The 113,643-nt window shown below is 74.7% G+C and carries 111 protein-coding genes, 1 tRNA gene and 1 pseudogene (2 of these 113 running past the window's edge); 53 read left to right on the top strand and 60 right to left on the bottom strand.

Annotation, left to right across the window (positions count from 1 at the left end; translation table 11 throughout):
• The 4 genes from KPL60_RS32175 to KPL60_RS32160 all read left to right on the top strand — a co-directional run.
• Window positions 1-214, top strand: the 3' portion of a protein-coding gene (locus tag KPL60_RS32175) for a DUF6541 family protein (protein ID WP_226368121.1). Its footprint begins 1,904 nt before the window's first position; 214 of the gene's 2,118 nt are visible here — the last part of the coding sequence; the start codon falls outside the window, past its left edge; it ends in the stop codon at window positions 212-214.
• 135 nt (window positions 215-349) lie between these two features.
• Window positions 350-2,566: a DUF6541 family protein gene (locus KPL60_RS32170; protein ID WP_226368120.1), complete on the top strand. Its 2,217-nt coding sequence runs from the start codon at window positions 350-352 to the stop codon at window positions 2,564-2,566.
• A gap of 27 nt (window positions 2,567-2,593) precedes the next feature.
• Window positions 2,594-3,358, top strand: a complete 765-nt coding sequence (locus tag KPL60_RS32165; protein ID WP_226354571.1) for a bifunctional 2-polyprenyl-6-hydroxyphenol methylase/3-demethylubiquinol 3-O-methyltransferase UbiG — start codon at window positions 2,594-2,596, stop codon at window positions 3,356-3,358.
• 2 nt (window positions 3,359-3,360) lie between these two features.
• On the top strand, window positions 3,361-5,190 hold the full coding sequence (locus tag KPL60_RS32160) for an arabinofuranosyltransferase (RefSeq protein WP_226368119.1): 1,830 nt from the start codon (window positions 3,361-3,363) through the stop codon (window positions 5,188-5,190).
• A gap of 4 nt (window positions 5,191-5,194) precedes the next feature.
• Here the strand turns inward: KPL60_RS32160 and KPL60_RS32155 are convergent, their stop codons facing one another.
• On the bottom strand, window positions 5,195-5,593 hold the full coding sequence (locus KPL60_RS32155; protein ID WP_226354569.1) for a VOC family protein: 399 nt from the start codon (window positions 5,591-5,593) through the stop codon (window positions 5,195-5,197).
• Window positions 5,594-5,711: 118 nt separating this feature from the next.
• Here KPL60_RS32155 and KPL60_RS32150 point away from each other — a divergent pair, with 118 nt between their 5' ends.
• A complete protein-coding gene (locus KPL60_RS32150) occupies window positions 5,712-7,274 on the top strand; it encodes a hypothetical protein (protein WP_226368118.1) in 1,563 nt (520 codons plus the stop codon).
• Here KPL60_RS32150 and KPL60_RS32145 read toward each other — a convergent pair.
• Window positions 7,267-8,151: a glycosyltransferase family 2 protein gene (locus KPL60_RS32145; RefSeq protein WP_226354567.1), complete on the bottom strand. Its 885-nt coding sequence runs from the start codon at window positions 8,149-8,151 to the stop codon at window positions 7,267-7,269. The two genes, KPL60_RS32150 and KPL60_RS32145, sit on opposite strands and share 8 nt — an antisense overlap.
• A 72-nt stretch (window positions 8,152-8,223) precedes the next feature.
• On the opposite strand from KPL60_RS32145, the gene KPL60_RS32140 reads away from it, so the two are divergent.
• Entirely contained in the window at window positions 8,224-9,291 is a 1,068-nt protein-coding gene (locus KPL60_RS32140) for a hypothetical protein (protein WP_226368117.1), read from the top strand.
• A gap of 9 nt (window positions 9,292-9,300) precedes the next feature.
• Here KPL60_RS32140 and KPL60_RS32135 read toward each other — a convergent pair whose 3' ends face one another.
• From KPL60_RS32135 to pseB, 3 genes are read right to left on the bottom strand one after another with little or no spacing between them, the layout of a single operon-like run.
• Entirely contained in the window at window positions 9,301-10,701 is a 1,401-nt protein-coding gene (locus KPL60_RS32135; RefSeq protein ID WP_226368116.1) for a lipopolysaccharide biosynthesis protein, read from the bottom strand.
• Window positions 10,702-10,714: 13 nt separating this feature from the next.
• The gene (locus tag KPL60_RS32130) at window positions 10,715-11,845 is read right to left on the bottom strand and encodes a DegT/DnrJ/EryC1/StrS aminotransferase family protein (protein ID WP_226368115.1); all 1,131 of its coding nucleotides are present in this window, start codon (window positions 11,843-11,845) and stop codon (window positions 10,715-10,717) included.
• Window positions 11,845-12,828, bottom strand: a complete 984-nt coding sequence (gene pseB / locus KPL60_RS32125; protein ID WP_226368114.1) for a UDP-N-acetylglucosamine 4,6-dehydratase (inverting) — start codon at window positions 12,826-12,828, stop codon at window positions 11,845-11,847. The genes KPL60_RS32130 and pseB overlap by 1 nt, the downstream gene beginning before the upstream one ends.
• 78 nt (window positions 12,829-12,906) lie before the next feature.
• Here pseB and KPL60_RS32120 point away from each other — a divergent pair, with 78 nt between their 5' ends.
• Window positions 12,907-13,632 (top strand): cytidylyltransferase domain-containing protein, encoded by a 726-nt coding sequence (locus tag KPL60_RS32120; protein WP_226368113.1) that lies wholly within the window; start codon window positions 12,907-12,909, stop codon window positions 13,630-13,632.
• 2 nt (window positions 13,633-13,634) lie between these two features.
• The gene (locus KPL60_RS32115) at window positions 13,635-15,158 is read left to right on the top strand and encodes a bifunctional UDP-2,4-diacetamido-2,4,6-trideoxy-beta-L-altropyranose hydrolase/GNAT family N-acetyltransferase (RefSeq protein WP_226354561.1); all 1,524 of its coding nucleotides are present in this window, start codon (window positions 13,635-13,637) and stop codon (window positions 15,156-15,158) included.
• 15 nt (window positions 15,159-15,173) lie between these two features.
• Here KPL60_RS32115 and KPL60_RS32110 read toward each other — a convergent pair whose 3' ends face one another.
• The 3 genes from KPL60_RS32110 to shiA are packed head-to-tail and all read right to left on the bottom strand — an operon-like array spanning window position 15,174 to window position 18,387.
• Window positions 15,174-16,169, bottom strand: coding sequence for a C-terminal binding protein (locus KPL60_RS32110; protein WP_226368112.1), 996 nt, complete (start codon window positions 16,167-16,169; stop codon window positions 15,174-15,176).
• A complete protein-coding gene (locus KPL60_RS32105; protein ID WP_226368111.1) occupies window positions 16,166-17,032 on the bottom strand; it encodes an oxaloacetate decarboxylase in 867 nt (288 codons plus the stop codon). Before KPL60_RS32105 ends, KPL60_RS32110 begins: the two co-directional genes overlap by 4 nt.
• Window positions 17,033-17,055: 23 nt before the next feature.
• A complete protein-coding gene (gene shiA, locus KPL60_RS32100; protein WP_226368110.1) occupies window positions 17,056-18,387 on the bottom strand; it encodes a shikimate transporter in 1,332 nt (443 codons plus the stop codon).
• On the opposite strand from shiA, the gene KPL60_RS34180 reads away from it, so the two are divergent.
• The 9 genes from KPL60_RS34180 to KPL60_RS32060 all read left to right on the top strand — a co-directional run bounded on the left by KPL60_RS34180 (window position 18,375) and on the right by KPL60_RS32060 (window position 25,073).
• Complete coding sequence (locus KPL60_RS34180; protein ID WP_255625202.1) at window positions 18,375-18,503, top strand: hypothetical protein; 129 nt, start codon at window positions 18,375-18,377, stop codon at window positions 18,501-18,503. The two genes, shiA and KPL60_RS34180, sit on opposite strands and share 13 nt — an antisense overlap.
• 98 nt (window positions 18,504-18,601) lie before the next feature.
• Window positions 18,602-19,321, top strand: coding sequence for a GntR family transcriptional regulator (locus tag KPL60_RS32095; protein WP_226354557.1), 720 nt, complete (start codon window positions 18,602-18,604; stop codon window positions 19,319-19,321).
• A 98-nt stretch (window positions 19,322-19,419) separates the two neighbouring features.
• Complete coding sequence (locus KPL60_RS32090) at window positions 19,420-20,001, top strand: biotin transporter BioY (protein WP_226354556.1); 582 nt, start codon at window positions 19,420-19,422, stop codon at window positions 19,999-20,001.
• Entirely contained in the window at window positions 19,998-21,320 is a 1,323-nt protein-coding gene (locus KPL60_RS35000; RefSeq protein WP_226368109.1) for a class I adenylate-forming enzyme family protein, read from the top strand. Before KPL60_RS32090 ends, KPL60_RS35000 begins: the two co-directional genes overlap by 4 nt.
• Entirely contained in the window at window positions 21,317-22,432 is a 1,116-nt protein-coding gene (locus KPL60_RS32080) for a thiolase family protein (protein WP_226368108.1), read from the top strand. Before KPL60_RS35000 ends, KPL60_RS32080 begins: the two co-directional genes overlap by 4 nt.
• A complete protein-coding gene (locus KPL60_RS32075) occupies window positions 22,429-23,106 on the top strand; it encodes an energy-coupling factor ABC transporter ATP-binding protein (RefSeq protein ID WP_226368107.1) in 678 nt (225 codons plus the stop codon). The genes KPL60_RS32080 and KPL60_RS32075 overlap by 4 nt, the downstream gene beginning before the upstream one ends.
• Window positions 23,103-23,720: an energy-coupling factor transporter transmembrane protein EcfT gene (locus tag KPL60_RS32070; protein WP_226368106.1), complete on the top strand. Its 618-nt coding sequence runs from the start codon at window positions 23,103-23,105 to the stop codon at window positions 23,718-23,720. The genes KPL60_RS32075 and KPL60_RS32070 overlap by 4 nt, the downstream gene beginning before the upstream one ends.
• Before the next feature lie 28 nt (window positions 23,721-23,748).
• A complete protein-coding gene (locus KPL60_RS32065) occupies window positions 23,749-24,222 on the top strand; it encodes a GbsR/MarR family transcriptional regulator (protein WP_226368105.1) in 474 nt (157 codons plus the stop codon).
• The gene (locus tag KPL60_RS32060; protein ID WP_226368104.1) at window positions 24,219-25,073 is read left to right on the top strand and encodes an alpha/beta fold hydrolase; all 855 of its coding nucleotides are present in this window, start codon (window positions 24,219-24,221) and stop codon (window positions 25,071-25,073) included. Before KPL60_RS32065 ends, KPL60_RS32060 begins: the two co-directional genes overlap by 4 nt.
• On the opposite strand, the gene KPL60_RS32055 is transcribed toward KPL60_RS32060, so the two are convergent.
• Window positions 25,070-25,510 (bottom strand): Rrf2 family transcriptional regulator, encoded by a 441-nt coding sequence (locus KPL60_RS32055; RefSeq protein ID WP_226354549.1) that lies wholly within the window; start codon window positions 25,508-25,510, stop codon window positions 25,070-25,072. The genes KPL60_RS32060 and KPL60_RS32055 overlap by 4 nt on opposite strands.
• A gap of 163 nt (window positions 25,511-25,673) precedes the next feature.
• Here KPL60_RS32055 and KPL60_RS32050 point away from each other — a divergent pair, with 163 nt between their 5' ends.
• On the top strand, window positions 25,674-26,798 hold the full coding sequence (locus KPL60_RS32050; RefSeq protein WP_226368103.1) for an NADH:flavin oxidoreductase: 1,125 nt from the start codon (window positions 25,674-25,676) through the stop codon (window positions 26,796-26,798).
• A 36-nt stretch (window positions 26,799-26,834) separates the two neighbouring features.
• Here the strand turns inward: KPL60_RS32050 and pseI are convergent, their stop codons facing one another.
• Window positions 26,835-27,893: a pseudaminic acid synthase gene (pseI, locus tag KPL60_RS32045; RefSeq protein ID WP_062403997.1), complete on the bottom strand. Its 1,059-nt coding sequence runs from the start codon at window positions 27,891-27,893 to the stop codon at window positions 26,835-26,837.
• A 10-nt stretch (window positions 27,894-27,903) separates the two neighbouring features.
• On the bottom strand, window positions 27,904-28,905 hold the full coding sequence (locus tag KPL60_RS32040; protein ID WP_226368102.1) for a putative sugar O-methyltransferase: 1,002 nt from the start codon (window positions 28,903-28,905) through the stop codon (window positions 27,904-27,906).
• A gap of 129 nt (window positions 28,906-29,034) precedes the next feature.
• On the opposite strand from KPL60_RS32040, the gene KPL60_RS32035 reads away from it, so the two are divergent.
• From KPL60_RS32035 to KPL60_RS32020, 4 genes are all read left to right on the top strand, one after another.
• The gene (locus KPL60_RS32035) at window positions 29,035-29,712 is read left to right on the top strand and encodes a glycosyltransferase family 2 protein (RefSeq protein WP_226354543.1); all 678 of its coding nucleotides are present in this window, start codon (window positions 29,035-29,037) and stop codon (window positions 29,710-29,712) included.
• Window positions 29,709-30,212: a DUF2304 domain-containing protein gene (locus tag KPL60_RS32030; RefSeq protein WP_226368101.1), complete on the top strand. Its 504-nt coding sequence runs from the start codon at window positions 29,709-29,711 to the stop codon at window positions 30,210-30,212. The genes KPL60_RS32035 and KPL60_RS32030 overlap by 4 nt, the downstream gene beginning before the upstream one ends.
• 128 nt (window positions 30,213-30,340) lie before the next feature.
• Complete coding sequence (locus tag KPL60_RS32025; protein ID WP_226368100.1) at window positions 30,341-32,296, top strand: DUF6541 family protein; 1,956 nt, start codon at window positions 30,341-30,343, stop codon at window positions 32,294-32,296.
• Window positions 32,297-32,371: 75 nt separating this feature from the next.
• Window positions 32,372-33,316, top strand: a complete 945-nt coding sequence (locus tag KPL60_RS32020; protein ID WP_226368099.1) for an NAD-dependent epimerase/dehydratase family protein — start codon at window positions 32,372-32,374, stop codon at window positions 33,314-33,316.
• A 55-nt stretch (window positions 33,317-33,371) separates the two neighbouring features.
• Here KPL60_RS32020 and KPL60_RS32015 read toward each other — a convergent pair whose 3' ends face one another.
• The 3 genes from KPL60_RS32015 to KPL60_RS32005 form a co-directional block, all read right to left on the bottom strand.
• The gene (locus KPL60_RS32015) at window positions 33,372-34,445 is read right to left on the bottom strand and encodes a decaprenyl-phosphate phosphoribosyltransferase (RefSeq protein ID WP_208818715.1); all 1,074 of its coding nucleotides are present in this window, start codon (window positions 34,443-34,445) and stop codon (window positions 33,372-33,374) included.
• 4 nt (window positions 34,446-34,449) lie between these two features.
• Complete coding sequence (locus KPL60_RS32010; protein WP_226354539.1) at window positions 34,450-35,031, bottom strand: phosphatase PAP2 family protein; 582 nt, start codon at window positions 35,029-35,031, stop codon at window positions 34,450-34,452.
• 156 nt (window positions 35,032-35,187) lie between these two features.
• Window positions 35,188-36,027 (bottom strand): HAD family hydrolase, encoded by an 840-nt coding sequence (locus KPL60_RS32005; RefSeq protein WP_226354538.1) that lies wholly within the window; start codon window positions 36,025-36,027, stop codon window positions 35,188-35,190.
• A gap of 66 nt (window positions 36,028-36,093) precedes the next feature.
• Here KPL60_RS32005 and KPL60_RS32000 point away from each other — a divergent pair, with 66 nt between their 5' ends.
• Window positions 36,094-37,215: a nucleotide disphospho-sugar-binding domain-containing protein gene (locus KPL60_RS32000; RefSeq protein WP_226368098.1), complete on the top strand. Its 1,122-nt coding sequence runs from the start codon at window positions 36,094-36,096 to the stop codon at window positions 37,213-37,215.
• A 19-nt stretch (window positions 37,216-37,234) separates the two neighbouring features.
• Here KPL60_RS32000 and KPL60_RS31995 read toward each other — a convergent pair whose 3' ends face one another.
• From KPL60_RS31995 to KPL60_RS31985, 3 genes are read right to left on the bottom strand one after another with little or no spacing between them, the layout of a single operon-like run.
• Window positions 37,235-37,687: a DUF350 domain-containing protein gene (locus KPL60_RS31995; RefSeq protein WP_226354536.1), complete on the bottom strand. Its 453-nt coding sequence runs from the start codon at window positions 37,685-37,687 to the stop codon at window positions 37,235-37,237.
• Window positions 37,688-37,740: 53 nt separating this feature from the next.
• Complete coding sequence (locus KPL60_RS31990; protein WP_226354535.1) at window positions 37,741-38,907, bottom strand: glutathionylspermidine synthase family protein; 1,167 nt, start codon at window positions 38,905-38,907, stop codon at window positions 37,741-37,743.
• A gap of 3 nt (window positions 38,908-38,910) precedes the next feature.
• On the bottom strand, window positions 38,911-39,684 hold the full coding sequence (locus KPL60_RS31985; RefSeq protein ID WP_226368097.1) for a hypothetical protein: 774 nt from the start codon (window positions 39,682-39,684) through the stop codon (window positions 38,911-38,913).
• Between the two features lie 242 nt (window positions 39,685-39,926).
• On the opposite strand from KPL60_RS31985, the gene KPL60_RS31980 reads away from it, so the two are divergent.
• Together KPL60_RS31980 and KPL60_RS31975 are read left to right on the top strand one after the other, a co-directional pair.
• The gene (locus tag KPL60_RS31980) at window positions 39,927-41,207 is read left to right on the top strand and encodes a septum formation family protein (protein WP_226354533.1); all 1,281 of its coding nucleotides are present in this window, start codon (window positions 39,927-39,929) and stop codon (window positions 41,205-41,207) included.
• Between the two features lies 1 nt (window position 41,208).
• Entirely contained in the window at window positions 41,209-41,559 is a 351-nt protein-coding gene (locus KPL60_RS31975; protein ID WP_226354532.1) for a metallopeptidase family protein, read from the top strand.
• A gap of 4 nt (window positions 41,560-41,563) precedes the next feature.
• Here the strand turns inward: KPL60_RS31975 and KPL60_RS31970 are convergent, their stop codons facing one another.
• Genes KPL60_RS31970 through KPL60_RS31960 form a run of 3 tightly spaced genes read right to left on the bottom strand, consistent with a single transcriptional unit; the run spans window position 41,564 to window position 44,177 of the window.
• Window positions 41,564-42,310, bottom strand: a complete 747-nt coding sequence (locus KPL60_RS31970) for a histidine phosphatase family protein (protein WP_226368096.1) — start codon at window positions 42,308-42,310, stop codon at window positions 41,564-41,566.
• Window positions 42,307-43,254 (bottom strand): prephenate dehydratase, encoded by a 948-nt coding sequence (gene pheA / locus KPL60_RS31965; protein ID WP_226354530.1) that lies wholly within the window; start codon window positions 43,252-43,254, stop codon window positions 42,307-42,309. Before pheA ends, KPL60_RS31970 begins: the two co-directional genes overlap by 4 nt.
• Before the next feature lie 14 nt (window positions 43,255-43,268).
• The gene (locus tag KPL60_RS31960; RefSeq protein ID WP_226356620.1) at window positions 43,269-44,177 is read right to left on the bottom strand and encodes a hypothetical protein; all 909 of its coding nucleotides are present in this window, start codon (window positions 44,175-44,177) and stop codon (window positions 43,269-43,271) included.
• A 128-nt stretch (window positions 44,178-44,305) separates the two neighbouring features.
• Here KPL60_RS31960 and KPL60_RS31955 point away from each other — a divergent pair, with 128 nt between their 5' ends.
• The gene (locus KPL60_RS31955) at window positions 44,306-45,076 is read left to right on the top strand and encodes a DUF2470 domain-containing protein (RefSeq protein ID WP_073573767.1); all 771 of its coding nucleotides are present in this window, start codon (window positions 44,306-44,308) and stop codon (window positions 45,074-45,076) included.
• Window positions 45,077-45,083: 7 nt separating this feature from the next.
• Here the strand turns inward: KPL60_RS31955 and KPL60_RS31950 are convergent, their stop codons facing one another.
• Together KPL60_RS31950 and KPL60_RS31945 are read right to left on the bottom strand one after the other, a co-directional pair.
• Complete coding sequence (locus KPL60_RS31950; RefSeq protein WP_226354528.1) at window positions 45,084-45,407, bottom strand: DUF3817 domain-containing protein; 324 nt, start codon at window positions 45,405-45,407, stop codon at window positions 45,084-45,086.
• Window positions 45,404-45,961, bottom strand: a complete 558-nt coding sequence (locus tag KPL60_RS31945) for a hypothetical protein (protein WP_226356619.1) — start codon at window positions 45,959-45,961, stop codon at window positions 45,404-45,406. The genes KPL60_RS31950 and KPL60_RS31945 overlap by 4 nt, the downstream gene beginning before the upstream one ends.
• Before the next feature lie 765 nt (window positions 45,962-46,726).
• Here KPL60_RS31945 and KPL60_RS31940 point away from each other — a divergent pair.
• Together KPL60_RS31940 and KPL60_RS31935 are read left to right on the top strand one after the other, a co-directional pair.
• A complete protein-coding gene (locus KPL60_RS31940) occupies window positions 46,727-47,560 on the top strand; it encodes a CPBP family intramembrane glutamic endopeptidase (protein WP_161151720.1) in 834 nt (277 codons plus the stop codon).
• A gap of 107 nt (window positions 47,561-47,667) precedes the next feature.
• Window positions 47,668-48,204, top strand: a complete 537-nt coding sequence (locus KPL60_RS31935) for a ferritin (RefSeq protein ID WP_083657986.1) — start codon at window positions 47,668-47,670, stop codon at window positions 48,202-48,204.
• Window positions 48,205-48,269: 65 nt separating this feature from the next.
• Here KPL60_RS31935 and KPL60_RS31930 read toward each other — a convergent pair whose 3' ends face one another.
• Window positions 48,270-49,199 (bottom strand): DUF5926 family protein, encoded by a 930-nt coding sequence (locus tag KPL60_RS31930; protein ID WP_226368095.1) that lies wholly within the window; start codon window positions 49,197-49,199, stop codon window positions 48,270-48,272.
• A 21-nt stretch (window positions 49,200-49,220) separates the two neighbouring features.
• Here KPL60_RS31930 and KPL60_RS31925 point away from each other — a divergent pair, with 21 nt between their 5' ends.
• The 3 genes from KPL60_RS31925 to KPL60_RS31915 all read left to right on the top strand — a co-directional run bounded on the left by KPL60_RS31925 (window position 49,221) and on the right by KPL60_RS31915 (window position 51,926).
• On the top strand, window positions 49,221-50,459 hold the full coding sequence (locus KPL60_RS31925) for a cytochrome P450 (protein WP_226368094.1): 1,239 nt from the start codon (window positions 49,221-49,223) through the stop codon (window positions 50,457-50,459).
• A gap of 157 nt (window positions 50,460-50,616) precedes the next feature.
• Window positions 50,617-51,342, top strand: a complete 726-nt coding sequence (locus tag KPL60_RS31920) for a hypothetical protein (RefSeq protein WP_226368093.1) — start codon at window positions 50,617-50,619, stop codon at window positions 51,340-51,342.
• Between the two features lie 152 nt (window positions 51,343-51,494).
• Window positions 51,495-51,926, top strand: a complete 432-nt coding sequence (locus tag KPL60_RS31915; protein ID WP_178376579.1) for a hypothetical protein — start codon at window positions 51,495-51,497, stop codon at window positions 51,924-51,926.
• A gap of 624 nt (window positions 51,927-52,550) precedes the next feature.
• Here KPL60_RS31915 and KPL60_RS34995 read toward each other — a convergent pair.
• The 14 genes and pseudogenes from KPL60_RS34995 to KPL60_RS31845 form a co-directional block, all read right to left on the bottom strand.
• A complete protein-coding gene (locus KPL60_RS34995) occupies window positions 52,551-53,579 on the bottom strand; it encodes a DUF4328 domain-containing protein (protein ID WP_226368092.1) in 1,029 nt (342 codons plus the stop codon).
• 3 nt (window positions 53,580-53,582) lie between these two features.
• Complete coding sequence (locus tag KPL60_RS31905; protein ID WP_062399145.1) at window positions 53,583-53,912, bottom strand: rhodanese-like domain-containing protein; 330 nt, start codon at window positions 53,910-53,912, stop codon at window positions 53,583-53,585.
• 436 nt (window positions 53,913-54,348) lie between these two features.
• A pseudogene (locus KPL60_RS31900) lies at window positions 54,349-55,941 on the bottom strand (cation acetate symporter); the annotation flags it as partial.
• Entirely contained in the window at window positions 55,938-56,279 is a 342-nt protein-coding gene (locus tag KPL60_RS31895; protein ID WP_062399142.1) for a DUF485 domain-containing protein, read from the bottom strand. The pseudogene KPL60_RS31900 and the gene KPL60_RS31895, both read right to left, overlap by 4 nt.
• Window positions 56,280-56,495: 216 nt before the next feature.
• A complete protein-coding gene (locus KPL60_RS31890; RefSeq protein ID WP_226354523.1) occupies window positions 56,496-58,253 on the bottom strand; it encodes a cation acetate symporter in 1,758 nt (585 codons plus the stop codon).
• Complete coding sequence (locus tag KPL60_RS31885) at window positions 58,250-61,021, bottom strand: hypothetical protein (RefSeq protein ID WP_226368091.1); 2,772 nt, start codon at window positions 61,019-61,021, stop codon at window positions 58,250-58,252. Before KPL60_RS31885 ends, KPL60_RS31890 begins: the two co-directional genes overlap by 4 nt.
• On the bottom strand, window positions 61,018-61,866 hold the full coding sequence (locus tag KPL60_RS31880; RefSeq protein WP_374228799.1) for a LytR/AlgR family response regulator transcription factor: 849 nt from the start codon (window positions 61,864-61,866) through the stop codon (window positions 61,018-61,020). Before KPL60_RS31880 ends, KPL60_RS31885 begins: the two co-directional genes overlap by 4 nt.
• Before the next feature lie 171 nt (window positions 61,867-62,037).
• Entirely contained in the window at window positions 62,038-62,925 is an 888-nt protein-coding gene (locus tag KPL60_RS31875) for a S49 family peptidase (protein WP_226368089.1), read from the bottom strand.
• 123 nt (window positions 62,926-63,048) lie between these two features.
• Entirely contained in the window at window positions 63,049-64,260 is a 1,212-nt protein-coding gene (locus KPL60_RS31870; protein ID WP_224401013.1) for a sensor histidine kinase, read from the bottom strand.
• 32 nt (window positions 64,261-64,292) lie between these two features.
• Window positions 64,293-65,171: a DNA-formamidopyrimidine glycosylase family protein gene (locus tag KPL60_RS31865; protein ID WP_062399136.1), complete on the bottom strand. Its 879-nt coding sequence runs from the start codon at window positions 65,169-65,171 to the stop codon at window positions 64,293-64,295.
• A gap of 8 nt (window positions 65,172-65,179) precedes the next feature.
• On the bottom strand, window positions 65,180-65,620 hold the full coding sequence (locus KPL60_RS31860; protein WP_226368088.1) for a hypothetical protein: 441 nt from the start codon (window positions 65,618-65,620) through the stop codon (window positions 65,180-65,182).
• Window positions 65,621-65,729: 109 nt separating this feature from the next.
• Entirely contained in the window at window positions 65,730-66,290 is a 561-nt protein-coding gene (locus tag KPL60_RS34990; RefSeq protein WP_226368087.1) for a cupin domain-containing protein, read from the bottom strand.
• A gap of 53 nt (window positions 66,291-66,343) precedes the next feature.
• Window positions 66,344-67,591, bottom strand: a complete 1,248-nt coding sequence (locus KPL60_RS31850) for a cytochrome P450 (protein ID WP_226368086.1) — start codon at window positions 67,589-67,591, stop codon at window positions 66,344-66,346.
• Window positions 67,588-67,869 carry a DUF4326 domain-containing protein gene (locus KPL60_RS31845; protein WP_226354515.1) on the bottom strand — a complete coding sequence of 94 codons (282 nt, stop codon included), beginning with the start codon at window positions 67,867-67,869 and terminating at the stop codon, window positions 67,588-67,590. Before KPL60_RS31845 ends, KPL60_RS31850 begins: the two co-directional genes overlap by 4 nt.
• A 124-nt stretch (window positions 67,870-67,993) precedes the next feature.
• On the opposite strand from KPL60_RS31845, the gene KPL60_RS31840 reads away from it, so the two are divergent.
• Together KPL60_RS31840 and KPL60_RS31835 are read left to right on the top strand one after the other, a co-directional pair.
• Window positions 67,994-68,479, top strand: a complete 486-nt coding sequence (locus tag KPL60_RS31840; RefSeq protein ID WP_226354514.1) for a MarR family winged helix-turn-helix transcriptional regulator — start codon at window positions 67,994-67,996, stop codon at window positions 68,477-68,479.
• Between the two features lie 2 nt (window positions 68,480-68,481).
• Window positions 68,482-71,295 (top strand): MFS transporter, encoded by a 2,814-nt coding sequence (locus KPL60_RS31835; protein ID WP_226368085.1) that lies wholly within the window; start codon window positions 68,482-68,484, stop codon window positions 71,293-71,295.
• 70 nt (window positions 71,296-71,365) lie between these two features.
• On the opposite strand, the gene KPL60_RS31830 is transcribed toward KPL60_RS31835, so the two are convergent.
• Window positions 71,366-73,174 carry a gamma-glutamyltransferase family protein gene (locus KPL60_RS31830; RefSeq protein ID WP_226368084.1) on the bottom strand — a complete coding sequence of 603 codons (1,809 nt, stop codon included), beginning with the start codon at window positions 73,172-73,174 and terminating at the stop codon, window positions 71,366-71,368.
• Window positions 73,175-73,213: 39 nt separating this feature from the next.
• Window positions 73,214-74,941, bottom strand: coding sequence for a TM0106 family RecB-like putative nuclease (locus KPL60_RS31825; protein ID WP_226368083.1), 1,728 nt, complete (start codon window positions 74,939-74,941; stop codon window positions 73,214-73,216).
• A gap of 156 nt (window positions 74,942-75,097) precedes the next feature.
• Here KPL60_RS31825 and KPL60_RS31820 point away from each other — a divergent pair, with 156 nt between their 5' ends.
• Complete coding sequence (locus KPL60_RS31820; RefSeq protein ID WP_226368082.1) at window positions 75,098-75,985, top strand: DUF6474 family protein; 888 nt, start codon at window positions 75,098-75,100, stop codon at window positions 75,983-75,985.
• Between the two features lie 49 nt (window positions 75,986-76,034).
• On the opposite strand, the gene KPL60_RS31815 is transcribed toward KPL60_RS31820, so the two are convergent.
• The 3 genes from KPL60_RS31815 to KPL60_RS31805 are packed head-to-tail and all read right to left on the bottom strand — an operon-like array spanning window position 76,035 to window position 78,602.
• On the bottom strand, window positions 76,035-77,441 hold the full coding sequence (locus tag KPL60_RS31815; protein ID WP_226368081.1) for an NAD(P)/FAD-dependent oxidoreductase: 1,407 nt from the start codon (window positions 77,439-77,441) through the stop codon (window positions 76,035-76,037).
• A 19-nt stretch (window positions 77,442-77,460) separates the two neighbouring features.
• Window positions 77,461-78,120: an NAD(P)H-binding protein gene (locus KPL60_RS31810; protein ID WP_226368080.1), complete on the bottom strand. Its 660-nt coding sequence runs from the start codon at window positions 78,118-78,120 to the stop codon at window positions 77,461-77,463.
• A gap of 26 nt (window positions 78,121-78,146) precedes the next feature.
• Window positions 78,147-78,602 (bottom strand): DUF4442 domain-containing protein, encoded by a 456-nt coding sequence (locus tag KPL60_RS31805; RefSeq protein ID WP_073573749.1) that lies wholly within the window; start codon window positions 78,600-78,602, stop codon window positions 78,147-78,149.
• A 188-nt stretch (window positions 78,603-78,790) separates the two neighbouring features.
• Between KPL60_RS31805 and KPL60_RS31800 the strand changes: the two genes are divergently transcribed.
• The 3 genes from KPL60_RS31800 (at window position 78,791) to KPL60_RS31790 (ending at window position 81,710) form a co-directional block, all read left to right on the top strand.
• Entirely contained in the window at window positions 78,791-79,819 is a 1,029-nt protein-coding gene (locus KPL60_RS31800; RefSeq protein ID WP_226368079.1) for an NAD(P)-dependent alcohol dehydrogenase, read from the top strand.
• Window positions 79,820-79,902: 83 nt separating this feature from the next.
• A complete protein-coding gene (locus KPL60_RS31795; protein ID WP_226354506.1) occupies window positions 79,903-80,970 on the top strand; it encodes an amidohydrolase family protein in 1,068 nt (355 codons plus the stop codon).
• On the top strand, window positions 80,967-81,710 hold the full coding sequence (locus tag KPL60_RS31790; RefSeq protein ID WP_179761465.1) for an iron-sulfur cluster assembly protein: 744 nt from the start codon (window positions 80,967-80,969) through the stop codon (window positions 81,708-81,710). Before KPL60_RS31795 ends, KPL60_RS31790 begins: the two co-directional genes overlap by 4 nt.
• An 85-nt stretch (window positions 81,711-81,795) precedes the next feature.
• Here the strand turns inward: KPL60_RS31790 and KPL60_RS31785 are convergent, their stop codons facing one another.
• Genes KPL60_RS31785 through KPL60_RS31765 form a run of 5 tightly spaced genes read right to left on the bottom strand, consistent with a single transcriptional unit; the run spans window position 81,796 to window position 85,725 of the window.
• Window positions 81,796-82,548: a class I SAM-dependent methyltransferase gene (locus KPL60_RS31785; protein ID WP_226368078.1), complete on the bottom strand. Its 753-nt coding sequence runs from the start codon at window positions 82,546-82,548 to the stop codon at window positions 81,796-81,798.
• A gap of 32 nt (window positions 82,549-82,580) precedes the next feature.
• Complete coding sequence (locus KPL60_RS31780; protein WP_226354504.1) at window positions 82,581-82,922, bottom strand: TfoX/Sxy family protein; 342 nt, start codon at window positions 82,920-82,922, stop codon at window positions 82,581-82,583.
• 19 nt (window positions 82,923-82,941) lie between these two features.
• The gene (locus KPL60_RS31775) at window positions 82,942-84,084 is read right to left on the bottom strand and encodes a 5-methyltetrahydropteroyltriglutamate--homocysteine S-methyltransferase (protein ID WP_226368077.1); all 1,143 of its coding nucleotides are present in this window, start codon (window positions 84,082-84,084) and stop codon (window positions 82,942-82,944) included.
• Window positions 84,085-84,144: 60 nt separating this feature from the next.
• Window positions 84,145-84,924 carry an enoyl-CoA hydratase/isomerase family protein gene (locus KPL60_RS31770; RefSeq protein WP_226368076.1) on the bottom strand — a complete coding sequence of 260 codons (780 nt, stop codon included), beginning with the start codon at window positions 84,922-84,924 and terminating at the stop codon, window positions 84,145-84,147.
• 18 nt (window positions 84,925-84,942) lie between these two features.
• A complete protein-coding gene (locus KPL60_RS31765; protein WP_208820399.1) occupies window positions 84,943-85,725 on the bottom strand; it encodes an IclR family transcriptional regulator in 783 nt (260 codons plus the stop codon).
• 51 nt (window positions 85,726-85,776) lie between these two features.
• Here KPL60_RS31765 and KPL60_RS31760 point away from each other — a divergent pair, with 51 nt between their 5' ends.
• Window positions 85,777-86,403 (top strand): uridine kinase, encoded by a 627-nt coding sequence (locus KPL60_RS31760; RefSeq protein WP_226368075.1) that lies wholly within the window; start codon window positions 85,777-85,779, stop codon window positions 86,401-86,403.
• A gap of 139 nt (window positions 86,404-86,542) precedes the next feature.
• On the opposite strand, the gene KPL60_RS31755 is transcribed toward KPL60_RS31760, so the two are convergent.
• Window positions 86,543-86,628 (bottom strand) — tRNA-Leu (locus KPL60_RS31755).
• A gap of 263 nt (window positions 86,629-86,891) precedes the next feature.
• Between KPL60_RS31755 and KPL60_RS31750 the strand changes: the two genes are divergently transcribed.
• From KPL60_RS31750 to KPL60_RS31705, 10 genes are all read left to right on the top strand, one after another.
• Entirely contained in the window at window positions 86,892-88,229 is a 1,338-nt protein-coding gene (locus KPL60_RS31750; RefSeq protein ID WP_226354500.1) for a DUF3662 and FHA domain-containing protein, read from the top strand.
• 112 nt (window positions 88,230-88,341) lie between these two features.
• The gene (locus KPL60_RS31745) at window positions 88,342-88,815 is read left to right on the top strand and encodes an FHA domain-containing protein (RefSeq protein WP_226354499.1); all 474 of its coding nucleotides are present in this window, start codon (window positions 88,342-88,344) and stop codon (window positions 88,813-88,815) included.
• 134 nt (window positions 88,816-88,949) lie between these two features.
• Window positions 88,950-90,290, top strand: coding sequence for a PP2C family serine/threonine-protein phosphatase (locus KPL60_RS31740; protein WP_062399101.1), 1,341 nt, complete (start codon window positions 88,950-88,952; stop codon window positions 90,288-90,290).
• Window positions 90,290-91,777, top strand: a complete 1,488-nt coding sequence (locus KPL60_RS31735; protein ID WP_226354498.1) for an FtsW/RodA/SpoVE family cell cycle protein — start codon at window positions 90,290-90,292, stop codon at window positions 91,775-91,777. Before KPL60_RS31740 ends, KPL60_RS31735 begins: the two co-directional genes overlap by 1 nt.
• Window positions 91,774-93,243: a penicillin-binding protein 2 gene (locus tag KPL60_RS31730; RefSeq protein WP_226368074.1), complete on the top strand. Its 1,470-nt coding sequence runs from the start codon at window positions 91,774-91,776 to the stop codon at window positions 93,241-93,243. Before KPL60_RS31735 ends, KPL60_RS31730 begins: the two co-directional genes overlap by 4 nt.
• A gap of 40 nt (window positions 93,244-93,283) precedes the next feature.
• Window positions 93,284-95,035: a protein kinase gene (locus KPL60_RS35280; RefSeq protein ID WP_374228787.1), complete on the top strand. Its 1,752-nt coding sequence runs from the start codon at window positions 93,284-93,286 to the stop codon at window positions 95,033-95,035.
• The gene (gene pknB / locus KPL60_RS31720) at window positions 95,032-96,996 is read left to right on the top strand and encodes a Stk1 family PASTA domain-containing Ser/Thr kinase (RefSeq protein ID WP_226354496.1); all 1,965 of its coding nucleotides are present in this window, start codon (window positions 95,032-95,034) and stop codon (window positions 96,994-96,996) included. The genes KPL60_RS35280 and pknB overlap by 4 nt, the downstream gene beginning before the upstream one ends.
• 19 nt (window positions 96,997-97,015) lie before the next feature.
• Window positions 97,016-97,651, top strand: coding sequence for an aminodeoxychorismate/anthranilate synthase component II (locus KPL60_RS31715; RefSeq protein ID WP_226368073.1), 636 nt, complete (start codon window positions 97,016-97,018; stop codon window positions 97,649-97,651).
• Between the two features lie 204 nt (window positions 97,652-97,855).
• Window positions 97,856-98,116, top strand: a complete 261-nt coding sequence (gene crgA, locus KPL60_RS31710) for a cell division protein CrgA (RefSeq protein WP_226354494.1) — start codon at window positions 97,856-97,858, stop codon at window positions 98,114-98,116.
• A gap of 101 nt (window positions 98,117-98,217) precedes the next feature.
• The gene (locus tag KPL60_RS31705; RefSeq protein WP_226354493.1) at window positions 98,218-98,655 is read left to right on the top strand and encodes a PH domain-containing protein; all 438 of its coding nucleotides are present in this window, start codon (window positions 98,218-98,220) and stop codon (window positions 98,653-98,655) included.
• A gap of 113 nt (window positions 98,656-98,768) precedes the next feature.
• On the opposite strand, the gene KPL60_RS31700 is transcribed toward KPL60_RS31705, so the two are convergent.
• Window positions 98,769-99,878: a rhomboid family intramembrane serine protease gene (locus tag KPL60_RS31700; RefSeq protein ID WP_226368072.1), complete on the bottom strand. Its 1,110-nt coding sequence runs from the start codon at window positions 99,876-99,878 to the stop codon at window positions 98,769-98,771.
• A 34-nt stretch (window positions 99,879-99,912) separates the two neighbouring features.
• Window positions 99,913-100,458, bottom strand: coding sequence for a peptidylprolyl isomerase (locus tag KPL60_RS31695; RefSeq protein ID WP_226368071.1), 546 nt, complete (start codon window positions 100,456-100,458; stop codon window positions 99,913-99,915).
• A 43-nt stretch (window positions 100,459-100,501) separates the two neighbouring features.
• Here KPL60_RS31695 and KPL60_RS31690 point away from each other — a divergent pair, with 43 nt between their 5' ends.
• Window positions 100,502-100,906, top strand: coding sequence for a hypothetical protein (locus KPL60_RS31690; RefSeq protein WP_226354490.1), 405 nt, complete (start codon window positions 100,502-100,504; stop codon window positions 100,904-100,906).
• A 28-nt stretch (window positions 100,907-100,934) separates the two neighbouring features.
• On the opposite strand, the gene KPL60_RS31685 is transcribed toward KPL60_RS31690, so the two are convergent.
• Entirely contained in the window at window positions 100,935-102,095 is a 1,161-nt protein-coding gene (locus KPL60_RS31685; RefSeq protein WP_226368070.1) for an alpha/beta fold hydrolase, read from the bottom strand.
• Between the two features lie 231 nt (window positions 102,096-102,326).
• Here KPL60_RS31685 and KPL60_RS31680 point away from each other — a divergent pair, with 231 nt between their 5' ends.
• Entirely contained in the window at window positions 102,327-102,905 is a 579-nt protein-coding gene (locus tag KPL60_RS31680; RefSeq protein WP_226368069.1) for a hypothetical protein, read from the top strand.
• A gap of 106 nt (window positions 102,906-103,011) precedes the next feature.
• Here KPL60_RS31680 and KPL60_RS31675 read toward each other — a convergent pair whose 3' ends face one another.
• From KPL60_RS31675 to KPL60_RS31645, 7 genes are all read right to left on the bottom strand, one after another.
• Complete coding sequence (locus KPL60_RS31675) at window positions 103,012-103,572, bottom strand: GNAT family N-acetyltransferase (RefSeq protein ID WP_062399087.1); 561 nt, start codon at window positions 103,570-103,572, stop codon at window positions 103,012-103,014.
• A 62-nt stretch (window positions 103,573-103,634) separates the two neighbouring features.
• Window positions 103,635-104,393: a dihydrofolate reductase family protein gene (locus tag KPL60_RS31670; RefSeq protein ID WP_226368286.1), complete on the bottom strand. Its 759-nt coding sequence runs from the start codon at window positions 104,391-104,393 to the stop codon at window positions 103,635-103,637.
• A 2-nt stretch (window positions 104,394-104,395) separates the two neighbouring features.
• Complete coding sequence (gene folP / locus KPL60_RS31665) at window positions 104,396-105,262, bottom strand: dihydropteroate synthase (protein ID WP_226354487.1); 867 nt, start codon at window positions 105,260-105,262, stop codon at window positions 104,396-104,398.
• A gap of 94 nt (window positions 105,263-105,356) precedes the next feature.
• Window positions 105,357-106,358, bottom strand: coding sequence for a triacylglycerol lipase (locus KPL60_RS31660; RefSeq protein WP_226368068.1), 1,002 nt, complete (start codon window positions 106,356-106,358; stop codon window positions 105,357-105,359).
• Window positions 106,359-106,451: 93 nt separating this feature from the next.
• The gene (locus KPL60_RS31655; RefSeq protein WP_226368067.1) at window positions 106,452-107,180 is read right to left on the bottom strand and encodes a BPL-N domain-containing protein; all 729 of its coding nucleotides are present in this window, start codon (window positions 107,178-107,180) and stop codon (window positions 106,452-106,454) included.
• 234 nt (window positions 107,181-107,414) lie between these two features.
• The gene (locus KPL60_RS31650) at window positions 107,415-108,623 is read right to left on the bottom strand and encodes an acyl-CoA dehydrogenase family protein (protein ID WP_226354484.1); all 1,209 of its coding nucleotides are present in this window, start codon (window positions 108,621-108,623) and stop codon (window positions 107,415-107,417) included.
• 32 nt (window positions 108,624-108,655) lie between these two features.
• Window positions 108,656-109,186, bottom strand: a complete 531-nt coding sequence (locus KPL60_RS31645; protein WP_226368066.1) for an SCP2 sterol-binding domain-containing protein — start codon at window positions 109,184-109,186, stop codon at window positions 108,656-108,658.
• 98 nt (window positions 109,187-109,284) lie between these two features.
• Here KPL60_RS31645 and KPL60_RS31640 point away from each other — a divergent pair, with 98 nt between their 5' ends.
• Window positions 109,285-109,890, top strand: a complete 606-nt coding sequence (locus KPL60_RS31640) for a TetR/AcrR family transcriptional regulator (protein ID WP_226368065.1) — start codon at window positions 109,285-109,287, stop codon at window positions 109,888-109,890.
• Between the two features lie 94 nt (window positions 109,891-109,984).
• The gene (locus KPL60_RS31635) at window positions 109,985-110,770 is read left to right on the top strand and encodes a hypothetical protein (RefSeq protein ID WP_226368064.1); all 786 of its coding nucleotides are present in this window, start codon (window positions 109,985-109,987) and stop codon (window positions 110,768-110,770) included.
• A 24-nt stretch (window positions 110,771-110,794) separates the two neighbouring features.
• On the opposite strand, the gene KPL60_RS31630 is transcribed toward KPL60_RS31635, so the two are convergent.
• Entirely contained in the window at window positions 110,795-112,570 is a 1,776-nt protein-coding gene (locus tag KPL60_RS31630) for a hypothetical protein (RefSeq protein WP_226368063.1), read from the bottom strand.
• Window positions 112,571-112,651: 81 nt separating this feature from the next.
• On the bottom strand, window positions 112,652-113,374 hold the full coding sequence (gene deoC / locus KPL60_RS31625) for a deoxyribose-phosphate aldolase (protein ID WP_226368062.1): 723 nt from the start codon (window positions 113,372-113,374) through the stop codon (window positions 112,652-112,654).
• A 167-nt stretch (window positions 113,375-113,541) separates the two neighbouring features.
• Between deoC and KPL60_RS31620 the strand changes: the two genes are divergently transcribed.
• Window positions 113,542-113,643: the start of an STAS domain-containing protein gene (locus KPL60_RS31620; protein WP_226354478.1), read on the top strand. 363 nt of this gene lie beyond the right edge of the window; the window shows 102 of its 465 coding nt (coding positions 1-102); it begins with the start codon at window positions 113,542-113,544; the stop codon falls past the right edge of the window.

The following is a 113,643-nucleotide window of genomic DNA, read 5'->3' as shown; positions in this document are numbered from 1 at the left end:
CGACCCGGCGGTGTGCGCGGCGGTCGCCGAGACCGGGACCGGGTACGTGATCACCGCCCCGCCGACGTTCTGGCAGCCGGACCCGCTGGCCGCGCAGTGGCCCGGTCTCGACGACCTCGCCGACGCCGACGGGTTCGAGCTGCTCGCCCGCGACGGCGACAACGCGTTGTGGCGCATCACCGCCTGCGACGCCGGCCGGGTCGTCGGGTCCTGATCACCCGGTCGGGCACGGGACCGGCGGGGCCGTACGACCGCCGGTAGTCTCCGAGGCCGGCCAGCGCCGGGGAATCGGGTCCGGTGGGTCGTCGACGGCTCCGGGTTCGGCGCCGGGAGAGGAGCCGCGACCTCGATGGCCGGACCCACCTGGCTGTCCGCGCTGCCCACCGCACTCGTCGCGGTGTTCTGGGTGGTCGGGCCCGGTCTGCTCGTGCTGCGGGCGTGCGGGGTCCGCGGGATCACCGCCTGGGGCCTGTCCCCGCTGGTGTCGACCGCGATCGTCTCGTCCTCGGCCGTGCTCGCACAGCTCGTGGGGGTGCGCTGGGGACCGTGGGTGCCGCTGGGCGTCGCGGTCGTGCTCGCGCTGCTCGGCGGGCTGTTCCGGGCCTTCGTCGCCCGCCGCCCGGCCGGCAGCGCGCTGCACCGGGGCTGGCGGACGGCGCTGCGGTCGTGGACCCCGGGCCGGCGGATCCGGGCCTCCCTGGCCCGTCTCCGCACCCCGAAGGGCCGGTTCGCGAAGCGCCCCGAACCGATGACGACCGCGATGCCCCAGGTGTGGCGGACCTCCGCCCAGCGGGCGGGCACCGACGGCCGCCGGGCCGGGGTGGCCGCCGCGGCCGGCGTCGTCGTCGCCGCCGGGCTGGCGTGGTGGACGGTGGTGCTGGGGTTCGGCCCGGTCGACGCCCTGTCCTCGACCTACGACGGCGTCTTCCACTACAACGCCGTCGCCCACATCCTGCAGTCCGGCGACGCGTCGTCGCTGACGCTGGGCTCTCTGACGAACCCGTCGTCGGCGGTGGCGCTGTACCCGGCGGGCTGGCACGACCTCGTGTCGCTGGTCGCGATGCTGTCCGGCAGCGGGGTCCCGGTCGCCACCAACCTGACGGCCTGGGTCGTGGCGGGCGTGGTGTTCCCGCTGTCCGTGGCGGCGCTGAGCCGCCAGGTCATGGGCCCGTCGCCCGGTGCCGCCCTGGTCGCGCCGGTGCTGGCCACCGGGTTCACCGCCCTGCCGTGGGCGCTCATGTCGTTCGGGGTGCTGTGGCCGAACCTGCTCGGGGTGGCGCTGCTGCCCGGGTACCTGACGTTGCTGCTGGCCGTCGTCGGGGTGGCCGAGCGCAGCGTCATCGGCGCGGCCGGCGCGGCGACCACCCTGGTCCTGACGCTGCCCGCGCTCGGTCTCGCCCACCCGAACGCGCTGTTCAGCCTCGCGGTGCTCGGCCTGTTCCCGGTGCTGTGGGGGATCGGCGTGCTGGCCCGGCGACGGCTGCTCACCCGCCGGTTCTGGCAGCCGGTGCTGGCCACGGTCGGCGTCGCCGGGATCGTCGCCGCCGTCCTGTGGTTCATGACGGCCTCGCCGCTGACCGCCGGCGTCCGCAGCTTCGACTGGCCCGCGTTCACCGACGTGCCGACGGCGATCCTGCAGGTGCTGTTCAACTCCTCCAACGGCCGTCCCGACCTCGTCGTGCTGTCGGTGCTGGTCGTGATCGGCGCGGTGGCCGCGCTGCGGCACGTCGCGACGTCGTGGCTGGTGCCCGCGCACGTCGCCTCCGGCGCGCTGTACGTGCTGGCCGCGGCCGACGACGGCAAGACCTCCGCCGCCCTCACCGGTGCCTGGTACAACGACTCCTACCGGCTGGCGGCGATGGTGCCCGTCACCGGGGCCGTGCTGGCCGTGGTCGGGCTGTGCGCCGTCGCGTCGGTCGTGCGCCACGTGCTGCTGCGGATCCCGCCGACCGCGGCCCTGGCCCGTCGGCGGGTGGTCGCGCCCGCGCTCGCGGCGGTGCTGCTCGCGGTCGTCGTCGCCACGACCGGCGGGATGTCGGTGGCGACGCACGCCGACGTCCTGGCCGGGCCGTACCAGCGGCCGTCGGACGCGATCCTCGAACCGGGGCAGCGCGAGTTCCTCGACGAGGTCGGCCGGATCGTCGGCCCCGACGACGTCGTGGCCGCGGACCCGTTCACCGGCAACTCCCTGCTGTTCCCGCTGACCGGCCGCCGGGTGCTGTTCCCGCACCTCATCGGCAACTGGACCCCGGAGCAGACGCTGCTGGCGACCCGGTTCCGCGACGTCGGGACCGACCCGGCGATCTGCACCGCGGCCGCCGACCTGGGCGTCGACTGGCTGCTGACGGGGCCGATCACGTTCTGGCCGAACCACGGCGGCGCCCGCTGGTACCCGGGGCTGCACGACATCGCGCCGGTGCCCGGCTTCCAGCTCGTCGCGACGGGCGGGGGCCAGGAGCTGTGGCGGCTGACGGCCTGCACGCCGGGCGCGCCGGCCGCCCCGGATGCCCAGGCGTTCGCCCCGCCCGGTCCCGGCGCCGTGGCCCCGTCCCCGTACGGTGGGTGACCCCCCGACGCCCTCGACGGAGCCCACGTGACCGAACTCCCCGAGTACGAACGCTCCCTGCGGATGGTCGAGCGCCGCAGGCTCGCGACCGGCTTCGCGAAGCAGATCGCGATCACCACCGAACCCGCCCTCGACGTGCCGTTCCGTGACGCACGGGTGGTCGATCTCGGCTGCGGCTACGGCTACACCGCACTCGAGCTCGCGGGCCTGTGCCGGGAGGTCGTCGGCATCGAGCCGAACGGTGCGCTGGCCGCCGAGGCGACCCGGCTGGCCGCCGAGGGCGGCCGGGACAACTTCACGTTCCGTGTCCAGGGCATCGGCGACTTCGGCCACGGCGACGACGCCGGCGCCTTCGACGTGGCCGTGCTCGACAACGTCCTGGAGCACCTCGACGACCAGCCCGACGCGCTGGAGCGGATCGCGTCCTGCCTGCGGCCTGGCGGCGTCGCCTACATCCTGGTGCCGAACCGGTGGTGGCCGATCGAGGCGCACTACTCGCTGCCGTTCCTGGCGTGGCTGCCGCTGCCGCTGGCGACCCGCTACCTGCGCTGGTCGGGGCGCGGCAGCGACTACACCGACGCCAGCTACGCGCCCGGCTACCTGCGGATGCGCCGGCTCCTCGCGCGGCGCCCCGACCTCGACGCCCGGTTCACCGTGCCCGGCGACGTCAGCCTCGCCGAGGGCGGCGGGTCGCGGCTGTACTCGCTGGGGGTGGCGGCGCTGCGCCGGTTCCCGCCGCTGTGGGCGATCTCGAAGGCGTTCCTCGTCGTCGCCGTGAAGAAGCAGACCTGACCGTGACGCGACGGCTACTCGCCGCGGCCGACCTGGTCGTCGGCCCGGTCGTCGCCGTCGGGGTCGTCGCCGCGGGGCTGCTGCTCGCGGACCGGATCACGGTCCCGGCCGGGTCGAACGTCGGGCTGGCGCTCACCGCGACCGGTGGCGCGCTCGTCGCCGCGGTGCTGGCCGCCGCCGCGTGGAGCCGGTCGCCGCTCGTCGCCGCGCCGCTGGCGTGGGTGGGGCTGGCGGCGCTGCCCGCGCTGCCGCTCACGCTGTTCCTGGCGAACACCCCGCACTACCTGTTCGGGGTCGGCGGCGACCAGCAGTTCCGGGTCGCGTTCCTGACCCGGTTCGCGGACTCGGCGCGGCTGGCGGACTTCGCCTACGCGGACATGCCGCCGTACTACCCGGCCGCGTGGTTCTGGCTCGGTGGGCGGGCCGCGGCGCTGCTGGGTGTCGACGCCTGGGCGTTCCACAAGCCGTTCTCGATCGCGACGCTGGCGGTCACCGCCGTCCTGACCTACGCGCTGTGGGCGCTGGTGACGTCCCGCCCGCGGGCGGTCGGGGCGGCCGTGGCCACCACTCTCGCCGGGTTCGTGACGCTGGCCGCGTACTCGCCGTACTCGTGGCTGACCGCGGCGCTCGTCCCGCCGCTGGCGGTGCTCGGGCTGCGGCTGGTGCGCCGGACCGGCGGCTCGTGGGTCCGGACGGCCCTGCTCGCCGGTCTCGTCCTCGGGCTGGCCGCGGTCACCCACACCCAGATCCTGGTGTTCGCCGGGTTCGTGCTCACGATGCTGGCCGTCGACGGCCTGGTGACGCGGACGGCCCGGCCCGCGACGCTCGCGGTGACCGTCGGCGTGGTCGTCGCCGCGGCGCTGCCGCTGACCCTGGTGCACTGGCTGCCGTACCTGCTGGCCTCGGCCGGGCAGCCCACCTACAGCGCGGGCCAGCACTTCCTCGCCGAGGCGGGGTCGCGCTGGCCGCTTCCGATGCTGGAGGCGACCCCGGTCGGGGCGCTGTGCCTGCTGGGCACGGTGTGGATCGTGGCGCGGTTCCGCACGGACCCGGTCGCCCGCGGCCTCGGGGTCACCGTGGCCTGCGGCTACGCCTGGTACCTGCTGTCGACGGCGGCGCTGGCGTTCGGGAGCACGCTGCTCGCGTTCCGCATCCAGCCGATCCTCACCGCGGCGCTGGCCTGCGGGGCGGTGTGGGCGGTCGTCCCACTGGCCGGCGTCCTGCGCGACCGGGGCGTGCGCGCCGGGGCCTGCGCGGCCGTGGTGACGGTGCTGGCCGCGGCGGTCGTCGTCGGGCAGGTGCAGTCGGTGCCGCAGGACTACGCGTGGACCGGGACGGCGCAGGACTACCGGCCCGACGGGACGCGGGACCCGGCGGACGCGAACGCCTGGCTCGGGGACCTGCACACGACGATCGACGGCCTGACCGGCCGCCCGCCGCGGGAGGTCGTCGTCGCGAGCGCGAACGCGACCCTGCTCAGCTACGTGCCGTACTTCGCGTTCCAGGCGTCGCAGCCGCAGTACGCGAACCCGCTCGCGGACTACCCCGCCCGCACCGACGAGGCCCGCCGCTGGGCGGCCGCGGCCGACCCGGGCCGGCTGCTCGACGCGCTGGACCGCGGCCCGGTGCGGGCGCCCTCGGTGTTCGTGCTGGAGCGGGCCGCCGACGGGACCCTGCGGCTGCCGCTGGCGCAGGACCGGTTCCCCGACCCCCGCCAGGGCGCCGACCCGGCGGTGTTCGCGCCGCAGCTGTTCGACGACCCGGCCTGGCAGCGGCGTGACGTCGGCCCGTACGCGGTGCTGGTGCGGGCCGACGTCCCCCCGGTGCCCTGACGGCTCAGACCTCGACGACGGTGATCACGTTGCCGTCCGGGTCGCGCAGCATGAACAGCCGCGGGACGCCGGGGGTGTCGTCGGTGGGCAGCGGCTCCAGGTCGGCGACGCCGAGCTCGGTCAGCCGGGCGTGCTCGGCGGCCAGGTCGGAGGTCTCGACGCCGATCGCGCTGCCGCCGGGCTCGTCGAACATCGGGGGGTTGAGCGCCAGCCGCGCGGTCGAGCCGGGCGGGGCGACCTCGAGCCACCGGTACTCGTCGTTCTCGCCGAACCGGGTGTCGCCGCGGACCTCGAACCCGAGCACGCGGGTGTAGAAGTCCAGGGCGGCGTCCTGGTCGGCGACGGTGAACATGACGACGCCGATGTTGTTCAGGGTGGTGGGACGGCGGGTGGGTGTGCTCATGCCCGGTACGACCGCGGCGCTCGGCGGAACTCATCGGTGCGGGCCACGACCCACGTCCGCGCGTGACTGTGACCGATTCGGTCCACGGCCCGACGCGGTTCGCGGAACACTGGCGGCCATGCTGCGCGCGCGCCGACAGGCTGCGGACCGCGGCCAGGACACGGGCCGGCTCTCCCCGGACCGCAGGATCCTCCTGGCCGCTGCCCTCGCGTCCCTGGCCGTCGGGGTGTGGGCGTGCTGGTCGGTGACCGTCGACGACGCCTACATCACCTACCGGTACAGCGCGAACCTCGCGCACGGGTTCGGGCCGGTCTGGAATCCGGGGCGGACTCCGGTGGAGGGCTTCACCAACTTCGCGTGGATGGTGTGGCACGCGCCGTGGGTGTGGCTCGGTGTACCGCTGCCGGTGGTGTCGAAGCTGACCGCGGCCGCCTGTGCGGCGGCGATCGTGTGGGTGCTCGTCACCGAGCCTCGCACCCGCAGCGGCGCCGTGGTGGCCGCGGGGAGCTTCGTGCTGTTCCTCCCGACCTGGGTCCACGTCGATGCCGGGCTGGAGACCGCACCCTTCGCGCTGGTCGTGCTGCGGGCCGTCGTCCTCGCCGCGCGGCTGCTGCGCGACCCGGACGTCATGTTCCGTTCCTGGGAGATGCCGGCGCTGCTGCTGCTCGCGGGAACCCTCCGCCCCGACGGAGTCCTCGGCGTCGGCCCCGCACTGCTGGTGTGGCTGTGGCTGCGCCGTTCCCGGAGGTCGACCTGGCTGTGGACCGCGATGGGCGGCGCACTGGGCGCCGGTTACGTGGCCGCGCGATGGGCCTACTACGGCCATCCGCTGCCGAACACCTTCTACGTGAAGGTCGGGGTGGAGGCCACGACAGACGGCCGGTGGATCGAGCTGACAGCCGCGACCCTGCTGCCGTTGCTCGCGTTCGCCGTCGCCGCGTTGTTCCGGTCGCGCACCGCGGGCCCGGCCGCGCTGGTGCTGGCGAGCTGCACCGCGCTGTGGATCATCCCGGCGCTGTCCGCACCGGCGATGGACTACCTGTCCCGGTTCGCCTGGCACGGGTTCCCGCTGGTGTGCCTGGCCGCGGCGTGGGCGCTGGACACGGTCGACCTGCGCCGGGTCGCGGCCGGGGCGGCGGTGGTCGCCGTCGGCTGGACGACGGTTGCAGGCTTCCTCGCGCCGGACGGCCCCAGCATGGTCAACTACGGGAACGACCTCCGGCGCGCACACATCGCCGTCGGTCTCGCCCTGGCCGACACCGACCTGCCGGCAGACCGACGGACCGTCGCGGTGTCCGATGCCGGAGCCATCCCGTACTTCTCCGGGTGGACCGCCACCGATTACATCGGCCTCAACGACGGACGGATCGCGCACGGCGCCGATCCGACCGAGGTCCTGCAGGCCGACGACCCGTCCGTGGTGGTGGTCACCAGTTCCTCGCCCAGGCCGCCGGCCGCGTCGTGGCGGACGGATCTGACTCCGGTCCTCGCGGGCCGCGAGCTCGTCGGCGTCGCGCAGATGCGCCCGGAGTACTTCCAGCTCGTGTTCGCGAAGCCGGACGTCGCCCCGCAGGTCCGGGCGGCGCTGGACCGGCGCCTCGCCGAGGGCCGCGCGGTCACCGACGCCCGCCTCGACCCCGGCTACTCCCGCTGGCTGGAGCGGATCCTCGGTCTCAGCTGAGGCCGAGGGCGTGACCGGCCAGGGCGCGCAGCGCGGCCGCGTCACGGCGCAGCACCGCCCCGGGCAGCTGGACGGCGGCGTTGAGCCGCGACGACACGTGCGCCCGGGCGGCGCGGGCCGCCCGGGGCAGCCCCCGGGCGTCCATCCGGTCCGCCTCCGCCGCGAAGTAGCGGCGCTCCTCGGCGAACCGGTTCCCGGCGACGGCGCCCGACCCCGAGTCGCTGGAGCGGTGCCGCCGGTAGCGGAAGCAGACGTGGTCGTCGACGACCATCGTGCCGCCGTCGGCGATCACCGCGACCGGCAGCGCCAGGTCGAACACGTCCGCGGACTCCGGCATCGCGACGCGCTTGAGCGCGTCGGTCCGCCAGCACAGCGACGGGTTGTACAGCCAGTTCCCCCGCAGCAGGCTCACCAGCAGGTCCTCGCCGCCGACCGGGCGCGGGCCCGACCCGGACGGCGCCAGCAGCGCCTTGACCCGGTCGGCGAGCGGGCGGACCGGACGGTCGTCGGCGTCCATCACGGCGACGCCCGGCTGCACCACCGCGGCGTCCGGCCAGCGCTCGTGCAGCGCGAGGACGGTGTCGAGGTAGTCGGGCTCCATCAGGTCGTCGGCGCCCATCATCACGAAGTACGGCAGCTCGACCGCCTCGATGCAGTACCGGTTGTTCGGCTGCGCGCCGAGCCGCTCGGGGTTGCGGCGGTACCGGATCCGGTCGTCGCCCAGGCCCGCGAACCAGGGGCCGATCGAGTCGTCGGGGTAGCCGTCGTCGACGACGGTGAGCCGCCAGTCGGTGCGGCGCTGCTCCTGCACGCTGCGGACCGCGCGGCGCAGGAGCTCCGGGTCGCCGTAGAAGGGGAGCATCACGTCGACGGGCACGCACCCGACGGTAGCGAGCCGCCCCCTGGCTAGGATCACCCGGCCTCACCAGCGACGACCCGGAGCACGGCGATGGACATCCAGAACCACTACTACGGCCACTCGGCCGTCCTCGCCGCCTACGCCGGACTGTCCCGGCCCCGGCACATCGCCGGTCTGCTGCAGCACGGCTGGACCGCGGTCTCGCCCGTCGCCGCGCACTTCGCGGACTTCCCGAAGGTCGGCACCGACCCCCGGCAGCGACGCCTGCTGGTGTGGTCGCACGGCTGCCGCGGCTGGTCCCCCGCCGACGAGGACCGCGCGACCACCCCGGTCGGGGCGCCGGTGCTCTACCTGGAGGCGCTGCTGCGCTCGCAGGGCTGGACGCCGTCGGACCGGCTCGGGCCGGTCTTCGTCCCGTTCCACGGCACCCGGCTCGTCCGCGTGACCGGCGCGCACGCCGATCTCGCCCGCCAGGTCGCCAAGGTCGACGGCCCGTCGACGGTGTGCCTGCACCACGAGGACATGACCGACCCGGAGATCACCACGGCCTGGCGCGACGCCGGGCACACGCTGGTCACCGCCGGGCGGCGCGACGACCCGCACTTCCTGCTGCGGATCATGCACCTGGTCGGGAACGCGAGCCGGGTCTCGTCGAACCGGCTGTCGACGGCCGTGCTGTACGCGGCCGCCGTCGGCACCCCCGCCGCGGTGTGGGGGGACCCGCTGACGTTCGGGGCCCAGTCGTCGTCGGCGGTGGACGAGCTGCGCGCGACCTGGCCGGAGTTCCACACGGTGGACCCCACCGACGGCGCCCGGCCGGAGGTGGGCGCCGCGGAGGCCGACGCCGCCGCGACCGCGCTCGCCCGCCGCGAGCTCGGCGCCGAGCACCTGCTCGCCCCCGACGCACTGCGCACCGCGCTCGGCTGGGGCCGCACCCCGGGCGTCGGGCCCGGCCTGCAGTACTACGCGGCGTCGCCGCTGGCGAAGGCCGCGATGGTGCTCGGGCTGACGAAGCGCTCCGAGGCCAGCACCCAGGCGATGTCGGCGGGCAGCTCGAACCCGCTGCTGTGGCTGCGCCACCCGCTGGCCGCGCTGCCGAAGCCGCTGCCGCGCGGTCTGCCCACGCCGGTCACGACCGAGGAGCCCCTCGACGCCTGACCGGGGCGGTCACGACGCTCGGAAGATCCGGCGCACCAGCACCAGCAGCGCCACCCCGAGCAGCGCGGCCAGCACGAACCGCACCGACAGCCACAGCACGCCCTCGGACGGCAGCAGCACACCGGCCCCGCACACGACGACGCCCACGGCCAGCGGCCCGGCCAGCACCGCCTCCCGCCAGCGGGTCGGCGACACCCGGCGGCGCAGCAGCGACGTCCCGGCCGCCAGGGCCAGGTAGATCAGCGGGAACCCGGCGGCGACGGCGGTCAGCGACCCGGTCCGGGCGAGCAGCACCGCCGCGACCACCCCGAGCACCAGGCTGACCGGGCTCGCGAAGGCCAGCCCGCCGCTGCGCCCGGACGCGAAGACCAGGTGCACGTTGGCCAGGTAGACGACGCTGACCACGGCTCCGAGCGTCGCGACCGCGGTGACCGGCACCAGCTGTTCGGGGGCGAACGAGGCCGGGGCGAGGATGCGCAGCAGGAACGGCGCGAGCAGCGCGACCCCACCGGCCAGGGCGGCGGTGACGACGCCGACGTCGCGGGCGGTGCGCTCCAGGGCGGCGCCGCGGGCCTCGGGCGGCGTCCGGTAGATCACCGGAGCCCAGGCGTTGTTCAGCGCCGAGACGATCATGGCGGGGGCGGAGCCGAGCAGCAGCGCGATCTGCATGCGGCCGCCGTCGGCGACCCCGAAGTACCGGTTCACGATCAGCACGAGCGCGTTCTGCACCAGCAGCAGCGCGACCAGGTGCGGGACGGCGGGGAGCCCGATCCGAAGCGCCCGGCCGAAGTCACCCCGCGCGGTGCGCGGACGGCCACCGCGCAGGGCCAGCACCAGCCCGATCACCGCGGCGGCGAGGTAGCCGAGCAGCAGGCCGAACAGGTAGTCGTCGGCGTCGCTGGCCCGCCACGCGACGAGGGCGAGCCCGGCGAGCGGGCCGCCGAGCGTCGCCACCCCGGACATGACCACGAACGGCACCGGCCGGTCCTGCACCCGCAGGAACGCCTGGGCGTTGAGCACCACGACGAAGCCGGCGGCGGCGAGCCCGGCGTAGACGAGCCCGACCCGCCACGGCACCGACAGCACCGGGACGCTCCACCACGGCCCGGCCAGTACCGCGACGACGACCACCGCCAGGGACAGCGCGCTGCCCTGCAGCACCAGCGCCCGCGCGCCGTCGGCGCCGGAGCTCTCCAGGATCCCGTGCCGGGTGATCGACGACGCCAGGCCGAACCCGACGACCATCGCGCCGACCTGCACCAGGATCAGCCCGACGGCGACGACGCCGTACTCGGCGTCGCCCAGCAGCCGGGTGACGAACGGCGTGACGACGACGTTCGCGAGGATCGGGGCGACGCTGCCCAGGGTGTAGAGCGAGCCGCGCCCGAGTACCTCCCGGCTGGCGTCCACGCTCACGTCTCCCTCACGCGGAGTGCCCGAAGAACTCCCGGACCAGGGCGGCGACCCGGTCCACGTCGGTGTCGGTGAGATCGGGGAACAGCGGCAGCGAGAGCTGCCGGGAGTAGTACTCCTCGGCGTTCGGGCACAGGCCGCGGCGGTAGCCGAGGTCGGCGAACACCGGGTGCCAGTAGGCGGGGATGTAGTTGACCTGCACCCCGATGCCCCGCTCGCGCAGGTACTCGAACAGCGCGCGGCGGCGGCCGTCGAGTACGCGCAGCGGGTAGAGGTGCCAGGCGGGCTCGGCGCCGTCGCGGCGGACCGGGGTGCGGACCTCGGGCACGTCGGCGAACGCGGCGTCGTAGCGGGCGTGGATCTCCCTGCGCCGCGCGGTGAACGCGGCCAGCCGCGTGAGCTGCGACGACCCGAGCGCGGCGAGCAGGTCGGGCAGCCGGTAGTTCAGCCCGAACGCGTGCACCTCCTGGTGCCACGGCCCCTCGTCGGGGAAGCGCTGCTCGGCCTTGTCGCGGACGAGGCCGTGGTTGCGGAACGACCGGGCGCCCGCGACGAGATCCGCCCGCGGGGACACGACCGCGCCGCCCTCGGCCGTGGTGAGGTTCTTGGTCGGGAAGAAGCTCAGCGTCGTCAGGTCGGCCAGGTCACCGACCGGGCGGCCGTGCCAGATGCCACCCACGGAGTGCGCGGCGTCCTCCAGCAGCAGGGCCCCGGCCTCGTGGGCCAGCGACCGCAGCGGTTCCGCGTCGATCGGGTGGCCCGCGTAGTCGACCCCGGCCACGACGGTGGTGTCCGGGGTGAGCGCGGCCTTCGCCGCGTCCGGGTCGAGGTTGCCGGTGTCGGGGCTGACGTCGGCGAACACGACGTTCGCGCCGAGCAGCGCCGCGGCGCTCGCCGTCGCCACGAACGTCAGCGGGGTGACCACGACGTCCTGGCCGGGGCCGACCCCGGCCGCGGCGTAGGCGACGTGCAGCGCCGCGGTCCCGCTGGTCACGGCCACCGCCGGGTTCCCGCAGACCGCGGCGAGGTCGTCCTCGAACCGGGTCACGGCCGGGCCGGTGGTCAACCAGTCGGTCCCGAGGACCGCCGTGACCGCCTCGACGTCGGACGACGAGATCGACTGCCGGCCGTAGGGGAGCATCAGTCCAGCGCCTCGACCATCGCGCGCAGCTGCTCGGGCGAGAGCCACAGGTCGTTGGTGTCCGACCGGTACGCCTGCCCGTCCGGGACCGGCTCGCCGTCGGCCGGGGAGGTGTAGCCCCAGCCGGCGATGTAGGGCTCGACGACGTAGCGGTCGGCCAGCTTGAGGGTCCGCCGCGAGTCGTCGGCGGCGATCATCTCCTCGTGCAGCTTCTCCCCCGGCCGGATCCCGATCTCGTGGGTCGCGGCGCCGGGGGCGATGGCCTCGGCGAGGTCGGTCATCCGCATCGACGGGATCCGCGGCACGTAGAGCTCGCCGCCCTGCATCGCGTCGAAGGAGTCGATGACGAACTGCACCGCGTCCGGCAGGGTGATCCAGAACCGGGTCATCCGCTTGTCGGTGATCGGCAGCGACCGGCCCTCGGCGGCGAGCTTCTTGAACAGCGGCACCACCGAGCCGCGGCTGCCGAGCACGTTGCCGTAGCGGACCACGGCGAACCGGGTCTCGTAGGCGGCGGCGTAGTGGTTCGCGCTCACGAACAGCCGGTCGGCGCACAGCTTGGTGGCGCCGTAGAGGTTGATCGGGCTCGACGCCTTGTCCGTCGACAGCGCGACGACCTTCTTCACCCCGGCGTCGATCGCGGCCTCGACGACGTTCTGCGAGCCCTCGACGTTGGTCCGGATGAACTCGAACGGGTTGTACTCGGCGGTGTCCACCTGCTTGAGCGCGGCGGCGTGCACGACGTAGTCGACGCCGTGCATCGCGCGGCGCAGGCGCGGCTGGTCCCGGACGTCACCGAGGAACCAGCGCAGCCGCGGGTCGTCGCCGAACAGCGACCGGCATTCGTACTGCTTGAGCTCGTCGCGCGACAGGATCACCAGCCGGCGCGGCTCGTAGCGGTCGAGCAGGGTGCGGACGAAGGCCTTCCCGAAGGACCCCGTCCCGCCCGTGACCAGGACCGACGAGCCCTTGAGTACCGACATCACGCCTCCAGATCTGCGGAATTTCTTCCGCCCGGCATGATGGCACGCGATCGATCGGACGAATCGAAGCAGGTACGGGTGCGGGTCAACGCGGTCATCCAGGCGCGGACGGGGTCGACGCGGCTCCCGGGCAAGGTGCTCACCGACCTCGGCGGCACACCGGTGCTCGACCGGGTGGTCGCGGCCGCCCGCGCCGCCGAGGGTGTCGACCGCGTGGTGGTCGCGACCTCGACCGCCCCGGGCGACGACGCGGTGGCCGAGCGCGCCGCGGCGATCGGCGTCCCGGTGGTGCGCGGCTCCGAGGACGACGTGCTGGCCCGCTTCGTCCAGGCCGTCGACGAGCACCCCTGCGACGCCGTGGTGCGCCTGACCGCGGACTGCCCGCTGCTCGACCCGGCGCTGGTGTCGCTGGTCGCCGCGACCTGGCGGGACGCCCCCGGCCACGACTACGTCGCGACCACCCTGGTGCGCACCCTGCCCCGCGGCCTCGACGTCGAGCTGGCCCGCACCGGCGCGCTGCGCGAGCTGGCCGGCACCGCGACCGGCCACGACCGGATCCACGTGACGTCGGGCCTCTACGGCGACCCGGAGCGGTTCCGCTGCCTCGGGCTCGTCGTCGCCCCGGCGGCCGACGACCTGCGCGTCACCCTCGACACCGCCGACGACCTGCACGCCCTGCAGGGCCTGGTGGAGGCACTGGGCGGCCGGAGCGACTGGCCGTCGGTGGTGGCGGTGCTGCGGTCGCGACCCGACCTGGTGGAGCGCAACGCGCACGTCCGCCAGAAGTCCCTCACCGAGGGCTGACCGTGCGTCTGCTGCTGCGTTGCGACGCCGGGCCGTCGACGGGGGTGGGGCATGCCGTGCGGTGTGCCGCGGTCGCCGAGGCCGCGCTGCTGTCCGGGCACGAGGTGTCCTGGTCGGGACGGCTCGACGGGCTGGACTGGCTGTGGTCCGGGCTGGTCCGGGAGCCCGGACCCGTCCTGCCCCCGGCCGACACCGCGGGCGGGCTCGCCGCGCTGGCCCGTGAGCACCGGATCGACGCCGTGCACGTCGACCACTACCTGCTCGGCGACGACCTGCGTCCGGCCCTGTACGACGCCGGGGTCGTGCTGTCCACGGTGGAGGACTTCGCGACCGGCCGGCGTCCCGGCGACGTCGTGGTCGACCCCAACATGGGCGCCGGGGACCACCCCCGCCCCGACGACGGCTCCCCCGTCCTGCTCCGCGGCCCCGGCTACGCCCCGCTGCGGCTGGCGGCCCGCCGTGCCCGCACCCGGCGGGCCCTGCGCACCGCCGACGGCCCCGGCACCGGGCCGCCCCGCGTGCTGGTCGTCATGGGCGGGACCGACGCCGCCGGGCTGCTGCCCCGGGTGGTCGCCGCCCTCGCCGCCGCGGACGCCCCCGCCGCGGTCGACGTCGTCGTCCCCGGCGGGCGCCCCCTCGACCTGCCCGCCGGCGGGCCCGCCACGTTCCGCGCGGTCCCGCCGCTGTCCGACCTGCCCGCCGCGATGGCCGAGGCCGACCTCGTCGTCAGCGCGGCCGGGACGACGGTGTGGGAGCTGTGCTGCGTGGGCGTCCCGATGGCGCTGGTCCGGGCCGCGGACAACCAGACCGAGGGCTACCGGACCGTCGTCGACGCCGGTGCCGCCGCCGGGCTGGGCGGGACCGGGGACCTCACCGACCCGGCCGGAGCCGCGGCCGTGCTGCGCGCCCTGCTGACCGGCCCGGACGCCCGCGCCGCGCTCGCCGGGCGGGCCGCGACCGTCGTCGACGGCGAGGGCGCGGGCCGGGTCGTCGACGCCCTGGCCACCGCGGTGGGCACCTCCTCCGGCCGGGAGGCACGCGTCGCCGCCGAGGAGCGGGTGCTCGCCGGGGTGCTCCGCGCCCGCCGCGCCCGGACCGACGACGCCGAGCTGCTCCTGGCCTGGCGCAACGACCCCGACACCCGTCGCTGGTCGCGCAGCCACGACGAGGTCGGCCTCGCCGCCCACCGCCGCTGGCTCAGCGGCTCGCTGGAGCGCGACGACCGGCTGCTCCTCGTCGTCGACGACGTCCGCGGCCCGGTCGGCACCGTCCGCTGGGACCGCGACGGCAGCGGCTGGGAGGTCTCGATCACCGTCGCCCCGCAGCGCCGCGGCGCGGGGCTGGCCGGGCCGCTGCTGCGCGCCGGGGAGGACGCCCTGCGGGCCCGGACCGGCGCCGGGACCGCGGTGACCGCCGTCGTGCACACCGGGAACGACGCCTCGGCACGGCTGTTCGCCCGGGCGGGCTACGCCGATCCCACTCCGCCCGACGACGACGGCTTCCGGACACTCCACCGCACGCTGTGAGCCCGCGCGGCCCGGTCAGCCGCCCGCGGTCGCGGCCCGCGGGGTCTCCGGTCGGTTGACCGGGTAGGCCGGTGGCCGTCCGGTGAGGACGTCGATGACGTTCTGCGTGGTCTTGGTGCGGATCTCGGCCTCCGAGTCGACCGAGTACCACGCGCAGTGCGGGCTCAGCAGGACCGAGTCCAGCCCCCGCAGCGGGTGGTCGGCGGCGAGCGGCTCGCTCTCGAAGACGTCGAGCCCGGCGCCGGCGATCCGGCCGGTGCGCAGTGCCTCCACCAGGGCGGCCTCGTCGACGACCGGGCCCCGCGCGGTGTTGACCAGGTAGGTGGTCGGCTTCATCGCCGCGAACGCCGCGGCGTCCACCATGCCGCTGGTCTCCGGGGTGAGGGGGGCGTGCACGGACACCACGTCCGCCCGGCGGTAGAGCTCCCCGGGTTCCACGAGCTCGACCCCGGCGGCCGCGGCGGCGGACGCGTCCGCGTGCGGGTCGGTGGCCAGCACACGCATCCCGAATGCCTGCATCTTGACAGCCAGCCGCTGCGGGATCCGGCCGAACCCGACCAGGCCGAGCACGCGGTCCCGCAGCCGGTAGAGCGGTCCGGAGGCCGCGTAGTCCCAGCCACCCGCCCGCATCGACCGGTCCTGGCGGCCCAGCCCGCGGGCGAGTCCGAGGATCATCGCCGCGGCGTGGTCGGAGACGTCGTCGAGCGAGCCGTCGGGCACGTTCGTGACCAGGATGCCGGCCTGTGTCGCCGCGTCGACGTCGATCGTGTTCAGCCCGATCCCGTAGCGGGAGATGACCCGGGTCCGGGGCAGCCGGGCGATCACGTCGGCGGTGAGCTGGGCGTACTGGTTGATGATGCCGTCCGCACCGGCGCAGGCGGCCACGATCTCGTCCGGGGTGCGGGTACGGGCGGCGACGAACCGCAGCCCGGCATCCTCCACGAGGGTCCGTTCCAGCTCGAGGTCGGGGAACTCGTAGTCGGTGACGACGACGGTGGGCACAGCGGTCACGCTCCGAAGGAGTGGTCGAGGTCCTGGTGGTGGGCGAGGTCGACGACGCGGGTGAACTCGTCGTAGGTGTGACGGGCCGGACCGCCGGCGAGCGATCCGGTGGCGGCGATGCCCGCGAGCGCGTCCGCGGCGGCGCGGGTGGCGGCGAACAGCGTGGTCACCGCGAAGAGCGCCAGGTCGAAGCCCAGCTCCTGCAGGTCCGACGCCGTGAGCCGGGCGGCGTCGGTCCCGTCGACGAGCGAGACGACCTTCGGCCCGGGGACCCCGGCGGCGATCTTCTCGACCTCCGCGACGGTCTTCACCCCGTCGACGAAGACGAGGTCGACCCCGGCGTCGGCGTAGCGGGCGGCCCGCTGCAGCGCCTCGTCGACACCGGCGGACTGCAGCGCGTCGGTACGGCCGATGATCACCAGGTCGTGCTCGCCGCGGGCCCGGACGGCGCAGCGCAGCCGCGCCGCGTTCTCCTCCGCGTCGATCAGCCGGACACCGGCCATCTGGCCGCACCGCTTCGGCGCGACCTGGTCCTCCAGGTGGATGGCCGCCACCCCGGCCTGCAGGTGCTCGTGGACGGTGCGCTCGATGTTCGACGGACCGCCGTAGCCGGTGTCGGCGTCGGCCACCACCGGGATCCCGACCGCCCGGGTCATGTTGCGGGCGTGCTCGGTCATCTCGGTCTGGCCGAGCAGGCCGATGTCGGGGGTGCCCAGGCGGCTGGCGGTCGCGCCGAAGCCGGTCATGTAGACGGCGGGGAAGTCGGCGGCCTGCACCAGGCGGGCGGTCACCGAGTCCGCCGCGCCGGGGGCGAGCACGATGTCCGGCCCGGCGAGCAGCCGGCGTAGCGCGGCGGCGGGGCTGGGAAGCATGATCTCTCTCCGTTTCGGGTGGGTCAGGCCGCCGTGGCGGCGGTGGGCGTCGTCGCGGCCGCGGGGCGCTCGATGCGCCAGGCCAGGACCGCCGAGACGAGGCAGCTGAGGAGGAGGTAGGCGGCGACCAGGTACCAGGAGCCCCCGGTCGCGACGACCAGCGCCGCGGCGATGAAGGGGGTGAACCCACCGGCGATCGCGCTGGCGACCTGGTAGCCGACCCCGGCGCCGCTGTAGCGGAACTCCGCACCGAACATCTCGGTGAACAGCGGCTGCTGCACGCTCACCGCCATGTCGTGCGCGATGTTGAACAGGATGACCGCGAGCAGCGCGACGGCGATCTGCGAACCGCTCTCGATCGCCAGGAAGAACGGCACCGCCGCGAGCACGCCGACGACCGATCCGGTCAGGTAGATGCGGCGACGGCCGAACCGGTCCGACAGCCAGGCGAACGTGGGGATCGACACGATCCCCAGGGAGCCGACCAGCAGACCGACGTTGAGCATGAAGTCCTTCGAGAACCCGTGCTCGTCGGAGGCGTAGCTGACCGCGAACGTGATCACGATGTAGCCGGAGACCAGCTCGACCAGGCGGAGCCCGAAGATCCGGCCGAAGGCGCCGGGGTGGCTGCGCAGCGCCTCCAGCAGCGGGACCCGGCGGCCGCCCGCGACCCGCTCGGCCTGCTCCACCCGCTCGGCGACCTCCTCGGAGTCCTGGACCCGGGCCCGGACGACGAGCCCGACCAGGACGAGCAGGACGCTGGCCACGAACGGCACCCGCCAGCCCCACGCCAGGAACTGCTCGTCGGTGGTGACCGCACGCATGAGCAGGATCAGGCCGGTGGCGATGATCAGGCCGACGGAGTAGCCGACCTGCACACCGCTGCTGTAGAGCGCCCGCCGCTTCGGCGGGGCGTTCTCCACGGCCATGAGGGCCGCGCCGCCCCACTCGCCACCGACCGCGAAGCCCTGCACGGCCCGCAGGACGACGAGCAGGAAGGGAGCCCACCAGCCGATCGAGTCGTAGGTCGGCAGCAGACCGATCAGCGTGGTGGCCGAGCCCATCAGGATCATGGTCAGGACCAGCATCTGCTTCCGGCCGATCCGGTCACCGAAGTGCCCGAAGACCACGCCGCCGAGCGGGCGGAAGAGGAAGCCCACCCCGAAGGTCGCGAACGCGGCCAGGGTGCCGGCCACCGGGCTGATCCCGGGGAAGAACTGGGAGTTGAAGACGAGGGCGGCGACCAGGCCGTACAGGATGAAGTCGTACCAGTCGATCACCGCCCCGGCGAAGCTGCCGAAGGCGGCCCGGCGGGCCCGGCGGTTGTCCTCGGGACTGAAGGTTGCGGCGTCCATGCCCCATCCGTTCCTACAGCCACGCCATCGTCGGCGGGCGGATCGTCGTCGTGCACCCGGGCCCGGTGCTGCTCGACGGCGACACGGACGACGGGATCATCCCGCCGGGCGACTGAGACCCTAGATAGGAGGAAACTAGGATGCAAGTAGTGATGCGATGATGGGGCCGAGATCCGGCACCGCGGTCACCGCGGTCGAGCAAGGGACACCAGCGATGCCAGCGCGACGCCCCGACGGTTCCGGATCGCTGGCCGCCGACGTCGCCGCCCGGCTCCGGACCGCGATCATGGACGGGGCCTTCGAGCTGGGTGAGGCCCTGTCCGAGGACCTCGTCTCGTCCGCGTTCGGGGTCTCCCGGACCCCGGTCCGCGAGGCACTCAAGACGCTGCGCACCCAGGGGCTCGTCGAGATCGTGCCGAAGTCGGGGACCTACATCTTCCGGCCGAGCGTCGAGCAGCTCCACGAGCTGTGCGAGTGCCGCCTGCGACTGGAGTGCGCGGCGATCGAGCTCGCCCTCGAGACCGATCCCGAGCGGCTGCGGTCCACTCTGGACGAGCTGCTGGCCCCGATGCGCGAGGCGCTCGACGCCGCCGACTTCCTGCGCTACAACCAGCTCGATGCACAGTTCCACCTGGCGTTCCTGGACTGCTGCGGCAACCGCTACCTGCGCAGCGCCTACGACCTGATCTACGCACAGATCTCGGCGATCCGGGTGCACCTGTCGGTCCGGACCGCGGGCGCCTTCGACGAGTCGATGCGCGAGCACCACACCGTGGTCGAGCTGGTGGCCGGCCGTGATGTCACCGGTCTCGTCACCGTGCTGGGACACCACATCGACCGGGCGAAGCAGGTCTACGCGACCTCGCTGCAGGAGCGGGAGCGGAGTTCCCGGCTCAGCCGCGGGCAGCGGATCCGGAACAAGCTCTCGCTGTGACCCGGTGCCGACCGGTGCCGCCCGGCCGTCACCCGGCCCGGGGTGATGCCGCGCGCAACACCTGCCTGGGGCCGGTACCGGTGGCCTACCCTTCGCGCGTGTCCGGATCCCGTCCCGCGCTCCCCGCGGCCGACCTCGCCCGCGTGGTCGTGTTCGCCGCGTTCATCGCCGTCCTCGGGCTGTTCCCCGGCTTCGCCGGCGTCGCCGGGGTCCCGATCGTCCTGCAGAACGTCGGCCCGATCCTGGCCGGTGTGATCCTCGGGTGGCGGCTCGGCACGGCCTCGGTCGCGCTGCTGCTGGTGCTCACCGCGGTCGGGCTGCCGCTGCTGTCCGGTGGCCGCAACGGCGCCGCGTTCTTCGGCCCCAGCGGCGGCTTCCTCGTCGGCTGGCTGCTGTCCGCGCTGGTCGCGGGCCTGGTCGTGCAGCGCTTCCGGTCGCGGTCGCTGCCCGTGCTGCTGCTCGCCTGCCTGGCCGGGCTGCTCGCCGACTACGTGGTCGGCATGCCGTGGCTGGGCGTCTACATCGGCGACGTCACCGGCGGGATCGTGCAGTCCCTGGTCTTCGTGCCCGGTGACCTGATCAAGATCGTGCTGGCCGCGCTGATCGCGTCGCTGGTGCACCGGGCCCTGCCGGACCTGCTGCCGGTCCGCTCCGCGTCGTCCGAGCCCCGGGTCCGGTGAGCGGGGCGGAACGCGAGACCGCCGACGACGCGGCCGCGCCCGTCGTCCCCGCTCCCTGGCTCCCGCGCGGGCTCGCCGACGCCGTCGCCGCGGCCGGGGAGCGGCTCGCCCGGCTCGGGGTGCGGGCCGGGGAACGCGTCGTGCTCGACACCCCCACCCGGGCCCGCTGGGCGGTGCTGCCCTATCTGCTCGCCGCGGACCGGCTGGGCGCGGCGTCGCTGCCGGCCGACGCCGGCTGGACCGGCCGCGAACGCGACGCGGTGCTCGCCGACGCCGCGCCGCACCACGTCGTCGGCACCGACGGCCGGACCGCGACCGCCGACGGCGGAGCGCGGACACCCGGGCTGTTCCTGCTCCCGACGACCTCGGGCAGCACCGGCGTCCCCACCGTGCTGGCCCGCGACCGGCGCTCCTGGCGGATCGGGTTCGACATCCTCGGTGCGCTGCCCGGACCGGTCCTCGTGCCGGGGCCGCCGTCCTCGACGCTGTACCTGTTCGGGGCGCTGCACGCGCTGCACCACGGCCTGGGCCTGGTCACCCGCGGCCGGCTCGACCCGACCGACCTGCCCGACGGCGGCTCGGTCCACCTCGTCCCCGCCCAGCTCACCGCCCTGCTCGACGAGCGCGAGCGCCGCCCGGGCGGCCCCGCACCACGGGTCGTGGTGTGCGGTGGCGCGCACGTCGCGCCCGGGATGCGGGAGCGGGTCGCGCGGCTGCTGCCCGGCACCACGCTGCTCGAGTACTACGGCTCGGCCGAGCACTCGCTGATCGCCACCCGCCGCGACGCCGGCCCGCTGCGCCCCGTCGAGGGCGTGCACCTCACCGTGCGCGACGACGTGCTGTGGGTGGACAGCCCGCAGTCGGTGCGCGGCCGGTTCACCCGCGGCGGGCTCGTCCCGTCCGGTCCCGGTCCGACGACCGTCGGGGACCGCGCCGAGCTCACCGACGACGGCGGTCTGACCGTCCTCGGCCGCGCCGCCACCACCATCTCCTCCGGCGGCACGCTGGTCGCCGCCGAGGAGGTCGAGCAGGTACTGCGCGGCGTCGCGGGCGTCGGTGACGTCGTCGTCGCCGGGACCCCGCACGCGTCGCTGGGGATGGTGGTCACGGCGGTCGTCGAGGCCCGCGACGGTGTCCCGGACCGGCGGGCGCTGCGCGCCGCGGCGCGGGCCGGGCTGTCCCCGGCGAAGCGGCCGCGCCGCTGGCTGGTCACCCGGGCGTTGCCGCGGCTGGGCTCGGGCAAGCCCGCCCGCGCCGCCGTCGACGCCGCACTGCGCGACGGGACCCTCGACGCGGTCCCGCTCGGGGGCCCAGAGTGACCGGCCCCGGCGACGACACCCCGGTCGTCGTCGCCGCGCGGCGCACCCCGATCGGCACCGCGGGCGGCGCGCTGCGCGCGGTGACCGTCGACGCGCTCGCCGCGCCCGTCCTCGCCGCGCTGGCCGGGACCCTCGGCGCCCCGGTCGACGACGTGCTGCTCGGCAACGTCTTCGGCCCCGGCGGCAACCCGGCCCGGGTCGCGGCGCTCGCCGCCGGGCTCGGCGACGACGTGCCCGGCATGACCGTGGACCGGCAGTGCGCGAGCGGGCTGGCCGCGATCCTCACCGCCGCCGCGGGCATCCGCGCCGGGGACGGCGCCGGCTACCTCGCCGGGGGCGCCGAGTCGCCGTCGACCGCGCCCACGCGGACCTGGGCCGACGGCACCGTCTACACCCGCGCGCCGTTCGCCCCGGCCGGCGACCCCGACCCGGACATGGGGCCCGCCGCCGACGACGTCGCCGCCCGGGCGGGCCTGTCCCGCGCGCGGCTCGACGCGTTCGCCGCCCGCAGCCACGCCCGCGCCGTCGACGCGCAGCGCTCCGGCCGCTTCGACGACGAGCTGGTCCCGGTCGGTGCGGTGCTCGCCGACGAGCGTCCCCGCGACCGCTTCACCCCCGAGCGGCTCGCCCGGTTCCGGCCCGCGTTCACCCCCTGCGGTGTGCACACGGCCGCGAACTCCTGCGGGGTGAACGACGGTGCCGCCGCCGTCGCGCTGGTGCCGGAGTGGCGACGCCGGGAGCTGGGCGTCCCCGGCCTCGCGCTGGTCTCGGCCGCCACCCGCGGCTGCCCCCCGGCCGACCTCGGGCTCGGCGCCGTCCCCGCGCTCGCCGCGCTCCGCGACCGACCGGCGGCCCCGGACGCCGTCGAGTTCACCGAGGCGTTCGCCGGGCAGGCGCTGGCCTGTCTCGACGCGGCCGGGATCGACGGGCACCGGGTGAGCCCGGACGGCGGCGCGATCGCGCTCGGCCACCCCTGGGGCGCCTCCGGCGCGGTGCTGGTCGTGCGGCTGTTCCACCGGCTCGTCGTGCAGGGCCACGGCGAGACCGGGATCGCGGCGCTGTCCTCCGGCGGCGGCCTCGGCGTCGCGACGAGCTGGCGGGTGGTCCGGTGATCGAGTTCGAGGGGGTCGGGCACCGCTACGGCGAGCGCACCGTCCTCGACGGCGTCACCCTCACCCTCGCCGAGCCCCGGGTCGCGCTGGTCGGGGCGAACGGCTCCGGCAAGTCCACGCTGGCCCGGACCGTGAACGGGCTCGTCGCACCGAGCTCGGGCAGCGTCCGCGTCGACGGCCGCGACCCCGCCCGCGACGGTGCCGCCGTCCGCCGCCGGGTCGGGTTCGTCTTCAGCGACCCGGACTCCCAGATCGTCATGCCGACCGCCGGTGAGGACGTCGCGTTCTCGCTGCGCCGGACCGTGCGCGACCGGGCCGAGCGCGCCCGGCTCGCCGCGGAGACCCTCGCCGGGTTCGGGCTGGGCGACCACGTCGAGCACCCCGCGCACCAGCTCTCCGGCGGGCAGAAGCAGCTGCTCGCGCTGGCCGCGGTGCTCGTGCTCGACCCGGACGTGCTGGTCTGCGACGAGCCGACCACCCTGCTCGACCTGCGCAACAAGCACGCCTTCGCCGACCGGCTCGCCGGGCTGCGCCAGCAGGTCCTGCTCGCCACGCACGACCTGGACCTGCTGAGGAGCTTCGACCGCGTCGTCGTCCTCGACGGCGGGCGGGTCGTCGCCGACGACGAGCCCGGTCCGGCCGTCGCGTACTACCGCAGGCTCTGCGGCTCGTGACCCCGCTGGGGCTCTACGCGCCCGGTGACAGCCTGCTGCACCGGGCGCCGGCCGGGCCGTCGCTGTTCGTGGTGCTGGCCCTCGCGGTCGGGGCGGTGCTCACCGAGGACCCGCGGGTGCTCGGCGGGCTGTGCCTGGCCGTCGCCGCCGGCTACCTGGTCGCCCGGATCCCGTGGCACCGGGTCCGGCCGGTGCTGCGCACGCTGGTGCTGCTGGCCGTGCTGCTCGGGGCGGTCCAGTGGTGGCTGCTCGGGCCGGAACGGACGCTGGTGATCGTGCTCCGGCTGGTCGCCGCGATGGGCGCGGCGACCCTGTTCACCCTCACCACCCGGGTGGACGACCTGGTCAGCGCGGTGGAGCGGGGGCTCGGCCCGCTGCGCCGGTTCGGTCTCGCACCCGAGCGCCTCGGTCTCCTCGTCGGACTGACGGTGCAGTCGATCGGGACGCTGTCCGGCATCGCCGGGCAGGTCCGGGCCGCGGCGAAGGCGCGCGGGGCGGACCGGTCCCCGACGGCGTTCGCCGTGCCGTTCCTGGTGCGGACACTGCGGCACGCGGACGCGCTCGGGGAGGCACTGGCCGCGCGCGGGTGGGGCGACGACGACTCTGTGCAGTAAGTGCTGCAAAGACTGTAAGGTCGGGTCCGTGGGCTCCACCGAACGGGAACTGGACCTCGTCGACGAGATCGCCGCGGCGTTCGAGCGGGAGGGCCTGCCCCTCATCACCGGCCGGGTGATCGGCTGGCTCCTCGTCAGCGACCCACCGGAGCAGAGCGCCGCCCGGCTGGCCGAGGCCCTCGGAGTCAGCCGCAGCTCGATCAGCACGGCGACACGGATGCTCACCCCCGGTGGGCTCGTCGAGCGGGTACGCACCCGCGACTCGCGGGTGGAGCTGTTCCGGATCACCCCGGACGGCTGGAGCCGGATGCTCGCCGCCCGCTACGGCCGCGCGACGGCGTTCCGGCAGGTACTGGAACACGGACTCGACGTGCTCGCCGACGCCCCCGCGGAGCGGCGGGAGCGGCTCCTGCGGGTCCACGAGCTCTACGCCTTCCTGGAGGCCGAGCTCCCGGCCCTCTGGGACCGCTGGGAGGCACACCGGAACGGGAGGCACCGATGACGGCCCTGCGCGACCACGTGATCCCCCGCCCCGAGGGCGACCTGCACGTCCACCTCGCGGGCGACACCGGCCCCCCGGTACTGCTGCTCTCCGGCGCCGGCCTCGACAACGCGCTGCTCAGCTGGCACCACCTGATCCCCGACCTCGCCCGCGACCACCGCGTCATCGCCCCCGACTGGCCGAAGCAGGGGCGCAGCCGCCCGTGGCGGGGCCGGGCCGGCCACGACGTGCTGCTCCGGACGGTCGTCGACGTGCTGGACGACCTCGGCGTCGAGCGGGCCGCGGTCGTCGGGCTCTCCCAGGGCGGCGCCCTCGCGCTGGCCACGGCGATCGAGCACCCGGAGCGGGTGGAGCGCGTCGTGGCGCTCGCACCGGCCGGGACGCTGAGCTTCCCGCCGGGGCTGCACCAGCTGCTGTGGCTGACCGCGCGGGTGCCGCTGCTCTCGCGGACCCTGCCGAACCTGGCGTTCCGGAGCCGGGCGGCGGTCACCGCGTTCACCCGGCGCGCGCTCTTCGGCGACGCCGGCCGCGTGGCCGACCTCGACGGGATCGTCGATCAGATCCTGGCCGAGGCCCGGGCCGGGAACGCGGGCAGCTCCGACTGGCAGAACGACTCGATCGGGTTCCGCAGGATGCGGGTCGACCTGCGTCCCCGGCTCGCGGAGATCCGCTGCCCCGCCCTGTTCGTGCAGGGCGACCGGGACGCGGGCGTCCCCGTCGCGACGACGCGCGCGGCGGCCGCGGCCGTCCCGGGCGCCCGGTTCGTGGTGCTGCCCGGCCGTGGCCACTGGTCCAACCGGGAGTCCCCGGACGAGGTGAACGCCCTGGTCAGGGAGTTCCTCGACGGCTAGGTCGCCGCACGGTCCAGGCCCCGCATCTCGCGCAGCGCATCGGCGAGGGTCCGGTACCCCAGCGACTGCAGCACCGCCCCCTCCACCTCGGCGGTCAGCCGGGCGAAGTACTCCGCGGCGTTCGTCGTCACCGGGCAGACGTGCTCGCCCTCCGGGCGGCACGCCCAGAGCGGCTTCTCGCCCACCGCGCAGCGGTAGACCTCGGCCAGGGTGATTTCCGCAGCCGGCCGGGCGAGCCGGGCGCCCCCGCTGCGCCCCCTGCTGGACTCGACGAGACCGTGCACGCCGAGCGGCACCAGCAGCTTGCGCACGACGCTGGCGTTCGTCCCGAGGGCCTCGGCGAGACGTCCGGAGCTGACCGTCGGACTGTCGCCCTCGGCCGCGGCGGCGAGGTACAGCATCGCCTGCAGGGCACTGGAGAACCGGATGTCCAGCACGACCTCACCTCCCGTCCCGGGCCGCCAGCGTACCCGTCGCGGCCGAAAAGGTGGTGGTCACTGTTGCAGTTCGCGGGGCCATATGTATCTTTGATCAGAACCATTTGACGCCTCCGCCCGGACCCACCGACGTGCCTGGACGGCCTCACCCCAGGAGTGACCCGTGTCCACACGTGCCGCACGGCTTCTCGGCCGTCCCTACGCCCTCGGCTCCGCGCAGCTGCCCAACCGGATCGTCATGGCCCCGATGACCCGGGCGTTCTCACCCGGCGGCGTCCCCGGCGCCGACGTCGCGGCCTACTACGGCCGGCGCGCCGCCGCCGGCACCGGCCTGATCATCACCGAGGGCACCTACATCGACGACCCGTCCGCGGGCGACGTGCCGACCGTGCCGTTCTTCCACGGCGAGGCGTCGCTGGCGGGCTGGGCGGAGGTCGTCGCCGCCGTGCACGGGGCGGGCGGCCGGATCATGCCGCAGCTCTGGCACGTCGGGATCACCCGCGAGGCCGGCAAGGCGCCCTTCCCGGAGGCCCCGTCGGTCGGCCCGTCCGGCGTCGCGCTGGACGGCACCGAGGGCGCGGGCGAGGCGCTGACCGCGGCCGGGCTGGACCGGATCATCGGCGCGTTCGCCGAGGCGGCACGGCAGGCCGAGCGGATCGGCTTCGACGGCGTCGAGCTGCACGGCGCGCACGGCTACCTGATCGACGAGTTCCTGTGGGAGCGCACCAACCGCCGCACCGACGGCTACGCGGGCGGCCCGGCCGAGCGGGCCCGGTTCGCCGCCGAGATCGTCGCCGCGGTGCGCGAGCAGGTCTCGCCGGACTTCCCCGTCGTGTTCCGGTTCTCCCAGTGGAAGGGCGGCAACTACGACGCGAAGCTGGCCCACACCCCCGACGAGCTGGGCACCGTCCTCACCCCGCTGGCCGACGCCGGGGTCACCGCGTTCCACGCGTCCGGGCGCCGCTACTGGGAGCCGGAGTTCCCGGAGTGGGACGCCGAGCTCAACATCGCCGGCTGGGCCCGCAAGGTGACCGGCCTGCCGACGATCACCGTCGGCTCGGTCGGCCTGGACCAGGTCTTCGCCCCGGAGATGTTCGCCGGCGGCGACGCGCACGCCGGGGTCAGCGGCGTCGAGAAGCTCCTCGACCGGCTGGAGGACGACGAGTTCGACCTCGTCGCCGTCGGCCGCGCGCTGCTGGCGGACCCGGAGTGGGCGCGGAAGGTGCTCGAGGGCCGCGAGTTCGAGCTGGTGCCGTTCAGCAAGGCCGCACTGGGGACGCTGCACTGAGTGCGGGGGCGGCGGGCGGGTGGACCGCCCGCCGTCTCAGATGAGGTCCCAGGTCAGCGGGGTGCCGCGGGCGACGTCGCGGGTGAAGGTCCGGCCCAGGACGGTGCCGATCGTGTCGGTGTGCAGACCGCCCGCCGGGCGGATCGACCGCACGTTGTCCGCGGTCACCTGCTCCCCCGCGGCGACGTCGGCGACCACCCACAGCGAGCGGCGCAGCGCGAGGGTGTCGCGCTCGGACTCGCGCGGGCCGAACCGGGCCGGGCCCATCGCGCGTCGCGCCACGTCGGTCTCGGTGACCAGCGACGCCAGCTCGGCGGGCTCCAGGGAGAAGTCGGAGTCGACGCCGCCGTCGGCGCGCTGCAGCGTCACGTGCTTCTCGATCGCGACCGCGCCGAGCGCGACCGCGGCGACCGGCACCCCGATGCCCGGGGTGTGGTCGGACAGCCCGATCGGGACGCCGAACGCCTCGCGCAGCGCGGGGATCGTCTGCAGGTTCGCGTCGACCGGGTCCGCCGGGTAGGAGGCGGTGCAGGCCAGCAGCACGATCTGCGTCGCACCGCCCTCCCGGGCGGCGGCGACGGCGGCGTCGATCTCGGCCAGCGTCGCCATCCCGGTGGAGATCACCATCGGCTTGCCGGTCGCGGCCATCGCCCGGATCAGCGGCAGGTCGACCAGCTCCGCCGAGGCCACCTTGTACGCCGGCGCGTCGAGGGACTCCAGCAGCTCGATCGCCGTCGGGTCGAACGGCGAGGAGAACGGCACGAGCCCGTGCTCACGGGCCCGGGCGAACAGCGGCTCGTGCCACTCCCAGGGCGTGTGCGCCTGCTCGTAGAGCTGGTAGAGGTTCCGCCCGCCCCACAGGCCGTGGTCGTCGCGGATCCGGAAGGCCGGGCCGTCGGCGTCGATGGTGATCGTGTCGGCCCGGTAGGTCTGGAACTTCACCGCCTGCGCCCCGGTGCCGGCGATCGCGTCGACGATCTCCAGTGCCCGGTCCAGCGAGCCGTTGTGGTTGCCGGAGACCTCCGCGATGACGAACGGTCGCTCGCCGGGGCCCACGCGGTGGCCGCCGATCTCGATCGGGTCCGGGGTGCGCATGCGCGCCACCCTACGAGCGCCGCGCGAGCACCATCACCTCGGACACCGTGCCCTCGGAGTCCTGCCCGTAGAGCCCGGCGGCGGAGTCGACGAGCTCGAACCGGTCGAACATCTCCAGGTAGCGGTGGCGCAGCATGGGCTCGCGGACGTTCGGCTTGCCGGTCGGGGAGTTGCGCAGCAGCAGCCAGCGGGCGCCCAGGTCGGTGACCAGGCTCGCGTAGTTCGCGACGACGTCGGGCTCCATCTCCTGGAAGGAGATGAAGTTGGCGAACAGGTCGACGGTCCCGGTGAGCCGGGGCAGCTGCCAGGAGCAGAGCACCGTCGCCGGCTGCTCCAGCTCGTCGATCACGATCTTCTCGCGCTCGCGGGTGGCGGCGTAGTCCAGGACCTTCTCCGGCCCGAGCGCCTCGCGCAGGTAGTGCGTGGCGACGGCGGCGACCGGCGGGATGTCGACGTCGATGTAGCGCAGCCCGGGGTTGCCCGACAGCAGGATCTCGCCGAGCGTGCCGAACCCGCCGCCGATCTCCAGGACCGTCGAGACGTCGAGGTCAGGCACGGCGCGCTTGAGCATGACCAGCCCGCGCAGGTAGTTCAGCGACGACCGGCTGAACCGGCGGCCGTCGAACACCAGCTGCTCGGCCGGGGCGCCGGCGGCCGACTCGCTGAACCCGGCGAGCGACGGCGACCGGTCGGCCGGGTCGAGCGCGGTCACCGTGGCGTGGTGGGCCCGGGCGACGGGCACCTGGTCGATCCGCTCGCGCAGCAGCGTCCCGGGGCCGCCCGCCAGACCGAAGGCCCGCGACAGGGCGGCCGCCGGGCGGGACACCGGCGCGTACTGCGGGGCGTAGAAGAACGTCGCCGAGGGGTGCCTGCGGAACTCCGCGAACCCGCGTTCCCGCAGGTCGGCGACCACCTTCTCCAGGCCGGTCTTCCAGAAGTCCGTCGGCCGGTACAGCTCCGGCGCGCTGTCCAGGTCGGCCAGCATCAGCTCGAGCAGCGTCCTCGGGTCCATGTGACGAACGGTACGGAACATCACCTTCGCCCCGATCGTGACCCACCGTCGCACGGCCCGGGTCCCCGGACCGATAGCCTCTGCAGTGCGGCTGTGGACGGCCGCCGGTCAGTGACGAGGGAGTGGGACGTGGTCGCCGACACCGGCACCTGGGTGGTGGTCCCCGTGTACAACGAGGACACCGTCATCGCCGACGTCGTCGCGGAGATCCGCACGAGCTTCCCGAACGTCGTGTGCGTCGACGACGGCAGCCGGGACTCCTCCGCCGAACGCATCGCCGGCACCGAGGCGCACCTGGTGCGGCATCCGATCAACCTCGGGCAGGGCGCGTCGCTGCAGACCGGGATCGACTACGCGCTCCTGAACGGCGCCGAGCGGATCGTCACCTTCGACGCCGACGGCCAGCACGACGTCGCCGACGCCGTCCGGATGGCCGCGATCCTGCGCAGCGGCGAGGCCGACGTCGTCCTCGGGTCGCGCTTCCTGGAGTCGACCGAGCCGGTCCCGCCGCTCAAGCGGCTGGTGCTGCGCACCGTCGCGGCGCTGTCCCCGGCCAGCCGCAAGCTCAAGCTCACCGACGCCCACAACGGGCTGCGGGCCATGAACCGGGCGGTCGCGGAGGACCTGCGGATCACCATGAACGGGATGGCGCACGCGTCGGAGATCGTCGCGTCGCTGGCCCGGTCGTCGTGGCGGATCCGCGAGGTCCCGGTCACGATCCGCTACACCGAGTACTCACGATCCAAGGGCCAGTCGCTGTTCAACGGGGTGAACATCCTGTTCGACCTGTCGGTACGGCAGCGATGACCCAGGAGGCGAACACCGTGATCCTGCAGATCCTGCTCCTGGCCGCCGCGGTCGGCGCGCTCGTCTACTTCGTGCGCAGCGGCCAGAGCGTCGGCGTGCGGGCGAGCAAGCGGATCGCCTTCGGCGCGTTCATCGTGCTGAACATCTACGCGGTCCTGCGCCCCGACGACCTGACCTATCTGGCCCGGGCGGTGGGCATCGGCCGCGGCACGGACCTGCTGGTCTACCTGCTCGTCGTCTCGTTCGTGTTCGGCATGCTGAACACCTACCTGCGGGACCGCGAGATCAGCCAGCACCTGACGAACCTGGCCCGTCAGATCGCCGTCCGGGACGCGGAGCTGACCCGGCGGGAGAACGACCTGGAGCAGCGGCTGACCGCGCTGGAGCAGCAGGCGACGACGAACGGCCACCGGCCCGCCACCACCGAGCCCGCCACCACCGAGCCCGCCGCGACCGCATCCGCCGACGAGGTGGGGACGGCCCGCTCCACCGGGAGCTGAGCGGCGATCCGCGCGGGTCACGATCCGGTCGCAGACGGTGACACGTCGGCCGTGCGTGCCGGTCTGCGGCACGACGCTCGTAGGGTGCGCCGGATGCGGCTGCCGATCGACGACGCGCGGAGTCGGGGATGACGTGGGCCCAGGCCGTCCCCGTGGCACTGGTGACCGCGGCGTGGTGCGTACTGCCCGGGGCACTCGTCGCCCGCGCCGCGGGACTGCGCGGGGCGGTCTGCTGGGGCTCCGGGCCGCTGGTGTCGGTCGCGCTGATCGCGACCACCGCGGTGCTGGCCGGCCGGGCCGGGGTGCCGTGGGGACCGTGGCCGGTGCTGGGCGCCACCGCCGTGCTCGCGCTGGTCTGCGCCGCGGTGACCGCCGCCGTCCGGCGGGTGCGCCGGGACCGGGCCGAGCCCGGCGGGGACCCCGGCGACCGTCCGCCGTTCCTGCTGCGCGCGGGACCCGACGGCCCCCTCGGCGGGATCGCGCTGGCGATCGGGACGGCCGTCACCGTCGCGATCGGCTGGCTGACCGTGATGCTCGCGTTCGGGCCCGTCGACGCGATCTCACCGACCTACGATGCGATCTACCACTACAGCGCGGTCGCCCGGATCCTGCAGACCGGCGACGCCTCGTCGCTGACGCTGGGTGAGCTGAACAGCCCCGGGCGGCCCTCGGCCTACCCCGCCGCCTGGCACGACGTCGTCTCGCTCGTCGTGGCGAGCACCGGCACGTCGATCCCGGCCGCGTCGAACCTCGCCGCGTTCGCCGCGGCGGCCGTCGTGTGGCCGCTGTCGTGCACGCTGCTCGTCCGCCAGGTCGTCGGGCGCCGGGCCGGGGCGCTGCTCGTCACCCCGGTGCTCGCGACGGCCTTCACCGCGATGCCGTGGCTGCTGCTGAACTGGGGCGTCCTGTGGCCCAACCTGCTCGGGCTGGCGCTGGTGCCCGCCGGGCTGGCCGCCGTCGTCACCATGCTGGGGCTGACCCGCGACAGCGTGGTCGGCCGGTTCCGGGCGCTGCTGCTCGGGGCCGCGGCCGTCCCCGCGCTGGCGCTGGCGCACCCCAACGCCGCGGTCAGCCTGCTCGTGCTGGGCCTGTCCCCCGTGGTGGTCGCGGCCGCCGCCGTCGTCTGGCTGCTGGCGTGGTCGCCCTACCTCGACGGCGTGCGGGCGTTCGACTGGCAGGCCTCGATGGGGGCGCGCGAGGCGCTGACCGGCGTGCTGTGGAACGGGATGAACAAGCGGCCCGAGCTGGTCGTGGTGTCGGTGCTGGTCGTGGTCGGCGCCGTCCTGGCGCTGCGGCACGCGCGCACCGCGTGGCTGGTGCCGGCGCACCTGACCTCGGCGCTGCTCTACACCCTCGCCGTCGCCCGCGAGGGCGACCTGGTCACCGCACTGACCGGGGCGTGGTACAACGACTCGCACCGGCTCGCCGCGATGGTCCCGATCACCGGGGTGCCGCTGGCGACGCTGGGCGTGCTCGGCGCGGCCGGCCTGGCGGTCCGGGCGGTGACCGCGCTGCGGCGGACGGAGACCACCCCGGAGCGACGACGGCTGCTGGCCGTCCCGGCCGTCGCCGTCCTCGCCGCGGCGCTGGTCCTACTCACCGACGGGTTCCGCATCGGGGTGCACGCCGCCGTGATCGCCGACGCCTACCGCTACGAGACCGGCCGGGTGCTGCAGCCCGGCCAGCGGGAGTTCCTGGAGGCGGCGGGCCGGGCGACCGCACCGGGTGCCGTCGTCGCGGCGAACCCGTGGACCGGCAACGGGCTGCTCTACCCGCTGACCGGGCGCCAGGTGCTGTTCCCGCACCTGTCCGGGACCTGGACGCCCGACCAGGAGCTGGTCCGGATGCGGCTGCACGACGTCGCCCGCGACCCCGTCGTCTGTCCCGCCCTGCGGGCCACCGGCGTCGGCTACGTCATCGACGGCCCGGTCACCTGGTGGCCGTGGGACCCGCGGGCCGACACCTACCCCGGACTGTCCGAGATCGACCGCGCACCCGGGTTCGAGCCCGTCCTCTCCGGGGGCGGCAGCACGCTCTACCGGATCACCGCCTGCGGCGCGGACCCCGCCCGCTCCACCGGCTGAGGCGCCCCGGACACCCGCGGTTACCGTGTGCGCGCAGCCGGGTGCACACACCGTCCGCCCCGGAGGAAGGCAGGTATGCGCGCGCTCGTCACCGGCGGAGCCGGCTTCATCGGCTCCACCCTGGTCGAGTCCCTGCTCACCCGCGGCGACGACGTCCTCGTCGTCGACGACCTCTCCGCCGGGACCCGGGACAACCTCGCCCCGGGCGTCACGGTGGCCGAGCTCGACATCCGCGACACCGCCGCGCTCACCACGCTGGCCGCGGAGTTCCGCCCGGACGCGGTGTTCCACCTGGCCGCCCAGATCGACGTGCGCCGCTCGATGGAGGACCCGGTGCACGACGCCTCGGTCAACGTCCTCGGCACGCTGAGCGTGCTGCAGGCGGCCCGGGACGCGGGTGCGGGCGCGGTCGTCGTCTGCTCCACCGGCGGCGCCATCTACGGCGACGGCGCGCCCCTGCCGACGACCGAGGCGGAGCCGGCCGAGCCGGAGTCGCCGTACGGGATGAGCAAGCTCGCCGCGGAGCGCTACACCCGGTTCTTCGTGCGGGCGCACGGCGTCCCGGCGCTGGTGCTGCGCTTCGCGAACGTCTACGGGCCGCGCCAGCACCCGGCGGGCGGGGCCGGGGTGGTCTCGCTGTTCTGCGACCGGGCCCGCACCGGGCTGCGGCCGACCGTGTTCGGCGACGGCGGCCAGACCCGCGACTTCCTCTACGTCGGCGACGTCGCCCGGGCGGCGCTCGCCTCGGCCGACCGGCTCGCGGCCGGGGAGCTGGCCGGCGAGGTGTTCAACGTCGGCACCGGCACCGAGTCCACGGTCGTCGAGCTGGCCGCGACGATCGGGGAGATCGCCGGGCTCGCCCCGGAGGCGTTCGCGCCGGAGTTCCTCCCGGCCCGGGCCGGGGAGCTGCGCCGCAGCTGCCTCGACCCGTCGCGCGGGATCGCCGCGCTCGGCCTGTCCGCGCCGACCCCGCTGGCCGAGGGCCTCGCGCACACCTGGGCCTGGCACACCGGGCGCTGAGACACCGCAGGCCCGGCCCCCTGTGCGGGGAACCGGGCCCGGGCGGCGGCCGGCGTCAGCTGTAGACGGCCAGGGTGAGCATCGCGATCCAGGCCAGCGCCAGGACCTGCAGCGCCCGGTCGCCGAGCGCGATCTCCTCGGGCTCGCCGCCGGTGCCCCGGTCGACGTCCACCGAGTAGCGCAGCACCGCGATCACGAACGGCACGATCGACAGCACCGACCACACCGAGTTGTGGTCCTCGCGGATCTCGAACGCCCACAGCCCGTACATGACGATCATGACGGTGGCCGAGAGCGACCAGATGTAGCGCAGGTAGGACGCCGTGTAGTTCTCCAGCGACTTGCGGATCTTGGCCCCGGTGCGCTCGGCGAGGTTGATCTCGGCGTAGCGCTTGCCGGCGACCATGAACAGCGAGCCGAACCCGGTGACCAGCAGGAACCACTGCGACAGCGGGATGCCGGTGGCCACACCACCGGCGATGGAGCGCATCAGGAAGCCGGAGGCGACGATGCAGATGTCGAGCACCGGCTGGTGCTTGAGCCACAGGCAGTAGGACAGCTGCACCGCCACGTAGACGGCGAGCACGATGATCAGCTGCCAGGTCACCGCGAACGACAGCGCGATCGACCCGGCGAACAGCACGCCCGCCGCGACGAAGGCCAGCGGCACCGGGACGATGCCGGACGCGATCGGGCGGCGGCGCTTGGTCGGGTGCGCCCGGTCGGCCTCGACGTCGAGCGCGTCGTTGACCAGGTACACGCCGGACGCGGCCAGCGAGAACGCGACGAACGCGATCACGCAGTCGATCAGGACCGGCACGTCGAACAGCTGGCCGCTGACGAACGGCGCGGCGAAGACCAGGACGTTCTTCACCCACTGGCGGGGGCGCATCGTCTTGAGCAGACCGCGGGCGACCATCGTGGTGGTGCGCTCGGACGGGTCCATCGGCACGTGCGGGGCGTGCTCGGCGGCGACGGCGGCCGGGGCCGCGTCGGCCTCGTGGCCCTCGGGGGCGCCCGCGTCGTCGGGGGCGTCCGGGACGACGGGGGTCTGCGGGTCGGCGGCCCGGGCGACCTTCTCCTTCTCGGAGTCGTCGCGGTCGACCTTCGTGGGGTCGGTGCTGGTCATGCGCTCACCCTCCGGTGGTGGGGTTGCGTGAGATCACGCGACGCGCGGTACCGGCGACGGCCGCGCCGAGCGCGGTGCCGGTGGCGACGTCGGTCGGGTAGTGCACGCCGAGGACCAGGCGCGACAGCGCCATCAGGCCCACACCCGCCGCGGCCACCGGGCGGGAGCGCCTGCCCAGCAGGCCGCCGTAGAGCACGGCGGCGGCGGTGGTGGACGTGGCGTGCGAGGACGGGAAGCTCAGCCGGCTCGGGGTGCCCACCAGGACCCGGACCGCGGGGTGGTCGGGGCGGCGGCGCCGGACGACGCGCTTGATGCCGATCGAGGCGCCGTGCGCGAACGCGACGGCCGCGGCGGAGCCGAGCCACTCGCGACGGCGGGGGCGGTCCAGCGCGGCACCCACGACGCCGATCGCCAGCCAGCCCGCGGCGTGCTCGCCGAACAGCGACATCCCGCGGGCGACCCGCACGGTGCTGTCGTTCGCGAGAGCGCCCTGCACGGACGCAAGCACGGCGACCTCGCCGGTGGGCGGGACGTCGGCGGGCGGTTGCGGACCGGAACGGTCCAGGGTGTCTGCCGTGTCAGCCACGGGTGGGGGCCTCCTGGCGCGGGCGCTGGCACCCGGCTCGCGGGCGATGACAGCCGGTGATGGTACGCGCGGGCGGGGTCGTGGGCCGGGTCGGGGCGGCCCGTGGGACCGGGCATGACCGCTCGTCGACGGGCAGGTGAACGGCGCCGGGTGCGCTCAGAACCAGCGCTCCAGGATCTCGGCGAGCCCGTCGTGGGTGTGCGGTGCCGTCACCTCGTCGGCGAGCCCGACCAGGTCCGGGTGGGCGTTGCCCATCGCGACGCCGAGCCCGGCCCAGCGCAGCATCTCCCGGTCGTTGGGCATGTCGCCGAACGCCACGGTGTCCGCCGCGGTCACGCCGAGCCGGCGGGCGACCTCGGCCAGGCCGGTCGCCTTGGTGACCCCGGGGGCGGAGGCCTCCAGCAGCCCCGACGAGTGCGAGAACGTCAGGTCGGCCAGCCCGCCCGCCTTCGGTGCGAGCGCGTCCATCATCTGCTCGCTGGTCAGCTCCGGGGAGCGGATCAGCACCTTCGTCGCCGGGCGGCCGAGCAGGTCCTCGCGGCTGGTGGAGCCGCCGTCGTGCTCGCCCCAGGCGTGCACGTAGCCGGGGTCGGTGAGGAACTCGTCGACGACGCCCCGCACGCCGTCGTCGCCCTCGGCGTTCCCGACGCGCTCGACGCCGAACCCGCAGCCGGGGAACAGCTCCGCGGCGAGGCCGGCGAGCTCCCGGATCGTGGCGGGCTCCAGGGTGTGCGCGCCGAGCACGACGTCGTCGGCGGCGTCGTAGAGCACCGCGCCGTTCGCGCACACGCACAGCCGCACCAGGCCCTCGGGCAGCCGCGCGAGCACCGGCGGGATCCAGCGTGGCGGGCGGCCGGTGACCAGCACGAAGCCGGCGCCGGCGGCGACCGCCCGCTCCAGCACGGCGACGGTGCGCGGGGTGACCGCGCCGCCGTCGTCGAGGAGGGTCCCGTCGACGTCGGTGGCGACGAGCCGGGGCGCGTTCTCGACGATCACACCCAGAGCGTACGGAACCGCGCGGAGACCGCCCCCGGACGACCGCGTGGCGGTTACCCTCGAACGGTGCGCGTTCTGGTGGTGGCGGCCCCGCTGTCGGGACACCTGACACCGCTGTTGCCGCTCGCCCACGCGCTCTGGGACTCCGGGCACGAGGTGCTGCTCGCCGGCGGCGACGCGCACCCGCTCCCCGGGACGGACCCGCTGCCGTTCATCGACGTCGCCCGCAGCCTGCGGGTGGGCAGGCTGGCCGCGCGCTCGCTCGTCGCGCACCCGGTGACCGCGCGGGCCGAGCTGGCCGGGCGCGGCGGCGACGCCGGGGTGCGCTCGCTGTTCGGCCCGGTGAACGAGGAGCTGACCGACGCGCTGGTGACCGTCGCCGAGCAGTGGCGGCCCGACGTCGTGGTGTACGAGCCCCTCGCGGTCGCGGGGGCGCTCGCGGCAGCCCGGCACGACGTCCCGGCGGTGCTGCACGAGAACGGCCTGCTCGACGGGTTCGCGCTCGTCCGCACGCTGCTGGACTCCCGCCCGCTGCAGCGCGCCCGGCTGCGGCACGGGCTGCGTGGGGTCCCGCCACCGGCGATCGCGCTGACCATCGCCCCGTCGAGCCTGGTCGGGGCGCGCGACGCGCTGGCCGTGCGGCCGGGCCGGGCCCGCGGCTCCGGACGGTCCTCGCTGCCCGCCTGGCTGAGCGGCCCCTCGGTCCGCCCGCGGGTGCTGGTGCTGCGCGGCGGCGGACCGGTGCGCGGGGACCTGCAGTCCTCCGCGGTGCGCGCGCTGCAGGGCGTCCGCGCCGACGGCCCGGACTGCGAGCTCGTGCTCGTCCGTCCCCCGGCGCGGCTGCTGCGCCACCACGGGCCGGGGGTGCGCACCGTCGGGCGGGTCCCGCTGGACGAGCTGCTGCCGGCCTGCGCGGCGGTGCTGCACGACGGCAGCGCCGCGCACGTGCTGGCCGCGCTCGCCGCGGGCGTCCCGCAGCTCGCGCTGCCCGGGCCCGGCGACCGGCGGCACAACGCCGAGCTGGTCGCCGCCCGCGGCGCCGGGCTGGGCGGCCCGTTCACTGCCGACACCCTGCGCAGGCTGCTGAACGACGGCGAGCTCGCGGCCGCCGCCCGCGACGTCCGCGCCGAGATCGCCGCGATGCCGACGCCGCAGGCCAGGGTCGAGGTGCTGACCGCCCTGGCCTGAGCGGCGCCGGGACCGGGGTCTAGAAGACGGCGACCGCGACGATCAGGCCGAGCGCGACGTGCGCGGCCGCGACGACCTTCGCCACCGCCCGCGGCTCGTCGGACTGGATGACCTCGCCGATGTCGATGCCGGTCACCCACTCCAGCAGCCGCACCGCGGCGACCTGGGCGATGATCCCGATCAGGCCGAACACCAGCGACGACACGACGCCCTGCAGCAGCGAGCCGTACGAGCCGTAGATCGCGGTGACGATGATGAACGCCATCGACACCATGCCGGCCGAGGTGATCGTGACCGCGTTCGGCAGGCCGCCGCGGACCATCGCCGGGAGCTTGCCGGGCGTGGTGAGGTCGATGGCCCAGAAGCCGACCAGCATGAGCAGGGTGCCGATCACGGCGTAGAGCAGGATCGCGCCGACACCGCGGCCGAGGAAGCCCCAGTACGTGGCGTCGAACGCCTGGGCGAGGATCACGGGAGGTACCTCCGGGGAGCGGGGGTGTGCAGGAACTGGTGCGGGAACGGGGGTCAGGACTCGGGGATGCGGTGCGGCACGAAGGCCGCGCCGTCGTCGGTGATCAGGCCGGCGGTCTCGCGGATGCCGAGCCCGGCGGCGGTGTCACCGACCAGCCAGGCGCCCAGGCAGGGACGGAACCCGTCGAACTCGGGCAGCGGGTCGAACATCTGGTAGACGAAGCCCTCGTCGCCGTAGACGCCGCCGGTGGCGGTCTCGTAGCCGGGGGCGACGATCTGGATGTTGGCGCCCTCGCGGCCCAGCAGGGGCTTGCGGACGTACTCGGTGAGGATCCCGGGGTTGCCGAGCGAGGCGGGCAGCAGGTTCGGGTGCCCGGGGTACATCTCCCAGAGCACCGCGAGCAGCGCCTTGTTCGACAGCAGGGTCTTCCACAGCGGCTCGAGCCACAGCGTCTCGGGGAGGCTGCGGGTGACGTGCTTGCCGAACTCGTCCGACAGCATCCACTCCCACGGGTAGAGCTTGAACACCGTCGACATCGGAGCTTCCTCGAGGTCGACGAAGCGGTCCAGTGCGGAGTCCCAGCCGATGTCCTCGATGGACAGTCCGACGGTGTCGAGGCCCGCCTCGGCGGCGGTCTCCTGGAGGTAGCCGACGGTGATGTGGTCCTCGCCGGTGGACTCGGCGCCGGACCAGGTGACGTGCACCTCCGACGACGGCAGCAGCCCCTTCAGCTCGCCCCAGCGTTCGACGAGCTTCTCGTGCAGGGAGTTCCACTGGTCGTCGCCGGGGTGGACGTCCTGCAGCCAGTGCCACTGCAGGATCGAGGCCTCCAGCAGCGAGGTGGGGGTGTCCGCGTTGTACTCGAGCAGCTTGGCCGGACCGGAGCCGTCGTAGCGCAGGTCGAAGCGGCCGTAGAGGTGCGGGTCGGAGCGGCGCCAGGACTGCGCGACCTGCTCCCAGCACCACTCGGGCAGCGCGAAGTCCTTGAACCGCTCGGTGGTGACCACATGGTCGACCGCCGACAGGCACATGGACTGGAGCACCTCGACGTCGGCCTCGAGGGACAGGACCTCGTCCATCTCGAAGACGTAGTGCACCGACTCGTCCCAGTAGGGCCGCTCGTTGCCCGAGCCGTCCCGGCCGGGGGTGCCGAAGGCGAGCCCCTGCTCGGCGACGGTGCGCTGCCAGTCCGGACGGGGGGTGCCGCGTTCGCGTCGCACGCCTCAGCTCCCGCTGGACGAGCCGGACCCGCCCGAGGACGACGACGACCCGCCGCCGACGCCGAGACCGCCCCGGGAGATCGTGCCGCTGCGGTTCGCCGAGCCGATGGTCGAGCCGGTCGTGCCGCTGCGGACCGTGGTGCCGCTCGGCGGCGGGGACACGTTCCCGCCGGTCGCGACCTGGCCGACACCGCCGGTGCCGCCGTAGTTGTAGTGGTACTGGCGGCCGCCGCCACCCAGGAAGATCGGGACGAAGGCGAAGCCGCCGCCCCCGTTGGAGACCTGGCCCTGGCTCTCCGGCCCGCTGCAGTTGTCGTCCGGCACGACGACGCCCTGGTCGTCGACGCAGCGCGCCTCGACCGACTCGCTGCCGCCACCGGACCCGGCGTAGACGGCCGCGATCAGGGCGACGACGCCGACGGTCGCGCCGGCACCGATCAGCACCCGCTTGGTGGTCTTGGAGCGGGCCTCCTTGAGCCGCACCGCCTCGCGGTCCGCGCGCAGCTTCTGCTCGCGGGCACGCTTCTCGGCGAGCGTGGGCTCGCGCGGCGCGGTGCTGCCGTCCTGCTGCCGGATCCGGCCGCGCGGCGCCTCGGCGGGCTGCTCGGCGGGCGCGTTCGCCCACGGCGCCGTCGCCGGTCCGTCGGTCTGCGGTGTCGGCGTCGTCGACTGCGACTCCGGCGGCTGCGGTGTCGCGCCGCCCGGTGTCGCCCTCGGCGTACCGGCGGGCGGCGTGCTGTCGTCCGGGCCGCCGCCGGCGCGCGGTCCGTCGGTCATCGCTGGTCCCCCATCGTCACTCTCGTCCCCCGCGCGCACCGTACCGGGACCGGCCGACGACCACCGGCCGTTCCCGGATGACGATTCGGCTGCGTTTCACCCACGCCCGCCCGGACGAGTGGTCGCGGCACCCCGTCGCACCGGGCGGACCTGCACGTTCACAGCATCCGGCCGACCGACCGCCGCGCCGGGGCACCGGCCGGGTGAAGCCGGGCCGACCCCGGCTGCATGATGGGGACGTCATGGATTCCCGCTCCCCCGCCGGCTCCGACCGGCCCGACGCGACCGGCCGCACCGCCGTCCACGGCGGGCAGGGCACGACCTCGGTGCTGTCCCGGCCGTCGGCCACCCCGGTGGTCCCGACCCGTCGGCGACGGTCGTCGGAGGCCTCCGGAGGGGCGGGCGCAGGGCGGGGCGGGCTCCTCGGGGCCCGCCGGGTCGGCATCGGGATCCTCGTCGGCGCGCTGCTGATGCTGACCGTCGCGTCGGTGGACTCGCTGCTCGGCGCCGAGGTGCCGGTGCTGGGCTCGTTCGCGTCCTCCGGGGTGCCGAAGGTGGAGGAGCCCCCGCCGCTGCCGCCCCCGCCGGACACCGCGGGCACCTGCCTGAACTGGACCCGCTCCGACGCGACCGACACCGCCGCCGTCGACTGCGCCCGGCCGCACCTGTTCGAGCAAGCGGGGCGGGTCGCGCTGACCGACCAGCCGACGTTCCCGGCCGACGGGGCCTGGCAGAAGCTCGTCGCCGACCGCTGCACCCCGGTGGTCACGAAGTACCTGGACGGCAAGTTCGACCCGGACGGGAAGTTCCGCGTGGGCGCGCTCAAGCCGTCGCAGCAGCGCTGGGACGGCGGCGACAAGGGCATGCGCTGCGGCCTGCAGATGGCCTCGCGCAGCGGGGAGATGTTCCCGATCACCGGCAAGGTCGCCGCGCAGGACCAGTCCGCGGTGCAGCCGGTGGGCACCTGCCTGGGCATCGACGGCCGCACCGTCGGCGACCCGACCGACTGCGCCGGGCCGCACGCCGTCGAGGCGGTCGGGCTGGTCGACCTGGGCACCGAGTTCAAGGAGGACTGGCCGGCCGTCGAGGACCAGGACAAGTTCCTCCAGCCCGCCTGCACCGACGCCGCCAACACGTTCGCCGGCAACGACCAGGTGATCGGTGCCAAGGGACTCACCGTCTACTGGGGCAACCTCTCCGAGGAGTCCTGGAAGGCCGGCAGCCGCAAGGTCAACTGCAACATCGGCACCCTGCTGCCGGACAACAGCGGCTTCGCCTCGATCACCGGCTCGGTGAAGGGCAACCTCGTCGTCTCCGGGCAGCCCGCGGCCCCGGCGCCGTCCGCGCCCGGTGCCCCCGCCGGACCGGACGGCGCCCCGGCCGACGGTGCGGCCACCCCGGCGCCGGGCTCGCAGGCCCCGGTCGAGCAGCCCGACGCCGAGCAGCCCGCCGCACCCGACAGCGGCGCCGGGCAGCCGAACCTCGACATCCCGCCCGGCCTGCCCGGGCTGTCGGGCAACTGACGTGCCGGTGGCGATGCCCGCCGACCGATTCGACGAGCTGGTCGGCGAGGCGCTCGACCTCGTGCCCGCCGAGCTCGCCGCAGCGATGGACAACGTCGTCGTGCTGGTCGAGCCGCGCCACCCCGACGAGCCGGACCTGCTCGGGCTCTACGAGGGCGTCGCGCTGACCGAGCGCACGGCGGACTACGCGGGCGAGCTCCCGGACCGGATCACCGTCTTCCGGGACGCCGTCCTCGACTTCTGCGACGACGAGGAGGAGGTCATCGACGAGGTCGCGATCACCGTCGTCCACGAGATCGCGCACCACTTCGGCATCTCCGAGGAGAAGCTGCACGAGCTCGGCTGGGGCTGACCCCCTACCGGTGGGTGGCGCGCCGCCCGCCGGGCATCGCGTCCCACAGCTCCGGGACCCAGCCGTCGCGGTCCCGACGCAGCACGACCCGGCCGGTGTTGGGGACCGGGCGCTCGCGGCCGTAGGTGACCTCGCCGTGGCCGGCGCCGGAGCCGTCGTGCCCGCCGAGCAGCGCCAGCGACAGGATCCGGATCGCCGCCCCGTGGCTGACGACGACGACCGCCCCGTCCGCCACCCCGGAGGTCACCGCAGCGAGGTCGGGCAGCGCCCGGTCCCACACGTCGCGGGCGGACTCGCCGCCGGGCATGGCGCGGTCGACGTCGCCGTCCCACCAGGCCTCGAAGACCTCGTCGAACGCGGCGCGGGCGTCGTCGCCCTCCTGGCCCTCGAGGTCCCCGACGAACACCTCGTGCAGGCCCTGGAGCAGCTCCACCTCGCGTCCGAGCGCGCGGCCGATCGGGGCGGCGGTCTCCTGCGCCCGGGTCGCCCGTGACGCGTACAGGCCCCGGACGGGCCACCCGGCGAGCAGCCCGGCGACCTCCTCGGCCTGTGCGTGACCCAGCTCGTCCAGCCCGGGGCCGGGCAGCGCGGTGTCGAGGCGGTGCCGCACGTTCGACGGGGTGCGGCCGTGCCGGACCAGCACGAGCCGCAGCGCGCCGTCGTCCGGCGGGACCTGTGCGGTCCGGGTGCCGGTGCCGACGGCCGCGAAGGAGGCGGCGCCGTCGTGCTCGTCGTCGGTCTGGTGGCTCACGTGTCGGCTCCCCGTCGGACCGCGGCGAGCCAGCGCTCGGACGCGGCGTAGTCGTCGGCGGTGGCGACGCCGAGCGCCGCCACCGGGCTCCCCACCCCGGCCGCCGGGGCGTCCGGTGCGGGATCGGATCGCGGGAACGACCCGAGGTAGATCAGCCGGTCGCAGCGACGGTGCAGCGCGGCCAGGGCCTCCCCCATCGCCGGGTCGGCGACGTGACCCGAGCAGTCGAGGTGGAACCAGTACTCGGCGTGGCGGTCCTTCACCGGGCGGGACTCGATCCGGGTCAGGTCGATGCCGCGGACGGCGATCTCGGTGAGCAGGCCGAGCAGGGTGCCGGGGCGGTTCGTCGTCGTCGCGACGAGGGTGGTGCGGTCCCAGCCGGTCGGCGCCGGTGGCGGGCCGGGGCGGGTCAGCAGCACGAAGCGGGTGACGGCGCCCGCGTTGTCGGCGATGTCGTCGGCCAGCACCTCCAGCCCGTGCTGCGTGGCCGCGAGCGGGGCGGCGACGGCGGCGTCGACCTCGCCCCGGGCGGCCTGGGCCGCGGCCTCCGCGGTGGAGGAGCTGACCCGGATCTCGGCGGCGGGCAGGTGCTCGGCGAGCCAGCCGCGGGTCTGGGCGATGCCGTGGCCGTGGGAGGCGACCGAGCGGATCGCGTCACGCGTGGTGCCCGGACGGCCCATCAGGCAGAACCGGACCGCGATCCGGGCCTCACGGGCGATCACCAGCGGCGGGTCGGCGACGAGCCCGTCGAGCACCGGCGGGACGGCGCCCTCGACGGTGTTCTCGATCGGCACGCAGCCGGCGTCGACGGAGCCGTCGCGGACGGCCGCCAGCACCGCGGGGGCGCCGGGCAGCGGCACGAGCTCGGCGCCACGCGACTCGGGCAGGGTCAGCAGGGCCTGCTCGGTGAACGTGGCGTGCGGCCCCAGGAATCCGATCCGCATCCGATCCGTCCTGATCAGTCCAGCAGCCCGAGGGCGACGAGGTCGGCGATCGGGACCGGCTCCGGGTCGACGCCGCAGCGCGGCAGGACGGTGCGGACCTGCTCGACGGCGGCCTCGGGCAGCTCGTCGAGCTCCCGGGCGAGCTTCTCGCCGTCGGTGCAGGCCAGGGCCTCCTCGGCCGGGTCGGGCGAGGCGCTGACCCCGGTCATCCGCGCGACGGCGGCGATCAGGTTCAGCAGGCCGTGGCGGCCGCGGGGCGTCGACGCGGACGAGTCCTCGCGGACGATCCGGTCGATGCCCTGGGCCGAGATCCCGCCGGTGCCGCTCTCCAGGCCGGCCAGCAGGAACTTGTGCACGTCGACGATCTCCGGCACGTCGGAGGCGCGCGGCCCGCCGAGGCGGATCTTCGGGGTGCAGCCGTGCTCGGCGACCTTGCGGACGGCGGCGAGCCAGGCGAGCGTGCCCTCCTCGTCACCCTCGACGGGGCGGCGCGGCTCCACGACCGGGGTCACCTCGTCCGGCACGAACTCCGAGACGCGCTCGAGCCAGATGCCGTCGACGTCCGGCGGTGCGGCGCACTCGACGGTGCTCGGGGTGAGCAGGCTGGAGCGGGAGAACACGGTCGACAACGCCTTCGGCACCGCACCCAGCCCGGTGTCGACTACGAGGGCCAGCTCCGCCGGCCGGCTCGGCGCGGAACGGGCGAGCTCGGTGACGACGGCGGGCAGCTGCGACGCGGGGCAGACCAGCCGTCCGACGAGGCCTCCGTAGTGGCCGTCGCGGGCGGCGAGATAGCGCGACACGACGGCGTCGACGCCCGGTGCGACGGTCCTCGGCTGCAGCAGGCTGGTGTCGTCGACCAGCGCGGCGAGCAGCGGACGGATCGGCCACGGGTCGGCTGAGGAACCCGAGGGCACGGTCATCACGTCGACAGACGCTAACGGTCGGGTCACGGCGACCCATCAACGGGGGTTGCCCCCCTGTGTCCACAGCCACTGGACAGGCGATACTTCCTACTGATTAGGTAAGGGTTACCTAATCAGAGGTGAGAGTGGGAACGACCCGAGTGCGCCGCCCCCCGACGCCCGCCGTCGCCGAGCGAGCCCGCAGCCTCGTCACCCGTGGTGGCCGCGCGGCACTCGTCGGCACCGGCGAGCCGGAACCGTGTGCGCCGCTGATGCACCACACCTGGCCGGACGGCACGACCGACCTGCTGCTGCCCGACGACCACGTGCTCCGCGAGCGCGCCCGGCTCACCCTCGACGGGCTCCCGGTGATGCTCGAGCTGACCGGCAGCACGCCGGTGCCGCTCGACGAGCCGGTCCGGGAGCTGCTGTGGCTGGTCGGGACCCTGCAGGAGCCGGACCCGACGACCGGCCGGGAACGGGCGCTGCGGCTCGCCGAGAAGGCCCCGCACCCCAACCTCCTCGACGCCGGGCGCGGCGCCACGCTGCTGCGGCTGCACCCGTCGTCGGCGGTCTACTCCGACGCCGAGGGCTGCGCGCCGGTCTCGCCGACCGAGCTCGCCGCGGCCGAGCCGGACCCGTTCTGCCGGGTCGAGCAGGTGTGGCTGGAGCACCTGGACCGGGCGCACCCGGAGATGCTGTGCGCGCTGCGCCGCCACCTGCCCGACGGGCTGGGGTTCACCGGCGGCCGGGTCCGCCCGGTCGGCGTGGACCGCTTCGGGCTCCGCGTGCGGGTGCCCACCGCGACCGGCACCCAGGACGTGCGGCTGGCGTTCTCCGCGCCCGCGGACACGCCCGAGGAGCTGCAGCGCCGGTTCGCCGAGCTGGTGGGCTGCCCGGCGGCCGGGGGCCGCTGAGCCGGGCTCAGGGACCGGCGGGTGCCAGGTGCTCGGCCTGCACCTTCCGGGTCACCTTGCGCTCGGCGACGAACGACGCGACCGGGATGGTTCCCGCAGCCAGGATGACCACGGCGAACACCGGCTTCCACCGGCAGCGCTCGGCCAGGATCAGCGTGCACACGATGTAGATCATGTACAGGAAGCCGTGCACCATCCCGATCAGCGCGACCGGCCGCGGGTCGTCGAACAGGTACTTCGCCGGCATCGCGTAGAAGGTCAGCAGCAGCAGGCCGACGCCGGTGACCCACGCGGAGATCCGGTAGGCCTTCAGAGCGGTCGCGACGGTCACGGGGTGGACTCCTCCCGGTGCCGGGCCGCAAGGCGGGCCAGCTCCTCGTTGTAGGCCCGCAGCTGCGGGTCGGTGCTGCGGGGCGGGGCGGCGTTCGCCGGGCGGGACGTGAACGGCGACGGCCCGGCCGGGGGTGCCGGGACGGCGGGCTCGGTGGCCGGCGTCGAGACCGACGCAGCTGCCTCCTTCGAGGCCGCCCTCGTGGCCGCCTTCGTCGCCGACGCAGTGGCCGGCGTCGGGGCCGCGGAGGGGGCGGTCCCGGCGACGGGTGCCTCCGCGGCCGACGGCGCCCTGTCCGGCGTCCCCGCGGTCCCGCCGGGTCCGTCCGCGGCCGCCCGCAGGTCGGCGATCTCCATGCTCAGGAAGCGCCACCACATGACGCCGAAGAAGACGGCGAACAGCGGCCACTGCAGGCCGTAGCCCACGTTGAGGGCCGAGCCCATCGCCGATCCCGCACGTCCCCACTGCCAGATGGCCAGCCAGGTGCAGGCGACCATCGCGCCGAGTGTGAGGACGTGCCAGACCATCCACCTCGGGGACAGCAGCAGCCGCATCACGCCGACCAGGGTACGCACCCCGGCGTGGCCACGGCCGGGCCCCGACGAGCGCTCGGTCACGCCGGCCCGGGCGCCGTGGTGCGCAGACGGGCTCGTGGTCGCCCCGCCGCTCCCCGCCCGCCCCGTGACCCGCGACCCGCAACGCCGATCCGTCGCCCACGCCGCGATCCGTCGCCCACGCGGTGGTCCGGTCCGTCGCCCGTCCGGCGGCCCGTCGCCCGTCCGGGTGGTCCCCCGCTCGCCCGGCGGCCCCTCGCTCGCCCGGTGGTCCCCCGCCCGGTGGTTCCCTGCTCGCCCTGTGGTTCCCTGCTCGCCCTGTGGTTCCCCGCTCGCCCGGTGGTCCCTCGCCCGCCCGGTGGTCTCACCCCTCCGGCGGGCTCGCCCGAACGGTGGGCTCCCGCGCGCGGTGATCCGCAGTTCGCGCGGTGATCCGCGGACCGCGTGCGTCCGGACGCACGCGAACGACGAAACTGCGCGCGCCATGTGGATCACCGGCCGATGCGCACGCCGGGGCCCCGCAGTCCGCCGCCCGTTACCCCCGCCAGCGCGGCCATGCATCACCGGCGCGGTGGTGCCCCACCCGCGCGGTGATCCGCGGCTCGCGCGTGTCCGGACGCGCGCGAGCCGCGGATCAGCGCGCGCGGTGCCGATCAGCCCGCGATACCGATCAGCCGCGGTGTGGATCACCCTGCCCACGCCCCCGCCTGCACCCCCGCGACGCGGCCCGCGGAGCCCCCCGGCACCCGGTGCAATGATCGCCCCATGACGAGCGGACCGGTCCCGGCACGACCGCGTGGGGCCCTGCGGGACTGGCTGAGCCCGGCGCCCCCGTCCTTCCCGGGCGTCGCCACCGACCCCCGCGAGCGACGGCTGATCGGCCTGGAGATCGCCGTCGTCCTGACCGTGACGCTGGGCCTGTCCGCGGTACGCAGCGCGCTGTCGCTGCTCGAGGCCCTGCTGAACCCCGCCCCGCTGGCCGACCAGCAGGTCACCCTGAACGCGCCCGCGTCCACCGACGCCTGGATCGACCTCGCGTTCCAGCTCGTCCGCGCGCTGCAGCTGGCCGGATGGGGCGCGCTGGCCGCGTACCTGCTGCTGCGGGCGGGCATCGCGCTGCGCCGGGTCGGGCTCGACGGGCGGCGGCCGTGGCGCGACGCGGCGCACTCCGCGGGCCTGGCCGCGCTGATCGGCCTCCCCGGGCTGGGGCTCTACCTGGTCGGACGGCTCGCCGGGATCACTCCGGACGTTGCACCCAGCACGCTGACCGACCAGTGGTGGCGGATCCCGGTGCTGGTGCTGTCCGCGGCGGCGAACTCCTGGGCGGAGGAGGTCGTCATGATCGGCTACCTGCTCACCCGGCTGCGGCGGCTCGGCTGGTCGGAGAACCGGTCGGCGTTCGCGGCCGCCGTCCTGCGCGGGTGCTACCACCTCTACCAGGGGATCGGCGCGTTCGTCGGCAACCTCGTCATGGGCCTGGTGTTCGCCCGCTACTGGCAGCGGACGAACCGGCTGTGGCCGCTCGTCGGCGCCCATCTGCTGATCGACGTCGTGGCGTTCGTGGGGTACGCACTGCTCGGTGGCGTGCTCCCGTTCTGACCCGGGAAAGCGGCCCTCACCAGCGGAAAGGTGACCCTGTCCAACTGAGACGGACACCCTTTCTGGAGCCGTTCCAGGAAGAGCCGCCAGTCGCTAACCTGGATGACATGACCGACGAGTCGAAGTTCCACGCCCTGCTCCGCGACCAGGTCCGGAGCGAGTTCACCGCCGCCCAGCAGTACCTCGCGATCGCCGTCTGGCTCGACGACGCCGACCTCCCGCAGCTGGCCGCGCACTTCTACGCGCAGGCCGTCGAGGAGCGCAACCACGCGATGATGATGGTCCAGTACCAGCTGGACAACGACCTCACGGCGACCATCCCCTCGGTCGGCGAGGTGCAGAACGACTTCGCCTCGGTCGAGGAGCTCGTGCAGCTCGCGCTGACCCAGGAGAAGCAGGTCACCGAGCAGATCACCACGCTGGCCCGCACCGCCCGCGACGAGGACGACTACCTCGGCGAGCAGTTCCTGCAGTGGTTCCTGAAGGAGCAGGTGGAGGAGGTCGCCTCGATGACGACGCTGCTCACCATCGTCCGCCGCGCCGGCGACGACCTGTTCCACGTCGAGGACTTCGTGGCCCGCGAGCTCGCGCGCGGCGACGCCGCCGACGCGACCGCCCCGGCCGCCGCGGGCGGCGCCCTGTAGGAACCCCTCGTCGGTCCGACCCGGGTCCCGGCGCTCCTCGCAGGAGCGCCGGGGCTCGCGGCCGTCTAGCGCAGGGTGATCTGCTTGCCCGCGAGCACGTCGCGCGCCCGGTGCTCGGACTCGGTCAGCGGCGTGGCGTCCAGCCCGGCCACCGCCTCGTCGAGCCGCTTCGCGAACTCCGCGGCGGGACCCGCCCACTCCGAGGAGTGCATCTCCCGGTCGACGTCCCAGACCGGCACGAGCAGCCCGTGCGCCCGGAACGACCCGGCGTAGCGGGAACCCTCGCCCAGCTCCAGGCCGCCCTGGCCGGACAGCCGCGCCAGCGCCGCCATCAGCGTCGTCTCGTCCTCGGTCCGCACCCAGCGCACGTGCGCCTTGGACCCGGTGTCGACCCAGTACGCGCCGCGCACGCCGTCGGCGGTGACCGCCTCGGTCGGCATGATCACCGAGTTGGCGCGCTCCAGCATCGCCTGGGCCTCGGGGTCCGGGCTCTCCGACGGCAGCCACCACGCGAAGTCGGCGTGCACCGTCGGCTCCAGCGGCGTGTCGGGCTCCAGCACGTCCTGCAGCCGCTCACCGGTGTGCCGCCCGGCGCCGACGACCGGCAGCGACGATCCCGGCTCGGCTGAGCGCGCCCAGGCGAGCGCCCCGGCCAGGTCGGCCGAGAGGTCCCCGGAGCGGGTCTGGACCTGCATGCCGAGCAGGACCTCGCCGTTGTCGCGCACGATCGCGGCCGACGCGCCCGGCAGCACCGAGGCCAGCGTGACCGGACCGCCGGAGCGGACCGGGAGGGCCGCCGTCGCCGACGGGAGGAACTCCCGCATGGCGACGAGGTCGGGCTCCGCCGCGAGGCCTTCGAACGGCCGGATGACGATCACGTCGTCACCGGCGCCGTGGCAGGCCTTGTACCGCTTGCCGGAGCCGCAGGGGCACGGCCGGCGCGGGTTGTCCCCCGCGTCGGCGGTGCTGGCACGGTTGCGCGTCTTCTTACCCATCGCCGGGCAAGGTAGCGGGTCGTGCATGTCTTCGATCCGGCCGACCCCGGTTTCCTCGCCGACCCCTACCCCGCCTACGCGGCCCTGCGCGCCGCCGGGCCGGTCCACGACCACCCCGGTCTGGGCGTCCCGGTCGCGGTGACGCATGCGGCCTGCTCGGCCGTGCTGCGCGACCGCGGCCTGGGCCGCATCTGGTCCGACGCCGAGCCCGCGGCCGAGCTGGCCGCGTTCAACCTGCTGCACCGCAACTCGCTGCTGGAGCGCGAGGGCGAGCCGCACACCCGGCTGCGACGCCTGGTGGCCTCGGCGTTCGCCCGTGGCCACACCGAGCGGCTGGCCCCGCTGGTGCGGGCGCGGGCCGGGGCCCTGGTCGAGGACCTGGTGGCCCGCATCCGCGACGGCGCCCCCGCCGACCTGGTGGAGCTCGTCGCCGCACCGCTGCCGGTCGCCGTGATCGCCGACCTGCTCGGGGTGCCGGAGGACCGCCGGGCGCCGCTGCGGGACTGGTCCGACGCGATCGTGCGGATGTACGAGCCCGACCCCGGCGACGACGGCCGTCGCGCGGCCGAGCGGGCGTCGGCCGACTTCACGGCGCTGCTGCGGGAGCTGGTCGACGAGCGCCGGTCCGGCCGCGCCGCCCCCGCCACGGACACCGGCGCGGGACCGGACCTGATCACCGACCTGCTCGCCGTCCGGGACGCCGACTCGCCGTCCGTCCGGCTCGACGAGGACGAGCTCGTCGGCACCGCGGTGCTGCTCCTGATGGCCGGGCACGAGGCGACGGTCAACGTCGTCGGGAACGGCGTGCACGCCCTGCTCCGGCACCCGGACCAGTGGCAGCGGCTGCTCGACGACCCCGGACTGGTCGGAACGGCCGTCGAGGAGCTGATCCGCTTCGACGCCCCGCTGCAGCTGTTCGAGCGGACCGCCGTCGTCGACACCACGGTGGCCGGCCACCCGGTCCCGGCGGGCACCCGGATCGCGACGCTGCTCGGCGCGGCCGGGCGCGACCCGTCCGTCTTCGGCGACGACGCCGACCGCCTCGACGTCGGCCGCTCCCCCAACCCCCACCTGGGCTTCGGGGCCGGGGTGCACTACTGCCTGGGTGCCCCGCTGGCCCGGCTGGAGATCGCCGAGGTGCTGCGCGCACTGCTGGGACGCCTGCCCGACGCCGTCGTCGACGGCGCGCCGGTCCGGCGTCCACGGTTCGTCATGCGCGGCTGGGCGGAGCTGCGACTGGCCGCCCACACCGTCCGATGAACCGAATGCCGCAATGATCCGAGAGCCGAACGGTCCATTCCCGGGAGCCGTCGGCGAATTGTCGATGGCGCCGCGCAATCACCGACGAAAAAGGGGCGTCGGGAACGACCGGAACCGACGTCGACGACCATCGGACGACGTGGTGGAATCGACAGCGATGGAATCGTGGTCGGAACTGCTGCGGACCGTTCTCGGCGTGCCGGGGACGGGGTACGCCTGCGTCGCCGACCCCGCCACCGGCGAGCTCGTCGCGGACGCCGGCGGGCGTGCCGTGCCCGGCCTCGCCGAGGTGCTCGGCTGGGGCGCCGCGCAGGTCGTCGCCGAGGGACCGGGGCCGGTGTTCGAGGATGCGGTGATCACCACCCGGGAGGGCGACCACCACCTCCTGCGGGCGCTGCCCCGCGACGGCGCGGCCCCGCTGCTCGCCTACGCCCACCTCGACCGGTCCGGCAGCCCCGTCGCGCTCCTCCGGCGGGCGCTGCGTCCACCCGGCAGGACCCCGGTACGGACGGATCCACAGGTCACGACGCCGCCCGTCGCGCCGGCCGCGGCCCCGGCACGTCCGGTGATGCGGGTCCGCCCGGCCGCGCCCGCGGTGTCGCCGCCCGGGCCCGCGGACCCCCCACCGGCGACGGTCGCGGTGCCGAGGCCGTCGCCGGTGCCGGACGCCGAGCGCACCCCGGCACCGGCCGTCCCGCTCCCCCGGCGGGCGCCCGGCCCCGCCGAGCCGTCCGAACCGGCCCAGCCCCCTGCCGCGGCCGACGGTGACGACGCGCACGCCGGGGCCGTCCCCGAGGGCGGCCGGTGGGCCGACGACCTGGGCACCATGGCCCGGATCCTCGCCGCGCTGCGCCGTCTGGACCCGTCGTCGTCCACGGGCTGACGACAGGGTGTTGACGCTCCGGAATTGCGCGTTATCGTTGTCCGCCCCGGCGCCGGAAAGAACTGAGATCATTTTCCGCGGAATGCGGAACGGGATCGCGGCGCGGGCTCCCCGAGATCGTCGCGGCGACTGCCGCGCGGAAGGCTCCTGAGATGAACAACATCGATCGTTCCCTGGACATGGCCGCCAACATCAAGGGCGCGTTCGCGGTCGCGATCGTCGACTTCGACAGCGGCATGACCCTGGGGTCGCGCGGGGGCAGCCCCGAGTTCGACCTCGACGTCGCCGCGCCCGGGAACTCCGAGGTCGTCCGGACCAAGCTCGAGGTCATGCAGAAGCTGGGGCTGCGCGAGAACATCGAGGACATCCTGATCACCCTCGACACCCAGTACCACCTGATCCGGATCATCCGCGGCACCGACGAGCAGCTGTTCTTCTACCTCGTGCTCAACCGCGCCCAGGCCAACCTGGCGATGGCCCGCCGCGACCTGCGCGTCATCGAGCAGCAGTTCGCGATGACCTCGCCGCAGGCCGGTGCGCCGCAGCAGCAGGGCCAGGCGTTCTTCCCCGCCCAGCAGCGCTGAGGCCCCCGCGACCCACACGACCGATGGGACGTCACCGGCACGCCGTCGCCGTGCGCACCGACGGGCTGGCCGCCGTACTGGGGCCGCTGTTCTTCGACCCGCGGATCCGCTCGGCGGCCCTGCTCGACGTGGACAGCGGGATGGTCCTCGACGTCTGCGGGCCCGACACCGCCGTCGGGCGGACGGGCCGGGGCGTCCCCGCGGCCCACGACCACCGCGACGAGGTCCGCGGCGCGGCGCACGCCGAGCTCGTCCGGATCGCGCTGGCCCTCGCCCCGAACGCGGGCGGGCGGCTCGGGCTCGTCCTGGAGGCGGTCCCGGACCGGCACGTGCTGCGCACCGTCGCCGACCCGCACGGCGGGCGGCTGGCCCTGTCGGTGGTCGTGCGCGGCCCCGACCGGGCCGTGCGGCGGGTCCGCAAGCTGCTGGAGGAGGTCTCCGACGCCGCGCTGACCGCCGGCCCGTCGACGGCGGTCCGCCCCGGCTCGGCGGGCTGGGTGGCCACGCCCGTCACTCCCGCGCCGCCGCCGGCTCACCCGACACCCGCACCCATACCGGCACCGGCACCGGCATCCCCACCGGTGGTGCGGCCGGACACCGCCCGGGTGCCCAGCCCGCCCGGGTTCAGCCCGCCGGGTCCGCTGCCGTGGTCGGGACCGGTGCCGCCGTCGGCGCTGCCTGCGGGGCCGCCGCTCCCACCGGGACCGCCGGCTCCGCGACGGCCGTACCCGCCGTCGCCGACACCAGCAGCTGCCGGGGACCCTGCGCCCGCGTCCCCAGCAGAGCGGTGAGCAGGCGGACGACCCGGATCGTGCGCCACGCCGTGACCGCGGCGAGCACGTCGGCCCAGGCGTGCAGGACGACCCCGTCGGCCAGCGCCTGCGTGCCGGTGCGGAACCGCCAGACCAGGACGACCGCGCCGAGGACCACGCACGCCCCCCACAGCGCCCACCAGACCAGCAGCTCCCGCGACGGCGACGGCCGCCGTTCCGGCGGCAGGTCCAGCGCGGCGTGCTCGGTCTCGGCCAGCAGCGAACCGGGCGCGACCAGGTTCCAGCCGGGCACCACCCAGCCCGCGACGACCCAGCGGCGGCTCCGCCAGGCGCGCGTCCCCGCGCGGTCCGCGGCGGCCCGGTAGGTCCACAGGCTCCACGAGATCATCAGCACCCCGGCGGCGATCGTCGCCACCACCGAGGACCAGCCGCCGAACCACACCAGCGCGTCGGAGACGCCGACGGCCTCCGGGGACAACGCGTCGGACCGGCTGAACAGCAGCAGCACGTACCGCCACACCTCGGCGACGGCGGCGACTCCCGACACGACGACGACCACCCACAGCACGGGCACGAGCTGCGCGGCCAGCGCGCGGGCCCGGTCGACCGGCCGGAGCGGGCCCTCACCGGGAACCGGCGTGATCCGCCAGGGCCCCACCGGGAGACCCCAGCGCGGGACGGCGCGGTAGCGGGGCGGGCCGGCGTAGCCGTCCCGCCGGGCCGTGGGCTCGGCGGCCGGCCCACCGGGCGTCGTCGCCACCCAGTCCAGGGCGGCCAGGTACCGGCCGCACCACGGGCAGAACGCACCCCCGCCGGGGGGCGCCGTCCGGCCGCAGCGCGGGCACGGCGGGCCCGGCCGTCGGGACGCCGGCGCGGACACGGGTCAGGCGATCCGGGGGGCGCTGCCGTCGTCGGTCACGACCGTGCGGCCCTGGGCGGCCCAGTCCTGCATGCCGCCCTCGACGTTCACCGCCGGGAAGCCCTGCTGGGCCAGGTAGGCGACGACCCGGGCCGACCGGCCACCGGAGCGGCAGACGACGTAGAGCGGGTCGTCGGTGGGGACCTCGCCCATCCGGCCGGCCAGCTCGGACATCGGCAGGTGACGGGCGTGCGGGGCGTGCCCTGCGGTCCACTCGTCGAGCTCGCGGACGTCCAGCATCGGGGCGTCGGCGGGGAGATCGGACACGCTCACGGCGGGAACCGGGTCGGACATGGCGCCATCCTGCCACGCCGCCCCGTCAACCCGCCGTGAGCGGCGCGGGTCAGCGGCCGTCGTCGCGGTAGAGCGACCCGTGCGGGATCGTCACCTCGTTCGGGTTCAGCGGCGGCTGGACGGCCCGGTACCCGCCGGTGGCCTGCGCGGGGCGGTACCCGCCGGTGCCCTGCGGCCCGGGCCTGCGCCCCGTCCCGAACCGGTCCGGACGCCCGTCGGCCCCGACCGCGGGCTGGGTGCCGGTCAGCCCGGTGTTGCCGAACAGCTCGCCGGCCTGGCGGCTGGTCTGCGGCCGCTGCTGTCCCGGGTTCGGCCGGGGCTGCGGACGCGGCTGCGAGCGGTGCCGGCCGGAACCCTCGGCCCCGCGCCGGGGGATCCCGATGAGGTCCTCGGCGGGTACGGCGGTCGGCTTCGGCGCCTCCTTCGGCGCGGTGGTCGCGCGCACCGCACCGGCACCGGTGAGCGAGCGGACCTCCATCTCGGCGTAGCGGGCGGCGTTGAACCGCTCGCGGCCGCCGAGGAAGGTGCCGATGATGCCCAGCGCGAACGACACCGGGATCGACACCAGGCCGGGGTTGGACAGCGGGAAGAACGCGAAGTCCACGTTCGGCACCATCGAGGTCGGGGACCCGGACACCGCCGGGGAGATCACGATGAGGCCCACGCAGACGATCACGCCGCCGTAGATGCTGCACAGCGCGCCGGTCGTGTTGAACCGCTTCCAGAACAGCGAGAACAGGATCGTCGGCAGGTTCGCCGACGCGGCGACGGCGAACGCCAGCGCCACCAGGAAGGCAACGTTCTGGCCGTTGGCGACGATCCCGCCGCCGATCGCGACCAGGTCGATGACCAGCGCGGTCGTGCGGGCGACCTTGACCTCGGCGTCCGGCGTGGCGGTGCCGCGGCGGAGCACGTTGGCGTAGACGTCGTGGGCGAACGAGGCCGACGCGGTGATCGTCAGACCGGCGACGACCGCGAGGATCGTCGCGAACGCCACCGCCGAGATGAGGCCGAGCATGATCTCGCCGCCGAGGGCGTAGGCCAGCAGCGGCGCGGCGTCGTTCTGGTTGGCGCGGGTGATCGTCCCCGGCGGCAGCAGCGCCGTCGCGCCGTAGCCGAGCACCAGCGTGAACAGGTAGAAGATGCCGATCAGCCAGATCGCCCAGACCACCGAGCGCCGGGCCTCCTTGGCCGAGGGCACGGTGTAGAAGCGCATCAGGATGTGCGGCAGACCCGCCGTGCCGAGCACCAGGGCCAGGCCCAGCGAGATGAAGTCGATCTTGTTCGTGTACTGCAGGCCCGGGTTGAGGATCGCCTCGCCGTGCTCGGAGTTCCGGGTGGCCTGCTCCAGCACCGCGGACAGGTTGAACCCGTAGCGGCCGAGCACCCAGGTGGTGAGCACGGCGGCACCGGTGAGCAGCAGACCGGCCTTGATGATCTGCACCCAGGTGGTGCCCTTCATGCCGCCGAACAGCACGTAGACGACCATCAGGCCGCCGACGACGACGATCACCAGCGCCTGCGACAGCTTGTCGGTCTTCGGGATCTGCAGCAGCAGCGAGATCAGCCCGCCGGCCCCGGCCATCTGCGCGATCAGGTAGAAGAGCGAGACGACCAGCGTCGAGGTCGCGGCGGCCGCGCGGACCGGGCGCTGGCGCATCCGGAACGCCAGGACGTCGCCCATCGTGAAGCGGCCGGTGTTGCGCAGCAGCTCCGCGACGAGCAGGAGCGCCATCAGCCAGCCGACGAGGAAGCCGATGGAGTAGAGGAAGCCGTCGTAGCCGTAGAGCGCGATGGCCCCGGCGATGCCGAGGAACGAGGCCGCGGACAGGAAGTCACCGGCGATCGCGGTGCCGTTCTGCGGGCCGGTGAACGCGTGGCCACCGGTGTAGTAGTCGGCACGCGTGGCGTTCGTGCGGCTGACCCGCAGCACGATCATCAGGGTCACGATCACGAACAGCAGGAAGAACCCGAGGTTCGCGGTGACCGAGCCGACCGACTCGGCCTGGGCCAGTACCGACGTGGTCATGCGCGCACCTCCGCCTGCTCGACCCGGGCGCGCAGCTCGGCGGTCGGGCCGTCGATCTCACGCTCGGCGAACCGGACGTACAGGGTCGTGATCAGGAAGGTGGAGACGAACTGGCCGAGGCCGACGAGCAGCCCGACCGTGATCGTCCCGACGACCCGGATGGACATGAACTCGGGGGCGTAGCTGGCGAGACCGACGTACGCGAGATACCAGGCGAGGAAGATCGCGGTCATCGGGAACACGTAGCGCCGGAGACGGCTGCGGTACGCCCGGAACTCGGGACTCGCCTGGACCTGCTGGTAGATCGTGCCGGCCGAGCGCTCTGCGGGGCTGCTCATGGCGCCGGTTCCTTTCGGGTCGTGCTGCGGGGAGCCGGGCCGCGTCGTGGCCGGGGGACCGCGGCGCGCCCCCGGGGGACACACTTCACCCGGAACAACGACGGGGTATCGCATCGGGGAACGTCGTTGCGTGCCGTTACCGACGAAGAACCCCGGTCCGGACGAACCGACCCGTCCGAACGGTGACGCTGTGTAGACCCGTTCGGGGGAGAGCCGTCAGGCCCTGTCGTCCAATCGGTCCCGCATGAGACCCAGTCGTTCGGGTGCGTGCAGGCGCAGGAGCACCTGGCCGGCATCGGCGGGGCGGCGCGCCCGGGTGAACCAGGAGACCAGCGCCATCGTCGCGAACGCCAGCGGCACGCTGACGATCGCCGGCCGGTACAGCAGGACCCCGATCCAGCCGGCCGACGGGCCGAGCCCGGAGACGTCGGCGCCGGCCAGCGCGGCGACGACCGCCCCGGCCGACACCACCCCGCCGACGACGACCCCGGCGATCGCGCCGACGTCGGTCAGCCCACGCCACCAGATGCCCAGCACCAGCAGCGGGCAGAACGTGGACGCGGCGACGGCGAACACGAGCGCGACGGCCTCGGCGAAGTTCAGGCCCGTCGGCACGAGCGCGACGATCGTCGGCGGCACCCCGGCGAGCACCGTCGCCAGCGGGAAGCGCCGGGTCATCCGGCCGTGGCGGGGCAGCACGTCGGTGGACACGACGCTGGCCAGGCTGACCAGCAGGCCCGACGCCGTCGAGAGGAACGCGGCCCACGCCCCCGCGGCGACGAGGCCGCCCACCAGCGCACCGAGCAGCCCGCTGCCCAGGATCGCGGTCGGGAGCAGCAGCACCGCGGCGTCGGTGCGGCCGGTGACCAGCAGCTGCGGGGTGTAGACCCGCGACAGCACGCCGAGCAGGGTCACCAGCACGTAGAAGCCGCCCAGCATCGCCAGGACGAGCACGGCGCTACGCCGGGCCGCCCGGCCGTCGGAGTTGGTGTAGAAGCGGCCGAGCACGTGCGGCAGGCCCATGGTCCCCAGGAACGTGGCGAGGATCAGCGAGTAGGTCGCGAGGAGCTGGTGCTGCTCGGAGCCGGTGAACGGGCGCAGCCAGCTCTCGTCGTCGGTGGGGGCGCCGCGGGTGACCGGTACCGGGTCGCCCGCCGCGAAGCGCAGCTCGGTCCCGGCGGTGACCTCGTGGGTGGACCCGGCGACCCAGCGCAGCGGGCCGTCGACGGCCTGACCGTCGACGGTGCCGCGGGCGACGACGTCGACGGCCAGCCGCGCCTCCAGCGTCACCGGCGTCGCGACCGAGACGGTCGTGGGCTCGCGGAACTCCGGCGGCTCGTCACGGGCGAAGGTGTGGCCGTCGCCGAGCCACACGGCCAGGCCGATCACGGCGGGCACGGCGAGCGCGGTCAGCTTGAACCAGTACTGGAACGCCTGCACGAACGTCACGGACCGCATCCCGCCGAGCGCGACGGTGGCGACCACGATCACCCCGGCCGCGCCGGAGCCGATCCAGTCGGGCAGACCGGTGACGATGCCGACGGTCAGCCCGGCGCCCTGCAGCTGCGGCAGCAGGTAGAGCCAGCAGATGACGATGACGACGGCCGCGCACACCTTGCGCAGCATCGGCGAGGCGAGCCGGGCGTCGGCGAAGTCGGGGACGGTGTAGGCGCCCGACCGGCGCAGCGGCGCGGCGACGAACAGCAGCAGGAACAGGTAGCCGGCGGTGTAGCCGACGGCGTACCAGAGCGCGTCGACGCCCTGGACGAGGATCAGGCCCGCGATGCCGAGGAACGACGCCGCGGACAGGTACTCGCCGGAGATCGCGCCGGCGTTGAGCCGTGACGGCACCGACCGGGACGCGACGAGGAAGTCCGAGGTCAACCGGGTCCGGTGGGCGACGGAGCCGATCACGGCGGACGCGACCGCCACCAGGACGATCGCGACCAGCGACAGGATCGCGGTCAGGCTCATCGATCGGCCACGTCGTCGGCGAAGTCCTGTTCCGCCGCCTCCGCGGAGGTCACGTACCACCAGCCCAGGCCCAGCAGGAACGGGTAGACGAGCACGCCGAGCAGCAGCCAGGGCAGCCGGATGCCGAGCACCTCGACCTGACCGATCACCGGGACCGCGATGAACAGCGCGGGCAGCACGCCCAGCCCGATCAGCGCGACGACGCTGACCCGCAGCGCGAGCAGCAGCTGGGTGCGGACCAGGGAGTTGCGCAGCAGGGTGCCGACGGCGCCGGGGTCCTGCACGTCGGACAGCCCGCGCGAGGACTGCGCGGTCGAGCGGCGTTCGGAGAGCACGACGCGGACGCGTCCGGCGCCGGGCCCCTCGCCGTCGGCGTCGTCGAGCTCCTCGACGGCGGCGGGCGGGTCGGTCGGCTCCGCGGAGAACGGGCGCGGGCGGGCCCCGGTGTAGGGCGCGGCGGCGGCCGGGGCGAACGGCTCCGGCCCGGGCTCGACCGAGGGCTCGGGAGCCGGGGCGACGACGTCGACCTCGGGGGCGCGCCAGATGACCTCGGTGCGTTCGAGGGGGCCGCCGCGCAGCTCGTCGAGCTCCTCGTCGAGCTCGTCCTCGTCGGGGAGGTCGTCGTCCAGCTCGTCGTCGGCACGGTCGGCGGCGGCGGCGTCCTCGACGCCGAAGCGGTCGTCGGAGTCCGCGGGGCGGTACGGCATCGGTGCGACGGGGCCGCGCCGTCCCGCCGCGGACCAGCGGGTGGGGACCGGACGGGTCTCGGGGGACTCCTCGGGACGCGGCCGGTCGGCCGGTGCGACGACGGTCGTGTCCCCGGTCCCGGTACGGGCCCGGATCGCGGTGCCGTCCGTGCCGTGGGTGTCGGCCGTGTCCGGGCCGCGGGCCGTGTCGGCGCCGGCCGTGCTGTCCGTGGCGTCGGCCGTGCCGGTCGCGCCCCCGGTCCCGGGGGCGCCGGTCGTGTCTGTGGTGCCCGCCAGGAGCGCGCTGCGGTCGGGGGACCAGGTGTTCGACCACGACGTCGCGCCCGGGACGCGCTGGGGCAGGCCGGAGCCGCCGCTCGAGGGGGGCCACTGCTTCCCGCTGTCGGCGACGCCCGGTGCCGGGGTCACGCCCGGGGCGGACGGCCAGCCGTCGCCGGGGCGCACACCCTCCGGGGCGTAGGGGTCCGGCACGAGGTTCGTGCGGGTCCGGGCCGGGCGGGAGCGGGTGGGGTGGACGGGCCGGGCGTAGGTCTCGCGCGCGTCGGGGTCGTCGGAGTCGCGGGCATCCGGGTCGCCGACGTCGGGGGTGCGGACGTCGGGGGTGCGGACGCCGTCGTGCGGGGCGTCGTCCTGCGGGGTGCCGTCGTGCCGGGCGTCGTCGTGCCGGGCGTCGTCCTGCGGGCGGGGGTCGGCCGGGGCGGGCGCGACGGGCGACGACGCGGCGGCCGCACCGGTCCCGGCGGTTCCGGCGGTTCCGGCCGGGTTCGCGACGCCACGGGCGGCCGCACCGCGGGGCGGGTCGGCGTGGTCGACATCGGGGGCCGGAGCGTCGTGGTGGTCGGGCTGCCCGCCGTCCCGCGGTCGCGGCCCGGCCGGGTCGACGCGGGCGTGCCGGCCGGTCCCCCCGGCCCGGTCCGCGACGCGACGGGCGATCTCGGCCTGGAGCCAGCCGGCGCCGCTGTCGTCGGCGGGTTCCTCGACCGCGCGGCGGGCCCGGCGGGCGGCGCGGCCCCCGGTCGCTGCGGTCGCGTCCCGGTCACCGACGGCCCGGTCGCCGGAGCCCGGGTCGCCGGGCCCCTGGCTGCCCGGTCCCTGGCTGCCCGGTCCCTGGGTGCCGGGCGCCCGGGTGCCGGTATCCGGGCGGCCGTGGACGCGGTTGCCGGGGGCGGAAGCGGAGGCGGTGTCACCGGGCGCGGCGCTGTCGGGCGTCGGGCCGCCGGGGACGGGGCCAATGGCGGGTGCGGGCGCGGCGGGTGCGGGCGCAGCCGGAGCAGCACCGGCAGCGCGCGCGACGGCCCCCTCGGGCCCCGGTCCGGCGGTCGGTCCCGGACCGGCGGTCGATTCCGGACCGGCGGTCGATTCCGGACCGGCGGTCGATTCCGGACCGGCGGTCGATTCCAGGCGGGGGGTCGGTTCCGGGCGGGGGGTCGGTTCCGGGCGGGGGGTCGGTTCCGGGCGGGGTGTCGGCCGGGGGCCGGGGCTCGGCACGGAGCCGCCACCGGCGCGGCCGGACCCGGACCGCTCGGGGCCGGACGCACCGGCGACCGGCCGGGCCGAGCCGGACCGGCCGGAGGAGGACCCCGGAGCAGAACGGTCGGACGGGGTGCCACCGGCGTCCGGCCGGGCCGGTGCGGGCCGTCCACGGTCGTCGGGCGCACCGGACCCCGGCACCGGGCCGTGCGGCAGCGCGGCGGACGGGCCGGCGGACCCGGGCGCGCCGTACCCGCCGGCCGGCCGCGGGTGCGGACCGGACGCGAACGAGCCACGCGGCTGGGCCGGGATGGCGTTCCCGGACGGCTCCGGCGCGAGGGCGACGCGGCGGTTGCGGTGCTCGAGCGCCGGGTTCCAGGCGTCGAGTCCGGCGACGGCGCCGTCGGGGTACGGGCGCGACCGTGCGGGGTCCGGACGCTCCTCGGGCGCGGCGGAGCCCTGGTCCGCACGGGACCCGGCGACCGTCGCGTCGGGCTCGGTGCCGGGCCGGTCGGACCCGTCGAGATCGTCCGCGGCCCGGTCGGACTGCGGACGCACCGACGGCGAGACGCCGCCGGTGGACCTGCTCACCTCTGGCTCCACGCCTGCTTGGTCGCGCGGACGAGGCGGTCCTTCAGTTCACGGGTGTGCCGACGGCTGACCGGCAGCTCCGCGGTCTCCGGGCCGGATCCGATGCGCACGACGTAGCCGGACCCGGCCAGCCGCAGCTCGGTGACCAGCGGCAGCGCCACCAGGAACGAGCGGTGGATGCGCACGAAGCCGGCGTCGCGCCAGCGGTCCTCGAGCACCGACAGCGGGATCCGGACGAGGTGGCTGCCCTCGGTGGTGTGCAGCCGGGCGTAGTCGCCCTGCGCCTCGACGTAGCGCACGGCGGACCGCGGTACCAGCTTCGTGGTGCCGGCCAGCTCGACGGGGATGACCTCGTCGTCGCCGCCGGTCTCCTCGCGCACGGTCTCGACCGGCCCGCTGCGCCGGGTCGACAGGATCCGGTCGAGTGCGGCGGAGAGGCGCTCGGTGCGCAGCGGCTTGAGGAGGTAGTCGATGGCACCGACGTCGTAGGCGTCGACCGCGCGGTCGTCGTGCGCGGTGACGAAGACGATCGCCGGCTGCACGGCCATGTTCTGCAGCACCCGGGCCAGCTCCAGGCCGTCGAGACCGGGCATGCGGATGTCGAGGAACACGGCGTCGATGTCGGTCTGCTCGGCGACGTCCGCGCCGCCCCCCGCTCCGGGTCCGGCGGCCGCCCCGGCCCGGCGGCCGTTCAGGATGCGCAGGGCCTCGGTGGACTCGCCGGCCTTGAGGACCGTCGCGACGCGCGGGTCCTCGTCGAGCAGGTAGGCCATCTCCTCGAGCGCGGGCTGCTCGTCGTCCACCGCGAGAACGACCAGTCCGCGAGTGGTGTCGTTGCTGTCCACGATCTCCTCATCCTGCTTCCGGGCCTGCGCCGGGAAGCCCATCCGCTCGATGATCGCCCGGCGCCGCGACCATGGTGACGTGCCGACGCGCGTGATGCCAGGGCACGAACCGGATCGGTGACCGTCCGGACACGGGGTGCAGCTCGGCCGTGGTACGCACGGTCACCGGTGTCACAGCCCGTAACGGGCCCACGCCGCCCGCGTCTCGAGGGCGGAGAGCAGCTCGTGCCCGGCCCCGGCGATACCGCCGGAGAGGCCGGCCTGGGCCGCGGACCCGCCCGCGCCGAGGCGGGCGAGCAGCGGCCTGCGCTGCTCCACCGGGCGCTGCTCGGCGTCGGGGAAGCGTTCGGTCAGGACGTCGTGGGCGCTGCCGATGCCGTCCACCAGGCCCAGCTCGCGGGCCCGCTCACCCAGCCACACCTCGCCGTCGAACAGCTCGGTGTCGGTCGCGAGCCGGTCGCCGCGCCGCTCGCGCACCCATCCGGTGAATCGGTCGTGCAGCTGTTCCTGCAGGCCGGTGAGCCAGGCGACGTCCTCGGACCGCTCGGGCAGGAACGGGTCCAGCCGCGACTTCGACCCGCCCGCGGTGTGCAGCCGCCGGGAGACACCCCACCGCTCGATCAGGCCGTCGAGCCCGAACCCGGCGCTGATCACGCCGATCGAGCCGACGATCGAGGTGGAGCAGGCGTAGATCTCGTCGGCGGCGCAGGCCAGCCAGTAGCCACCGGACGCGGCGACGTCCTCGCAGAACGCGAGCACAGGCACGTCCTTCTCCGCCGCCAGCGAGCGGATGCGGTCCCCGATCAGCTGGGACTGGGTCGGCGAGCCGCCCGGGGAGTTGATCACCAGTGCGACGGCGGCGAGCCGCTCGGGCGCGAACGCCCGCTCCAGCACCTTCTCCAGCGAGGAGACGCTCAGCACCTGGCGCGGTACCGGCGCGGCCTGGGCGCTGATGACGCCCTGCATCCGCACGACCGACACCACCGGAGGGCCGACCGACTCACCCAGCCTGCCGGGCAGACGGGAACTCACCGCCGCGGGAATACGCAGGACGTCCATGCCGTCCCACCGTACGCGCGAGCACAGGGTGACGTGGTGTGACCGGATCGGCACATCTCGCGACCAGTTGGGTAACCCGTACGGCCCATCGGATCGCCGGAGGGTCCCACGGATGCCCGCCGGTCAGGCCCGGATGCCCGCCCGGAACTTCGGCACCCGCAGTGTGATCTTCATACCGGCGCCGATGTTGGTGTCGACGACGAGGCCGAAGTTGTCGCCGAAGGCCGAGCGCATGCGGTCGTCGACGTTGCCGAGGCCGACGTGCGCGCCGGAGAGGTGGGCGTCGTCGAGGTCCTCGTTGAGCCGGGCCGGGTCCATGCCGACGCCGTCGTCCTCGACGACGATCACGCACTCGGACCCGGCGTTCTCCGCCCGGATGGTGACGGTGCCGCCGTTGGGCTTGCCGGACAACCCGTGCCGGACCGCGTTCTCCACCAGCGGCTGCAGCGCGAGGAAGGGCAGGACGACGTTCTGCACCTCCTGGTCGATCTGGAGCTTGATGTTGAGCCGGTTCCCGAAGCGGGCCTTCTCCAGCCGGACGTAGCGCTCGATGTTGTTCAGCTCGTCGAGCAGCGTCGTGTACTCACCGGCCGAGCGGAACGAGTACCGGGTGAAGTCGGCGAACTCGATGAGCAGCTCACGGGCCCGCGCCGGGTCGGTGCGGATGAACGAGGCGATCGTGGTGAGCGCGTTGTAGACGAAGTGCGGCGAGATCTGGGCGCGCAGGGCGCGGACCTCGGCGCGGTTGAGCCGGGCCCGGGAGTCGTCGAGCTCGGCGAGCTCCAGCTGGCTGGACACGTAGCGCGCGACCTCGCCGGTGGCCCGCAGCACCGGCGGACCCGCCGTCGACGGGGTGAGCGCGGCGAGCGTGCCGATGATGTTGCCGTCGCTCTCCAGCGGGACGACGACGATCCCCCGCACCTCACAGCCGGGCTGGTTGCACTTGATGGAGGTGTGGCTCATCAGCTCCATCCGGCCGGTCCGGACGACCGTGTCGGCGAGCGTCTGCACGTCCTGCTGGTGCTGGTCGGCGGTGCCGTCCCAGCCCAGGACCGTCCCGCGGGAGTCGGTCATCGCCATCGCCGTGGTCTCCAGCAGCTGGCGCAGGTACGGCAGCGCCTGCGACGCCGAGCGCGACGACAGCCCCTCGCGCAGCACCGGCGCGGCCAGCGCGACCGTGTGCAGCGCGGAGAACGTGGCCTTGGCCAGCGGCGAGACCATCGTGTTGCGCCGGTTGCGCTGCCACAGGAAGAAGAACACCGCGACCACGCCGACGACGACCGCCACCACGAGCAGCAGCGCCATGGACGGGGTGAGCGTGGTGGATCCGTCCACGACTGCGAGCACCCCCGTTCCCGCGCCCGCCACTAGCGCACCAACCGGGACAGGCGGCGGTCGGCGAGCGGTTTCCCCCCGGTCTGGCAGGTCGGACAGTACTGGAACGATCTCTCCGCGAACGACACCTCGCGCACGGTGTCGCCGCAGACCGGGCAGGGCAGCCCGGTGCGGGCGTGCACCCGCAGCCCGGAGCGCTTCTCCCCCTTGAGCTCGGCGGCGCCCTGGCCGACCGAGCGGGCCACCGCGTCGGACAGCACGGCGTGCAGCGACTCGAACAGGGTGTCCCGGGCGGCGGCGTCGAGCCGGGACGCGGTGGCGTAGGGCGACAGGCGCGCGGTGTGCAGGATCTCGTCGGAGTAGGCGTTGCCGATGCCGGCGAGCGTGGACTGGTCGGCCAGCAGCGTCTTGAGCCTGCGGTTGTCGCCGTCGAGCAGCTCGTCGAGACCGGCCCGGCCCAGCTCCAGTGCGTCCGGCCCCAGCTTCGCGATGCCCGGGACCTGCGCCGGGTCGTCCACCAGGTAGACGGCGAGCCGCTTCTGGGTGCCCTGCTCGGTGAGGTCGAAGCCCGGCCCGCCGACCTGGTCGAGGTGCACCCGCAGCTGCAACGGGCCGCGGCCCGGCTTGGGCGGGGTGACGCCCGCGGTGGTGTGCCAGCGCAGCCAGCCGGCCCGGGACAGGTGCGTGACCAGGTGCAGCGGGCCGGTGTCGGGGCGGTCGTCGAAGTCGACCGACAGGAACTTCCCGAACCGTGACGCCCCGGTCACCACCCGGCCCACCAGCGCCGACACCGGCGGGTCGAACGTCTTCAGCGCGCTCATCGAGGCCAGGTCCACCCGGGCCACCGGGCGGTACACGGCGTGCTCACGCAGGTGGTGGGCCAGGGCCTCCACCTCGGGCAGTTCGGGCACCGCGACTCCTAGTTGATCGGCTGCAGCGGGCTGTCCGCGTGGCCGGGCGTCGAACGGTTCTTGAGGCTGCGCACGACCACCTTGGTCTCCTCGCGTGCGGTGGCGAGCCCGCGCACCATGCCCGTCCACTTCTCCGGGGGCAGGTCGTAGCCGCCCTGGGTCTTCGCGGTGATCGTGAACGGCCTGCGCAGCAGCCAGCGGAAGGGGAAGAAGCCCAGTCCGACGATGACGACGAGCCAGTAGAACCAGGGGAAGACCACCCCGCTGGGCACCCAGACGATGAGGACCAGCCAGAAGAACACCAGTGTGCCGAGGATCAGCACGACCGCGCCGTTACCCGCGTCGACGTCGTGCTCGAACTCGTCACCAACCGCCGGCGTGGTCCACTCGATCCGCCGGCTCACCTGCCATTCGCGGTAGTCCGCCGCGATGACCGTCTTCGTCGTCAAGGTGTCCGCTCCCCTGCCCCGGTACCGCCCACGATGTTCCCACAGGGGGCCGACAGAACCGAGTATCCGCGCGCGGGCCACCCGGCGGTGCGGGGACGGGCAAGGGGCCTCAGCAGGCGGGCTCGGCGGGCTCGCGTTCCGGGGCGCCGGGGGCCAGCAGCTCCGAGCGGGTCAGCACGACCGGGTCCGGGCCGTCGTTGCGCAGCTCGTTGGGCCTGCCGTCCTCCAGGAAGAACGCCTCCCCCGGGCCGAACGGGCGCGGCTCGCAGGAGTCGGCGCGCTGCACGGTCACCGTGCCGGACCGCACGACGGTGATCACCGTGCCGGGGTGGCGGACCCAGCCGCTCGCCTGGCCCGGCTGCAGCACCTCGGTGCGCACGAGCAGCTCGGCGGGGCCGGGCGTGGAGATGTCGACGGGGCGGTCGAGGCGCCCCACCGCATCGGAACCCGCCTGGGCCGCGGTCGCACCGGGAACCTCGGAGCCACCGGGGGCGGCCGCGGATGTGGTCGGCGCCGCGGACCGGTCGGCCGGGAGGATCTCGACGGTCGTCCCGTCGGAGGGTGCGGCGTCGGACTCGTGGCCGAGCTGCCCCGGCTGGGCACACCCCGCGAGCAGGGCGGCGGTCGCGACCAGCAGGGCCGGTCCGAGAAGGTGACGGGCGAGCGGCACGGGCGGTGTCCCTCCGGGCGCGATGCGTGATCGCACCGCACGCTAGTGGCCGATCACCACGCGAGCGGCAGCCGGGTCGTCCCGTTGATGAAGTTGGAGGTCAGGCGGCGCACCTCCCCGTCGAGCCGGGCCGGCGGCAGACGCAGGAACGCGGTGAGGAAGGCCCGCATCTGCATCCGGGCGAAGTGCGCGCCCAGGCACAGGTGCGGCCCCTGCCCGAACGCCAGGTGCTCGTTCGGGGATCGGGTGATGTCGAAGGTGTCCGGGTCGGCGAAGCGGCGCTCGTCGCGGTGCGCCGAGCAGTGGTAGACGACGACCTTGTCCCCCGCCGCGATCTCCGCCCCGTTCGGGACGTGGTCGCGGGTGGCGGTCCGGCGGAACGTCAGCACCGGCGGGTGCCAGCGCAGGATCTCCTCGATCGCCGACGGCAGCAGCCCCGGTTCCGCGCGCAGGCGGGCGTAGGCGTCGGGGTGCCCGACGAGCGCGAGCACCCCGCCCGGCAACGCGCTGCGCACCGTGTCGTTGCCCGCGATGACCAGCAGGAAGAAGAACATGTGCAGCTCGGGTCCGGTGAGTGCGCGACCGTCGACCTCGGCGTGCACCAGTGCGGTCATGACGTCGTCGCCGGGCTCGGCGCGCTTGCGCTCGGCGAGGGCGTCGGCGTAGCCGAACATGTCGGCCAGCGCGGCCGGGGAGCGCGGGTTCACCGGTGGACCCTCGGCCGCGTGGTCCGGGTCCTGGTAGCCGATCACCCGGTTCGTCCAGTGCAGCAGCATCGGGCGGTCCTCGACCGGCACGCCGAGCAGGTCGGACAGGTTCTGCAGCGGGAACTCGTCGGTGACCCGCCCGACGAGCTCGCAGCCGCCGTCGTCGCGCACGGCGTCCAGGAGCGCGTCGGCGCGGCGCTGCACCGCGGCGGCGAACCCCTCCAGCCGCCGACGCGTGAACGCCCCGGTGACCAGCGTCCGCAGCCGGACCTGCTCCGGCGGGTCCATGTTGAGCACCATCCGGCGCAGGAACGGCAGATCGCCCGGGTCGGGGTCGCGGATCTGCGTCGCCCCGAGCGACGACGAGTAGTCGGCCGGGCTGCGCAGGACGTGCCGGACGTCGTCGTAGCGGGTGACGGCCCAGAACCCGGGTCCGGTCGGCCACGGGCCGACGGCGTGCTCGTCCTGCCAGGAGACGGGCACGGTGTCGCGCAGCAGCCGCAGCGCGTCGTGCGGCACCCCGCGGGCGAACACACGCGGGTCGAACACGTCGGTGTCGATCCCGTCCGGGTCGACCCCATCGGGGCCGCTCACCGGTTCGCCACCTCGATCAGCGTGTCCGCGTGGCAGGGCACGTCCTCGGCGCACCAGCAGCACAGGTCCTTGCCCGCGAGCTCGGTCCGGGCCCGTTCGACCAGGTCGGGGCGCTCGTCGAGCAGCCAGCGGCGGTGCGCGGCGATGGCCGGCGCCCGCCCCATCTCGCGCACGTCGAAGGGGTTGCCCCACGGTCCGGGCCGGGTGACGAGCACCGCGCCGTCGGGTTTGCGCCACCCCTTCGTGCGACGCAGCCGGATCCGCTGTGGAGTGCTCACGATCCGCACCGTAATCAGGTGGCGCAGCTCACGGCCAATCGCTTTGCATTGCGCAACGCATCGGCGCATGCTTGCGCGAGTCAACTAGTTGCGTGATACATGCACTACCGAGAGGGGGTCCGCGATGAGCACCGCACAGGCTGCCACCGCCGAGCCCGCCGACGCCGACCTGGAGCTCGCCGACTCGATCGTCCGGGAGCTGTTCCTACTGGTCCGCCAGGTGAAGCGGTCCGGTGAACGGCACCGACCCGAGATGATCGTCGACATGGCCGGCTACCACGTGCTGGCCCACCTCCACTTCGGCGGCCCGCAACGGGCCGGCGAGGTCGCCGCCACCTTCCACTCCGACCCCTCCACGATCAGCCGGCAGGTGTCCGGCCTGGTCAAGGCGGGTCTCATCGAGCGGCGCGCCGACCCCGGCGACGGGCGCGCCTCCCTTCTCGCCGCGACGGACGAGGGCGTCCGCGTGATCGAGACCGAGCGACGCCGTCGCGCGCACGTCATCGCCACCGTGCTGGCCTCGTGGAGCCCCGACGACCGGCAGGCCCTCACCGGCCTGCTCGGCCGTTTCCTCGACGACTACCAGACCTTCGAAGCACAGGAGTCCTGAGAATGTCCACCGCTGCCGCCAGTGCGCAGCGCCCCGTCGCCACCTCCGGCGACGGCGAGCTGACGCACCGGCAGATCCTGACCGTCCTGGGTGGACTGATGCTGGGCATGTTCCTGGCCGCCCTGGACCAGACGGTCGTCTCGACCGCGATCCGCACCATCGCCGACGACCTGTCGGGCCTCAACCTGCAGGCGTGGGCGACGACGGCCTTCCTCATCACCAGCACCATCACCACGCCGCTGTACGGCAAGCTCTCCGACATCTTCGGCCGCAAGCCGCTGTTCATGACCGCGATCACGATCTTCCTGATCGGGTCCGTGGCCTGCACCCTGGCCTGGTCGATGTACTCCCTGGCCGCGTTCCGCGCGCTGCAGGGCCTCGGCGCCGGCGGCCTGATGTCGCTGGCGCTGACCATCCTCGGCGACATCGTGCCGCCGCGTGAGCGTGCCCGCTACCAGGGCTTCTTCCTGGCCGTGTTCGGCACCTCGAGCGTGATCGGCCCGGTCATCGGCGGCCTGCTGTCCGGCGTCGACACCATCGCCGGCATCGACGGGTGGCGCTGGATCTTCCTGGTCAACGTGCCCATCGGGCTCGTCGCGCTGGTCGTCGTCTACCGGGTGCTGAACATCCCGCACGTCCCGCGACCCGCCCGGATCGACTGGCCCGGCGCGCTGGCGCTGGCGCTGTGCCTGGTGCCGCTGCTGATCATCGCCGAGCAGGGCCGCGAGTGGGGCTGGGGCTCCACGTCGGCGGTGGTCTGCTACGTCATCGGCGGTGTCGGCCTGCTGCTGTTCCTGCTGGCCGAGCGTGCCTACGGCGACGCCGCGCTGCTCCCGCTGCGGCTGTTCCGCACCGGCATCTTCTCGCTGTCCTCGGTGCTCAACCTGCTCATCGGTATGGCGATGTTCGGCGGCATCGCGCTGCTGCCGCAGTTCCTGCAGATCGTGCACGGCGCGACGCCCATCGAGGCCGGCTTCATGATGCTGCCGCTGGTCGGCGGGATCATGGTCGCGTCGATCCTCTCCGGCCAGCTGACCTCGCGCACCGGCCGCTACAAGATCTTCCCGGTGATCGGCACCGCGTTCATCACGATCGCGATGGTGCTGCTGTGGCAGACCGTCACGCCGTCGATCCCGATCTGGCAGCTCGACCTGACCATGGCCCTGCTGGGTCTCGGCCTGGGTCTGTGCATGCAGACCCTCGTGCTCGCCGTGCAGAACGCGATGCCCGCCCGCGACATGGGTGTCACCACCTCCTCGGTGACGTTCTTCCGGCAGATGGGCGGCACGCTGGGCACCGCGATCTTCCTGTCGGTGGTGTTCTCCACCGCCGGCGACAAGATCGCCGACGCCATCCGCGCCGCGCTCGGCACGAGCTCGTTCCGGGCCGCGCTGACCGACCCCGCCGTCGCGGCCGACCCGGCCAACGCGCAGGTCGTCGGGGCGCTGCAGTCCGGTCAGGCCGGCGGCCTGTCCACCTCGGTGCTGGCCGACTCCTCGTTCCTGCAGCGGATCGACCCGCGGCTGGCCGCACCGTTCCAGGAGGGCTTCACCAGCGCGATGACGCTGGCGTTCCTCATCGCGGCCTGCGTGATCGCGGTGGCCTTCGTCCTGGTGCTGTTCATCAAGGAGCTGCCGCTGCGCACCATGTCCGGTGCGCAGGCCGCCCGGGCCGAGGCCGCGGGCGAGGGTGGCGCCGCCGCGTCGGTCCCGACCGAGGCGCTCGCGACGGTCGCCCCGGCCCCCGCCCCGGCCGGCCGGGTCGACGGCGGTGGGCGCGGAGCGGACATCGCGCCGCCCACCACGCCGCTGCCCGTCGTCGCCCGGCAGGAGCCGCCGCACCCGGCGCCCCAGCCGCAGCCCCAGCCGCGTCCGCACAACGGCACCGTCGGTGACGCCGCCGCGGCCGCGGGCCTGGACCACCTGCACTCCCGCAACGGCGACGGCCCGGCCGTCACCGGACGGGTCCAGGGCGGCACCGGCGCACCGGTCCCCGGGGCGGTCGTCACCGTCACCCGGCTGTCCGGCGACCAGGTCGGTCGCACCACGACCGACGGCGACGGCCACTACCGCATCGCCGTCGACCAGCCCGGACGCTTCCTGGTGGTGGCGGCCTCGGCGGCGCTGCCGCCGCACGCCGCCACGGTCTCGGTCGGCACCGAGCCGGTCCGCCACGACGTGCGGCTGTCGGTCAGCAGCGGCATCCGCGGCACCGTGCTCGACGCCGCGGGCACCCCGCTGCCCGGGGTCACCGTCTCGCTGATCGACCACGGCGGCGACGTCGCCGCGGCCGGCCGGTCCGGTGAGGGCGGCCGCTGGGCGCTCGACGGCGTCCCGGCCGGGCGCTACACGCTCACCGCGGCCGGCGAGGGCGTCGACCCGGTGGCGGTCGGCGTCGAGGTTCCCGGCTCCGGCACGGCGGTCCAGGACCTGCGGCTGCCGCAGCGCTCCCGGCTCACCGGCCGGGTCACCGCGGCGCCCGACGGGCACCCGGTGGCGCACGCACTGGCCACGCTGATCGACGCCGAGGGCGCCGTCGTCGGGTCGCGGCTGTCCGGCCCGGACGGGACCTTCGCGTTCGAGGGCCTGCCCGCGGGCAGCTACACCCTCGCGACCAGCGGCTACGCCCCGGTCGCGACGGTGGTCGCGCTGGAGCCGGGCCGGGTGACCCACTCCGACGTGGAGTTCCCGCTCCCGCTCGACGGACAGGCGTCCACGAACGGCAACGGGTCCGCGTCGAGCAACGGCAACGGGCTGCAGAACAGCCGGCACGTCCGGGAGGGGGAGCAGGGTCTGCGCGGCGAGGCGCACCGCTGACCCACCCGTCCGTGTTCCACGTGGAACGCCCCGTTCCTCCCGTCGAGGGAGGGGCGGGGCGTTCCGCCGTCTACAGCGCGATCGCCGCGCCCACCCCGGACCGGGGGTCGACCGCGGCGTGCAGCGTCCCGGGCCCGCCGCCCCCGGGGACGGCGGCGCCGGTCCCGACCGCGCACATCCGGCCCAGCGCCCAGGCGCCCGCGTCGTCCACGACGTGCCCGCGGCGGGTCAGCCCGGCGAGGGTGCCGGCCCCGAGCCGGGACTCGACGACGAGCCCGTGCGGCTCCCAGCCGCGCGGCGCGAAGGACGCGGGGAACGCCGTCGAGTGCCAGGTCGGCGCGTCGATCGCGGCCTGCAGGTCCAGTCCGCCGTGCATCAGCGCGAGCAGGAAGGCGAGCTGCCACTGGTCCTGCTGGTCCCCACCCGGCGTCCCGAACGCGAGCGCGGGCTCGCCGTCGCGCAGCGCCAGCGACGGCGACAGCGTCGTGCGCGGCATCCGCCCGGGCGCCAGCGTGCTCGCGAGCCCCTCCTCCAGCCAGAACATCTGGCCGCGGGTGCCGAGGCAGAAGCCCAGCGCCGGGATCGTCGGTGACGACTGCAGCCAGCCCCCCGACGGCGTCACCGAGATCATGTTCCCGGCGGCGTCGACGACGTCGACGTGCACCGTGTCCCCGCGGGCGACGCCGTCCCGCGACACCGTCGGCTCGCCGGTGCCCGGCCCCTCCGTCCCGGAGCCGCGCCCGGCGCCCGGGGTCGCCGCGTAGTCCCCGATCCGGGGGGTGCGCCCGCCCGGCGAGCCGGGTCGCAGCCCGCCGTCCGAGGCCGGGCCGATCAGGCCCCGCCGGTCGTCGGTGTAGGCGTCGGAGAGCAGGTCGGCGAGCAGGTCGGGGGTCGCGCCGTCGCCGTACCAGGCCTCCCGGTCGGCGAAGGCGAGCTTCGCGGCCTCGGCGGCGGCGTGCACCGTGTCGAGGGTCGCGACGCCGCCGGGCAGCTCCAGGTTCAGGCCCGCCAGCAGCCGCAGCTGCTGCAGCAGGACCGGCCCCTGCGACCACGGGCCGCACTTCGCGACCGACCAGCCGGACCCGGCGTCGGCGACGAGCGCGTCCTCGTAGTGCGCGGCCCAGCCGGCCAGGTCGTCGGCGGTGAGCAGGCCGGTGTGGTCGCGCCCGGTCTCGTCCCGGACCGGGGTCGCGGCGAACCGGCCGATCTCCTCGGCGACGAACCCGCGGTACCAGGCGTCGCGGGCGGCGTCGATGCGCGCCTCCCGGCTCGGGCCGACGGCCTCGTCGAGCAGCCGGCGCCAGGTCGCGGCCAGCGCGGGCAGCCGCACCAGCTCGCCCGCGGCGGGGACCCGGCCGTCGGGCAGCCAGGTCGCCGCCGACGACGGCCAGTGCGTGCGGAAGTGGTCGGCGACCGTGCCGATGGCCGCGGGCACCCGCGGGACCAGCGGGAACCCGCCCGCGGCGTAGTCGAGCGCCGGTGCGAGGACGTCGGCGAGCTCCCAGGTGCCGTGGTCGCGGAGCAGCGTCAGCCAGCCCTCCCAGGCCCCGGGGACCGTCGCCGGGAGCAGGCCGGTGCCGGGGACGATCGTGCAGCCCAGGTCGCGCAGCCGGTCGCCCGTCGCGGCGGCCGGTGCCACGCCCTGGGCGCACAGCACCCGCGGGACCGGGTCGGTCGCGGTGACGAACACGGCGGGCAGCTCACCGCCCGGCCCGCACAGGTGCGGCTCGACCACCTGCAGCACGAACCCGCAGGCGACGGCGGCGTCGAAGGCGTTCCCGCCCCGCGCCAGCACCGTGGCCGCGGCGGCGGTGCCGAGATGGTGGGTGCTGCTGACCGCGCCGTGGGGCCCGATCCGGTCGTGTCCTCTGGCTGCCACGACCGGGATCCTCACACGCTCGCGCGTGCCCCGCGGACCTCAGGCGGAGTCGCGCAGCTCGCTCACCAGCGGGACCTCCAGCACCCGGTCCGAGGACATCCACTCGCGCAGCGCATGGGTGGCCAGCACGTCGTCGGTGTTGTAGCCGAGCAGCCGCTGCCGCTGGACCGGGTCGGGCTCGCCGCCGTCGAGCGCGACGGCGTCGCGGTACCAGCGCATGGAGTTCTCCCCACCCGCCTCCGGGTCCCGCCAGGAGAACCCGGCGGCGGGAGCGATCTTCTTCAGCCCCTTGCCCTGCGAGCACAGGAACCAGGTGGAGACCACGCCGTAGAGGTCCACCCAGCACGGGTCCGCGACGAACGCGCGCACCTCGGCCTCGGTCGGTATCCCGGGCATCCCGGCGAACCGCTGCGCCGAGGCGATCATCCAGCGGTTCTCGGCCTGCTCGTTGTAGCAGTAGGCGGCGAACGTGCGCCCGGACGCGAGCGTGGCGGCGCGCAGGCCCGCGAACCACGTCCAGAACTCCCCGAACGAGCGACCCTCGTCGCGGGTGGGCAGCGGGTCCCAGGTCGCGAACGCCCGGTAGCCGGGCTCCGGGTCCCCGTCACGGGCACCGCCGGGCAGCGTCAGCAGCGCACCCCACAGGTAGGCGCCGGACTCGCCGAAGCTCTCCATGTCGACGTCGACCTCGACGTCGGCGCGGGTGACCGGCACCCGCGGCACCCGGCGGGCGACGGCGAGGCCCTGACGGCGCGCACGGGCCAGCGCCACGAGGTCGGTGAACGGCGGCCCGGGCAGGGGGCCGGTCAGCTCGGCGGGCGGGTCCGCCGGGTCCAGCGCGGCCAGCCCCGCGACGGTCGCGACGCCCGACTCCCGCAGCAGCCGCGCCGTCTCGCCGTGGGCGACCAGGCTGACGTCGTCGACCTGCTCCAGCTCGGCCTCGCACGTCGGCCACCAGGGGCAGCGGCGGCACTCGGTGATCCGCGACGGCGCCGCGAGCGCGGGCCCGCCGGTCGCCGCGGCCCGGGCGACGGCGGCCCGGTCGGTGAACCGCGCGTCGTACTCCTCCAGCGTGGACCGGCCGCCGGGCCAGTGCCCGGCCCGCAGGTCGTGCCAGACGACCACGTCGGCGTCGAGCCCGATCACCCCGCCGAGCCGCGGGGCCGACTCGGGCGGCGCCCAGCCCGCGGCCTCCAGCAGCCGGGTCAGCTGGGCCAGGGCCAGCAGGTCGCGCGGCTGGGAGCGGACCTTGCGGTCCGGGTCGTGCCGGGCGCGCTGCGGCCACGGGTCGGTGACGGCGGTGGTGCGCGCGCCCTCACCCGGATCGGTGATCCGGCGGCGCACGACGAGCAGCGGGACGTAGCCCCCGGTGGGCGTGCGCACGAGCAGCTCCGCGGTGCCGCGCCGGTCGCCGTCGACGGGCAGCACCGCACCCCAGACCAGCGGCGCACCGGCCGCGACGAGCTCGGCCGTGCGCTCCGCCCGGGCCGCCCGCGGACCGGCGCCGGCCCCGGCGGGCCCGGCCGCGCCGTCGGGCCAGGTGCTCGCCCAGTCCGCGCCCCAGGTGCGCGCGAGCAGCTCGCCGATCCGTACCCGGTGCGCCCCCGCGTCGGCCCGGCGCTGCTCGATCGCCGGGTCCGGCAGCCCCCGCGGCCGCTCCGCCGCCGACGGGTCGTGGTCCAGGTGCACCCGGCGGCGGCACCCGCTCAGCGCCGCCGCGTCCAGCAGGACACGGGGTGCGGTACGCGGTCCGGTCGAGGTGCTCACGGCTCCCGAGGGTAGAGACCACCCCCGACAGGACCGGATCCGCGTGACGCCCCGTTCCCCCACCCGGGTGGTGTCGGTCCTGCGCGTGCGGTGGGCGGGGCCCTAGGCTGCGTCGACACGGCGATCATCTGCCGAGCCGACCCGGGAGGACACGACATGGGACTGCTGCGCAGGAAGCCGAGCGCGGGCGAGCGCGCCGCGGCGGCGACCAGGGAGGCGGCGGTCGACGCGTCGGAACGGGTGCAGTCGGCCACGGTCCAGACCCTCGAGTACACCCGCGAGACCGCCGACAAGGCCGCCGAGAAGCTGCACCAGCGTGCGGTGAAGGCCCGGAAGAAGGCCGAGGCGGCGTCCCGGCGGGCGGAGAAGGCGGGCCGCCGGGCCGCGCGCAGCACGCGTCGCGCCGTCGGCGAGGGCACTGCCACCGCGAACAGCCTGCTGAGCTCGGCCGACCTCAAGGCCCGCTCGGCCGACCGGAAGGTCGCCAAGGCGGCCGCGAAGGCCGACGCGGGCGCCCGCAAGGCCGAGGCGAAGGCGGCGCAGGCCGCGGAGAAGGGCAGGCTCAAGAGCGAGACCCTTGCTGCCAAGCAGGCCGAGCGCGACCGCGTCGCCCGCGAGTGGAACGCCAGGAAGGTGCAGCGCTACCTGGGCGTCGCCAAGATCCTCGCGCCGCTGCTGGCGCCGTACGCGATGGCCGCGGCCGGGTCGCTGCGCCACCGCCTCGACGACCACCGTTCCCGGCGCCTCGGCGTGTCCCCGGACGAGCTGGGCGGCTACTCCGGCCCCGGCGGCCGGCTGCACGCGCGGCTGTCCCGGATCGCGCGCACCATCTCCGAGCTGCGCGAGGACGGGACCGTCGAGCGCGACCAGGCCGCGAAGCGGTTCGCCGACGAGACCGAGCCGCGGCTGCACGACCTCGCCGCCGCCGTCCGGGCCGCGGAGAACATGCCGGCCGCCCGGCGCAAGGCCGCGTACCGCACGGTGTCGGCCGACCTGGACCGCATCGAGGTGCGGCTGCTCGACCACCTGGGCGTCCGCTCCTGAGACCGCCGCTCCTGTGGGCCCGGCCGACACCCGGGCCCACAGGACGACCTCATCCGGCGCGGTAGGTCTCCAGCAGCCGCAGCCACACCTCGCTGATCGTGGGGAACGCGGGCACGGCGTGCCACAGCCGGGCCAGCGGCACCTCGCCGACCACGGCGACCGTCGCCGCGTGCAGCAGCTCGGCCACCCCGGGCCCGACGAACGTGACCCCGAGCAGCACCTCGCGCTGCGGGTCGACGACGGCGATAACCCGGCCGGACCAGTCGTCCGCGGTGAGCGAGGACCCGGCGACGGCGATGTCCATGTCGACCACCCGCACGTCGAGCCCCTCGGCGCGGGCGGCCTGGGTGGTCCGGCCCACCCAGGCGACCTCGGGGTCGGTGAACACGACCTGGGGCACCGCGTGGTGGTCGGCGGTCGCCGCGTCCTCGCCCCAGGCGGCGTCGTCGAGCGGGCGGCCCGCGGCGCGTGCGGCGATCGCGTGCGCGGCGATCCGGGCCTGGTACTTGCCCTGGTGGGTGAGCGGGGCGCGCCCGTTGACGTCGCCGACGGCGTAGAGCCAGTCCCCCGCGGCCAGCCCCGAGTCGTCGACGACGATCTCGCCGCGCCGCCCGAGGCCCACCCCGGCCGAGTCCAGGTCCAGCCCGTCGGTGGCCGGACGGCGCCCGGTCGCGACGAGCAGCCGGTCCACCTCGACCTCGTCCCCGCCGCCGCGCAGCACCGTCGCGTCCCCGTTCCGGCGCACCTCGTCCAGGCCCGTACCCAGCCGCAGGTCGACGCCGGCCTCCCGCAACCCGGCCGCGACCCGCTCGGAGGCCTGCGGCTCCGCCCCCGGCAGCACCCGGTCACCGTGGTTGAACAGCGTGACCTGCGCGCCCAGCCGGGCGTGGGCCAGCGCCATCTCGCAGCCGACGACACCGCCGCCGAGCACGCCGAGCCGGCGCGGGATCTCCGTCGCCGAGGTCGCCTCGCGCGAGCCCCAGTACTCGACCGTGTCCAGCCCCGCGACGTGCGGGACGACCGGCACGCTGCCGGTCGCGACGACGACGGCGTGGCGCGCGGTCACCACGGTCTCGGCGCCGTCGGCCGCGGTCACGACGACGCGCTTCTCCCCCGCCAGCCGGCCCCGGCCGCGCAGCACCGCGGCACCGGCGCCCTCGGCCCACCGCACCTGGCCGCTGTCGTCCCAGTCGGAGGTGAACGTCGTGCGGCGTTCGAGGACCTTCGCCGGGTCGAACTCGGCCCGCACGCCGGGCAGCCGCCGGGCGGCGGCGACGGCCTGCGGGGTGCGCAGCAGCGCCTTCGACGGGATGCACGCCCAGTACGAGCACTCCCCGCCGAGGAGCTCGGCCTCCACCAGCGCCGCGGACAGGCCGGCGTCCACCGCGTAGCCCGCGGCGTTCTCACCGACCGGGCCCGCCCCGATCACGACGACGTCGTAGCTCTGCTCGCTCATGGGGCCGACCCTTCCGCACTCACCCCAGGGCCGCGACCGCGTCACCCAGCTCGGTGTCGCCGCCGCGCAGCTCCAGCGTCGTGCCCGCCGTGCCCGGCGCCGCCAGCAGCGCGGCGACGGCCGCGGCGGAGTCGTCGCGGGTCACCTCGCCGTACTCCACCGGCGGCGGGGCCAGGGTGACGCGCCCGGTACCCGGGTCGTTCGTGAGCTTCCCGGGACGCAGGATCGTCGCGTCGAGGCGCGTGTCGGCGCGGATCGCGTCCTCGGCGGCCTTCTTCGCGCGGAGGTAGGCGGCCCACACCTCGCCGCGCTCGGGGTCGGGCTCGGCGTCCACCCCGGGCGAGGAGACCAGCAGGTAGCGGCGGACGCCCGCCCCGGCGGCCGCGTCGGCGAGCAGGGTGGCGCCGTCCCGGTCGACGGTCTCCTTGCGCTCGACGCCGCTGTCCGGCCCGGCCCCCGCCGCGAAGACGACGGCGTCGGCGCCGGTCAGGTGCGTCGCGAGGTCCGTCGCGGAGATCTTCTCCAGGTCCGCCACGACCGGGCTCGCCCCGGTCGCCGCCACGTCGTCGGTGTGGTCGGGGTTGCGCACGATCGAGCGCACCGTGTGTCCCTGCCCCGTGAGCAGTGTGGACAGTCGCAGCGCGATCTGTCCGTGTCCTCCGGCGATCACCACGTCCATGCGGCCACGCTAGGCCGGACGGACGCTCACCGCCTGTTCGGCTTGAGCGTCCAGACGATCGTCATGGCCCCGGTCTGCACACCCTGGGCGTCGGTGATGGTGACGTCGACGGCGAACTCCGGGCGCGTCCCGGCGTCGAGCTCGGCGAGCACCTCACCGGCCGGACGGGTCAGCACCGCCTCGGCGCGGAGGTCGCCCTTGGCGAGCTTGAGGTAGCGGATCTCGGACCGGACGACCAGCGGCACGGCCCGGTCCCCGGCCGAGGCGAACGCGGCCAGGCCGACCGCACCGGAGGCGGTCTCGCCCAGTCCGAACATCACCGCGGCGTGCGGTCCGCCGACGTGGTTGTGCTGGTCGGACCGGTCGGGGAGGAACGCCTCGACCCGGTCGGTCGTGATCGACCCGAAGGTGATCCCGGCGGTGCCCACCCACGGCACCGCCTGCGTCATCGCGTCGGCCACCCAGCTCGCGTCATCAGCCATGACCCGACCCTACTCGTCGGTAACCTCCAGCGAAAGCGACGCCCGGTTCCTCACGATTCTCGCTGCGCGAGAACGAACCCCCTTGTCCGTCGTGCACAACGGGGTTGAGATCGGTGTGACAGCAGGCACACCAAGTCCCACCACCACGATGCGCAACGCCGCGCGTCCGAGGCTCGGAGGTACCGCCAGTGAAGGCCGTGCGGGTGCACGCGTACAAGCAGGACCCCCAGATCGACGACATCCCGGAACCGACGGTCCAGGGTCCGCTCGACGTCATCGTCAAGATCGGCGGTGCCGGCGTGTGCCGCACCGACCTCCACATCATCGACGGGGACTGGGCCGACATCCAGAACCCCGACCTGCCGTACGTGATCGGCCACGAGAACGCGGGCTGGGTGCACGCGATCGGCGACGGCGTCACCAACGTCAAGGTCGGCGACACCGTCATCCTGCACCCGCAGCCGTCGTGCGGGCTGTGCACCATGTGCCGCTACGGGCGCGACATGCAGTGCACCGGGGACGCGTTCTTCCCCGGCCTGTCGAACAACGACGGCGGCATGGCCGAGTACCTGCGCACCACCGCGCGGTCCTGCGTGAAGCTGAACCCGGACACCAACCCGGCCGACGTCGCCGCGCTCGCCGACGCGGGCATCACCGCCTACCACGCGGTCCGCAAGGCGGTCCCGTTCCTGTACCCGGGCACCACCGCGGTCGTGCAGGGGGCGGGCGGGCTCGGCCACATCGGCATCCAGGCGCTCGCCGCGCTCACCGCCACCAAGATCATCGTCGTCGACAAGAACCCGGCCGCGCTCGAGCTGGCGAAGCAGATCGGCGCCGAGGAGACCGTCGTCGCCGACGGGAACCAGGTCGAGGCCGTCCAGGAGCTCACCGGCGGCGGCGCCACGGTGGTCTTCGACTTCGTCGCCGAGCAGGGCGCGGAGAACGACGCCTGGGCGATGACCGGCCCGGCCGGCTACAACTTCGTCCTCGGCTACGGCGGCAACCTCTCCGCCCCCACGCTGGACTTCGTCGCCGGCGAGAAGAACATCATCGGCAACATCGTCGGCACCTACAACGACCTCGCCGAGCTCATGGTCCTGGCCCAGGCCGGGAAGGTCACCCTGCACACCGTCCAGTACAAGCTCGACCAGGCGCTGGAGGCCCTGCACGACCTGGACGCGGGCAAGGTCCGCGGCCGGGCGATCCTCGTTCCGTAACTCAGCCATACGTACGTACAGGACGAACGTTCTTTCCCTGACCCACCACCGATCAGCAGAGCTGCTGACGCAGGAGGAACCACATGTACGAGAAGGACGGCGAGAAGTACTTCATCGTCGACTCCCACAGTCACTTCTGGGACGCCTCCCGGGAGAACTGGGTCGAGGGTCGCGAGCAGTACGCCAAGGGCTGGATCGACTGCTTCTACGGCTACCACCAGCTCGGCCCGCCCGAGACCCACTGGGACTGGGAGCACTACCTCAAGGTCTCGCAGGACGACTTCGAGCGCGACGTCTTCATCGAGGGCCACGTCGACCACGTGGTCTTCCAGTCGACGTACCTCAAGGAGTGGTACAAGAACGGCTTCAACACCGCCGACCAGAACGCGGCGCTGCTGGAGAAGTGGGGCGACCGGATCATCGTCAACGGGCGCTTCGACCCGCGTGACGGCGACGAGGGCATGAAGCAGTTCGAGGCGGACTGCGCGAAGTACAAGCACAAGGGCGTGAAGCTCTACACCGCGGAGTGGAACGGCAGCTCCCGCGGCTTCAAGCTCACCGACCCGGAGTGCTACCGCTTCCTGGAGCGGGCCCAGGAGCTGGGCATCAAGAACGTCCACGTCCACAAGGGCCCGACGATCTGGCCGCTGGACAAGGACGCGTTCGACGTCGCCGACGTCGACCACGCGGCCACCGACTTCCAGGGCCTGAACTTCATCGTCGAGCACGTCGGCCTGCCGCGCATCGAGGACTTCTGCTTCATGGCGGTGCAGGAGCCCAACGTCTACGCCGGCCTGTCGGTCGTCGTCGGCGGTCTCATGCACGCCCGTCCGAAGTTCTTCGCCAAGGTGATGGGCGAGCTGCTGTTCTGGGTCGGCGAGGACAAGATGACCTTCGGCAGCGACTACAACATCTGGACGCCGAAGTGGCAGGTCGAGGGCCTGGTCGACTGGCAGATGCCCGACGACGACCAGTTCGCCGACTACCCGCGCCTCACCACCGCGTCGAAGAAGAAGATCCTCGGCCTCAACGCGGCGAAGCTCTACGACCTCGAGGTCCCGGCCGAGTGCCGGCTGCCCGACACCACGGCCGACGAGGCCATGGCCCCGGGTGAGGAGCTCGTCGACAACAAGGCGGGGGCGCAGGCGTGACCCCGCGGCCTGCTGAGAGCCCGCTCCGGCAGGCCGTGTGGTCCGCGCTGGGGACGGTGCTCGACCCGGAGCTGGACGAGCCGATCACCGAGCTCGACTTCGTCGAGTCGTGGTCGGTCTCGCCCGCCGGTGAGGTCGTCGTCGGGCTCCGGCTGCCGACGTTCTTCTGCGCTCCGAACTTCTCGTTCCTGATGGTCGCCGACGCCTACGACGCGGTGACCGCGGTACCGGGAGTGACGAGGGCGGAGGTGACGCTGGCCGACCACCACGCCTCCGACGAGATCAACGGTGGGGTCGCGGCGCACGCCGGGTTCGTCAAGTCCTTCGAGGGCTCGATCAACGGGCAGGCCGCGGCCGAGCTCGACGAGCTGCGGCACACGTTCCTGGCCAAGGCCGCGCTGGCCGGCCAGGACCGGGTGGCCCGCCCGCTCGTCGACGCCGGCCGGGGACCCGACGAGCTGGCCGGGCTGACGCTCGGCGAGCTGGTCGGGACCGAGGCCGACACCGAGGAGCTGACCCGGATGCGGACCCGCCGCAGGGCGATCGGCCTGCCCGCCGGCGACGACGCACCGCTGCTGGTCCACTCCGACGGCACCGCGGTGACCGTCGAGCAGGTCCCGCTGCACCTGCGTCGCGCGCGGTTGCAGCGGGTCGGGATCGAGACCAACGGGGAGTACTGCAAGGGCCTGTTGAAGATCCGCTACGGCGACAAGGCACCCGCCGCGGCCGCCGGACACTGACACCGCACCACCACGACACGGGCCGCGTCCTCCACCGGGGGACGCGGCCCGTCCGCGTCCGCGGTGGTCACCGGCGGGGAGCGGATCAGCGCGCGGGCGGGGCGGCGTCCAGGACCCGGACGGTGTCGGTGAGGCGGTAGCCGTCCCCGTGCACGAAGGGGGCCAGGGCGTCGAGCAGGGCGGCGCGGACGGCGGCGGGACCGGCGTGGCGTGCCGCGTGCCGCCCCGGCCCGGACGCGAGCACCCCGGCGACGAGGTCGTCCGGGTCGGGGTGCACCACCGGCACCCGGACGACGGCGACCTCCCGCACCACGAGCCCGGCCAGCTCCGCCAGCCGGGTCAGCCGCCGCGGGTCGGTCAGCGGGGGCGCGCCGACGCCGCTGCGGTCCGGCCCGGGGTTGTTCTGCGGCGGCGCGGGCGCGGCCCCGGTGAGCGGGGCGAGCGCCGCGCCGATGACGGCGGCGTCGCACTCGTCGGGGGTGCCCCAGACCGTGGCCCGCACCGCGCCGCCCGGCGCGCACACCCGGCCCGCCCCGCACAGCGCGAGCACCGGGTTCGTGAGGTGCTCCAGCACCTGCACCAGCGTGACCAGGTCGAACGCGTCGTCGGCGAAGGGCAGCTCGTGGGCGTCGGCGACCCGCAGGTCCGCCCCGGGCGCGGCCCGCTCCGCCGCGGCGAGCGCGCGGGGTTCGGTGTCGACGCCGGTGACGGCCAGCCCGGCGGCGGCCGCGTCGGCGAGCAGCCGCCCCGCCCCGCAGCCGACGTCGAGCAGCCGCGAGCCCGGGCCGGCGCCCGCCAGGACACGGTCGAACAGCGGGGACGCGGCAGCGGTGCTCACGGCTCCGACGCTAGTCCGGCCCGGCGCCGCGGTCACCGCTTCGGCGGGAGCGTCTCCACGACCGCGACCGCCTCGGCGACCCAGCCGGCGAGCTCCGGGCCGTCGAGGTCGTCGACGTCGGGCTCGCCGGTCACCCACAGCCAGCCGGCCATCTCGCGGCCGCCCATCACCGTCCGCTCGGCCCGCGGGCGCTCCAGCAGCTCCGCGGAGCGGTCCGCGGCCACCCGCACGAGCAGCCCGCCGCGCCCGCTCGCGGCGACGGCCATGTGCCCGTCGAGCAGGAACGCGAGCCCGCCGAACATCTTCTTCTCGGTCACCGGCCGCCCCGCGAGCAGGCTGCGGAGGCGGGCGGCGAGACCCTCGTCGTAGGCCACCCGGGCGAGTATGGCCCCCTCAGCGGCCCCAGACGTCCTCGGCGACCGAGACGATCAGCTCCAGCTTGCGCTTCTGGTCGTCGACGGTGAGCTCGTTGCCCTCGACGGTGGAGGAGAACCCGCACTGCGGCGACAGGCACAGCTGGTCCAGCGGCACGTACCGCGCCGCCTCGTCGATCCGGCGCTTGAGCGCGTCCGGGTCCTCCAGCGCCCCGGACTTGGTCGTGACCAGCCCGAGGACCACCTGCTTGCCCTTCGGGACGAACCGCAGCGGGGCGAACCCACCGGAGCGCTCGTCGTCGAACTCGCAGAAGAAGCCGTCGACGCCCAGCGTGCCGAACAGCGCCTCGGCGACGTGGTCGTAGCCGCCCTCCGCCGCCCACGACGACCGGTAGTTGCCCCGGCACATGTGGGTCGTGACGTACATGTCCGACGGCCGGTCGGCGATCGCGGCGTTGATCTGACGGATGTAGCGCAGGTGCTGGGTCTCCGGGTCGTCACCCTTCTCGGCCAGCTGCGCGCGGTGCGCCGGGTCGTTCAGGTAGGCCAGCGCGGTGTCGTCGAGCTGCAGGTAGCGGCAGCCGCGGTCGTACATCGCGCGGAGCTGGTCGGCGTACGCGGCCGACAGGTCGGACCAGAACTCCTCGACGTCGGGGTAGACCTCGGTGGAGATGACCGACCGGCCGCCGCGGGCGTAGACCATGCTCGGCGAGGGGATCGTGAGCTTCGGGGTCGCCGTGGTGACCTGCGCGGCGAGGTACTCGAACGCCGAGGCGAAGACGGGTTCGTCGAGGTGCACCCGGCTGTCGACGGCCATCCCGGCGGAGGTGAAGTTGTTCTGGCCCGCCGCGTTGCGCATCGCGACCTCGACCCGGCCGGAGGTCTTCGTGACGCCGCCGAGGGCGTAGATGAAGTCCATGTGCCAGGAGGTGCGGCGGAACTCGCCGTCGGTGGCCGAGCGCAGGCCGACCGACTCCTGCAGCGCGACGACGTCGGTGATCGCGGCGTCCTCGGCCGCGCGCAGGCCCTCGTCGTCGAGCTCGCCCGCGGCGTGCCGCTCCCGGGCGGCGAGCAGGGCGGGCGGGCGCAGCAGCGAGCCGACGTGGTCGGCCCGGAACGGCGGGACGGTGCGGACGAGCGACTCCACTGTCTTCTCCGGCATCGGGCGAACGTATCGCCGTGTCCGCATGTCCGCCGACGTCACTTCCGGAGAATGGAAGGTCTATCGCGCACGCCAGTGCGGGGACCGCTTCTCCCGGGCCGCGGCGGCACCCTCCGCCGCGTCCTCGGTGGCCGCGACGACCTTCCGCAGCGTCTCGCCGAAGCGGATCGCCTCGGTGGTGCCCATCTCCGGGCCGCGCACCGCCATCTCCTTGATCGCGCGCTGGGCCAGCGGCGCCCCCGCGGTGAGCCGCCGGGCGAGGTCGCGGGCGGCGTCGCCCAGCTCCTCGTGCGGCACGACCCACCCGGCGAGGCCGATCTCGTGCGCCCGCCGCGCGTCGATCGTCTCGCCGGTGAGCAGCAGCTCCATCGCGTACTGCCGGTCGATCATCCGGGGCAGCCGCAGCGCACCGACGATCGTCGGGACGCCCAGCCGGGCCTCCGGGAAGGAGAAGGTGGCGCGGTCCGAGGCGATCACGAAGTCGCACCAGGTCAGCAGCGTGACGCCGTAGCCGACGGCCGGCCCGTTCACCGCGGCGACGATCGGTTTGAAGATCTCCCAGCCGCTCTCCAGCGAGTTCACCGTCGGCCGCTCGAAGAAGCTGCCCGGGAAGTCGCCCGCCGGGTTGCCGGTGGTCGAGCGCATGTCCGCCCCGGCGCAGAACGCCGGCCCCTCGCCGGTCACGATCGCGACCCACGCCTCGTCGTCGGTGCGGAAGCGGTCCCAGGCGGCGTTGATCGCGCGCCGCATGTCCCCGTCGATCGCGTTGCGCTTCTCCGGGCGGTCGTAGGTGATCGTCGCGACGTGCCCGTCGCGTTCGTAGCGCACCCCGTCGGCCATCGGACCATCCTGGCGGGCTCAGCCGGACGCGGCGACCCCCGGCGCCGCGGCCAGGTGCCGGGCCAGCGGCACCGCGGCCTCGCGCACCGCGCGTTCGAGCTCCCAGCGGCGCCCGGTGAAGTCCGCCCGGCTGACGACGACCGACAGCGCGGCCCCGCCGCCCGGGTGCGGCACCGCGACCGCGAGCCCGGCCCGGCCGCGGGCGTGCTCCTCCACCTCCACCGCGACCCCCGCCGAGCGGACCCGCAGCAGGTCGCGGTCGAGCAGCCGCCGGTCGGTGAGGGTGTGCGGGGTCAGCGGCGCCAGCGGCCCGTGCCCGACGCCGAGGACGTCGGCCAGCCGTCCGGCGTCGAGCCCGGCGAGCAGTGCCTTGCCCGGTGCGGTCGCGTGCGCGGGCAGCGGCTCCCCGGTCACCGCGCCCGGGCCCGGGTGCGCCGCACAGGTCTCGGTGTGGGCGACGACGACGTCGTCGGACCGCAGCACGGCCAGCACCACCGCCGCGCGGGCCGTGGTGTGCAGCTCGGCGAGCACCTCCCGGGCCGGGGCGGGCGGCACGATCGGGTCGGTCATCCCCCGGTACAGCCCGACGACGCGGTAGCCGAGCCCGTACCCGCGCTCGGCGTGCAGGCGGACCAGGTAGCCCTCCTCGACGAGCGTCCCCAGCAACCGGTACGCCGTCGGCAACGGCAGCTCCAGCCGGCGGGCGAGCGCCTTGGCGCTGACCCCGTCGCCCGCCTCGGCGACCGCCTCGAGGACCCGCAGCGCTCGGCGCAGCACCGCTCCCGCGCCGTCGCCGACCATCCGCCTAGTGTCGCTGCGGGACCGAGGGCACGCCAGGACCGGGAGGACGACATGGCAGGGGCGTTCCGGCCCGTCGACCGGGCGGGGCTCGCGGCGCACCTGGCCGAACGCGCCGGGGAGCCGTCGGGGCGGGTGCGCGTGCTCGTCGACGGCGCCCCGCCCGCGGCCCCGCTGGAGCTGGCCCGGGCGGTCGCGGAGCGGCTGCGCTCCGGCGGCCGACCGGCCCTGGCGGTGGACGCCGACGACTTCCTGCGACCGGCGTCGGTCCGACTGGAGCTCGGCCGCACCGACCCGGACATGTTCCTCGACGGCTGGCTCGACGAGCCCGCGCTGCGCCGCGAGGTCCTCGCCCCGATGGGCCCCGACGGCAGCGGCCTGGTGCTGCCCCGGCTGCGCGACACGGTGCGCGACCGTGCCTACCGCGACGAGCCGGTGCCGCTCGGGCCGGACGGGGTGGTGCTGCTCGCCGGCGGGCGGCTGCTGGGCCGGGGCCTGGCCGCCGAGCTGACCGTGCACCTGCGCGTCGGCGGGGCCGCGCTGCGCCGCCTGCTGCCCCCCGACGACGCCTGGACGGCCGCCGCGTACGCCCGCTACGAGAGCGAGGGCGACCCCGGTTCGTTCGCCGATGTGCTCGTGATGGCCGATCATCCCGACCGCCCGGCGCTGCGGGACGCCTGATCGGCGCACGGCGTCCGGGCACGGAGCGTGGCCGGAACCCGGGAAAACGAAAAGCGAGACCGGATCGGGCTACACCCGGAACCGATCTCGCGATGGCGGTGGTGACCGCCGGAGGGGGAGAATCCCCGATGAAGGGAGGTGGTGGGCGAGGAGGGAGTTGAACCCTCACGTCCTTTCGGACACACGGACCTGAACCGTGCGCGTCTGCCATTCCGCCACTCGCCCGAGCGACACGAGAAAGTTAGCACCCCGCTCGGCAGCCGTTCGCAGGGGGGTCCCCTGCCCGTCGATCACCAGCTGGAGGGGGTCACGGCGGGCGGGACACCGGGATGCGCCGCGGCTCCGGGCCGGGTAGATCGGAGGGGAGCACGTCGGTGGCACTGCGGGGCCGGTCGCCCGCTCGTGCCGGGCCCCGCCGTGCCCGGCGGATAACACAGATACGATCGGTCGCACATCACCGACACGCCGATGCGGATGGAGGAGATCTTTTGGGCCGCGTGGACCGCTTCGAGCGCCGACTTCAGGGGTTCGTGGGCGACGCCTTCGCGCGGGTCTTCGGGGGCAGTGTCGTCCCACAGGAAGTCGCACAGGCACTGCTGAGGGAAGCCGAGGACAACGTCGAGCAGCTCGCCGGAGGTCGCCAGCTGGCGCCCAACCGGTACACCGTTCTGCTCAGCCCCAGCGATCTCGACCGGATGGCGGGCGACGAGGACGGGGTCGTCCGATCCCTCTCGTCGCACGTGGCGAAGGAACTCACCGACCAGGGCTGGGACACCTACGGTGAGGTCGTAGTCTTTCTGGAGCGCTCCGAGGCGCTGCACACGGGACAATTCCGCACCCGCTCCGCTGTCGACCCCGACGCTTCCCGTCGGGCCGCCAACCGAGCACGCACCGCAGGAGAAGCACCCATGAGCCAGCAACCGGGCCACCCCGAGGAGAACGGGCAGTACGGATACGACCGGGGCGCACCCGGCGGGTACGGCCAGCAGACCTACGCGCCTCAGGGGTACGACCAGGAGCAGCAGGGCGGCTACGGCCAGCAGCAGCAGGGCGGGTACGACCAGTACGGGCAGCAGCAGGGCGGCTACGGCCAGCCCGGCTACGACCAGTACGGCCAGCCCCAGCAGGGCTACGGCCAGCAGCAGCCCGGGTACGACCAGCAGCAGCAGCCCGGCTACGACCAGTACGGCCAGCAGCAGGGCTACGGCCAGCAGGGCGGCTACGGCCAGCCCCAGCAGGGCGGGTACGACCAGTACGGCCAGCAGGGCTACGGCCAGCCCCAGCAGGGTGGCTACCCCCAGCAGGGCTACGAGCAGGGCTACGACGGCTACGGCCAGCCCCAGCAGGGTGGCTACGGCCAGCCCCAGGGCTACGCCCAGCCCGGCTACCCGCAGCAGGGTGGCTACGAGCAGGGCTACGACGGCGGCTACGGCCAGCAGCAGGGCTACGCCCAGCCGGGCTACCAGCAGGGCGGCTATGACCAGGGCTACGACGGCCAGGGTTACGGCGGCCAGGGCGGCTGGGGCGCTCCGGCGCAGCTGACCGCGATGCTGATCCTGGACGACGGGTCGAACCGCAACTACCAGCTGGCCGAGGGCACCCACGTCATCGGCCGCGGTCAGGACTCCCAGTTCCGGCTCCCGGACACCGGCGTGTCCCGCCGGCACCTGGAGGTCACCTGGGACGGCCAGGTCGCGACCCTGAACGACCTGGGCTCGACCAACGGCACCACGGTGAACAACTCCCCGGTGCAGTCCTGCCAGCTGACCGACGGCGACGTGATCCGCGTGGGTCACTCCAGCCTGGTGTTCCGCACCCAGGGCTGAGCCACACCCGCGGAGCGGAGTCCGCGCAGCGACAGCGGTGCGTCCCCGCCCGCCCGGTGATCCACCGGGCGGGCGGAGCGTGCAGGAACACGAGAAGGGCGAGTAGGACGACGTGCCGGAACTGGTACTGCAACTGACCCGGGGCGGCTTCCTTGCCCTCCTGTGGCTGTTCGTCCTGCTCGCGCTCCAGGTGGTCCGCTCCGACCTCTACGCCGCGTCCGGTCTCCGGACGACCGCACCCGGCCGTGCCGGCGGGGGCCGGGCCGCCAGGGTCCGCGGCGGTGGCCGCGGCAAGGTGGCCCGCCAGCTGCTCGTCACCCAGGGCCCGCTGGCCGGCAGCCGCATCACGCTCGACTCCCGGCCGATCCTGATCGGCCGCGCCGACGACTCGACCCTCAAGCTCGACGACGACTACGCCTCCACCCGGCACGCACGCATCTCGCAGCAGGGCGACGACTGGTACGTCGAGGATCTCGGGTCGACGAACGGCACCTATCTGGAACGTAATAAGGTCACCGGGCCCACCCGGGTCCCGCTGGGGACACCGGTCCGCATCGGCAAGACGGTGATCGAGCTGCGATCGTGACGGACACGGACCGACCATGAGGTACCGACCGTGAGCCCGGCGCGACCGACCGCTCCCCCGGTGCCGCGGCCGTCCGACCGGTCCCGCGGCGCGGGATCCGCCCGACGTGCCCCGACCGAAGCCGGAGCCGCCCCGTGACACTGGTGCTGCGCTACTCGGCCCGCAGTGACCGCGGACTGGTCCGGCAGAACAACCAGGACGCCGTCTATGCGGGCCCCCGCCTGCTCGCCCTCGCCGACGGCATGGGCGGCCACGCCGCGGGCGAGGTCGCCTCGTCCCTGGTGATCTCCGCACTGGCCCCGCTCGACGACGACGTACCCGGCGACGACCTGCTCGCCGAGCTCCGCGAGGCGACCCACGACGGCAACGAGGCGATCTCCCGCCACGTCGCCGAGGCCCCCGACCTCGAGGGCATGGGCACCACGCTGACCGCGATCCTGTTCGCGGGCTCGCGCCTGGGCATGGTCCACGTCGGCGACTCGCGCTGCTACCTGCTGCGCGACGGCGAGTTCGCCCAGATCACGAAGGACGACACGTTCGTCCAGTCGCTGATCGACGAGGGCCGGATCACCGAGGAGGAGGCGCACACGCATCCGCAGCGGTCGCTGCTGCTGCGCGCCATCACCGGGCAGGACGTCGACCCGTCGCTGTCGATCCGCGAGGCCCGCGCCGGGGACCGCTTCCTGCTGTGCTCCGACGGCCTTTCCGGCCCGGTCAGCGACGAGACGCTGCACGACACGCTGACCGACTACGCCGACCCGCGCGAGTGCGCCGACCGCATGATCGAGCTGGCGCTGCGCGGCGGCGGGCCGGACAACATCACCTGCATCGTCGCCGACGTGGTGGACGTCGACTACGCCGACGACGCCCCGATCATCGGCGGCTCGGCGGGCCGCAACCCGCGCGCCGGCGACGGCGACTACCGCCACGACGAGCGGACCCCGCACTCCTCGGCGCAGCGCGCCGCGGCCACCACGCTGCCCCGCACCGAGCCGGTGCGGCTGGAGCCCGCCGCCGCGGAGGAGCCGCGGCGCCGGCGCGGCCTGCGCCCGGTGCTCGCCCTGCTGGGCGTGCTCGTGGTGCTCGTGGCGGGCGTGTTCGTCGCCCGGGCGCTGGTGCTGCAGCAGTACTACGTGGCCGTCGACCAGAACCAGGTCGCGATCTACCAGGGTGTGCGCGGCAACGTGCTCGGTGTCCCGTTGCAGCGGGTGGCCGAGTCCACCGACATCGGCCTCGACGACCTGCCGCAGGCGGTCCGCAGCCAGGTCACCGACGGCATCGTCTCCGACGAGGGCGAGACCGGTGCCCGCGAGACCGTCGACCGGCTGCGGGAGCGCATGCTCCCGCTCTGCTCCACGCTGAACCCGCCGCAGCCGCCCGCGGTCGTCCAGGTGCCCGGCGCCCCGCCGGTGACGACGACCCCGCTGCCGACCGCGACCCCCGAGCCGGGCCGGAACTGCCGGCTCGACGGCTGATGGCCACGGGCAGCTCCGCTGCGGAGCAGACCACGCCCACCGGCCGCGGCATCGAGCTGTTGATGCTGGGCCTGGCCGCCGTGCTCACCACCGGTGCGCTGGTGCTGGTGGAGGCGAACCAGGAGCAGTCGCTGACGACCGACCTGCTGTGGGTGGGTCTGGCGTACCTCGTGCTGTTCGCGGGTGCGCACGTGGCGGTGCGCTTCCTGGCGCCCTACGCCGACCCGCTGATCCTGCCGTCGGTCGCCCTGCTCAACGGCATCGGCCTGGTGATGATCCACCGGCTCGACCTGGCCAAGGCCGCCCGCGCGGAGGCCACCGGGAGCCCGGTGCCGAGCGGGCTGATCGGCGCCCAGATCACCTGGACCGTCGCCGGCCTGGCGTTGTTCGCGCTGGTGCTGTTCTTCGTCCGGGACCACCGCACACTGGCCCGCTACGGCTACACCGCGGGCTTCGTCGGCCTGGTCTTCCTGGCGATCCCGGCGTTCCTGCCGTCGTCGATCTCCGAGGTCAACGGGGCCAAGCTGTGGATCCGCATCCCGGGCGGCCCCGGCATCCAGCCCGGCGAGTTCTCCAAGATCCTGCTGATCATCTTCTTCGCGGCCTACCTGGTCCAGAAGCGCAACCTGCTCTCCACCGCGGGCCGCCGCTTCCTGGGCATGGAGCTGCCCCGCGCCCGTGACCTGGCGCCGCTGCTCGTCGCCTGGGGGCTGTCGGTCGGCGTGCTCGTGCTCCAGCGCGACCTCGGCAGCTCGTTGCTGATCTTCGGCCTGGTCCTGGTCCTGCTCTACACCGCGACCGAACGCGTGTCGTGGATGGTGATCGGGCTGCTGGCGTTCTCCGGCGGTGCCGTCGTCGCCTACAACCTGTTCGACCACGTCCAGACCCGCGTGCGGATCTGGCTGGACCCGTTCGCCGACTTCAGCGGCGGCGGCTACCAGCTCGCGCAGGCGCTGTTCGGGCTCGGCACCGGCGGCGTCGGCGGGACCGGGCTGGGTGCCGGACGGCCGGACATCGTGCCCTTCGCCGAGTCCGACTTCATCTTCTCCTCGCTCGGCGAGGAGCTCGGGCTGATCGGGCTGGCCGCGATCCTGCTGGTCTACCTGGTGCTCATCACCCGTGGGCTGCGCTCGGCGCTGGCCGTGCGCGACTCCTACGGCAAGCTGCTCGCGACGGGGCTGTCGTTCTCGGTGGCACTGCAGATCTTCGTCGTCATCGGCGGGGTCACGAAGCTGATCCCGCTGACCGGTCTGACGCTGCCGTTCCTGTCCTACGGCGGCTCGTCGCTGCTGGCGAACTACGTGCTGGTGGCCATCCTGCTGCGGATCTCGCACGTGGCCAGGGCACCGCTGCCCGTCCGGCCCGCGAAGCCGCGGGCGCCGATCGCCGAGGCCAGCACCGAGCTCGTTCAGCGTCCCGGGACGGGCCGTTCCGACACCCGTGACGACAACCGCGCCGACACCGCCGCCCAGAGGAGCGAGACGTGAACCGCCCGGTCCGCCGCGTGGCGCTCGCCGTGATGGTGATGATCGTGGTCCTGCTCGGCAACATCACCTACGTGCAGGTGGTCATGGCCGGCCAGTACCGGGACGACTCCCGCAACCAGCGCTCGCAGATCGACGAGTACTCGCGTCAGCGCGGCCAGATCGTCGCCGGCGGGCAGGTCCTCGCGCAGAGCGTCGAGAGCGACGGCCGGCTGCGGTTCGCCCGCCAGTACCCGCAGGGCGAGATGTTCGCGCCGATCACGGGCTTCCTGTCGACCGTGTACGGCAAGACCGCGCTCGAGCGGTCCACCGACGAGGTGCTCAACGGCACCGACGACCGGCTGTTCGTGCGCAGGCTGTCGGACCTCATCACCGGCCGGGACCCGGCGGGCGGCAACGTGGTGACCACCATCGACCCCGAGGTGCAGCGCGCCGCCTACGACGGGCTGGCCTCCCGCGGGTACACCGGCGCCGTCGTCGCGCTGGTGCCGCAGACCGGGGAGATCCTGGCGATGGCCTCGACGCCGTCGTTCGACCCGAACCCGCTGGCCTCGCCGGACCCGGCGCAGCAGCAGGAGGCGTGGAAGCGCTACGGCGCCGACGACCCGGACCCGATGACCAACCGGGCGATCAACGAGATCGAGCCGCCCGGCTCGACGTTCAAGCTCGTCACCACCGCGGCCGCCCTGCAGAACGGCTACACCCCGGACAGCCAGCTCACGGCCGCCCGCAACATCCAGCTGGCCGACTCCACGACCACCCTGGAGAACTACAACGGCTCGGCCTGCGGCGGCGGGGCGACGGCATCGCTGCGCGAGGCGCTGGCGCGCTCCTGCAACACCGCGTTCGCCCAGCTCGGCGGTGAGCTCGGCCCGGACAAGCTCCGGGCCCAGGCCGAGGCGTTCGGCATCGGCCGCACCGACCTGCAGATCCCGATGCCCGTCACGGCGTCGCAGGTCGGCCCGATGTCCGACACCCCCTCGACCCAGCAGTCCGCGATCGGGCAGCGCGACGTCCGGCTGACCCCGATGCAGCTCGCGATAATCGGCGCCTCGATCGCCAACGGCGGCCAGACGATGGCCCCGCACCTGGTCAAGGAGATCCAGAGCCAGACCCTGGACGTCGTCGACACCACCGACCCGGACCGGATGTCGCGGTCGATGCCGGCCGACGTGGCCCGCACGATGACCGACCTGATGGTCGGCTCGGAGGACCGGACCTCGGGCGGCGGCAAGATCACCGGCGTCCAGATCGCGTCGAAGACCGGTACCGCCGAGCACGGCACCGACCCGAAGAACACCCCGCCGCACGCCTGGTACGTGGCGTTCGCCCCGGCCGACAACCCCAAGGTCGCGGTGGCGGTGCTCGTCGAGAACGGCGGCGACCGGGCGCTGGAGGCGACCGGTGGTTCGGTCGCGGCCCCAATCGGGCGGGCCGTGATCGCCGAGGCGCTGCGGGACGCCCAGTGAGCCCGCGGGACCCGGCCCGGCGCAGGTCCCCGGCGGCCCCGTGAGCGCCCTGTCGGCCGGGCAGCTGATCTCCGAGCGCTACCAGCTGGACCGGCGGATCGCGGTCGGCGGGATGGGCGAGGTCTGGGAGGCCTCGGACACCCGGCTCGGGCGCAGCGTCGCGGTGAAGGTCCTCAAGGCGGAGCTCTCCGACGACCCGGAGTTCCTGCACCGGTTCCGCATCGAGGCCCGCACCGTCGCCTCGCTCGACCACGCCGGGATCGCCGCCGTGCACGACTACGGCGAGGACGACAGCCCCACCGGTGGCGGGCGCACCGCCTACCTGGTGATGGAGCTCGTCCGGGGTGAGCCGCTGTCGTCGCGGATCGGGCGCGGGCCCATCCCCGCCGACGAGGCGCTCGACATCCTCGAGCAGGCGGGCCGGGCGCTGTTCGCCGCGCACGAGCGCGGGTTCGTCCACCGCGACGTCAAGCCCGGCAACATCCTGCTGCGCACCGACGGCGTCGTGAAGCTGACCGACTTCGGCATCGCCAAGGCCGCCGACGCCGTCCCGGTGACCCGGTCCGGGATGGTCATGGGCACCGCCCACTACATCGCCCCGGAGCAGGCCTCCGGCGAGGAGGCCGGGCCGTCCGGCGACGTCTACTCGCTCGGCATCGTCGGCTACGAGTGCCTGGCCGGGGTGCGGCCGTTCCGCGCCGAGAGCGCGGTCGCGGTGGCGATGATGCAGGTCCGCGACGACCCGCCGCCGCTGCCGGACGAGATCCCCGAGCGGGTCCGCGAGCTGGTCTCCTCGGTGCTGGTCAAGGACCCCGAGCAGCGCTACGCCGACGGCGCCGAGTTCGCCGACGCCGTCGCCGCGGTCCGGCGCGGGCACCGGCCGCCGCCGCCCGGCATCCCCGCCCCCGGCGGGTACGCCCCCGACTTCCGCGGCGACGACGGCACCGGCGCGCGGCACGCCCTGCAGGAGACCGGGCCGGGGACCGGCGACGACGGCCCGTCGGCGGGCGGTCCCGACACCGCCGACCGCGGTCCGCGCACCGGTGACCCCGGCCCCGACGGCGCCCGCCGCACCGGACCGGACCAGGGTGTGTCCCGCCCGGTCACCGGTCCGTACCCCGGTGGCGCGCCGGGCCGGCCGCAGGGACCGCGCACCCCGGGCGGCACGCCGTCCTGGTCCGGGCCGGTCCCGGTGCCCCCGGGCTCGCCGCCCTACGGTGCCCCGCTGCGGCCGCCGCACACCGGGCCGCACAGCGGCGGTCTCCCGGGCGGCCGTCGTCCGGGCGGGCCACCCACCGGCCCCGGGGTCCCGGGGCAGCAGCGATCGGCGCCGACGCGTCCGCCGGTGCGCCGCAACGCCTCCGCCGACCGGATGCCCGAGCAGCACCCGTCCGGCCCGCTCGATCTCGGCCCGCAGCGCTCCGGACGGTCGAAGGCGTGGCTGGCCGTGCTGTTCGTGATCCTCACGCTCGCCGCCGTGCTCCTGGCCGTGATGATCTTGAGGGGCGCCTCGCCCGACGACATGCGGCCCGGATCGCTGGGGGTCGCGCCCGGTACCGTGGCGACCGCGGCCGGCCCCTCGGCCGGGTCCACGGGACCGGCGGTCCCGGCGGAGCCGTTCGCCGTCCCCCGTGCCCAAGATCGACCGGAGGTGCCCGGTGATGTCCCGGTGATCCCACCGAACGGTCGCTCCGGCGCACATGTCGCCCGTACGGGACCGGCAGTGAGCGCCGACCGGCATGATGAGCACGCCTCCGACGGACTCGATGAGTACGGGAATCTGAACCGATGACGACACCGCGACTGCTCTCCGAGCGCTACGAGCTGGGCGACCCGCTCGGCTACGGCGGCATGTCCGAGGTCCACCGCGGCCTCGACACCCGGCTCGGCCGGGACGTGGCGGTCAAGGTGCTGCGCGCCGACCTGGCCCGCGACCCCCAGTTCCAGCTGCGCTTCCGCCGCGAGGCGCAGAACTCGGCGTCGCTGAACCACCCGGCGATCGTCGCGGTGTACGACACCGGCGAGGTCGAGTCCGAGTTCGGGCCGCTGCCCTACATCGTCATGGAGTTCGTCGACGGGCAGACGCTGCGCGAGATCGTCAAGACGACCGGCCCGATGACCCAGCAGCGGGTCGTCGAGGTGATGGCCGACGTCTGCGCCGCGCTCGACTTCTCGCACCGGCACAACATCATCCACCGCGACGTGAAGCCCGCGAACGTGATGATCAACGGCGTCGGCGCGGTCAAGGTCATGGACTTCGGCATCGCCCGTGCGCTGGGCGAGGGCCAGAACGTCACCCAGACCGCCGCCGTCATCGGCACGGCGCAGTACCTGTCCCCCGAGCAGGCGCGCGGCGAGGCCGTGGACGCCCGCTCGGACGTCTACGCCGCGGGCTGTGTGCTGTTCGAGCTCCTGACCGGCGAGCCGCCGTTCACCGGGGACACCCCGGTCGCGGTCGCCTACCAGCACGTGCGGGAGGACCCCCGGGCCCCGTCCGAGCTGAACCCGTCGGTGCCCCCGGCGCTCGACGCGGTGGTGCTCAAGGCGCTCAGCAAGAACCCGGCCAACCGCTACCAGTCGGCCGCCGAGATGCGGGCGGACCTGGTCCGCGTGCGCAACGGCGAGCCGGTGCACGCGCCGCTGGTCATGAGCGAGCACGAGCGCACGCACATGATGGCCCACGACGGCGCGACCCAGGCCATGGCGACGCGCCGGCTCGACGCGGGCGGCCCGCCCACCGGCCGGCACACGATGCCGCCGCACCACCCCGACTACGCCGACGACGAGGGCCGCGGGGGACGGCGCAAGGCCCTGCTGTGGGTCGCCGCGCTCGCGGTCATCGGCCTGCTCGGCTTCGTCGGCTTCCAGCTGTTCTCCTCCTCGGGCCCGGACCAGGTGTCGGTGCCCGACGTGCTCGGCCAGTCCCCGGACCAGGCCCGGCAGACCATCACCCAGGCCGGGCTGCTGTTCTCCCAGCAGGACCAGCCGTCGGACGTCGCACAGGTCGGCAAGGTCGTCCGGACCGACCCCGGCGGCGGCAACCAGGTCGCCGAGAACAGCCGGGTGACGGTCTACGTCGGCAGCGGGCCCGCGCAGGTCACGGTGCCGAGCGTGGAAGGCCTGTCCCCGGACGAGGCCGAGGCCAAGCTCCGGGAAGCCGGCCTGCAGGTCGGCGGCCGCACCGAGCGCGACACGAGTGACTCCAGCCAGGTCGGCAAGGTCATCACCTCCGACCCGGGGCCAGGCCAGCAGGTCTCGGGCAACACCGCGGTGTCGCTGGTGGTGGGCCGCAAGCAGCAGACCGTCGCCGTGCCGGACGTGGCGGGCCAGTCGGCCGACGCCGCCCGGGCGACGCTGCAGAACGCCGGCTTCCGGTCGATCTCCACGACCGAGGTCGACAGCAGCGGGTCGGCGGGCCAGGTGGTCGGCACGAACCCGTCGGCCGGGACCCGGGTCGCGCCCGACCAGACCATCACGATCCAGATCAGTCGTGGGAACCAGAACCAGGTGCCCAACGTCGTCGGTCAGCGCGTCGACAGCGCGATCAGCACGCTGCAGGAGGCGGGGCTGAGCCCGTCGATCCGCCAGGTCGACGTCTCGGACTCCTCGCAGAACGGCGTCGTGCTGCAGCAGAGCCCGTCCGGCGGGTCCGAGGCCTCGAGCGGCCAGACCGTCACCCTCACCGTCGGCAGCTACTCCGGTGGCAGCAGCAGCGACGGGGAGAACGGCAGCAACGGCTTCCCGTTCAACTGACGATTTCCCGGGAGGGACCGTGCGCGTACTCGTCGTCGACAACTACGACAGCTTCGTCTACAACCTGGTCCAGTACCTGGCCCAGCTCGGTGCCGACCCGGTGGTCCGGCGCAACGACGAGGTCGAGCTCGACGAGCTCGACGAGGTCGGCGCCGTCCTGGTCAGCCCCGGTCCGGGGACCCCGGAGCGGGCCGGTCGCAGCGTCGAGGTCATCCGCCGCGCCGCGGAGCGCGGCACACCCCTGCTGGGCGTGTGCCTCGGCCACCAGGCGCTGGCCACCGCCTGGGGCGGGGTCGTGGAGCGCGCGCCCGAGCTGCTGCACGGCAAGACCTCGGAGGTCTTCCACGACGGCACCGGTGTGCTCGCCGGGCTGCCGTCGCCGTTCACGGCCACCCGCTACCACTCGCTGACGATCGCGCCCGACGGTCTGCCGTCGGAGCTGGAGGCGACCGGCCACACCGAGACCGGCCTGATCATGGCCGTGCGGCACCGGGAGCTCCCGATCTCCGGCGTGCAGTTCCACCCGGAGTCCGTGCTGACCGAGGGCGGGCACCGGATGCTGGCGAACTGGCTGCGCCAGGCCGGCTACGACGTGCCGGAGGACCTGGTCGTACGGCTGTCCGACGAGATGGCCGTGCTGGTCGCCGGGGTCTGATCCCCGCCCGCACCACCCGACGTCCCCGTGACGTGTGACGCCTGTGTCGCCGGTGTGACCCGGACGGCGACGCGGTCGCGCTACCGTGGTGGCGGATCTGTCCGGGTCGCCACGTCCCCCGACCACGGTGCCCCGTCGCAGGTCCCGCCCCCGGCCGGCGCACCGGCCGGACCCGTGTCCGACTCCGACAGGCGATGAGGTCAGATGCCGAAGTCGAAGGTCCGCAAGAAGGCGGCCTACACCCCGCCCCCGGTCAGCCGCACCCCGCAGAAGGTCGCGGGACCGACACACCCGGCCTACATCGCCGTCATGGTCGCGATGTGGGTCCTCGGCCTGGCCTGGCTGGTGATCAACTATCTGGCCGGTCCGTCCATCCCGTTCATGCTGGCGCTGGGCAACTGGAACTTCATCATCGGGTTCTCACTCATCGTGATCGGCCTGCTGATGACGATGCGGTGGCGCTGACCAGCAGAAATACACGGATGTGAGTTGTCCACCATGTGGATGGAGCCTGTGGACAACTTCACATGACCACACAGGGTGATCGACTTCGGTGGTCGACGCCGGTGGGCGCGGTCGTCGTGCTCTGGGTGCTGGCGGTCGCCGCGACCGGCTGGTCGGTCACGGTGCTCGTCTCCGGCGCGGACGCGGCGGGCGCGCTCGTCGCGGGCGTCGCGGCGCTCGGTCTCACCCTGGCCGCGGCCTCGGGGACCCGTGCCCGGCCCCGGCTGGAGGCCGGCCCCGAGGGGCTGACGGTCCGCAGGCTGACCTGGACCCGGCACGTGCCCTGGGGGCGGGTGGACGACCTGCGGCTGCTGCGGACCCGCAGGCTGGGCCGCGAGTCGGTGCTGCTGGAGCTGGAGCTGCGCGACGTCGACGACCGCGAGCGGCTCGTGATCCTCGGCCGGGCCGAGCTGGGCACGGACCCGGTCGACGTGTTCGACGACCTCGCCGCCCTGCGCCCGGGCCACCGCCCCGGCGACGCGGGCCCACCCGGGCACTGACCCGCCACCCGCACCTCGGCGAGCACCGGATCCGGCCCCCGACGGCCCGGGTCGGCGGGCAGCCCGAACGACGGAGACCCACCGGCGAGCGGGGGTACGGGCGGCGCGACGCCTCAGACGCCGGCGGCCGCGAGCAGCCCCGCGGCGCGTACCCCGATCAGTACCAGCGCGAGCACGGCCAGCCCGGAGACCGCCACCAGCTGGGTCCGCCTGCGCTGCGGGGACCCCGTCCCGAGGTGGACCAGCGCCGCGGTGACCGCGGCGCCGAAGACGAGCCCGCCGAGGTGCCCCTGCCAGGAGATCCCCTGGATGCTGAGGCTGATCACGGCGTTGATCGCGATGACGGCGACGACCTGCCCGGTCGGCAGCTTCAGCCGCCGCAACAGGACGAACAGTGCCCCCATCAGCCCGAACACCGCACCGGAGGCGCCCGCGGTCGCCCCGACCGGGGAGCTGAAGAGCATGACCGCGGCCGCACCGCCGAGCATGGAGACGCCGTAGACGGCGACGAACCGGGCCCGGCCCAGGACCGTCTCGACCTCGCGGCCGATGATCCACAGGGCGTACATGTTGAACGCCAGGTGCAGCGGGCCGATGTGCAGGAAGCCCGAGGTGATGATCCGCCAGTACTCGCCGTCGGCGACCAGGAGCGGGACGAGCCCCCCGGCGTCGAACAGGGGCGAGCGGAAGTTGGACATCACGCTGCCCGCCGTGACCGCGGTGAGCACGTAGACCACCACATTGGCGACGATCAGCCCGGGGACGATCACCGGCTTCCCGGTGCGGCTCGCACCGGCGACGTTGCGCCAGCGCGGAGTCGTCCGCGCGCCCTCGGCGAGGCAGTCCACGCAGTGCTGACCGACCGGGGCCGGCCGCAGGCAGTCGGGGCAGGCGGGCCAGTCGCAGCGCGAGCAGGCCAGCCCGGTGGGCCGGTCGGGGTGCCGGACGCAGACCGCACCGGCACCGGGCCCGGGGACCCCACCGGGCGGTGGACCATCGTGCGGCATGCCGTGCGTGGCACCGCCGTCCGGGGCCCCGCCGTACGCCGCGCCGGAGCCGGCCCAGGGCGGACCGCCCGGCGCGCCCGGCGGCGGCCACTGGGGCTGCGGGTAGCCGGGCGGCGCCGGGTAGTACGGCGTGCCCGCGGGGCCGGGGGAACCCGGCCCGACCTCGGGCTCGCCGGGTGTCCCGGATCCGCTGTCGTCGGGTCGTCCGTTCACCACGGCCCGTCCACTCGGTGGTCGGAGACCTGCGGGGTCAGGACCGCTCGATCTCGATCTTCTCGATGACCACGTCGGTCAGCGGCCGGTCGGCCTGGCCGGTGGTGGTCTGGGCGATGGCGTCCACGACGGCCCGCGACTCGGCGTCGGCGACCTCACCGAAGATGGTGTGGCGCCGGTTCAGGTGCGGGGTGCTGCCCACCGTGATGAAGAACTGCGAGCCGTTGGTGCCCGGCCCGGCGTTGGCCATGGCCAGCAGGTAGGGCTTGTCGAACTTGAGGTCCGGGTGGAACTCGTCGCCGAACTGGTAGCCCGGGCCACCGCGACCGGTACCGGTCGGGTCGCCGCCCTGGATCATGAAGCCGCTGATCACCCGGTGGAAGATCGAACCGTCGTAGAACGGCCCGGAGTCGCCGCCGCTCGCGTTCGGGCCCGTGTAGTCCTTGCTGCCCTCCGCGAGGCCGACGAAGTTCGCGACCGTCTTCGGCGCGTGGTCGCCGAACAGCACGATGCGGACGACGCCCTCGGAGGTGTGCAGGACGGCCGTCGTGTTGGCGTTTCCTGGTTCCGTCACGGCTACCATCGTGCCAGTAAGCAGCCGCATCCGTGGGAAGCAGGTCCGGAACATGAGTGCCGAGAGGACGCGGGCCCGTGCCCGCAAGGATGCGGCCGAGGCCGTGCACACCTTCGCCGACGCCGGCCGGATCGCCGGTGGCGCGGTCGCCGACGCCGTGGCGGGAGGGGTCTCGTCCCGCCTGTCCGGCCTGTCCGACGTGGTGTCCGGCTCGGTGCACGACGCCCGCCACGCGCTGGCCGAGGTCGTCGAGCCGACCCCGGCGCGGGTGCGCCGGGCCCCGTGGATCGTGGCCGTCCTGCTGCTGACCGCGGCCGCGGTGTGGGGCTGGGCGACGGTCCTGCAGCGCGAGCGCGAGGTGGACCCGGGGACCCCGGTGCCGACGACCCCGCCGACCGACGACCAGATCCACGGCAAGCCGATCGGCCAGGGCCGGTCGCAGACGAGCGGTCACTGACCCCCGGGCCCGTCCCGGAGCGGGCGGGTCAGGCCGGCCGCAGGGTCCGCAGGAAGCCTGTCACGGCGGCCTCGTAGCCGTCGGGATCGGCGTTCCAGCTGCCGGTGTGCTCGGTACCGGAGAACTCCCGGTAGGTGACCGGCCAGCCGTGCTCGGGGGCGGTCGCGGCGAGGTCCCGGCTCAGCGTGACCGGCACGGCGGTGTCGGCGTCGCTGTGCAGGACGAGCGTCGGCGGGCGGACCGCGGGCGGGCGCCGGACCAGGTCGAACCGGTCGAGGTCGATCCCGATCCGGCGCGCGGTGAACCGGGCCGCGACCCCGGCGAGGGTCGGCGGGAGACCCCGGTTGCGGGCCTGCCTGCGCAGCGTGCGACGCCAGTCGAGCAGCGGCGCGTCCCAGACCACGGCGTCGACGAGGTCGGCGTGCGGGGACCGGTCGAGGAACGCCCCGCCCACCGCGGCCCCCATCGACCAGCCGACCAGCACCAGCCGGCGCGCGCCGTGGACCAGTGCGTAGGCCGCGGCGGCGTCGATGTCGCGCCACTCGGTGTCGCCGAGGTGCGAACGCCCGTCCGGTGACTCCGGGGCGGTCCCGTCCCCGCGGTAGCTGACGACGAGCTGGGTCAGCCCGGCCGCGTGCAGCGCGGGCAGGATCCGCAGTGCCTCGCGCCGGGTCCCGCCACGGCCGTGCACGCACAGCGCCCAGGTGTCCGGGTCACCGCCGTCCGGGGCGGGGATGCGCCAGGCCGGGGCGAGGCCGAGGTCGGTGGGCACCCGGACGTCGTCGAAGGGCAGCCCGCGCGCGGACGGGTCCGGGTCGAACGGGCCGGCGTCGAGCACCGCGGGGCCGGTCGCCGGGACCGGGCCGGCACGCAGCTCCCGGACGACGGTGCGGCGCCCGCGGTCCAGGACCGGACCGACGACGGCGAGCCCGGCCGGGCCCCGCAGCCCCCACACACCCGGCTGCGCGGACAGCCGGGTCCGCGCCAGCTCGACGGTGCCGTCCCCGGTGGCGACGACCCGCTCGGGCAGCCCCGGGTGCGGCGACGGGTGCAGCAGGATCGTCGAGTAGTGCCAGCCGATCGCGGCCGCGGCGGCGCCCCCCGCCCCGCCCAGGGCCCCGGCCAGCGCACCCGCGACGGGCGCCGAACGACGGACGGAGTGGCGGACGGAGGAGCTCGGCGCGCGCACACACTCATCCTGCTCCCCCGCGTACGGGTGCCGCGAGCGGACCACCTGATGCCTGCTGGAGTGACGAGAAGGGGCCGTACGTGCGAGCCCCCTCTCAGGTTGCCACTCGTACGAGTGAAGATCGCTATCGGATGACTGCGGAACGCAACTGACCGATGTGGATCTCGTTGTCCCCCGGCGAGGGGCGCCCGTCGCCCCTCCGCTCCCCGATCCCCTTGGAAGGACGTGCGCATGACCCCGCTCGCCCGTACCGCCCTGCGGCTGTCCCTCGCCGGCGCCGGCATCGCCGCCCTCGGCGCCGGCGTCGTCGGCCAGGCCTCGGCCGCCGAACTGCCCGAGGCACCCGACGCCCCGGACACCTCCGCTCTGGACATCTCCGCCCTGCCGTCCTACGAGGACGGCACCCTGTCGAACGACGCGAACAGCGTCTCCTTCGGCGAGCTGCAGACCCCGCACGGCGAGACCTCCGGTCTGCCGGAGCTGCCCTCGGCCGACGCGCTCCCCGGCCTGCCGGGCGCCGACTCGCTCCCCTCCGCGGACTCGCTCCCGTCGGCCGACTCGCTGCCGGGCACGGACTCCCTGCCGGACACCGCGTCGCTGCAGTCCTCCGACGACGCGCCGGAGCTGCCCTCGGCCGACGACGCCCCCGAGCTGCCGTCCGCGGACGACGCCCCCGAGCTCCCCTCGGCCGAGGCCCCCGAGCTCCCCTCGGCGGACGACGCCGACCTCCCGTCGGCCGACGACGCGGGCGCGCTGCCCGTGTTCGAGGTCCCGGGCGTGATGTACATCGAGGCCCCGACCGTCTCCTGACGGCGGACCGACGAGCGCCGGACCCCCGACCGGCGCTCGCGACGTCGCCCGTCCGGTGTCCCCCACGACCGGGGAACCGGGCGGGCGGCCGCGTACGCGGACGGGCTCAGGGCCGGCCGTGCCGCGGACGCGGCGGCGGCGCGGGCACCACCGGCGCGCGGACGAGGAGCTCGTAGCGGTCGAAGGACCCCTCGTCGTCGACGACGTGGCGCAGGAACCGGAACCCGGCCCGTCGCGCGACACCGACCGATGCGGTGTTCTGCGGGTCGACGTCGATCGAGATCCACCGCACGTCGCCCCGTTCGCCCAGGTAGCGGGCCGCGAGCCGGACCGCGCGCGTCGCGAGGCCGCGACGGCGGTACGCCGCGTAGACGCCGTAGGACAGACCTGCCCGGTCCCCCGCCGGATCGAGGTCGACGTCGATGGTCCCGGCGAGGACGGCGCCGCCGTCGACCCGGATGCCGAAGCTCAGCTTCGGCCCGTCGTCGGCCCAGCGTTCGATCGCACGGCGGACGTGGGCGCGGGCGGTCGCCGGGGTCGCGGGTGCGCCACCGAGCCAGCGGACGATCTCGGCGTCCTCACCCGCGAGGTGGGCCGTCACGTCGTCCCAGCCGAGCGGACTGAGGACGACGACGCCGTCCGCCAGCATGTTCGAGGGACGCGACACACGACCATCCTGCCCCAGACGTCGCCGTGCGTGATCGGGACCTCCCCCTCCGGGGTTCCCCGTCAGGACGACGGCGCCGCGCGCACCCGGTAGCGCATGAGGAGCGTGTCGTCCCCCGTGACGACGCTGACGAGCTCGAGACGCGCGGGATCCATGCCCGCGCCGCGGGCGATCCGCCCGGCCTCACCGGACACCAGGAACGGCGCGAGGGTCAGCCGCAGCTCGTCGACCAGGCCCGCCTCGGCCAGGCTGCCGAACAGCGCGGGTCCGCCCATGCAGTTGATCCGGCGCAGCCCGCGCTCCCCCAGCGCGGCGACGGCGACGGCGAGGTCGACCGACTCGTCGCCGGTGAGCACGACCTCGGCGCCGGCGTCGGCCCACCGGCCGCGCAGGTCCGCCGGGACCGACTCGCAGGTGAGCACGATCGTGGGGACCACGGTGTCGGTCAGCACCGGCGCCGACGGGTCGAGCGACTTTCCCGACGAGGTGACGACCGCCGTCGACGGCAGCTCCGACATCCCGAAGCGGCGGCGCCGGTCGTCCATCCGGTCGTTGTGCTTGACGCCCGTGAACCCCTCGGCGGTGGCCGTCCCGGCCGCGACGAGCACGACGTCGGCCAGGTCGGTCCCCAGGTCCAGCACCGCGCGGTCGGGCGGGGTGGACAGCCCGGCCGAGCTGCCCTCGACCTCGACGGCGCCGTCGGCGCTGGACACGAAGTTGACCGACAGCCGGAGGCGGTCGTCCGGGTAGGCGTAGAGCCGTTCGAGCTGCTCGGTCGACAGCGGTCCGGCGTCGGCCGCCGGGAAGATCTGGTGGATCATGCTCACGCGAGCAGTCTCACCGCCCGCGACGGGTTCCGCTCGCCACGGACGGTGGCGACCATCTCGCAGGTCTCCCGGGTGGCCCGGGCCTGGTGGGCGCGCACCATGGCGACGCCGCGGTCCGCGGCCAGCGCCGTCGCGGCGAGGGTGCCGGTCAGCCGCTCCTCCAGCGGCACGGCCAGGGACTCCCCGACGACGGTCTTGTTCGACATCGCCAGCAGCACCGGCCAGCCGGTCGCGACCATCTCCTCGATGCCGCGCAGGACCTGGAGGCTGTGCAGCGTGTTCTTGGAGAAGTCGATCGCCGGGTCGATGAGGATCCCCCCAGCGGGCACGCCCGCGGCGACGGCCTTCTCGGCGAGCGCGACGGTCTGGTCGATGACGCTGCGGAGCACATCGGCGTAGCGGGGCCGGTGCGGCTCGGTGCGCGGGGTGACGTGGTCGGTGTGGGCGCTGACGTAGCCGGCGCCGTACCGGGCGGCGACGTCGAGGATCGCCCCGTCGGCGGCGGCCCAGTTGTCGTTGACCAGGTCGGCCCCGGCGGCGCAGACGGCGTCGGCGGGCCCGGCGCGGAAGGTGTCGACCGAGATCGCGACGTCGGGGAACGTGTGGCGCGCCCACTCCACGGTCGGCACGACCCGGTCGATCTCCTCCTGCTCGGAGACCTCGGTGCCGGGACTGGCCGGGACGCCGCCGATGTCGATGACGTCGGCACCCTCCCGGACGACCGCGGTGATCCGGTCCCGGGCCGCCTGCTCGGCGAAGGTGACGCCGTGGTCGTAGAACGAGTCGGGGGTCCGGTTCACGATCGCCATGACCATCGCCCGGTCCCGGTTCCAGGTACGTCCACGGAACGTCACGCTCGGCACGTGGTCTCCTCACAGCACGGGCGGGCCCGCTGCAGGACCCGGTTGGATCTCCATCCTCCCCGGGGCCCGGCGTGCGCGCCCACCCCGCCGGTCGTCAGCCGCGCGCGTACTCCCGCAGCGGCGGCTCGGCGGCCACCCGCGGCTCGGTCGCGATGCTGGTCGCGACCTGCCCCAGCAGCCGCGCCTCGTTCACCGGGAGCTGCGTCCGGTCGACGGCGGGCATGACGTCGGCCAGGCAGACGGCGCGGTCGATCCGGCCCGCGTCGGCGGGGCCGTCGTGGTCCAGCGCGTCGGCGACGACGGCGTACCCGACCGGGTCCGTGCTGCCCATGGTCAGGTGCTCGGCGACGTGCACCGGGCAGATCGACTGGACGGGGATGTTCGCGAGCCGGCCCGCGCCGTCACGGCGCAGCTCCGAGCTCGCCGCAGGCGGCAGGTTCGGGACCACGACCTCGTCGGTCACGGTGTAGACGACCGTGTAGTCGATCCCGGCGAAGGTGTCCGGGCCGTCGTTGAGGGCGGCGAGGAACTCCGCACCGGTGCGCTGCTGCCAGAACGCGGGGACACAGCCGGGCCCGCAGACCGGGTAGGCGTCGAGCGTGCCGTAGTTCGACGGGTCGATCCCGATCATGTCGGTGACCATGCCGCGGGTGTCCGGCCAGTACTTCAGGGCCCAGCGCGGGACCATGCCGCCCTGGCTGAACCCGACGACCGAGATCCGGCCGCCCGCCTCGTCGTGCATGGTGCGGATCGCGTGGACGACGTGCTCGGCCGCGACCTGGATGTCCCCGGTCGCGTGCGCGGGCAGCTGCACGAGGCAGTAGGCCCGGCCCTCCTGTGCGAAGGCGCGGGCGTAGTTCCAGTCGAAGTTGACGTCGGGGTCCAGCGTCGTCCCCGGCACCAGCAGGACCGGGGCGCCCGCGGAGCCGGCGAGGTCGCCGTGGCAGGTGAGGCTCTCGTCCAGGCCGGGCGCGGTGAGCGCGGGCCCGGGGTCGGCGGCGCGCTCCGGGGAGGCCGCCGCCACCCCCGCGACGCCGGTCAGGCAGGCCGCGGTGACGGCCAGCGCGAGCAGGGTGGACCTCGTCGTCCGAGCCATGTGTTCCCCCGTTGTCGATCTTCCTGATCGGTGAACGAGGGCGGCGGCCTGCGGTGACGCGTTCTCGTCGCTCCGACGACGACCGGGTGCGCCTCAGGCGGCCGGGCTGCGGTGCGCCGTGGTCACCAGATCCCGCGCCAGGTCGGTGTTGTCGGCGTACCCGGGACCCGAGAACCAGGTCTCGTCGGCCTCCGGGTGCGCCCCGACCAGCCCGATCCGGCCGCGCCCGACGGTCTGCGCGAGCGCCGCGACCGAGCCGTCGGTGTAGGTCGCGAGCACCTCGGCCGTGCTCCCGGACGGCAGGTCGAAGGCGGCCCCGTCCTGGAAGTACAGCCGTCGCGACGTCCCGCGCCAGTCCACGGTGACGGTCTCGCCCTCGGCCCCGGCGCCGGCGGCGGGCCGGACGGTGCCGTCGAACAGGCCGAAGCCCGAGCGACGGCCGGCGAGGTAGGCGCCGAGGCAGAACCCCAGGTAGGTGCCGCCACCCCGGACGAAGTCCGCGACGGCGCCGGCGTGGCGCTCCAACACCGGCCACGCCTCGTCGACGGTCCCGCCGCCGGGCTGCACGTAGAGCGCGGCCCGGGACAGTGCCTCCGGGGAGAGGCCGGCGTCCTCACCGGCCCCGACGAACTCGGTGCGGAACCCGAGCGGCGCGGCGGCGAGCAGCCGCTGCAGCGTCTCGGGTGAGCCCGGCGCGGTGACCGACGGCCCGCGGTGGATCAGGGCGAGCGGCGCGTCGCCCGCGGCGGAGGCCACGCCCCGCCCGGCGAGGCCGGCTGCCACGGTGAGGGCTCCGACGGTCAGGAACGTCCTGCGGTCCACGTGTCGTCCTCCGGGGTCGGGGGCACCCGGCGGCACGTCACGAGGGGGAGCGGACGGCGCCACCGGACCGGATGCCACGACCCTGACACGGACGGCACCCGGACGGGACCGGACGGGCGACAGCGCTGCCGGACGGTCGGCCGTCCGCTGTGGGCGGGCAGGGCCTCCGGCAGCGGTACGACCGGCCGGGCGAGGCCGGTCCGCTGATCGTCGCAGCGGACCGGCCCGCCGGGGTCACGCCAGGTGCTTCCCGGAGATCGCGCGGGCGATGACGAGCTGCTGGATCTGCTCGGTGCCCTCGAAGATGTCGTAGATCTTCGAGTCGCGGTGCATCCGCTCCACCGGGTGCTCGCGCGAGTAGCCCGCACCGCCGAGGATCTGGATGGCGCGCTCGGTGGTCCACACCGCGACCCGGCCGGCCTTGAGCTTGGACATCGACCCCTCGCCGGCGGTGAACGGGACGTTGTTGCGGCCCATCCACGCGGCCCGGTGCACGAGCAGCCGGGCGGCGTCGATCTCGGTCTTCATGTCCGCGAGGGTGAAGGAGATCGACTGGTTCTCGATGATCGGGCGGCCGAAGGCGACCCGGTCCTTGGCGTACTCCAGGGCGTACTCGTAGGCGGCGCGGGCGATGCCGATCGCCTGCGAGCCGACCGTCGGACGGGACAGCTCGAAGGTCTGCATCGCGGCCGAGCCCTTCGACTTCTCCCCCGACCGGGCGCGGGCGAGCCGCTCGTCGAGCTTCTCCTTGCCGCCGAGCAGGCAGGAGCCGGGGAGCTTCACGTCGTCGAGGAAGACGTCCGCGGTGTGCGACGCGCGCAGACCCATCTTCTTGATCTTGCGGGTGGACTCCAGGCCGGGGGTGTTCGGCGGGACGACGAACGCGGCCTGCCCCTTGCTCCCCAGGCCTGCGTCGACGACGGCCTGCACCACGTGGATGTTCGCGATGCCGCCGTTGGTGGCCCAGGCCTTCTGGCCGGTCAGGGTCCACTCGTCCTTCGCCTCGTCGTAGACGGCGCGGGTGCGCATCGCCGAGACGTCGGAGCCGGCCTCGGGCTCGGACGAGCAGAACGCGCCGACCTGCGGCTCGGAGGCGTCGCCGTAGCACTGCGGGATGAACTCGACCATCTGCTCGGGCGTGCCGGAGGCGAAGATGCCGGCCACCGCGAGGGTGGTGCCGAAGATCGCCATGCCGATGCCGCCGTCGCCCCAGAAGAGCTCCTCGTTGACCAGCGGCATGGACAGGCCGGTCTCGTCACCCCAGAAGGAGGCGAGGGTCTCGAAGTTGTAGAGCTCGATCTTCGCAGCCTCCTGCAGGATCGGCCACGGGGTCTCCTCGCGCTCGTCCCACTCGGCGGCGGCCGGGCGTACGACGTCGGCGGCGAAGCCGTGCACCCACTCCTGCAGCTCGCGGTGCTCCTCGGACAGTTCGAAGGAAGTCATCTCAGCTCTCCGCTGGTCGGTCGCGGTTCTCGTCAGGCAGACGGGATCTGGAACATCTTCTGCAGGGCGGTCGCGAAGCCGACGTCGCCGGAGACCTTGAGCTTGCGCGTCATGAACAGGGTCACCGGGTTGGCGTTGTTCGTGGCGACCTTGAGGAACTCGGTGCCCGGCATGGTCAGCGAGGTCCGGGCGTCCTCGTCGGTGCCCTCGGTGACGGTGCAGGTCCCGTTCTGCATCACGGTCTGGAAGCTGTCGGTCGTCGAGCCGTCCTTGATGTGCCAGTGCACGACCTGCCGGTTCCCGGAGGCACCCTTCGACGAGTAGAACTCGCTCATCCGGCCGAAGATCGCCTCCAGCACCGGCCGGCGGACCTCGGACGACATCACGGTCGCCAGCTGCTGCTTCGACGCGGTCTTGACCAGGCGGGCGAACAGCGACGGGTCGACGTCCTTCGCGTTCCCGTCACGCAGGGCCGTGCCGAGGGTGGAGATCAGCTGCTCGTCGGACAGGGACTTCGGGTCGACGCTGCGACCCAGCTCGTTGATGTCGGCCGTGTCGGCCATCGCTCGCTCCACCTCGCCGTGGTTCACACAAGTGTCCGGTACTCGCCGTACCGGCTCGGACGGGGCGTACTTTACGCAGCAGTAGCTAAGCTGTCGAGATGGCACCCCCACCCCGCCGCAGGCTCCCGCCCGCACAACGCGAGAAGCAGGTCCTCGACGCGGCGGTGCGCGTGTTCTCCCGGGACGGGTTCCACGACGCGTCGATGGACGCCGTCGCCGACGAGGCGGGGCTGTCGAAGCCGATGGTCTACACGCACGGCGGGGGCTCGAAGGAGGAGCTGCTGCGCCGCTGCATCCGCCGCGAGTCCGACCGGCTGCTGGAGTCGGTCTCCGGCGCCGCCGCCGGGCCACCGGCCGACGCCGAGGTGCGCCTGCACCGCGGCCTCCGGGCGTTCTTCGCCAGCGTGACCACCCACCGCGACGGCTGGTCGGTGCTCTACCGCCAGGCCCGCACCGGGGCGCTCGCGGACGAGGTGCACGCGGCGCGCACCCGCATCGTCGACCGGGTGGCACAGCTGCTGGCCGCCGAGCTGGCCGTCCCCGAGGGGGTCGACCCGGCGACGGTCACCACCCCGATCGCGGCGGCGCTGGCGGGTGCGGCCGAGGGGCTGGCCGACTGGGCCGGCGACGGCGGGGACCCCGACGACCTCGCCTCGACGCTGATGGCCCTGGTCTGGCCGGGAATGGAACGCCTGCGCGGGTGACCCGGGCCCGTCCTGCGGGTCCGGGGTGCCGGTAACGCATTCCCGCGCGGGTCTGATGGAACGGACAGACGGACCACCCGTACAGGAGGAGCTCATGTCCGCCACGCGATCGAAGTGGGCCACGACCGTCCTCCCGACGGTGCTGGAACGGGACGGCACCCGCAGGGTGCACGACCCCCTCGTCCTCGACGGGCCGGGCCGGAAGCTGAACACCTCCGGCGGCGTCGACCTCCCCGGTTCCGGCGCCGGGGCCGTCGTGCTGCTCCTGGTGGTCGTGGCGGCGGCCGTCCTCGTGCCGCTGTTGCTGGCCACCGGGGTGCTGTCGGCGGTGCTCTGGGGCGCGGGCGCCGCTGCGGTGGCGGTGGTCGCCGGCTCGCTGGTCTACACCTCGGTGTTCCCGGACCCCGTCGCGCGGTACCGGAAGGAGCGCGGCGGCGACCCGTTCCTGGACGTCGGGGACGGCACGGACCAGGCCCGCCTGTGCGACCTGGCGACGGCCGTCGCCACCTCGTCCGCCTGGCAGCAGGCCCGTGTCGATCCGGACCGGTTGTTGCCCGCGACCCTCTGGAACGCCGTGAAGCTGGCCGAGCACGTCGGGAACCAGTCCGCCGACCTCGCGCGGGACCGCGCGGCGGGCCGCGCCGAGCACGTCCTGGCCCCGACCGTCGACGACCTGGCGGCGGCCACCGGCGAGCTGGCACGGGTGGAGACCAACCTGCGCACGCTCGGTGCGCTCGCCCGGGACCTCGACGGGCGTGCCGCGGCTCCCGAACGGGCGGCAATGACGATGACCTCGGCGCCGGTCGCGGAGCTCGGGCTCGCAGCCGCGGCCTCGGAGGCGATGCTCGACCACGCCCGGACGGTGCACCGGCTGCAGTGAGCCGGTCGCCCCGCCCGGCCGCCCTCAGCTCTCCGTGGCCGGACGCGTCACGAGGCGCCGGGTGCGGTCGGGGAGCCGGTCGACGATGCGGCCGATCCGCTCGGTGGTGCCCTGCAGCGGCGCGAGCGCGTCGGCCAGCACCCCGATCTGCCGGTCGAGCGCGTCGATCCGGGCCGCGACCGACCGCAGGTCCGGGGCGACGGCGGTCAGCTGGCTCGCGGCCTGCGCGAGGTTGACGTCCAGCGCGGCCAGCCGCGGGGTCCCGTCCACGTCGGCGTCCGCGACGGCCGCGGCGATCCGCCGGACGGCGCCCTCGTCGCCGGTGGCGGCGGCCAGCGGCGCGAGGTCCTCGCGCACGGTGGCGAGCACCCGCAGCGGCTCCACCGCGCCCGCGAGGGCGGCGAGGTCGCCGGGGGTGCGGGCCAGCTCCTGCAGCGGTCCGACCGCCTCGGCGAGCCGCGCGAGGTCGGCCCGGGTCGCGGCCAGCTCGTGCACCGCGGGCACGGCGCCGGTGAGGCTCTCCAGGTGCTCCCGGGCCGAGGCCAGCTCCCGCAGCGGCTCGACGGCGCCGGCGAGCTGCGCCAGGTCGGCGCGGGTGGCGGCGAGCTCCTGGAGCGGGGCGACGGCGTCGGCGAGGCGCTGCAGCGAGGTGACGGCACCGGCGAGCGCGGCGAGGTCGCCCGCGGCCGGGGCCAGCTCCCGCAGCGGCGCCGCGGCACCGGCCAGCTCGTGCAGGTCCCCGCGCACCGCGGCCAGCTCGGACAACGGCCCGACGGCGGCGCTGAGCTCCCGCAGCGACTCCACGGCCCCCGCCAGCTCCGACAGCGGACCCACGGCCGAGCTGAGCTCGGACAACGGCCCGACGGCCGTGCTCAGCTCGGACAACGGCCCGACGGCCGTGCTCAGCTCGCGCAACGGACCCACCGCGGTGCTGAGCTCGGTCAGCGGGCCGACGGCCGTACCCAGCTCGCGCAGGGGCTCCACCGCCGTACCCAGCGCCCGCAGCGGCTCCACCGCCGTGCCCAGCTCGGTCAGCGGCCCGACGGCGGTCGCGAGCTCACGCAACGCCTCGACCGCACCCGCCAGCTCCGACAGCGGCCCCACGGCCGCGGCCAGCTCCTGCAACGACGCGACGGCCCCGGCCAGCTCCGACAGCGGGCCCACCGCGGCGCCGAGCTCCCGCAGCGCCTCCACCGCACCCGCCAGCTCCGACAGCGGACCGACGGCCCCCGCCAGCTCCTGCAGCGACGCCACCGCCCCGCCCAGCTCCCGCAGCGGCCCGACCGCGGCGGCGAGCTCGTGCAGGTCGCCCCGCACCGCGGCCAGCTCGTGCAGGTCCTCCCGGACCCCGGCCAGCTCGTGGAGGTCGTCGCGCACGCCGGCCAGGTGGTGCAGGTCCTCGCGCAGCCCGGCGAGCTGGTGCAGGTCGTCGCGGGCACCGGCCAGCTCGCACAGTGGTCCGGCGGCCCCGGCCAGCTCGACCACGGCCGCGGTCAGCCGGTCGATCCGCTCGACGGTCACCGGGTCGTCCCACAACGTCACGACCCGGCCGAGCACGTCGTCGAGCACCGGGGCGAGGCCGGTCAGGGCGGCGTCGACACCGGCGATGCGCCGCGGCAGCGCGGCGACGTCGGCCGCGACCGACGGCATCGCCTCGACCGCACGCGGGGCCTCGGCCAGCCAGCCGGGCAGCCGGCGGCCGATCTCCACGGCCGCGCCGACCGTGCCGAGGGCGGCGCCGATCAGGGTCCCGGTGACGCCCGCGGGCGACCAGGAGCTCGGGAGGGGCTGCTTCGCCATCGGTCTCCTCCGGGGCTCACGGGAACGTGCTCGGGTCAGCTTCGCAGATCCGGCGGCCCGGTGTACCGCTCGGTAGCCCCGTCAGTACGACGCGTCGTCCACCCGGGCCGTCGCGTCGCCGCCGGCGTCACGGGCCGCGGCGTCATCGAGGATCGTGGCCGTACCGCTGGTGCCGAAGCGGGTGACGCCCGCGGCGTGGAAGGCCAGCACGGTGTCGAGGTCCCGGACCCCGCCGGAGGCCTTGACCTGCACCTGCGGTCCGACGGTGGCGCGCATGAGCGCGAGGTGCCCGGGCGTGGCGCCGCCGCCGGCGAAGCCGGTGGAGGTCTTCACGAAGGCCGCGCCCGCCGACTCGGCGGCCCGGCAGCCGGCGACCACGTCGTCGTCGGACAGCAACGCGGTCTCCAGGATCACCTTCACGACGCGGCCGTCGGCGGCCCCGACGACGGCCGCGATGTCGGCCTCGACGTCGTCGGTCAGGCCGCTCCGCAGCCGGCCGATGTTCAGCACCATGTCCAGCTCGGCGGCGCCGTCGGCGATCGCCTGCCGCGCCTCGGCGACCTTGGCCGCGGTGCTGGTCGTGCCGTGCGGGAAGCCGATCACGGTGCCGACGGCGACGCCGGTCCCCGCGAGCCGGGCGGCGGCGTGCGCGACGTCGGACGGGCGCACGCACACGCTGAAGATGCGGTAGCGCGCGGCGAGGTCGAGCTGGGCGTCGACCTCGGTGCGGGTCAGCTCGGGCTTGAGGATCGCGTGGTCGATCATCCCGGCGATCGCGGCGGCGGAGAGGGTCGTAGCGCTCACGGTGGTCCTTCGGGTCCCGGTGGGAGGATCGCCCCCGCGGGTGGTCGGCGGTCGGGTGCGAAGGCTACGCGCCCGGGGCGCCGCCGATCAGCACATGCGGTGACGGCCACCCGCTGCGATGCTGGTCGGACACTCCGGAGATCCCGGTGGCGGAAGGGGGCCCGACCATGGCGGACGACGACCGCTCCGCTCCGGACGCCGCGCACGCCGCCGTTCCCGGACCGACGCTGCGCTTCGAGCAGTCCAGCCACCCGGCGGGCGCCACCGTG

This window comes from Pseudonocardia sp. ICBG162, assembly GCF_020496225.1.
Classification (GTDB): Bacteria; Actinomycetota; Actinomycetes; order Mycobacteriales; family Pseudonocardiaceae; genus Pseudonocardia; species Pseudonocardia alni.
This window is presented reverse-complemented; position numbering and strand designations above follow the sequence as displayed.

Coding starts and splice junctions, on each gene's coding strand:
- KPL60_RS31775 (WP_226368077.1), bottom strand. CDS start 84,084: ATGCCGGAGAAGACAGTGGAGTCGCTCGTCCGCACCGTCCCGCCGTTC.
- KPL60_RS31805 (WP_073573749.1), bottom strand. CDS start 78,602: ATGGCTGATGACGCGAGCTGGGTGGCCGACGCGATGACGCAGGCGGTG.
- KPL60_RS31770 (WP_226368076.1), bottom strand. CDS start 84,924: ATGGCCGACGGGGTGCGCTACGAACGCGACGGGCACGTCGCGACGATC.
- shiA (WP_226368110.1), bottom strand. CDS start 18,387: ATGGACGCCGCAACCTTCAGTCCCGAGGACAACCGCCGGGCCCGCCGG.
- KPL60_RS31690 (WP_226354490.1), top strand. CDS start 100,502: ATGAGTGCCGAGAGGACGCGGGCCCGTGCCCGCAAGGATGCGGCCGAG.
- crgA (WP_226354494.1), top strand. CDS start 97,856: ATGCCGAAGTCGAAGGTCCGCAAGAAGGCGGCCTACACCCCGCCCCCG.
- KPL60_RS31905 (WP_062399145.1), bottom strand. CDS start 53,912: ATGTCCGACCCGGTTCCCGCCGTGAGCGTGTCCGATCTCCCCGCCGAC.
- KPL60_RS31835 (WP_226368085.1), top strand. CDS start 68,482: ATGTCCACCGCTGCCGCCAGTGCGCAGCGCCCCGTCGCCACCTCCGGC.
- KPL60_RS32060 (WP_226368104.1), top strand. CDS start 24,219: ATGACGGCCCTGCGCGACCACGTGATCCCCCGCCCCGAGGGCGACCTG.
- KPL60_RS32025 (WP_226368100.1), top strand. CDS start 30,341: ATGACGTGGGCCCAGGCCGTCCCCGTGGCACTGGTGACCGCGGCGTGG.
- KPL60_RS31640 (WP_226368065.1), top strand. CDS start 109,285: ATGGCACCCCCACCCCGCCGCAGGCTCCCGCCCGCACAACGCGAGAAG.
- KPL60_RS32020 (WP_226368099.1), top strand. CDS start 32,372: ATGCGCGCGCTCGTCACCGGCGGAGCCGGCTTCATCGGCTCCACCCTG.
- KPL60_RS32130 (WP_226368115.1), bottom strand. CDS start 11,845: ATGCTCCCCTACGGCCGGCAGTCGATCTCGTCGTCCGACGTCGAGGCG.
- KPL60_RS32015 (WP_208818715.1), bottom strand. CDS start 34,445: ATGACCAGCACCGACCCCACGAAGGTCGACCGCGACGACTCCGAGAAG.
- KPL60_RS32170 (WP_226368120.1), top strand. CDS start 350: ATGGCCGGACCCACCTGGCTGTCCGCGCTGCCCACCGCACTCGTCGCG.
- KPL60_RS31630 (WP_226368063.1), bottom strand. CDS start 112,570: ATGGCGAAGCAGCCCCTCCCGAGCTCCTGGTCGCCCGCGGGCGTCACC.
- KPL60_RS31760 (WP_226368075.1), top strand. CDS start 85,777: ATGGCAGGGGCGTTCCGGCCCGTCGACCGGGCGGGGCTCGCGGCGCAC.
- KPL60_RS31645 (WP_226368066.1), bottom strand. CDS start 109,186: ATGGCCGACACGGCCGACATCAACGAGCTGGGTCGCAGCGTCGACCCG.
- KPL60_RS31810 (WP_226368080.1), bottom strand. CDS start 78,120: ATGGACGTGGTGATCGCCGGAGGACACGGACAGATCGCGCTGCGACTG.
- KPL60_RS31765 (WP_208820399.1), bottom strand. CDS start 85,725: ATGGTCGGCGACGGCGCGGGAGCGGTGCTGCGCCGAGCGCTGCGGGTC.
- KPL60_RS32150 (WP_226368118.1), top strand. CDS start 5,712: ATGCTGCGCGCGCGCCGACAGGCTGCGGACCGCGGCCAGGACACGGGC.
- KPL60_RS31875 (WP_226368089.1), bottom strand. CDS start 62,925: ATGGACGTCCTGCGTATTCCCGCGGCGGTGAGTTCCCGTCTGCCCGGC.
- KPL60_RS31815 (WP_226368081.1), bottom strand. CDS start 77,441: ATGAGCGAGCAGAGCTACGACGTCGTCGTGATCGGGGCGGGCCCGGTC.
- pseI (WP_062403997.1), bottom strand. CDS start 27,893: ATGCGCACCCCGGACCCGATCGAGATCGGCGGCCACCGCGTGGGCCCC.
- pseB (WP_226368114.1), bottom strand. CDS start 12,828: ATGTCGGTACTCAAGGGCTCGTCGGTCCTGGTCACGGGCGGGACGGGG.
- KPL60_RS31660 (WP_226368068.1), bottom strand. CDS start 106,358: ATGGCTCGGACGACGAGGTCCACCCTGCTCGCGCTGGCCGTCACCGCG.
- pknB (WP_226354496.1), top strand. CDS start 95,032: ATGACGACACCGCGACTGCTCTCCGAGCGCTACGAGCTGGGCGACCCG.
- KPL60_RS32105 (WP_226368111.1), bottom strand. CDS start 17,032: ATGCTTCCCAGCCCCGCCGCCGCGCTACGCCGGCTGCTCGCCGGGCCG.
- KPL60_RS32140 (WP_226368117.1), top strand. CDS start 8,224: ATGGACATCCAGAACCACTACTACGGCCACTCGGCCGTCCTCGCCGCC.
- KPL60_RS31795 (WP_226354506.1), top strand. CDS start 79,903: ATGTACGAGAAGGACGGCGAGAAGTACTTCATCGTCGACTCCCACAGT.
- KPL60_RS31735 (WP_226354498.1), top strand. CDS start 90,290: ATGGCCACGGGCAGCTCCGCTGCGGAGCAGACCACGCCCACCGGCCGC.
- KPL60_RS31940 (WP_161151720.1), top strand. CDS start 46,727: ATGACGAGCGGACCGGTCCCGGCACGACCGCGTGGGGCCCTGCGGGAC.
- KPL60_RS31680 (WP_226368069.1), top strand. CDS start 102,327: ATGACCCCGCTCGCCCGTACCGCCCTGCGGCTGTCCCTCGCCGGCGCC.
- KPL60_RS31820 (WP_226368082.1), top strand. CDS start 75,098: ATGGGACTGCTGCGCAGGAAGCCGAGCGCGGGCGAGCGCGCCGCGGCG.
- KPL60_RS31985 (WP_226368097.1), bottom strand. CDS start 39,684: ATGACCGACGGACCGCGCGCCGGCGGCGGCCCGGACGACAGCACGCCG.
- KPL60_RS31670 (WP_226368286.1), bottom strand. CDS start 104,393: ATGATCCACCAGATCTTCCCGGCGGCCGACGCCGGACCGCTGTCGACC.
- KPL60_RS31935 (WP_083657986.1), top strand. CDS start 47,668: ATGACCGACGAGTCGAAGTTCCACGCCCTGCTCCGCGACCAGGTCCGG.
- KPL60_RS31635 (WP_226368064.1), top strand. CDS start 109,985: ATGTCCGCCACGCGATCGAAGTGGGCCACGACCGTCCTCCCGACGGTG.
- KPL60_RS31895 (WP_062399142.1), bottom strand. CDS start 56,279: ATGAGCAGCCCCGCAGAGCGCTCGGCCGGCACGATCTACCAGCAGGTC.
- KPL60_RS31980 (WP_226354533.1), top strand. CDS start 39,927: ATGGATTCCCGCTCCCCCGCCGGCTCCGACCGGCCCGACGCGACCGGC.
- pheA (WP_226354530.1), bottom strand. CDS start 43,254: ATGCGGATCGGATTCCTGGGGCCGCACGCCACGTTCACCGAGCAGGCC.
- KPL60_RS31930 (WP_226368095.1), bottom strand. CDS start 49,199: ATGGGTAAGAAGACGCGCAACCGTGCCAGCACCGCCGACGCGGGGGAC.
- KPL60_RS31695 (WP_226368071.1), bottom strand. CDS start 100,458: ATGGTAGCCGTGACGGAACCAGGAAACGCCAACACGACGGCCGTCCTG.
- KPL60_RS31920 (WP_226368093.1), top strand. CDS start 50,617: ATGGAATCGTGGTCGGAACTGCTGCGGACCGTTCTCGGCGTGCCGGGG.
- KPL60_RS32155 (WP_226354569.1), bottom strand. CDS start 5,593: ATGAGCACACCCACCCGCCGTCCCACCACCCTGAACAACATCGGCGTC.
- KPL60_RS31915 (WP_178376579.1), top strand. CDS start 51,495: ATGAACAACATCGATCGTTCCCTGGACATGGCCGCCAACATCAAGGGC.
- KPL60_RS31890 (WP_226354523.1), bottom strand. CDS start 58,253: ATGAGCCTGACCGCGATCCTGTCGCTGGTCGCGATCGTCCTGGTGGCG.
- KPL60_RS32030 (WP_226368101.1), top strand. CDS start 29,709: ATGACCCAGGAGGCGAACACCGTGATCCTGCAGATCCTGCTCCTGGCC.
- KPL60_RS31960 (WP_226356620.1), bottom strand. CDS start 44,177: ATGACCGTGCCCTCGGGTTCCTCAGCCGACCCGTGGCCGATCCGTCCG.
- KPL60_RS31650 (WP_226354484.1), bottom strand. CDS start 108,623: ATGACTTCCTTCGAACTGTCCGAGGAGCACCGCGAGCTGCAGGAGTGG.
- KPL60_RS31945 (WP_226356619.1), bottom strand. CDS start 45,961: ATGCGGCTGCTGCTGTCCCCGAGGTGGATGGTCTGGCACGTCCTCACA.
- KPL60_RS32095 (WP_226354557.1), top strand. CDS start 18,602: ATGCCAGCGCGACGCCCCGACGGTTCCGGATCGCTGGCCGCCGACGTC.
- KPL60_RS32040 (WP_226368102.1), bottom strand. CDS start 28,905: ATGGACCCGAGGACGCTGCTCGAGCTGATGCTGGCCGACCTGGACAGC.
- KPL60_RS31840 (WP_226354514.1), top strand. CDS start 67,994: ATGAGCACCGCACAGGCTGCCACCGCCGAGCCCGCCGACGCCGACCTG.